This window comes from Streptomyces sp. JL2001 (genome assembly GCF_050917515.1).
In the GTDB taxonomy this organism is placed as follows: Bacteria; Actinomycetota; Actinomycetes; order Streptomycetales; family Streptomycetaceae; genus Streptomyces.
Genome location: NZ_CP169421.1, coordinates 3,624,900 through 3,739,391 on the forward strand (window position 1 = coordinate 3,624,900; position 114,492 = coordinate 3,739,391).

Genomic DNA, 114,492 nt, shown 5'->3' on the forward strand with positions numbered 1-114,492 from the left:
CGGGCGACGTGCTGGCCTTCGGCGACCTGCGGATGGACCTGGCGACCCGCGAGGTGACCCGGGCCGGACGTCCCGTCGAGCTGACGCGGACGGAGTTCACCCTCCTGGAGATGTTCCTGGCCCACCCCCGGCAGGTCCTGACGCGGGAGCAGATCCTGAAGGCGGTCTGGGGCTTCGACTTCGAACCCAGCTCGAACTCGCTGGACGTCTACGTGATGTACCTGCGCCGCAAGACCGAGGCGGGCGGCGAGCCGCGCCTGGTGCACACGGTGCGGGGCGTGGGGTACGTGCTGCGCGGCGGAGGCCCGGAATGAGGAGTCCGCTCGCCTGGTTCCGGTCGAGACCCCTGCGGTCGAGGCTGGCGCTGCTGACGGCGACGGCGGTGGCCGTGGCCGTGGCGGCGGTCTCCCTGGCGTGCTGGCTCGTGACGCGGGCGCAGCTGGAGGGCGAGCTGGACGCGGCGCTGCGCCGCACGCAGTTCACCGACCAGCAGGCCCGTGAACTGCTCAACTCCTGCGGCCCGAAGGCGGGGAAGCCGCCGGGGTACCCGCCGTACGGCTCGGACACGCGGCAGATCGTGTCCGCGGACGGCGTGGTGTGCTCGCTCGGCACCTCCAGGATCCCGGCGACCCCCGAGGACATCGCGGTGGTGGAGCGGCAGGAGCCCTACGCGCTGCACACGACGACGGCCGAGGACGGCTCGCAGATGCGGGTGTACACCTACCCCGTGAGCGACCGGACGGTGGCCGTCTCGGTCGCCCGTCCGCTCTCCGAGATCGACAACTCGATGTCCACGCTCGGCTGGGTCCTGCTGCTGGTCTCCGGCATCGGCGTCGTCGGAGCGGGCGCGGCCGGCCTGTGGGTCGCGCGGGCCGGGCTGAAGCCGGTGGACCGGCTGACCGGGGCCGTCGAGCACGTGGCGGCCACCGAGGACCTGACCGTGCGCATCCCGGTCGAGGGCGAGGACGAGATCGCCCGGCTGTCCCGCTCCTTCAACGCGATGACGGCGGCGCTGGCGTCCTCGCGGGACCGCCAGGCGCAGCTGATCGCGGACGCGGGCCACGAGCTGCGCACCCCGCTGACCTCGCTGCGCACCAACATCGAGCTCCTGGCGCGCAGCGAGCAGACGGGCCGCGCGCTGCCGCCCGACGACCGCCGTGCCCTGATGGCCTCGGTGAAGGCGCAGATGACGGAGCTGGCCGCGCTCATCGGCGACCTCCAGGAGCTGGCCCGCCCGGACGCGGCGGCGCCCGGGCCGCTGGAGGTGGTGCCGCTGCACGGCATCCTGCGCTCGGCCCTGACCCGGGCGCGGCTGCGGGGGCCGGAGCTGACGTTCGTCGTCGACCTCGCGCCCTGGTACGTCCGGGCCGAGCCGGCCGCGCTGGAGCGGGCCCTGGTGAACGTCCTGGACAACGCGGTGAAGTTCTCGCCGCCGCGGGGCACGGTCGAGGTGACCCTGATGCGCGGCGAACTGACGGTCCGCGACCACGGGCCGGGAGTCCCGCCGGAGGAGCTGCCGCACGTCTTCGACCGCTTCTGGCGCTCCCCCTCGGCCCGCAGCCTGCCGGGTTCGGGGCTGGGCCTGTCGATCGTGGCCCGCACGGTCCAGCAGGCGGGCGGTTCGGCGGAACTCAGGGCGGCCGAGGGCGGCGGCACGGTCGCGGTGCTCCGGCTGCCCGGCGCACCGACGCCGCCGCCGGAGGGCCGGTCCTTCACGGAGGACTGAGCCGGTACGGCCGGTACGGCCCTGCGGCCGTACCGGCCGAGACGTGCCGGGGCGGTGGTGCGGGGTCAGTTGTGCCTGATGAGGGACTCCACCAGCCCCGGGCGGGTGTTCGGGAAGTCCATCGGGACGATGCCGAGCCCCTTCCAGCCGGCGCCCTCCGCGCTGTCGACGAAGCCGTGGACCTGCGGGTTGAGACGGTCGGAGTTCCAGCGGGGCGGGAGCAGGGCGGCCGTGGAGACGTAGTTGACGTACAGCTTGCCGGGCTGTGTGGCCGCCTTGCGGAAGTGGGCCTGGATCTTGGGGTACTTGGCGAACGGCTCGGCCATGTAGTCGTCCTGGATGTCGAAGAGCGCGCCGTCGCCGTACCGGACGCCGGGCAGCCCGCCGTTGTCGGCGAGCAGGACGACCCGGCCGCGGGACTCGCCCAGGGTGGGCAGGCCGGCCCCGATCCGGAACAGGGAGCGCCAGCCGCGGTTGTCCAGGTAGTCGTCGAAGACGGCGCGGAAGGTGGCGTCGGAGTCCTCGGAGTACTCCTGCTTGACCCGCATGAGGACGGTCTCGGAGGGGTGGGCGGCGAGGAAGTCGCGGCAGGCGACCAGGACGTCGCCGAACATCAGGTTCTGGTAGTACGCGGCGTGGTGGATGGCGAACGAGCCGCCGGTGACCCGGCAGCGGACGTCCAGGAAGCGGATGCCGCTGTTCAACTGATCGGCGATGGAGGTGTTCTGGCAGGCGACCCACGGCCCGCCGTATCGGGCACCGGAGTCGTGGGTGCCGGGGATGGTGAGCTTCTGGAGCGGGGTGGGGTCGCCGTGGCCGGCCATCCAGTCCTGCGTCGTGAGCACCCGGGTCCGCGCGTGCGCGGGCGGGGCCCCGATGAGAACGGTGGCGGTGGTCGCCGCGGCTCCCGCGAGAAAGCTTCGTCGGTCCATGGCACGGGATTATGTCGGGGACGCGTCAAGAATCCCAGAGTGTGGGACGCCCGGGGTGGGCCGGCCGCCGCCGGGCCCGGACACGCGGAAGGGGGCGGTGCCCGCCGCAGCGGACACCGCCCCCTCCCGGAGGGCCCGAAGGCTTACTGCACGACCGTGATCCGGTCCGACGCCGGCACCGCAAGCGGGGACGTCGGCGAGGAGTGGGCCGCCAGGTAGGCGTTGAACAGGTCCAGGTCGGACGCGCCGACCAGCTTGTTCGTGCCCGCCGCGAGGGCCGGGAAGCCGTCGCCGCCGCCCGCCAGGAACTCGTTCATCGCGACGCGGTAGGTCTTCGCCGGGTCGATCGCCTCACCGTTCAGCTTGACCGAGCCGTCGACGACGCGGTCCGCGCCCGTCTTGGTCAGGTCCAGCGTGTAGGTGAGCCCCTTCGAGACCTGGAGGATCTTGATCGAGGCCGCGTTGGAACCGCTGACCTGCTGCTTCAGCGCGGCCAGCAGGTTCGCGCCGGACAGGTCGACGACGTTCATCATGTTGGTGAACGGCTGCACGGTGAACGACTCGCCGTAGGTCACGACGCCGTCGCCCTCGGCGCCGGACGCCTTGTAGACCAGGTCCGAGCGGATGCCGCCCGGGTTCATCAGGGCCAGCTGCGCGCCGCCCTTGTCCGCCGGGGCCAGGCCCTCCAGCTGCGCGTCGGCGATCACGTCGCCGAGCGGCTTCTCGTAGGCCGCCGAGCCGCGGCCGTTGATGTCGGCGGCGATGTAGCCCTGCGGCCGGTTCGCGATCGGGGCGGCCAGCGTGCGCCAGTCCTCGATCAGCTTCGTCATGTCGGCGGCCTTCGGGACGTCACGCGTCACGACGTGGTTGGCCGAGTCGACCGACGCGCGGACGATGTCCCGGGTGCGGCGGTCGTAGGTGAGCGTGGTGTCCGTGTACAGCTTGCCGTACGAGGACGCCGAGGTGACCAGGCGCGGCTTGCCGGCCGGGTCCGGGATGGTGCACACGTACGCCTGGTGCGTGTGGCCCGTGACCAGCGCGTCGACCTGCGGGTTCACGTTCTTGGCGATCTCGGTGATCGGGCCGGAGATGCCGTCGCCCGGGCCGGGGCTGTCGCAGTCGTAGTTGTACGAGGAGGACGCCGGGGCCCCGCCCTCGTGGACCAGGGCGACGATGGACTTGACGCCCCGCCGCTCCAGGACCTTCGTGTACTTGTTGATCGTCTCGACCTCGTCGCCGAACTTCAGGCCCTTGACGCCCTCGGCGGTGACGATGTTCGGGGTGCCCTCCAGGGTCACGCCGATGAAGCCGATCCGGACGCCGTCCTTCTCCCAGATGAAGTACGGGTCGAGCAGCGGCTTGCCCGTCTTCTCCTTCGTCACGTTCGCGGCGAGGTACGGGAAGTCGGCGCCCTCGAACTTCTCGCCCGGCACGAAACAGCCGGCCGTCGGGTGACAGCCGCCGTTCTGCATGCGGGCGAGCTCCTGGGCGCCCTCGTCGAACTCGTGGTTGCCGACCGAGGTGACGTCGAGGTCCAGCTTGTTCAGCGCGTTGATCGTCGGCTCGTCGTGGAAGAGCCCGGAGAGCAGCGGGGAGGCGCCGATCAGGTCACCGGCCGCGGCCGTGACGGAGTAACGGTTCCCCTCGCGCGCCTGGCGCAGGTGGGTGGCCAGGTACTCGACGCCGCCAGCGTCGATCTTCTCGGTGGTGCCGTCCTCCTTGACCCGCGTGACCTGGCCGGAGGAACCGGCCGGCGCCTCCAGGTTGCCGTGCAGGTCGTTGAAGGAGAGGAGCTGGACGTCGACCGTCCGGCCCCAGCCGTGCCCGCCGTGGCCCTGCGCCGACTGCGCCGCACCGGCCGGCATCGCGGCGACGAGCGCGCCGACGGTGGCAAGTCCCGCACCGGCGACGAGGATCCGCCGCCCCGCCCTGTTCTTCCTCGGTGTCGCTGACATCTTTCCCCTTGTCCCCATACGACTACCTGCTCTGCCCGCGCAGCCTAGAGTCAACGCGCGTAGCGCAACAGGGGGTAACGGGTTACAAGAGGGTTGCCGTCGCCTTTCCCGCGGCTTGGCGCACCGCCGCCGTAGGCTCGTACCCATGACTTCTGACGCGGCCCCGGCCCTCGAACCCGGACGCCAGATCCACACCCTCGACGAGCTCTCCCCCGAGCAGGTCCAGGACGTCCTCGACCTGCTGGCGTCCGCCGACCGCGCCGACGGCATGCACGCCGTGTCCGAGCAGGGCCGGCTGTACCTGCGCCACGGACGGCGCGAGGGCATCCGCCACTTCCTCCTCACCGTCGGCCACCAGCTCTACGGCTACGCCCAACTGGAGGACACCGACCCGGTGGAGGCGCCGGCCGCCGAGCTGGTCGTGCACCCCTCGCACCGCGGCCGCGGGCACGGGCGGGCGCTCGGCTCGGCCCTGCTCGCCGCCTCGGGCAAGCGGCTGCGGGTGTGGGCGCACGGCGGGAAGTCGGCGGCCCGGCATCTCGCGCAGGTCCTCGGCCTCACCCTGTTCCGGGAACTGCGTCAGCTGCGGCGGCCCTTGGCCCCGCTCGACATCCCGGAGCCGGTGCTGCCCGAGGGCGTCACCGTCCGCACCTTCGTCCCCGGGCAGGACGACGCCGCCTGGCTCGCCGTCAACGCGGCGGCCTTCGCCCACCACCCCGAGCAGGGCTCGCTGACCCAGCGCGATCTGGACGACCGCATGGCCGAGCCCTGGTTCGACCCGAAGGGCTTCTTCCTCGCGGAGAAGGAGGGGCGCCTGATCGGCTTCCACTGGACGAAGGTGCACGCCGAGGAGCAGCTCGGCGAGGTCTACGTGGTCGGCATCCTGCCGGACGCCCAGGGCGGCGGCCTCGGCAAGGCGCTCACCGCGATCGGGCTGCGGCACCTGGCGGCGCAGACGCTGCCGACGGCGATGCTGTACGTGGACGCGGACAACACCGCCGCCGTGACGGTGTACGAGCGGCTGGGGTTCACCACGCACGAGGTGGACCTGATGTACCGCACGGAGTCCTGACAGCCGGGCCGCAGACCGGCGCGCGAAGTCCTTCCGAGCAGGGGGCGGTTGACACCGCCCCCTCTCTTCCACCACCCTTTCACTACTTGATTAGTGAAAGGGTGGTGGAAGGAACGTGCTCGAGTACCGGATCGACCGGCGCAGCGGAGTCGCCACCTACCTCCAGATCGTCCAGCAGACGAAACAGGCCCTGCGCATGGGCCTGCTGGAACCCGGCGACCGGCTGCCCACCGCACGCGAGGTCGTCGAGGCGACGGCCATCAACCCGAACACGGTCCTCAAGGCCTACCGCGAACTCGAACGCGAAGGCCTCGTCGAAGCCCGCCGCGGACTGGGCACCTTCGTCCGCACCACGCTCGGGGCCACCCCGGCGGACTCGCCCCTGCGCGCCGAGCTCGCCGACTGGGCGCGCCGGGCCCGCGCCGAAGGCGTCGACCGGGACGACGTGGCCGCGCTGTTCACATCCGTACTGAACGAATTCTTCGAGGGGGACGCATGACAGAGGACACCGCGCTGAGGGCGGAGGGCCTCGGCATACGGTACGGAGGGCGGGCCCGCCGCTGGGCCCTGCGGAAGTGCGACTTCGCCCTCCCCACGGGCCGGATCTGCGCCCTGGTCGGCCCCAACGGCGCCGGCAAGTCCACCCTCCTCACCCTCGCCGCCGGCCTCCTCCGCCCCACCGAGGGCAAGCTCCACGGACCGGCCCGCGAACGGCTGGCGTACGTCGCCCAGGACAAGCCGCTCCACCCCCGCCTCACCGTCGCCGACACCCTGCGGATGGGCCGCGAGCTCAACCCCGGCCGCTGGAACGACGCCGCGGCCCGGCGGGTCGTCGCGGACGAACTCGATCCCCGCACCGTCGTGAACGACCTCTCGGGCGGTCAGCGCACCCGCGTCGCCCTCGCGCTCGCCCTCGGCAAGCGCCCCGAACTGCTCCTGCTCGACGAGCCGATGGCCGACCTCGACCCGCTCGCCCGGCACCAGCTGATGGGCCTCCTCATGGCCGACGCGGCCGAGCACGGCACCACCGTCGTCATGTCCTCGCACATCCTCACCGAGCTCGAGGGCTCCTGCGACCACCTCCTGCTGCTCGCCGACGGCCGGATCCGCCTCGACGGCGACGTCGACGACCTGCTCGCGGCGCACACCCTGCTCACCGGCCCCGTCGGCGACCTCGCACCGCACACGGTGATCGACACCCGCACGACGGGCCGCCAGCTCACCGCCCTGATCCGCCACGAGGGCCCCGTCGAAGGCCCCTGGGAGGTCACACGGCCCTCCCTGGAGGACCTGCTCCTCGCCCATCTCCGCGCCACCGGGCCCCAGGCCCCGCAGCAGGAAGGCATCCTCGCGTGAGCACGCTCGCCCTCAAGGGCACCTACTGGGTGACGGTCCGCCAGTACCGGCGCACCCTGTGGACCGCCGGCGCCCTCGCCGCCCTCTCCCTCGCCGTGATCGGCGGGCTGCGGATCTGGTCCGGGCAGATCCCCGACCGGCGGCTCCAGGACGGCACCTGGGCCCCGGCCGACGAGAGCCGCGGCTACGAGATGCTGCGCCTGGCCATGGAGTACGCGGGCACCGGCCTGATCCTCCTGCCGCTCCTCGCTGGCGCCTTCGTGGCCGGCCCCCTCGTCGCCCGCGAGTTCGAGTCCGGCACGTACCGCCTCGGCCTCACCCAGTCGGTCACCCCGACGGCCTGGCTGCGCGCCAAGCTCCTCACCGCCGGCGGCGCCGCCCTCGCGATCACCGTCGTCCTCCTGGGCGTCTACCGGATCGGCTGGACCCGGGTCGCCGGCAGCTACCAGCTCTCCTGGGGCGACCGCGGACCGTACGAGGCCACCGGCATCGTGCTCGTCGCCTACGTCCTCGCCGCCGTCGCCGTCGGCACCCTCGTCGGCCAGCTGATCCGCCGCACCGTCCTCGCGATGGCCGCCACCGGCCTCGTCATGGGCCTGGTCATGTTCGTCCTCGGCAGCCTCCGCTGGAGCTTCGTCGCCGTCGAGACGGTGACGGGGCCGGTCAGGCGGGGCGGGGCCCCGATCGACGTCCCCGACAACGGGATCATGACGGACCTGGGCATGCTCAACCGCGACGGGGAACGCGTCGAGGGATGGAGCTGCGTCGACGGGGCGTCCCCGGAGACGTGCGGAGCACCGACGGACGTCGTCGGCCAGTACGTGGACTACCACCCCGAGTCCCACTTCTGGCCCACCCAGCTGATCGAGACCGGCATCCTCCTCGCCCTGGCCGCCCTCGCCCTCCTCGCCGCCTTCCGCCTCCTGCGCGCCCGGCTTCCGTAGGGGGCGTCAGGGGGCGTCCTGGAGGACGACCCCCGGGCCGCGCCACCGGAACGAGGGGCCCCGACACGGGGGTGCGGGGCCCCTGCGACCGGGGGGCGGGGCCCTCAGCGGCCCCGCCCCCGATCGGCCCCCGATTCCCGCACGACACGTCCTCGTTACCGGGCATTCAGACGCGCTTGCGACGCTCACGCAATGAAGCCCGCCGTGCCCGCGCCCCGCAAGGCCCTCCCCAAAGGGAGGCTTCCCTCCACCACGGCCCGCTCCGACGCGCCCGACCGCCCTTTCGCGCGGAAGAATAGGGCCATGAGCCAGCAGCCCGCCGAGGTACCGGTCCAGTCCTCCGCCACGTCGCCCGCCTCGCCCTCCGCGCAGAACGGCCGAACGTCCCCGCAGCCGTCCATCGGTTCCATAGCCGCGCACCGCCCCCACACGGTCAACGCGGGCCCCGTGTCGGACCTCGAACCCGACCTGGACTCCGACCTCGACGCGTACGAGGACGACGACTCCGCCGGCGAGCTTCCCCAGGGACGGTTCCTCGACCGCGAACGCAGTTGGCTCGCGTTCAACGAACGCGTTCTCGAACTCGCCGAGGACCCCACCACGCCGCTGCTCGAACGAGCGAACTTCCTGGCGATCTTCGCGTCGAACCTCGACGAGTTCTTCATGGTCCGCGTCGCCGGCCTCAAGCGCCGCATCGCCACCGGCGTCGCCACCCGCTCCGCCTCCGGCCTGCAGCCCCGCGAGGTGCTCGACCTGATCTGGACCCGCTCGCGCGAGCTCATGGCCCGGCACGCCGCCTGCTACCAGCAGGACGTCGCCCCGGCCCTCGCCGACGAGGGCATCCACCTCATCCGCTGGCCCGAGCTCACCGAGAAGGAACAGGCGCGCCTCTTCACCCTGTTCCGCCAGCAGATCTTCCCGGTCCTCACCCCGCTGGCCGTCGACCCCGCGCACCCGTTCCCGTACATCTCCGGGCTCTCGCTCAACCTCGCCGTCGTCGTCCGCAACCCGGTCAGCGGCCACCGCCACTTCGCCCGCGTCAAGGTGCCGCCGCTCCTCACCCGCTTCCTGGAGGCCTCCCCGGAGCGCTACGTCCCGCTGGAGGACGTCATCGCCGCCCACCTGGAGGAGCTCTTCCCCGGCATGGAGGTGCTGGCCCACCACATGTTCCGGGTCACCCGGAACGAGGACCTGGAGGTCGAGGAGGACGACGCCGAGAACCTGCTCCAAGCCCTGGAGAAGGAACTCCTGCGCCGCCGCTTCGGCCCGCCGGTCCGCCTGGAGGTCGAGGAGTCCATCGACCCGTACGTGCTCGACCTCCTCGTCCGCGAGCTGAAGATCTCCGACGCCGAGGTCTATCCGCTGCCCGGCCCGCTCGACCTCACCGGACTCTTCGGGATCGCGGGCCTGGACCGGCCCGAGCTGAAGTACCCGAAGTTCATCGCCGGCACCCACCGGGACCTCGCCGAGGTCGAGTCGGCGTCCGCGCCCGACATCTTCATGGCGCTGCGCGAGCGGGACGTGCTGCTGCACCACCCTTACGACTCCTTCTCCACCTCCGTCCAGGCGTTCCTGGAGCAGGCCGCCGCCGACCCGGACGTCCTCGCCATCAAGCAGACGCTCTACCGGACCTCCGGCAAGTCCCCGATCGTCGACGCGCTCATCGACGCCGCCGAGGCGGGCAAGCAGGTCCTCGTCCTGGTCGAGATCAAGGCCCGCTTCGACGAGCAGGCCAACATCAAGTGGGCCCGCAAGCTGGAGGAGGCCGGCTGCCACGTCGTCTACGGCCTCGTCGGACTCAAGACGCACTGCAAGCTCTCCCTCGTCGTCCGCCAGGAGGGCGAGCTGCTGCGCCGCTACTCCCACGTCGGCACCGGCAACTACCACCCCAAGACCGCCCGGCTCTACGAGGACCTCGGCCTGCTCACCGCCGACCCGCAGGTCGGCGCCGACCTCTCCGACCTGTTCAACCGGCTCTCCGGCTACTCCCGGCGCGAGACCTACCGCCGCCTCCTCACCGCCCCCAAGTCCCTGCGGGACGGCCTGGTCGCCCGGATCAACAAGGAGGTCGCCCACCACCGCGCCGGGCGCCCCGCCTACGTCCGGATCAAGGTCAACTCGATGGTCGACGAAGCCGTCATCGACGCCTGCTACCGCGCCGCGCAGGCCGGCGTCCCGGTCGACATCTGGGTCCGCGGCATCTGCGCGGTACGGCCCGGGGTCGCCGGCCTCTCCGAGAACATCCGGGTCCGCTCCGTCCTCGGCCGCTTCCTGGAGCACTCCCGGGTCTTCGCCTTCGGCAACGGCGGCGAGCCCGAGGTCTGGCTCGGCAGCGCCGACATGATGCACCGCAACCTGGACCGGCGGATCGAGGCCCTCGTCCGGGTCTCCGACCCGGCCCACCGGGCGGCCCTGACCCGGCTCCTGGAGACCGGGATGTCCGACACCACCTCCTCCTGGCACCTGGGCCCGGACGGGAACTGGACGCGTCACGCGACCGACCCGGAGGGCCAGCCGCTGCGGCACGTCCAGGAGATGCTCATCGACGCGCGGAGGCGCCGGCGTGCACAACCCTGACCACGACGTCCCCGCCGGAACGACGGCGGGCGACGTCCTCACCCCCTACCTGCGGGCCCGGGCCGGCGACTTCCTCCGCGGCCTGCGCCTGCACGCGGAGAGCGGCGCCGACACGGCCGGCTCCGAGGAGGCGGCCCGGGCCCTGAGAGGCGCCGCGCGCCGCATCGGCGGGACCCTGCACACCTTCCGGCCGCTGCTCGACACCGCCTGGGCGGACCAGCTCCGCACCGAGCTGACCTGGCTCTCCGGGACGCTCGCCCTGGAGCACGCCTGCACCTCCCGGCTGGTCCGGCTGGTGGACGCACTGTCCCGCCTGTCGAACGGCGGCGGGCCGGTGCCCGCCGCCCGGGGCACCGACCGGGCCGGCCTCACCGTGGGCGCGGCCCGGGCGGGCGCCCTCCTGGAGCGCCAGCTGACCCTGGCCCGCACCCGCGCCCACTCGGCCGCGCTCCAGTCCCTCGGCTCCTCCCGCTTCCACGCCCTCGCGGACACGGTCGCCCTGCTCGCTTCCGAGGTGCCGCTGGGCCCCGCCGGTTCCGCCCCCGCCGTCGAGGTCCTCGACCCGCCCGCCGAGACCGTCGAGCGCCGGCTCCTGGACTCCGTGGCCGGCCTACCGCTGGCCCGGGCGGCCCACCCGTACAACGCCGACGCGCTCGCCCTGGCGGCCGGCGAGGCCCAGGACGCCCCCTGGCACCAGACCCGGGTGCTGCTCCGGCTCCACCGCTACGCCTCCGAGGTCCTCCACCGCGGCACCGCGCCCGACCCCTCGCTCTACGAGGCCGGACGCGCCCTGGACCGGCACCGCGACGCCTCCGAGGCGGCGTCCGCGGCGGCCACCGCGGCCCGCACCCCGCGGATCGCCCCGGCGACCGCGTACGCCCTGGGTGTCCTGCACGCCGACCAGCGCCACGAGGTCGAGGCGGCCCGCTTCGCCTTCCAGCGCGCCTGGCAGAGGGCGACGGCGGCGGTCCCGTGATCCTCGCGGCCGGCTGCGTCCTGTGGCGCCGGGCCCCGGAGGACCGGGGCCCGGGCATCGAGATCGCCCTGGTCCACCGGCCGAAGTACGACGACTGGTCGCTGCCCAAGGGCAAGCTGAAGCACGACGAGACCCTGCGCGCGTGCGCGGTGCGCGAGGTCCGGGAGGAGACGGGCCAGGAGTGCGTCCTGGGTGCCCGCCTCCCGACGAGCCGCTACCTCGCGAACGGCCGGCCGAAGGAGGTCTCCTACTGGTCGGCCGAGGCCGTCGGCGGCACCTTCGTCCCCAGCGACGAGGTCGACCGGCTGCTGTGGCTCGCCCCCGCACAGGCCCGCGGCCGCCTCACCCAGCCGCGGGACCGCGAACTGCTCGACGCCCTCCTGGACACCACGGCCCTGCCCTGACGGCCCCGGCGCGGGGCACCCGCGCCCTCCCCCACCTCCCGCCGGGACACCCCACGCCCACCGCGCGCCCTCCCGCCGGGGCCCCCTGCCTCCCGCGCCCCTCCCGTCGGCAGCACGCGCGCCCGGCCCGCGCGTCCCCCGCGCCCCGGGCATGCGCGGCCTCCGCACCGCCCCTGACCGCGCCCCCGCCGCACGCCCCGCCGTGTCGCACCCGGCCTTCCGGCACGGTTCACTTTCCGTTCACTCTCCCCCGTCGGCCGCTTCACCTGATCTGCCTAATTTCGGCCGTACAAGGTGCACAGGCACGGCAACGCACCACAACCCCGACACGCGCCGCCGTACAACGTTCAGGACATCAAGGTCCGCGGCAGGCGGCTTCTGGAAGGAACACCCGAAAGTGAAGCTTTCGCGCAAGAACGGGCTTCGCGCCACCGCGATCGGTGCCCTCGCCGTCTCCGGCGCCCTGGTCCTCACGGCGTGTGGTTCGGACAACAACAGCGGCACCACCCCGAACGGCGACAAGACCTCCGCCGCCGCCTCGAACATCAAGTGCGAAGGTGCCAAGGGTCAGCTGCTCGCCGCCGGTTCCAGCGCGCAGAAGAACGCCATGGACCTGTGGGTCAAGAACTTCCAGGCGGCCTGCTCCGGCGTCGAGGTCAACTACCAGGCCATCGGCTCCGGCGGCGGCATCACCAAGTTCAACCAGGGCCAGGTCGCCCTCGCCGGCTCCGACTCCGCCCTTAAGGACGAAGAGGTCGCCGAGTCGCAGAAGATCTGCAAGGGCGGCAAGGGCGTCAACCTGCCCATGGTCGGCGGCCCCATCGCCATCGGCTACAAGCTGAACGGCGTGGACAACCTCGTCCTCGACGCCTCCACGATCGCCAAGATCTTCGACACGAAGATCACGAAGTGGAACGACGAGGCGATCGCCAAGCTCAACCCGGGCGTCAAGCTGCCCGACACCACCATCCAGGCCTTCCACCGCTCCGACGAGTCGGGCACCACCCAGAACCTGGGCAAGTACCTCTCGACCGCCGCCGCCGCCGACTGGAAGTACGACCCGAAGTCGAAGTCGTGGCCGGCCCCCGGTGGCCAGGCCGCCAACGGCTCCTCAGGTGTCGCCACCGCGGTCAAGGACGCCGAGGGCTCCATCGGCTACTTCGAGCTCTCCTACGCCGCCGCCAACAAGATCTCCACGGTCAAGGTCAACACCGGTGCCGCCGCCCCGGTCGAGGCCACCACGGAGAACGCCTCCAAGGCCATCGCCGCCGCCAAGGTCAAGGGCACCGGCAGCGACCTGGCCCTGTCCCTGGACTACGCCACCAAGGCCGACGGCGCCTACCCGCTGATCCTCGTCACCTACGAGATCGCCTGCGACAAGGGCAACAAGGCCGAGACCCTGGCGACCCTGAAGGCCTTCCTCAACTACACCGCCAGCGAGGAGGGCCAGAAGGTCCTCTCCGACGCCGGCTACGCCCCGCTCCCGGCCGAGATCGCGGCCAAGGTCCGCACGATCGTCCCCACCCTGTCCTGATCCCCGGCCGGGTCCGGCCCGTCACGCGCCACCGACGGGCCGGCCCCGGCATCCGGTGCACCGCCGCCAGGTGCCGGTACGTCCGTACCGGCCCCGCAGACCGGAGAGACCGATGGTTACGACGACCACACCACCCATACGAAAGAGCCGGCGCGCCAGGAGCGCGACCCGCCCCGGAGACCGGATCTTCCTCGGTCTCTCCCGCGGATCCGGCATCACCCTGCTGGTGATCATGGCCGCGATCGCGGTCTTCCTCACCTACCGCGCCGTCCTCGCGATCTCCGAGGACTCCACGAACTTCCTCACCACCTCCGAGTGGAACCCGGCCGGCCGGCCGCCCGTCTTCGGCATCGCCGTCCTCGCCTTCGGCACGGTCGTCTCGTCGGTCATCGCGATGCTCATCGCCGTACCGGTCGCGATCGGCATCGCGCTGTTCATCTCGCACTACGCGCCGCGCAGGCTGGCCAAGCCGCTCGCGTACGTGGTCGACCTGCTCGCCGCCGTGCCCAGCATCATCTACGGCCTGTGGGGCGCGATCTTCCTCGTCCCCTACCTCGGCGGCCTGAACCAGTGGCTCGACGACTACCTGGGCTGGACGTACATCTTCGACAAGTCCAGCGACGGCGTCGCCCGCAACCTCTTCACCGTGGGCATCCTGCTGGCGATCATGATCCTGCCGATCATCACCAACGTGACCCGTGAGGTCTTCCTCCAGGTCCCGAAGATGCACGAAGAGGCCGCCCTCGCCCTCGGCGCCACCCGCTGGGAGGTCATCCGCATGTCGGTCCTCCCCTTCGGCCGCTCGGGCATCATCTCCGCCTCGATGCTGGGCCTGGGCCGCGCGCTCGGCGAGACCATGGCCGTCGCCGTCGTGCTCTCCCCCAGCTTCGTCATCTCCGGCCACCTGCTCGACCCGGGTGGCGGCACCTTCGCCCAGAACATCGCGGCGAAGTTCAACGAGGCCGACGAGTTCGGCCGGGACGCCCTGATCGCCTCCGGCCTGGTCCTCTTCGCCATCACCCTGCTGGTCAACGGCGCCGCCCGGTGGATCATCGCGCGCCGCAAGGAGTACTCGGGGGCAGCCGCATGAGCCAGCACGCCATACAGGACCGTCCGCCGGTGACCACCACCCCCGTGCGGCACGACCCGCTCAAGCACGCCCGCGTCCCGCGCTGGACGCCCGCCGCGACCGCCGTCGGCTCGATCGCCGCCGCCGTCGGCATCGGACTCGCCGCCGGCTGGCACAGCCGCGTCCAGTGGGGCCTCGTCGCCGCCCTGCTCTTCGTCCTCGCCACCTACGCGATCACCGCACGGGTCGAGGGCAGCCGCCAGGCCAAGGACCGCGTCGCGACCAGCCTCGTCTGGGTCTGCTTCGTCCTCGCCGTCATCCCGCTGCTCTCCCTGGCCTGGGTCACCATCAGCAAGGGCCTGGAAGTCCTCGACGGCTACTTCCTCTCCCACTCGATGAACGGCGTCCTCGACGCCGAGGCCGGCGGAGGCGTCTACCACGCGCTCCTCGGCACCATCGAGCAGGTCGGCATCGCCACCCTGATCGCCGCGCCGATCGGCCTGCTCACCGCGGTCTACCTCGTCGAGTACGGCGGCGGGAAGCTCGCCCAGGCCGTCACCTTCTTCGTCGACGTGATGACCGGCATCCCCTCGATCGTCGCGGGCCTGTTCATCCTCGCCACCTGGAATCTGATGCTGGGCTTCGGGCCCTCCGGATTCGCCGGCGCGATGGCCCTCGCCATCCTGATGATGCCGGTCGTGGTCCGCTCCACCGAGGAGATGCTCAAGCTCGTCCCCAACGAGCTCCGCGAGGCCTCCCTCGCCCTCGGCATCCCGAAGTGGCGCACGATCCTGAAGGTGGTCCTGCCCACCGCGATCGGCGGCATCACCACGGGCGTCATGCTCGCGGTCGCCCGCATCACCGGTGAGACGGCCCCCGTGCTGCTCCTCGTGTTCGGTACGAAGCTCATCAACCCGAACCCCTTCGAAGGCGCCCAGTCCTCCCTGCCGCTCTACGTGTACGAGCAGTACGCGGTCGGCACCGACGCCGCCGTGGCCCGCGCCTGGGCCGCCGCGCTCGTCCTGATCGCCTTCGTCATGATCCTCAACCTGGTGGCCCGCGGCATCGCCCGCTGGAAGGCCCCGAAGACCGGCCGCTGACCGCGGTCACCTCTGGAAGTGAATTGATATGGCCAAGCGAATCGACGTCAGCGGCCTCTCCGCCTACTACGGCGCCCACAAGGCGATCGACGACATCTCCATGACCGTCGAGCCCCGCTCGGTGACGGCCTTCATCGGCCCCTCCGGCTGCGGCAAGTCCACCTTCCTGCGCACCCTGAACCGCATGCACGAGGTCACCCCCGGCGGCCGCGTCGAGGGCAAGGTGATGCTGGACGACGAGAACCTGTACGGCTCCCACGTCGACCCCGTCGCCGTGCGCCGCACCGTCGGCATGGTCTTCCAGCGCCCCAACCCCTTCCCCACCATGTCGATCTTCGACAACGTGGCGGCGGGCCTGCGGCTCAACGGCAAGTACCGGAAGTCCCAGCTCAGCGACATCGTCGAGCGCTCCCTCAAGGGCGCCAACCTCTGGAACGAGGTCAAGGACCGGCTGAACAAGCCCGGCTCGGGCCTCTCCGGCGGCCAGCAGCAGCGTCTGTGCATCGCCCGCGCCATCGCGGTCGAGCCCGACGTCCTGCTGATGGACGAGCCCTGCTCCGCCCTCGACCCGATCTCCACCCTCGCCATCGAGGACCTGATCGGCGAGCTCAAGGAGCGCTTCACGATCGTCATCGTGACGCACAACATGCAGCAGGCGGCACGCGTCTCCGACCGTACGGCCTTCTTCAACCTGGCGGCCGTGGGCCAGCCGGGCAAGCTCATCGAGCTGGACGACACCGAGCGCATCTTCTCCAACCCGAGCGTCCAGGCCACCGAGGACTACATCTCGGGCCGCTTCGGATAGGCCGCTCCCCCAGGACCGTCCTGCGGTGCTGCATGGCGGTGCCACCGCACGACGAAGGGCCCGGCTCCCCCACAGGGGAGCCGGGCCCGTTTGCGTCGTACCGCGACCGCGGTGCCCTGCCGAAGAGCGGCGTCCAGGTCCTGTCCGGGCAGGACCCAGGTCCTGTCCGGGCGGGACCTAGCCGAAGATCAGCGCCACCACGTAGTAGCTCGCCGCCGCCACCAGCGCGGCGGCCGGCATCGTGATGAACCAGCCGAGGACGATGTTCTTCGCGACACCCCAGCGCACCGCGTTCACGCGCTTCGTCGCACCGACACCCATGATCGCCGAGGTGATGACGTGCGTCGTCGAGATCGGCGCGTGGAAGAGGAACGCCGAGCCGAACATGATCGACGCGCCCGTCGTCTCCGCCGCGAAACCCTGCGGCGGGTCCAGCTCGATGATCTTCCGGCCGAGCGTCCGCATGATCCGCCAGCCACCCGCGTACGTTCCCAGCGAGAGCATCACGGCACACGCGATCTTGACCCACACCGGGATGTCGTCGCCCGACTGCTGCACGTCGGCGATGACCAGGGCCATCACCACGATGCCCATCGTCTTCTGCGCGTCCTGCAGACCGTGACCGAGCGCCATGCCGGCCGCCGACACCGTCTGGGCGATACGGAAGCCGCGCTTCGCCTTGTGCGGGTTCGCCTTGCGGAACATCCACATGATCGCGCACATGACCAGGTAGCCGACCACGAGGCCGACCACCGGCGAGACGAACATCGGGATGACGACCTTGTCGAGCACACCCGACCAGATCACCTCCGTGCCACCCGCCAGCGCCGCGCCCACCATGCCGCCGAACAGGGCGTGGGAGGACGAGGACGGCAGACCGAAGTACCAGGTGACCAGGTTCCAGATGATCGCGCCCACGAGAGCGGCGAAGAGGATGCCCATCCCCTTGTCGCCGGTGGGCGTCTCGATCAGACCCTCACTGACGGTCTTGGCGACCCCGCTGCCCATGAAGGCACCGGCGAGGTTCATCACCGCCGCCATCGCCAGCGCCGCCCGCGGGGTCAGCGCCCGCGTGGAGACCGAGGTCGCGATGGCGTTGGCCGAGTCGTGGAAGCCGTTCGTATACGTGAAGCCGAGCGCGACACCGATGGTCACGATCAGCGCAAAGGTGTCCACGAAGCCTCAGGACTCCTTGACCGCGATGGTCTCCACGGTGTTCGCCACGTGCTCGAAGGCGTCGGCCGCCTCCTCCAGCACATCCACGATCTGCTTGAGCTTCAGCACCTCGATGGCGTCGTACTTGCCGTTGAAGAGGTGGGCGAGCAGCTTGCGGTGGATCTGGTCGGCCTGGTTCTCGAGCCGGTTGACCTCGATCCAGTACTCCGTGAGGTTGGCCATCGTCCGCAGGTTCGGCATGGCCTCGGCGGTCAGCTCCGCGGCGCGGGCCAGCACCTCGATCTGCTGCTCGACGCCCTTCGGAAGCTCCTCCACGTTGTAGAGGACGACCAGGTCGACGGCCTCCTCCATGAAGTCCATGATGTCGTCGAGGGACGACGCGAGGTTGTAGATGTCCTCGCGGTCGAACGGCGTGATGAAGGAGGAGTTCAGCTGGTGGAAGATGGCGTGGGTCGCGTCGTCACCGGCGTGTTCCGCTGCCCGCATCCGCTCCGCGATCTCGGCCCGGGCGGAGGTGTCCGCTCCGAGCAGTTCCATCAGGAGCTTCGAGCCCGTGACGATGTTGTCCGCGGACGCGGCGAACATGTCGTAGAAGCTCGTCTCCCTGGGGGTCAGACGAAATCGCACGTGGGGTCCTCGGGGTGCTGGGTTTCGGTCAGGCTGATGCTAGGCGCATCATCCGGCCACGGCTAACCGGCGTCCCTTCAGTGTCGCCCATCAGGCACAGTGATCTGCACGGGCCCCCGCCCGGACCGGCGGGGATCGGTACCATATACCCACGAGGGGTATAACTACCCTTTCTGGACAACGGGAGGACGCGATGACGACCACCGAGGCGGCCGAGGTCACCCCCGAGACCGCCGAGCCGACGGACCACGACCACGGCGTGCACGGCTACCACAAGCAGAAGGACGAGCACCTCAAGCGGCTGCGCCGGATCGAGGGCCAGATCCGCGGCCTGCAGCGGATGGTCGACGAGGACGTCTACTGCATCGACATACTCACCCAGGTCTCCGCGTCCACCAAGGCCCTGCAGTCCTTCGCCCTCCAGCTCCTGGAGGAACACCTGCGCCACTGCGTGGCCGACGCGGCCCTCAAGGGCGGCGACGAGATCGAGGCGAAGGTCGAGGAGGCCACCAAGGCCATCGCCCGGATGCTCCGCACCTGACCCGCGGACCCCGGCGGGAGACCCGAAGGACCGGGACCGGAGGATCGCGCGCCTGGCCGGAACCAGACGCCGGACCGACCCGGCCCGGTCCGGTCAGCACTCCCCGTCGACCCCGCCGGCCGGGCCGCCCGCGACCCTCAGCACCTCGTCGATCCGGTCCGGACTCAGGCGCTCGCCCTCGGCGGCCGACGCCGCGATGATCAGCTCGCCGCACAGCTCGATCTCGGCGAGGGCGACGCACTCCTGGTCAAGGGGCACGATCGCGGTACTGGGCGGGGCCACGCGCTTCACCTCTTCCTGCCGGCGTCGGTCTCCCAGCGTAGGGAGCGCGCCACGTACCGCGCATGACACGTCCGGACCATTTGCCCGTGGCCCGGGGCCCCCTCCCGGCCGCCCGACACCGCGCCGGACCCCGCCGCCGGGGCCCCGCCCGGGCCCGGCCCCGGCAGAACGGCGGCCCCTTACCGACCGGACCTACGCCTGGATCTTCCCTGCGTAGATGTCCTTCCGCTCCGGGAGCTTCACGACGACCGGCGTACCGAAGCCGTACAGCAGCGTCGTCGAGGCGACGGCGACCGTACGCTCCTGGTTGGTGAAGCTGAACTGGTGCCGCACCTTCCGGAGCCGGCCCTCGGAGTCCAGGTACGCGTCGAAGGGCACGGTGTCCGTGGCGAACCCTTTCGCCGCCGCGGTCAGCGCACCCTTCATCTGCGGCGAGGCGACCCGGGCGGCCGCCGCGATGTCCGCGACCCCGCGGTAGTGGCCGACCTTCACCCCCGCCAGCTCCACCTCGCCGACGTACGTCACCCGCTGCGCGCCGCGCAGCAGCTCGGCGGCGGCGGCCGGATCGGTGGCCCCGCCCGTGACGAGGTTGCCGTCGTCGAGCGCGGTGGTGTCCACCCGGACCCACTTGTCCGCGGGGACCCCCGCACCGCGGTTCTTCATGTAGAGCGCGCCCGGGGCCAGCAGTTCGGTGATCGGCCGGTGCTCGCTGGTGCCCGCGGCGTCCTTCGGCAGGACGACCTGGAGCCGGCCGGTCCGCTGCCGGAAGTCGTAGCCGCCCTCGCCCCGGATCGTCACCCGGGTCCCACCGGTCGCCATCTCCATCGACGTGCTCGCCCGGGAGGTCCCCTCCCGCGCCAGCACCTCTGCCGCCGCCCGCACCGTCGCCATCGGGTCCCCGGCCGGCTTCGCGTCCTCGGAAGCGGAACAGCCTCCGGTGGCCGCGCCCGCGACCAGAGTCGCCGCGACGGCCCACGCGCCGCCTCCGCGTCCGTACAGCCGCCCGTACCGCTCCGCCATCGCCTGCCAACCCCCAACGCCGTGACGCCGATTGCCCGGGACGCGCCCTCCTCTGGCCCCGAAGGCCTGGTGAGAACCCATCCGGATAACGACGGCCCCGGCCCCCCGTCACGCGCAGTACGGTGGACACGTGCATGAGCAGGCCCCCCACGAGACGACCACCACGGAACGCGGCTCGTTCGCGACAGCCCGGTGCAGCTGCGGATGGAGGGGCCCGGCACGCCGCTCGCGCGAGCGGGCCCGCACGGACGCGGCGGCCCACGCCACCGCGCCGGACGGCGTACCGGCGGACGGCACCCCCTGACGACGGAGCCCCACACCCGCCGGGCGGGGAGGGGCTCCAAGGGATGTCTCGTCGATCACACCGGACCGGGCGGGCGGGACCTACGCCGCCAGGTCGTTCTCGCCGGAGCCGAGCCGGGGCTCGGGGATGTCCAGCGCCTCGGGCACCGGACCGCGCGCGGCGACGCGGCGCGACCTGACCAGCCGGGCGCCGGCCCCGGAGCGGGCGATCGCGGACACGACCGGCGTCAGCAGGGCGTGCGCGAGCGGGGCGAGGAGCAGCGTCACCGCCGTACCGAGAGCGAGACCGCCGATCACGTCGGTCGGGTAGTGCACGCCCATGTAGACCCGGCAGAAGGCCTCGGTGAAGGCCAGCGCGATGGCGACCAGACCGAGCCTGCGGTGGGCGACGAAGAGTCCCACGCCGATGGCCATCGCCATCGTGGCGTGGTCGCTCACGAAGGAGAAGTCGGTCTTCCCGTGGACGAGGACCTCGAGACCCTGGTGGTCGTTGAAGGGCCGGGGCCGTTCGACGAACCCGCGGATCGGGATGTTGACCAGCAGGGCCACACCGGCCGCGAGCGGCGCCCAGACCAGCGCGGCGACACCGGCGACGGCGTCGGTCAGGGCCGCACGCCGGCGGATGCTCCACCAGCACCAGAGCGCGACGAGGACGAGCCCGAGCATGATCCCGTACTCGCCGACGAACTCCATGACGCGGTCGAACCACGGCGGCGCGTCCTTAGCCAGCCCGTTGATGTCGTAGAGCAGGCCGACATCGGGGTTCGAACCGTCCGATGCGAGTCCAGCCATCTGCAGCGGCCCCTTGCCTTGTCACGTGAGTCGACCGTTCGACCATGGGCGGTCGGATCGGGAACGAACCGCCTGAGGCATGCGTTCCGCTCTTCCCTGACGATCACTCCGACGTTACCGAAGAGTGACACGTCGCCGCAGCTCAGGGCCTGTGTCTTCCGAAGAGTTCCAGCCAGGTGGGCCGACTTCGCGTCACACCTGGGGGAGGTGTGTCGGCAGTGCGGCCGCACCGTCCTTGGTGACCCGGGTCGCCCCGAAGTAGTCCGGCGTGTCGATCTTGTCGAACCGGATCACGGCCCCCGTACGCGGAGCGTCGATCATATAGCCGCCACCGACGTAGATGCCGACGTGCCTGATGGCACGGGAGTTGGTGAGATCGTCGGAGAAGAACACGAGATCGCCCGGCAGCAGCTCGTCGCGGGACGGATGCGGCCCGGCGTTGTACTGGTCGTTGGCCACCCGCGGCAGCTGGATCCCGACCGAGAGGTACGCGGCCTGGGTCAGCCCGGAGCAGTCGAATCGGCCATTCTGCGCGGCCGTTCCCGTACCACCCCAGAGATAGGGCGTGCCCAGCTTCTGCTGGGCGTAGTAGATGGCACTCGCGGCCTGACGCGAGGGCTCGACCCGGCCGACCGGCCGCGCGAAGCTCTTCTCCAGGGACCGGATGATCCGGACGTAGTTCTGCGTCTCGCTGATCCGCGGAACACCACCGGACTTTATGACGCGGTACGCGCCCGCGTTGTAGGCGGCCAGCATGTTGTTCGTCGCGTCACCGGGCACCTTCCGCACGTACCCCGCGAGCTCGCAGTCGTACGAGGCCGCCGACGGGATCGCGTCCTTCGGGTCCCAGACGTCCCGGTCCCCGTCCCCGTCCCCGTCGATGCCGTGCCCGGCCCACGTGCCGGGGATGAACTGCGCGATGCCCATGGCGTTGGCGGGCGAGACGATCCGCGGGTTCCAGCCGCTCTCCTGGTAGAGCTGCGCGGCGAGCAGCGCCGGATTGATGGCCGGGCAGAGGTTCCCCCACTTCTGCACCAGCCCCTGGTACGCGGCCGGCACCGCCCCCTTGGCGAGCGCGACGGTCCCGTTGACCCCGCTGCCCGCCCCGCCGAGGAGACCGGCGGCGGCGGAGTACGTCCCGACGACGAGCAGGGCGACGAAACTGAGGCACACCCCGACGGCCCCACCGGCCACCAGCCACGCCCTGCGCGCCTTACGCACCGTCAACCACCCCTAGGATTTCGGCAGTCCACCACGGACAAGTCTAGGCGGCGGGCCGCCGCCGGGGAGCAGGACGAAGAGGACGGAACGCAAGTGTCCCGGATCCGCGGAACGCCCCTCCGGAGATCCACCCGCCACCGCCTCGCCTCCACGGCGCGCGGCCTCCCGTACCCGAAGGACTTCGCGAAGGCCCCCGAGGTCACCTCGGCACCCGGCGACTGGACGGTGGTCGCCTACCTCGCCGAGAACGAGGACCGGTCGAGCTGGAAGGTCTTCGGCTGCACGGGTTTCCACGCGCCGCGCCGCCAGGGGTGACGCGGACCTGCTCCTTAGTCACCGAAGACCAGCAGGGCCGCGAGGCTCACGACGACGACCGCCTGCGGGAGGAGCGCCAGGAGGGCGAGCCGCACGCGGGTACGGCGCCAGCGCCGACGCCAGGGCAGGACGAGCGAGGCGACGAGGGCGAGCGGCGTGACGACGTAGATGGCGTAGTAGGCGACGTACATGACGGTCAGCGGGCCCACGACACCGGCCGCGCAGTCGTCGGGTCCGCAACCGTCCGTGGCCATGACGGAGAAGCCGACCACCAGGACCCAGAAGACGTGCGTCACGAAGGCGACGGCGGCGGCGGCCGCGGCCGGCACACAGGCGTTCCCGTCCCGATCCCCGGGCTGCGGCGCCGGCACCCGCCACGCCCGGGGCGGAGCGGGGGTGGGGGTGGGCGTGGGGGTCCGGGTGGCGGTCGCGGTCGCGGGCTGAGGGGTGGTCATGTCCCCATGAGACAGCGGCGGCGGGGGCGGGGGCCTCGGGACGGCTACTCACCTGGGGAGGGTGGGGTACTCAGGTGGGGGGGCGCTTGGGGGGTGGGGGTCCTTCGGGGTCTTGGGGCCCGGGTGCCTCGGTGGCTTCTGGTGGTTGGCCGCCCTCTCTCCGAGTGTGGCGGGTTACGGCGCCGCTTCAAGGGCGCTCCTCGTTCCTCGTCGCGTCGCTGCGCGATGGGCTGCGCCCACCCTTGACCCGTCGCCTCCACCCGCCTTTTCACACTCGGAGGGCGGCCCGGGGGGATGGGCCCAGGCGGGGGGGCCGGGGTGCCCCGGGCGCCGTCGGCGGCCGTCGGCTTTTGGGGTGGCTTCCCGCAGTCATTGAATGGGGCGGTCGGGCACGGCTTAGCGAATGCCACTCGATTCCCGGCTGGGATTCATGCCCCGCTGGTCATTCTCCGGTGGTGGGTGAAGCCGGATCCGAGGAGGACTTGGAAGGGGTGACGTCTCGAGCCGGCCGCCATCCAGTCCGGGCCCGTCTTCGGCGGCGGGGGGTTCCATCCCCCTCCCCGGATGACGCTAGCGCGTACATTACTTGCGGTAACCCGGACGGAATAAGGGACTTCACGCTCATATCGGACTCTCGGCGGGCTTAATGTACGCCGTAGCGTCATTGAGCAGCCGATCCCGGATTGCCGATGGGACTGCTGGGGCAGATGGGATCCGCGCGACCCGCCGCCCCGCGCGACCCCCGGCCCATGGCCCGAACTGGCGATGACGGCTCCGGATTCGGCTTCACCCCCACCGGAGAATGACCAGCGGGGCATGAATCTCCGCCAAGACACGACGGATTGCCGCTAAGCGCCGCCGCGTCACCCCATTCAATGGGTGCGGGAAGCCACCCCAAAAGCTGTCGGACGCCGACGGCGCCCGAGAGGGACCGGTCCCCGGAGCGGATGCCCCTCCCCGGGCCGCCCTCCGAGTGTGAAAAGGCAGCCGGGGCCGGGCGGTCAAGGGTGGGCGCAGCCCATCGCGCAGCGACGCGACGAAGGAGCGCCCTTGAGGGCACGGACCCGGCTGCCACACTCGGAGAGAGGGCGGCCAACCACCAGAAGCCACCCAAGACCGGCCAGCCCCAGGCGCCAGGACCCGCACCCCCCAAGACCCCCTCCACCAGCGCCTACGCGCGTCGCAACCACCCCAAGAGTGCAACAACGACAATCATTGCCCGGAGTCACCCTCCGTGATACACAGAGTGACCATACGCTTCTTCGCATACAACCGGTCGCGCCGTCGCAGGTCAACGCGGTCGGTTCGGTCAAATGTGCGGGGATCGGGTAAAGAGAGCCGCCAAGCCGTCACACGCGGGCGGTTTCATCAGCGAAGATAGGGCGATGCCCCATGCGATCAGGCAGGGGCAACGAACTACCCAACAGGGGCGGTGAGTTACATGTACCTGGCGGCCGAGAAGGGCGACATCACCACCATCATCGGTGGAATCGCCCCTAACTGGGGGCCTTTCGGGAGCCTGGGCAATGAGGCCAAGGTGATGATCGAGGTCGTGATGGCCGTGGCCATCCTGCTCTGCCTCGGCATCGCCATCTGGGGTGCGGCCAAGCAGCGCATCGGCGCGACCGCCCTCCGGGACACGTTCAGTGCCGAGCAGGGCAAGGGCCTCATCGTGGCCGGCCTCACCGGGGTCTTCATCATCGGGTCACTGGGGACGCTCTTCACCATCGTGTACGGGATGGCCGTCTAACCACCGAGGACGCACTCCCTGATGTCCAGTCACCACACCGCGCCTGCGCGGAGACCAGCACGGCTTGTGTCGTACCCGCGAACGGTTGAGGGGGCGTACCCGTCATGAGTCTCGGCGACGAGAACGACGGCTTCGGCGGCGGTTCGGGCCAGACCCGTACCCGCCTGCCCGAGGGCGGCAGCGGCGACGTGTACGAGGGCGCCCGGCGCCCGGCGGCGCGCAGCTCGCGGTCGCTCATCACCGTGGTGGGTGTGGTGGTCCTGCTGGTCGCGGCGATCGCCTTCGCCAACCGCGGCAGCAACGAGGGCGCGGATTCCCCTGACACGTCCACCGGTAAGGGCCCGGGCTCCGGCGCGCCGACGTCGGCGACGGGCGTACGACCGGTGACGGGCAAGAACGGCCAGATCCCCGCGGGCTTCGCCCACGACCAGCAGGGGGCGCAGAGCGCGGCGGTGAACTACTCCGTTCCGCTCGGTTCAGCCGACATGTTCGACACATCGCGTCGCCACGCGATCGTGGATGCCGTGTACGCCCCGGACATCGCCGCGGCGAGGCGGAGCGATCTCGACAAGGTCCACTCCGACAAGGGCTTCCTGACTCGCATCGGGCTCGAAGCGGACGGCAGGGCCCCAAGCGGACTGACGTTCATTTCACGCGTCATTCCCGTCGGCTCGAAGGTCGAGGACTACAACGGCGACCAGGCGTCCGTCTCCGTCTGGTTCTCGTCGTTGTTCGGTTTGGCGGGCGAGGGGTCGCAGAACCCCGTGTCCGAGTCCTGGTACACGACGACGTATCAGCTCAGATGGGTCAACGGCGACTGGAAGGTGGCCGACTTCCAGCAGAAGGACGGCCCCGTACCGGTGGCCCGCGACCAGGCCGCATCCAGTGCGACTGAAATGGCAGACGCCGTTGACCAGTTCGGAGGGTTCACCTATGCCCGCTAACCGATCTCGACGAGTCCTTGCGCTTTCAGCACTGACCGTTGGAGCGCAGGCGTTTGCCATCCTCGTGTCTGCCCGGGCGTTCGCCGCGCCGACACCCACGCCGAGTCCCAGCGCGAGCAACAACCCCTGTGACCTGATTCGCGGCCCCGCCCGCGACTACTGCCAGAACGGTGAATCCGGCTCCCGTTCCCCCAACGCCCGCCTCGACGACCCCACCACCGCCCTCGACCCCCTCGCCTCGCTCGCGCGGGGGTGTGCCGATGCCGCCGTGTCCATCGTCGACACGCTCTCCAAGGCGGTGAAGGAGACCGCCGACGTCGACTTCACCAACACCGAGTTCCTCGCCCGCTACGCCATCGTCTTCGCCGCCGCCACCGTCCTCACGCTGCTCCTCTGGCTCCTCGCCGTGGCCAAGCGCGCCATCCGCGGGGTGCCGCTCACCACGGCGATCTCCGAGGCCATCGGGTTCCTGTGGCTGACCGTCCTGGCGTCCGCGTTCACGCCGCTCATCCTGTACACGGTCGTCAACGCCACCGACGCCGTCACCGAGGTGATCGCGTCCGGTACCGGGCAGCAGACCGACGTCTTCTTCGGGAGCTTCAAGCAGGCCCTGCAGAAGGGCGACAGCATCGGCGGCGGGCCGATCATGCTGATCATCGTGTCCCTGGTGACGGTGCTGGCCGCCGGCGTGCTGTACCTGGAGCTGTTCCTGCGGGCCGTCCTGCTCTACGTCGGCGCCCTCCTCGGCGTCGTCGTGTACGCGGGGCTCGTCGACAAGAACATGTGGGGGCACGTCCGCCGCTGGGCCGGGATCATGATCGCGGTCATCCTGGTGAAGCCGGTCATCGTGATCGTCCTCGGGCTCGCCGGCGCGCTGTCCTCCGGGACCGGACCCGACTCGTTCTCGGCGGTCGTGTCCGGGCTCGCGATCATCCTGCTGGCGATCTTCGCCTCGGCGATGATCTACCGCTTCGTGCCCGGCTTCGGTGACGAGATCGTCGCCTCGCGCAACAACCGGCTCCACCGCGCCGGTGAGAACGCGGCCGCCGCCGTCATCTCCTCCCCCGCCTCGCTCGTGTCGCAGGGCATCAAGACCCACAGCACACGCAGCGACGGCGGTCAGGGCGGCGGTGGCGGGAACGCGGGTGCCGCCCGTCCCGCCAACCCCCTGGCAGGCGGCGTCGCCGCCCACAGCAGCCGCGGGGGCGGCGGCGGATCTGTCCCCTCCGCCGCACCCCCGCCGCGTAGCAGCACCAGTCCCACCGCAGGCACACCGCACAGCAACCGCAAGAACTCTGGAGGTGGAGGGCGTTGACGACCCAGTCCCAGCCGGTCACGCCCCGCCGCACGTATCTCATCGGCCGTGCCCGGCCGAACGCGATCGTCGGCAAGAACCGCGAGACCGGCGAGATCGCCCTGATCATCGCCGGGGCGTTCCTCGGCATGATGAGCGGACTCCTCGTCCCCGCCCTCACCCTGCGGATCGTGCTGCTCACCGGCTTCCCGATGCTGGCCCTCGCCGCCGTGTACGTGCCGTACAAGCACCGGACCTTCTACAAGTGGTTCGAGATCAACCGCAGTTACAAGCGGTCGCTCAAGCGCGGTACGGCCTACCGGTCCGCCGCCGTCGAGGCCGGCACCCGGCTCGACGGGCGGGAGGTCGAGGTCGGGCCGCCGCCCGGCATCGGCCGGATCAACTGGCTGGCCGCGCCCTTCGGGCCCGACGAGATCGCCGTTCTCCTCCACGCCGACCGCCGGACCGTCACCGCCGCCATCGAGATCGAGGGCCCCGGCGTCGGACTGCGCGACAGCGAGGACCAGGAAGCACTGGTGGACCGTTTCGGCACGCTGCTGAAGCACGTCGCCAACGGGGACGGCTTCGTCACCCGTCTCCAGATGCTCGCCCGCACCCTGCCCGCCGACCCCGACGCGCACGCCAAGGACGTCGGCCAGCGCGGTGACGCGCACGCGCCCGAGTGGCTCCGGGAGTCGTACGACCAGCTGCAGTCGATGGTCTCCACCTCCAGCGAGCAGCACCGCGCCTATCTCGTCGCGTGCATGCACTTCACCCGGGACCTGGCCGCCGAGGCCAACGCCATGGCGCGGGCCGCCCGGCACGCGTCCGGCGCCCGCAAGCTGGACCGCGACGCCGGTCTCGCCGTCGTCATGGCCCGCGAGCTCACCGACATCTGCGCGCGGCTCGCCGAGGCGGACATCCGCGTACGCCAGCCCCTCGGGCAGTCCCGGCTGGCCTCGCTCGTGCACTCCATGTACGACCCGGACCACCCCATCGACCACATCCAGGCGATGACCAAGCGCAACGCCTGGCCGGCCGAGCTGGACGCGATGGAGCCGACGTACCTCCAGGCGAAGACCCGTGAGTCCTCCACCCGCGCGCCCTGGTGCCATGCCACGGCCTGGGTGAAGGAGTGGCCGATGACCCCGGTCGGCGTCAACTTCCTCGCCCCGCTGCTGGTCCACACGCCCGACGTGATCCGCACGGTCGCGGTGACGATGGACCTGGAGCCCACCGAGGTCGCCATCGAGCGCATGCTCACGGAGAAGACCAACGACGAGGCGGAGGCCTCGCGCCAGGCCAAGATGAACCGCACCGTCGACCCGCGCGACATCGCCGCGCACGGCCGGCTCGACCAGCGGGGTGAAGATCTCGCCAGTGGCGCGGCGGGCGTCAACCTCGTCGGGTACATCACTGTGTCGGCGCGTTCGCCCGAGGCCCTGGCCAGGGACAAGCGCACGATCAGGGCCTCCGCCGGCAAGTCGTATCTGAAGCTGGAGTGGTGCGACCGCGAGCACCACCGGGCCTTTGTGAACACGTTGCCGTTCGCGACCGGCATCCGCCGCTAGCCGCTAAGGGGCCCGTGCACATGCGAGATCCGTTGACCGCCCTGACCGAAGCGTTCACCTCCTTCCTCTTCGGGAAGGTGGAGACCACGCGGCTGCCCGTGCGCACCTCGACCGGACAGGCCCAGGCCGTCTACCTGCCCACCGCCGCCCCCGGCCTCGGCGACTCCGGCGTCATCATCGGCCGTGAGGTGTACAGCGGCAAGGGGTACATCTACGACCCCTTCCAGCTGTACGGGCAGCAGCTCCCGGCCCCCCACTGGCTGGTGCTCGGCGAGTCCGGCAACGGCAAGTCGGCGCTGGAGAAGACGTACGTCCTGCGCCAGCTGCGCTTCCGTGACCGTCAGGTGGTCGTCCTCGACGCCCAGGGCGAGGACGGTGTCGGCGAGTGGAACCTCATCGCGCAGGAGCTGGGGATAACCCCCATCCGCCTCGACCCGATGGTCGCCAACGACGCCGGCATCCGGCTCAACCCGCTCGACCCGTCGATCACCACGACGGGGCAGCTCGCCCTGCTCCGTACGATCATCGAGGTCGCGATGGGGCACGGCCTGGACGAGCGTTCCGGGTTCGCGCTCAAGGTCGCGCACGCCTTCGTCAACGAGCACATCACCGACCGCCAGCCGATCCTCACCGACATCGTCGAGCAACTGCGGCATCCGAAGGCGGAGTCGGCGGAGGCGATGAACGTCGACATAGACGACGTGCGGGCCTGGGGCCTGGACGTGGCGCTCGTCCTCGACCGGCTGGTCGACGGCGACCTGCGCGGCATGTTCGACGGTCCCACGACCGTCGGCATCGACCTCGACGCGCCGCTGATCGTCTTCGACCTGTCCCACATCGACCGCAACTCGATCGCCATGCCGATCCTCATGGCGATCGTCGGCGTCTGGCTGGAGCACACCTGGATCCGCCCCGACCGGAAGAAGCGCATCTTCCTGGTCGAGGAAGCCTGGCACATCATCAACAGCCCGTTCGTGGCGCAGCTGTTCCAGCGGCTGCTGAAGTTCGGGCGACGCCTCGGCCTGTCCTTCGTGGCGGTGGTGCACCATCTCTCGGACGTCGTCGACGGAGCGGCGGCCCGGGAGGCGGCGGCGATCCTGAAGATGGCCTCGACCAGGACGATCTACGCCCAGAAGGCCGACGAGGCCAGATCGACGGGCCGGGTCCTCGGTCTGCCGCGCTGGGCGGTCGAGATCATCCCGACCCTGACGCCCGGCATCGCCGTGTGGGACGTCAACGGCAACGTGCAGGTGGTCAAGCACCTCATCACGGAGAAGGAACGGCCGCTCGTCTACACCGACCGCGCCATGACGGAGTCGGCGCCGCTCCACGACCTGCCGGAGGACATCCAGGCCGCCGAATGGGAGGCGGAGCAACGGGCCGCCCTGATGGAACGGCAGCTGAACAGCCCCTCCGAGTCCACGGTGGCGTGAGATGACCGGGGAGCGACGGGAAGGCGGCGTGCCCGACGGGCTGTTGGTGGGGCTTCTGGGGTTCCTGCTCAGTCTGATCCTGCTGGTGTGGACGGCGACCGGTCTGTCCGCCCTGTTCTCGCAGGGCGCCTGGCCGGCCGGGGTCACCTTCACCAGGACCCCGCTGGCCGTCCGCTCGCTGGTCGGCCGGCCGCAGGACCTGGCGGCCGCGTGGCCGGAGACCCCGCCGGGCGCGCTGTCGGGGTACGGCCTGTTCTGGGGCGTCCTCATCAGTGAGCTGATGGTGCTCGCGGTTCTCACGGTGTTCGTCGTGGGGACGCTGGCGCGCTGGCGGGCGGTACGGGAGGACAGGCGGAGCCCGTACGGCGCCAGGCACCCCGCCTCGGCCACGGCACGCCGCCGGGTCTCGCCCGAGGCCGCGCCCGGTGTGGAGGCCGACGCCGAGCCGACGCAGGGCGGCGCGGTGACGCGGGCCGGCGATGAGGCGCCGCTCGCCTTCGAGCGGCCGGACACCGTCGGGGAATCCCCCGCCGGGCCCCCGCCGCCGCTCGTCACCGGGCCGGTCGAGGCCGCCGTTCCGGGTGGCGGGGCCCTCGGGACCGTCACCCCCGCTCCGGCCCGGGTGCCCGGAGCCCCGGTGACCGGGCACGACCCGCTCGGGGCGGCGGCGCAGGCCGGGCCCGTCCTGCCCGGGCTTCCCTCGCCCCGCGCCCCGCGCCTGCTCTACGGACCCCCCGCGACCCGCCGCCCCACGGTCCTCCAGGCCGTCCAGGACGCCGAGGGGCCCGCGCTCGTCGTCACCTCCGACCCCACCGTGTGGGCCGACACCAAGGACGCCCGCGGCAAGCTCGGCCCCGTTCTCGTCTACGACCCCGGCCACCTGTGCGACACCCCGGCCCGGCTCCACTGGTCTCCCACCGACCGCTGCGAGGACCCGGAGATGGCCCGGGAACGCGCGGTCGCGCTGCTCGCCCCCGTCCGCCCGCCGTCCCGGCTCGACGCCGCGGTCGCCGACACCGCGGAAACGCTCCTGCGCTGCTGGCTGCACGCCGCCGCGATCGACGGCCGCCCGTTCAAGCAGGTCCACCGCTGGGCCCAGGGCGCGGGCGCGCATGAACCCGTACGGATCCTCAGGACGCACGCCAAGGCCGGCTCCGGTCACGCCGGACTCCTGGAGTCCGCGCTCACCGCCCACCCCGAACGCCGCGAGATGGCACAGCAGCTGACGGCCCGTGCGCTGTCCTCGCTGTCGTCGATCCACATCCGGGACGCCTGCACCCCCCATCGAACGGATTCCCTGACCTTGGAATCTTTCGTCGACGAAGGGGGCACCCTCTATGTGGTGGGCGAACCGATCGAGGACCCGCGCACCCGACCCGGCGCGATGCCCCTGCTGACCGCTTTCACCGCGAGCGTGGTCGAGCACGGCCGCCGCATGGCCGCACGGTCATCCGACGGTCGGCTCGACCCACCAATGACGCTCGTCCTCGACGACGTCGCCGCGGTGGCCCCCCTTCCCCGGCTTCCGGAACTGCTGGCGCACGGCCAGGCCCAGGGCCTGCCCGCCCTGGTCCTGCTCCGCTCCCAGGAGCAGGCGCGGGCGCGCTGGCCGGAGGAGACCCTCAGCTCCTGAACTCCCGGTCGGGCGTGTAGACGGTCCCGGCCTGCCTGCCGAGTGCGGTGTGCAGCGGACGGAGCGCCGACCGCGCGGCCGCCGCGTCGGCGAAGCCGAGCGGGACGCGTACCGCGCCGCTGCCCGACCGCCCCCGGAAGGCCTGGGGCAGCGAGGTCGCCGCCCTGCCCCGCACGACACCCAGCAGGAGCCATTCGTCGCGGGCGGTTCCACGTGGCACCACGGACACGGCGTCCACGACGGACCAGCCCGCACGCCACCGGAAAGAGCCCCGGGTGACCGAGAGTCCGCTCGCGTCCACGCGCACGACGGTCTCGTCCGTCCCGAGCCGGGACCCGAAGCCGGCCATCGCGAGGGCCACGAGGAAGGCCGTGACCACCAGCACGAACGAGCCCTGGAAGAGCCCGAGCAGCAGTCCGGCGACGAAGACCGCGGGCGCCCCGTACAGCAGCGCCCGGTTGCCCGGGCTCCGGACGGGCTTCCCGCAGTGCACGGCCACCCCGGCGGCGGGCCCGGCCGCGGGCGGACGGTCGGCGGCGCGCCCGACCGCAGGAGCGGCGGGGCGTCGGCGGCCCGCCGCGCGCCCGGCGGAGGCCGGGGTCACGGGCCTGCCCTCCGCCACGGCCCGGGCGGGCGGCGCCGACCGGGGCTCCGTGGCGGGCTTCGCGGCGGGCTCGGCGGCCGGCGGCGCGGAAGCCCGCCCGGCAACGGGCGCGGAGGCGGGTTCCGGCACGTTCTTCGCGGCGGGCAGGTGCACCGCCCTCGGGTCGGGCGTTCCCGACGAGGGCCGTACGGGCGGGGCCGCGTCCTCGGGCACCTTGTCCGCGGGCTCCGGCCCCCCGCCCACGGCCTCCGGCCCGGTCCGCGCCGCCACCCGCCGCGTGCCACCCGCCGGGCGAGCCATGGCCCCGCCCGCGCTGAGCAGTTCGAGCAGCTCCGCCGCCGTGGGCCGGCGTTCCGGCTCCTTCGCCAGGCAGAGCGTGACCAGCCCCCGGAGCGTCTCCGGCACCCCGTCGAGCTGCGGCGCGTCGTGGACCACCCGGTACAGCAGCGCAGGCACGCTCCCCGCGCCGAACGGGCCCGCGCCCGTCGCCGCGAACGCCAGTACCGCGCCCAGCGAGAAGAGGTCGCTCGCGGCCCCGACCTTCGCCCCCGTCGCCTGCTCCGGCGACATGAACCCGGGCGTGCCGACCACCAGCCCCGTCCCGGTCAGCGCCGTGGCGCCCTCCAGTGCCTTGGAGATGCCGAAGTCGATGACCCGTGGCCCGTCCCCGGTGACCAGCACGTTCGACGGCTTGAGGTCGCGGTGGACGAGACCGGCGCGATGGACCGCCTCCAGCGCCTCGGCCAGGCCTGCGGCCAGGCGCCGTAACTCCCCCTCGGGCAGCGGTCCCTCGTCCACGACCAGCTGTCCGAGGTCCGGCGCCTCGATGTAGGCGCTCGCGACCCAGGGCATCGCCGCCTCCGGGTCCGCGTCCACGACCGGCGCCGTCCAGAAGCCGCCGACCGTGCGGGCGGCCTCGATCTCCCGCCGGAATCGGTGCCGGAAGCCGGGGTCGGTGGCCAGGTGGGGCCGCACCACCTTCACCGCGACCCGCCGGCCGCTGACCGACTCCCCCAGGAACACCTGCCCCATCCCGCCCTCACCGAGCCGGGCGGTCAGCCGGTACGGTCCGATCGCGGCCGGATCCTCCGGCGTCAAATCCTGCACGCTTCCCCCGAGTTCGCACGGTGTCGCTCGCACCCAAGCCTGGCAGGTCGCGGCCTTTCCAGCCGGGTTTTCGCCACCACGACCGCAGGAGGGACCTGCCCGGGCCGGGGCGCCGGACACGCGTCAGGGCCGGCGCAGCTCGTACTCCAGCTCCTGCGCGGACTCGTCCCCCGGGACGGCCACCCGCGCGCCGGTCGCGACGAAGCCGAACCGCCGGTAGAAGGCCGCTGCCCGGGCGTTGTCCTCGTGGACGTACAGCCGGACCCGCTCGATCCTCGGTTCCGGCAGCGACCAGGACCACTCGACGCCCGCCCGGAAGAGTTCCTCGGTCAGTCCCGTCCCGCGCGCCTCCGGCCGTACGTAGACCCCCACGATGTGCGTCTGGTCGACGGTGGCCGCCTCACCGAAGCGGACCTCGTCCGAGGGCCGCTCGACCAGGACCGAGATCGTGCCCGCCCAGGTGCCGTCCGGCGCCTCGGCCACGAACTGGCGCACGCTCGTCCCGCTCTCGGAAGCCCCCTCGGCCCGCTCCTGCCAGAAGGAGTCGGGGCGCTCGGACGCGGCCTCGTGGGTGTCGAGGAAGGCGATGTGCGCCACCGGGTCCCGCAGGGCGGCCAGCCGGATCTCGCGGGTCTTCTCCCACTCGTCGGCGCGGATCGTGCGTATCGAATAGTCCATGCGCCCATCCTCGCGACGGCCGCATCGCGCTGACAAGCGCATATACGCCCCGTCGGGCCCTCCCTCGTACCGCGGTACTACGCGGCCGGGCGGCTGCCCGACCGCGGGCGGACGTTCCGGCGGGGCGCGGTGCCTAGCGTCGTGGACATGATCCGAGCTGAAGAACTCACCAAGCGGTACGGCGACCGGACCGTCGTCCGTGACCTCGGCTTCACCGTCCACCCGGGCACCGTCACCGGCTTCCTCGGCCCCAACGGCGCCGGCAAGTCCACGACCCTGCGGATGCTCCTCGGCCTCGACGCCCCGACCCGCGGACGGGTCACCGTCGGCGGCCGGGCCTACGCCGACCATCCCGCGCCGCTCACCGAGGTCGGGGCCCTGCTGGAAGCCCGCTCCCTCCATCCGGGGCGCTCCGCCTTCCACCATCTGACGGCGCTCGCCCTCACCCACGGGATCCCCCGCTCCCGCGTGGAGCACGTCCTCGGCCTCACCGGACTGAACGAGGTCGCCGGCACCCGCGTCAAGGGCTTCTCGCTCGGCATGGGCCAGCGGCTCGGCATCGCCGCGGCCCTGCTCGGGGACCCCGGCACGATCATCCTGGACGAGCCGGTCAACGGCCTGGACCCGGAGGGCGTGCGGTGGATCCGTACGCTCCTCAGGTCGCTGGCCGCCGAGGGCCGTACGGTGCTCGTCTCCTCCCACCTGATGAGCGAGATGGCGCTGACCGCCGACCACCTGATCGTCATCGGCAAGGGCCGCCTCCTCGCCGACACGAGCGTCGCCGCGCTCGTGCGGGAATCGGGCGGCGCCTCGGTCCGGGTCGTCACCCCGGAGGCGGAGCGGCTGCGCGGGCTCCTGCCCGGCGCGCGGATCGTCACGGAGGCGCCCGACACCCTCCGCGTCAGCGACGTCGACGCCTCCCGCATCGGCCGCACCGCCGCCGCCCACGGGGTGCCGCTGTACGAGCTGACACCGCAGACCGCCTCCCTCGAGCAGGCGTTCATGGACCTCACCCACGACTCCGTCGAATACCAGGGAGCCACGGCATGACCGCCTCCGTGTACGGCATCACCCCGGCCCGCGTCCTGCGCGCGGAATGGCACAAGCTCCGGACCCTGCGCTCCACGTGGACCACGCTCGCCCTGGCCGTCGTGCTGCTGCTCGGCGTCGGCGTCCTCATGGGCGCCACCTACACCTCCGGCGGCGGCGACTCCGACGTGGACACCGTGGTCCTCTCGCTCTACGGCTCCCAGCTCAGCGGGATCTGCCTCGCGGTCCTCGGGATCCTGGTCACGGCCGGCGAGTACGCGACGGGCCTGATCCGCGCCTCGCTGACCGCCGTGCCCCGCCGGCTGCCGGTGCTGTGGGCGAAGGCCGCGGTGTTCACGGGGGTCGCCTTCACCGTGTCCCTGGTGACGGCCCTGGTCACGTTCGAGGTCGCCCAGGTCTTCCTGTCCGACACCGACCAGGCCGCCTCCCTGACGGACGACGGTGTCCTGGCCGCCGTCGCGGGCAACGCCGCGGGGGTCACGCTGCTCGCGCTGATCGCCCTCGGCCTCGGGGCCGCCCTGCGCTCGGTGCCCGGCGCCCTGGGTGCCTTCATCGGCGGGGTGATGGTGCTGCCCGAGATCCTCGGCATCCTGCCGTACGAGGCCGTGGAGACGGCGGTGAAGTACTTCCCCACCCAGGCCGCCGGAGCCCTCGGCTCGGCCACCCCGATGCCCGGCGCGGCGGCTCCCGGCGCCGCGCTGCCGGCCCTGTGCCTGTGGGCCGCGGCGGCGCTCGCCGTCCCCGCGGTGCTGCTGCGCCGCCGGGACGTCTGAGGGCACGGGCGACGTTCGAGGGTGTCGCCGAGGAGGCGGACGTATGAGGATGACCGAGTGACCATCGAGCCGGAAGGCATCCCAGGAGGCAGCTCGGGCATGCAGGACGGCACGGACCCGGGGGACGGCACGGACGCCCCGCCGCTCAGCCGCTACCTCCAGAACCAGGCGGCCCGGGTACGGGTCTTCGACGCGCGCCGCCCCCGGGTCTGGGACCTCGCCCTCACGGGCTTCTGGACGGTCGCCGCCCTCACGGACGCGGCGGGCGGCTGGCGGACCATCGCCCGCGACCCGTCCGTCCCGGTCCGGCTGGTGGTGGCGATGAGCCTGGGCTTCGCCGTACCGCTGCTGTGGCGGCGGAGCCGTCCGATGCCCGTATTGCTGCTGATGGCGTGTGTGGCGCTGGTCAACTCCTGGTCCGGCGCCGCCCTCCAGGCCGCGTACCTCCAGCTGATCGTGGTCTTCCACGTCGCGCTGCGGCTGCCGCTGCGCTCGCTGGCCCTGACCCCCGCCGTGGTCGTCCCCCCACTGGTGCTCCTCGCGATCCGCCACCCGCAGGGCAGCTGGGACCAGCACGTCCTCCCGACCCTGACGACGTACGCGATGGTCGCGCTGCTCGGCATCGCGGTCCGTTCGCGGAAGGACTACACGGAGGGGCTGGTCGAACGGGCCCGTCGGCTGGAGGTGGAACGCGACCAGCAGGCCCGGCTCGCCGCGGCGGCCGAACGCACCCGGATCGCGCGGGAGATGCACGACATCATCGGCCACAACCTGTCCGTCATCACCGGCCTCGCGGACGGCGGCCGGTACGCGGCGGCGAAGAGCCCCGAGCGAGCCGCCCAGGCCCTGGACGCGATCGGGACGACGAGCCGGGAGGCCCTCGCCGAACTCCGTCGCCTGCTGGGGGTACTGCGCGAGGACCCGGCGACCGGACCGGACGCCGTCCGCGATCCGCAGCCCTCGCTGGCCGACCTCGACACCCTGCTCGCCGGAGTGAGGGACGCGGGGCTTCCGGTACGGGTCGTCACCGCCGGCGCCCCCGGCCGGGGGACCCTGCCTCTGTCCGCGGGCGCCCAACTGACCGTCTACCGCTGTGTCCAGGAGGCGTTGACCAACACCCTCCGCCACGCGGGCGCGGGGGCGACGGCATCGGTGCTCCTGACGTACGGGGAAGGGGAACTGGCGGTGGAGGTGACGGATTCGGGGACGGGCGGACCCGCAGTCCCGGGCACCGGGCAGGGCCTGACGGGAATGCGCGAGCGGGCGGCCCTCTACGACGGCACACTCGAAGCCGGCCCGCTGCCGGCCGGCGGCTGGCGCATCCTGCTCCGACTCCCCCTGGAGGGCTCCCCCTCGTGACCACCGTGCTCATCGCGGACGACCAGGCGATGCAACGCTTCGGCTTCCGCATGCTGTTGGAGAGCCAGGACGACATGACGGTCGTGGGGGAGGCGGCGAACGGCACCGAGGCGGTCCGGCTGGTGGACCGCTTCCACCCGGACGTGGTGCTGATGGACATCCGGATGCCGGGCCTCGACGGCATCGAGGCGACCCGCCGCATCATCGCCTCGGGAGCCCGCACCCGGGTCCTGATCGTCACCACCTTCGACCTGGACGAGTACGCCTACGACGGCCTGCGCGCCGGCGCCAGCGGGTTCCTCGTCAAGGACGCCCAGCCGGAAGAGCTCCTGGCGGGCGTCCGGGCGGTCGCGAGCGGCGACGCGGTGGTGGCCCCGAGCCTCACCCGGCGGCTGCTGGACGCCTACGTCCAGCACCTGCCCGCCCCACCGGGCTCCCGGTCGACGCCTCCGCCGCCGGATCCGCGGCTGGCCTCCCTGACGGAACGGGAACGGGAGATCCTCACCGTCATCGGGCAGGGCTGGACGAACACGGAGATCGCCGGCCGTCTCCATCTCGCGGAGTCCACGGTGAAGACCCATGTGAGCCGCATCCTGGCGAAGACCGGTGCCCGCGACCGCGTGCAGGCGGTGATCCTCGCGTACGACACCCAGCTGGTGTCACCCGCGTAGGAATGCCGGGTCCTGCGGGTGCCCGGACCCGCCACGGTCCGTCGTGCCGGCCGAATCTGCTCCGGAACGCAGAAAAGCCCCGCACCATAAGGTGCGGGGCTTTCCCACAATGATTGTTCGGCGGCGTCCTACTCTCCCACAGGGTCCCCCCTGCAGTACCATCGGCGCTGAAAGGCTTAGCTTCCGGGTTCGGAATGTAACCGGGCGTTTCCCTAACGCTATGACCACCGAAACTCTATGAAATAAACAAACTCCAGCCGACAAGGGGCGAGTTCGTTACTTCAGAACTAACACAGTGGACGCGAGCAACTGAGGACAAGCCCTCGGCCTATTAGTACCGGTCAGCTCCACCCATTACTGGGCTTCCACATCCGGCCTATCAACCCAGTCGTCTACTGGGAGCCTTACCCTCTCAAGGAGGTGGGAATACTCATCTCGAAGCAGGCTTCCCGCTTAGATGCTTTCAGCGGTTATCCCTCCCGAACGTAGCCAACCAGCCATGCCCTTGGCAGGACAACTGGCACACCAGAGGTTCGTCCGTCCCGGTCCTCTCGTACTAGGGACAGCCCTTCTCAATATTCCTACGCGCACAGCGGATAGGGACCGAACTGTCTCACGACGTTCTAAACCCAGCTCGCGTACCGCTTTAATGGGCGAACAGCCCAACCCTTGGGACCGACTCCAGCCCCAGGATGCGACGAGCCGACATCGAGGTGCCAAACCATCCCGTCGATATGGACTCTTGGGGAAGATCAGCCTGTTATCCCCGGGGTACCTTTTATCCGTTGAGCGACGGCGCTTCCACAAGCCACCGCCGGATCACTAGTCCCGACTTTCGTCCCTGCTCGACCCGTCGGTCTCACAGTCAAGCTCCCTTGTGCACTTACACTCAACACCTGATTGCCAACCAGGCTGAGGGAACCTTTGGGCGCCTCCGTTACCCTTTGGGAGGCAACCGCCCCAGTTAAACTACCCATCAGACACTGTCCCTGATCCGGATCACGGACCGAGGTTAGACATCCAGCACGACCAGAGTGGTATTTCAACGGCGACTCCACCATGACTGGCGTCACGGCTTCAAAGTCTCCCACCTATCCTACACAAGCCGAACCGAACACCAATATCAAACTGTAGTAAAGGTCCCGGGGTCTTTCCGTCCTGCTGCGCGAAACGAGCATCTTTACTCGTAGTGCAATTTCACCGGGCCTATGGTTGAGACAGTCGAGAAGTCGTTACGCCATTCGTGCAGGTCGGAACTTACCCGACAAGGAATTTCGCTACCTTAGGATGGTTATAGTTACCACCGCCGTTTACTGGCGCTTAAGTTCTCAGCTTCGCAACCCCGAAAGGTCACTAACCGGTCCCCTTAACGTTCCAGCACCGGGCAGGCGTCAGTCCGTATACATCGCCTTACGGCTTCGCACGGACCTGTGTTTTTAGTAAACAGTCGCTTCTCGCTGGTCTCTGCGGCCACCCCCAGCTCACGGAGTAAATCCGATCACCAGTGATGGCCCCCCTTCTCCCGAAGTTACGGGGGCATTTTGCCGAGTTCCTTAACCATAGTTCACCCGAACGCCTCGGTATTCTCTACCTGACCACCTGAGTCGGTTTAGGGTACGGGCCGCCATGAAACTCGCTAGAGGCTTTTCTCGACAGCATAGGATCATCCACTTCACCACAATCGGCTCGGCATCAGGTCTCAGCCTTAATGTGTGACGGATTTGCCTATCACACGGCCTACACCCTTACCCCGGGACAACCACCGCCCGGGCTGGACTACCTTCCTGCGTCACCCCATCGCTTACCTACTACCACCTTGGGTCAGCGGCTCCACCACTCCCCTTTGCCCGAAGGCTCCAGGGCGGCTTCACGGCCTTAGCATTAATGGGCTCGATATTGGGCGTTTCAAAGCGGGTACCGGAATATCAACCGGTTGTCCATCGACTACGCCTGTCGGCCTCGCCTTAGGTCCCGACTTACCCTGGGCAGATCAGCTTGACCCAGGAACCCTTAGTCAATCGGCGCACACGTTTCTCACGTGTGTATCGCTACTCATGCCTGCATTCTCACTCGTGAACCGTCCACAACTCGCTTCCGCGGCTGCTTCACCCGGCACACGACGCTCCCCTACCCATCACAGCACCCGTTGGGGCTTAATTGCTGCAATGACACGACTTCGGCGGTACGCTTGAGCCCCGCTACATTGTCGGCGCGGAATCACTTGACCAGTGAGCTATTACGCACTCTTTCAAGGGTGGCTGCTTCTAAGCCAACCTCCTGGTTGTCTCTGCGACTCCACATCCTTTCCCACTTAGCGTACGCTTAGGGGCCTTAGTCGATGCTCTGGGCTGTTTCCCTCTCGACCATGGAGCTTATCCCCCACAGTCTCACTGCCGTGCTCTCACTTACCGGCATTCGGAGTTTGGCTAAGGTCAGTAACCCGGTAGGGCCCATCGCCTATCCAGTGCTCTACCTCCGGCAAGAAACACACGACGCTGCACCTAAATGCATTTCGGGGAGAACCAGCTATCACGGAGTTTGATTGGCCTTTCACCCCTAACCACAGGTCATCCCCCAGGTTTTCAACCCTGGTGGGTTCGGTCCTCCACGAAGTCTTACCTCCGCTTCAACCTGCCCATGGCTAGATCACTCCGCTTCGGGTCTAGAGCGTGCAACTCAATCGCCCTATTCGGACTCGCTTTCGCTACGGCTTCCCCACACGGGTTAACCTCGCTACACACCGCTAACTCGCAGGCTCATTCTTCAAAAGGCACGCAGTCACGACCCATTGGGTAAACCCAATGAGCGACGCTCCCACGGCTTGTAGGCACACGGTTTCAGGTACTATTTCACTCCGCTCCCGCGGTACTTTTCACCATTCCCTCACGGTACTATCCGCTATCGGTCACCAGGGAATATTTAGGCTTAGCGGGTGGTCCCGCCAGATTCACACGGGATTTCTCGGGCCCCGTGCTACTTGGGTGTCTCTCAAGCAAGCCGTATGAATTTCAGCTACGGGGGTCTTACCCTCTACGCCGGACCTTTCGCATGTCCTTCGCCTATTCATACGGTTTCTGACTCGCCTCACAGCCGGCAGACTGTGAAAGAGAGATCCCACAACCCCGTATGCGCAACCCCTGCCGGGTATCACACGCATACGGTTTGGCCTCATCCGGTTTCGCTCGCCACTACTCCCGGAATCACGGTTGTTTTCTCTTCCTGAGGGTACTGAGATGTTTCACTTCCCCTCGTTCCCTCCACATGCCCTATGTGTTCAGGCATGGGTGACAGCCCATGACGACTGCCGGGTTTCCCCATTCGGAAACCCCCGGATCAAAGCCTGGTTGACGGCTCCCCGGGGACTATCGTGGCCTCCCACGTCCTTCATCGGTTCCTGGTGCCAAGGCATCCACCGTGCGCCCTTAAAAACTTGGCCACAGATGCTCGCGTCCACTGTGTAGTTCTCAAGCAACGACCAGCCACCCATCACCCTGATTCAAACGAATCAAGTTCACTGGGGCCGGCATCGCGAAGATACAAACCTTACGGCCGTACCCTCAGACACCCAACAACGTGCCAAGCGTGAGCCACCGTCCGTCCCTTCCGTTCCACGCCGAAGCAGTACTAGGAAGACCTTCAGGTCACTCACGCCAACTAATCAACGTTCCACCCATGAGCTGACCGTGCAGAACGTTTGTCTGCAATCGGTACTGTGCTCCTTAGAAAGGAGGTGATCCAGCCGCACCTTCCGGTACGGCTACCTTGTTACGACTTCGTCCCAATCGCCAGTCCCACCTTCGACAGCTCCCTCCCACAAGGGGTTGGGCCACCGGCTTCGGGTGTTACCGACTTTCGTGACGTGACGGGCGGTGTGTACAAGGCCCGGGAACGTATTCACCGCAGCAATGCTGATCTGCGATTACTAGCAACTCCGACTTCATGGGGTCGAGTTGCAGACCCCAATCCGAACTGAGACCGGCTTTTTGAGATTCGCTCCGCCTCACGGCATCGCAGCTCTTTGTACCGGCCATTGTAGCACGTGTGCAGCCCAAGACATAAGGGGCATGATGACTTGACGTCGTCCCCACCTTCCTCCGAGTTGACCCCGGCGGTCTCCTGTGAGTCCCCATCACCCCGAAGGGCATGCTGGCAACACAGGACAAGGGTTGCGCTCGTTGCGGGACTTAACCCAACATCTCACGACACGAGCTGACGACAGCCATGCACCACCTGTATACCGACCACAAGGGGGGCACTATCTCTAATGCTTTCCGGTATATGTCAAGCCTTGGTAAGGTTCTTCGCGTTGCGTCGAATTAAGCCACATGCTCCGCTGCTTGTGCGGGCCCCCGTCAATTCCTTTGAGTTTTAGCCTTGCGGCCGTACTCCCCAGGCGGGGAACTTAATGCGTTAGCTGCGGCACCGACGACGTGGAATGTCGCCAACACCTAGTTCCCAACGTTTACGGCGTGGACTACCAGGGTATCTAATCCTGTTCGCTCCCCACGCTTTCGCTCCTCAGCGTCAGTAATGGCCCAGAGATCCGCCTTCGCCACCGGTGTTCCTCCTGATATCTGCGCATTTCACCGCTACACCAGGAATTCCGATCTCCCCTACCACACTCTAGCCTGCCCGTATCGGATGCAGACCCGGGGTTAAGCCCCGGGCTTTCACACCCGACGTGACAAGCCGCCTACGAGCTCTTTACGCCCAATAATTCCGGACAACGCTTGCGCCCTACGTATTACCGCGGCTGCTGGCACGTAGTTAGCCGGCGCTTCTTCTGCAGGTACCGTCACTTTCGCTTCTTCCCTGCTGAAAGAGGTTTACAACCCGAAGGCCGTCATCCCTCACGCGGCGTCGCTGCATCAGGCTTTCGCCCATTGTGCAATATTCCCCACTGCTGCCTCCCGTAGGAGTCTGGGCCGTGTCTCAGTCCCAGTGTGGCCGGTCGCCCTCTCAGGCCGGCTACCCGTCGTCGCCTTGGTGGGCCATTACCCCACCAACAAGCTGATAGGCCGCGGGCTCATCCTTCACCGCCGGAGCTTTCAACCAGCTTCCATGCGGAAGCCGGTGTTATCCGGTATTAGACCCCGTTTCCAGGGCTTGTCCCAGAGTGAAGGGCAGATTGCCCACGTGTTACTCACCCGTTCGCCACTAATCCACCCCGAAGGGCTTCATCGTTCGACTTGCATGTGTTAAGCACGCCGCCAGCGTTCGTCCTGAGCCAGGATCAAACTCTCCGTGAATGTTTACCCGTAATCGGGTGCACACATCACGAGAGCGGAACGACCAGTCGGAATAGGACCGGTCGTTCACAGCGTCCTCGCTGTGTTTTTTGCCTACCTGCCACAAGGGCCAGTAGGACTTCAAAGGAACCTCGACCATCCGAAGATGGACGGGGTATCAACTAATCTGGCGTTGATTTTTGGCACGCTGTTGAGTTCTCAAGGAACGGACGCTTCCTTCGTACTCACCCTCTCGGGCTTTCCTCCGGGCTTTTCCCTTCGGTCTTGCGTTTCCGACTCTATCAGATTTTTTCGATCCGATTTCCTCGGTGCTTTCCGGTCCCATTCGCTTTCGCTCCGGGCCCTTCCGGCGGTTCCGACTCTATCAGATCCTTTCGGGCCTGATTCCCAGTCAGCGGGTTTTGTCTTTGCGGCTGTTGGGCCGTTCCGACGCTCAAACTCTAGCGGGTTTCCCCGGCGACTCATAATCGAGTCTTTCGAAATGAATTTCGGCATGCCGAAATTCGTCCCGGTAGGGAGGTCGTGCTGAGTTGAGTTGCCGCTATCGCGGCGGGAGTGGCTGCCGCAGAACCGTTCCGGTCCCGTGACAACTCGGAGAACAGTACGGATGCGGAGGGGGCGTGTCAACCCCCCTCCGATGGTCGACCAGAGGGGGTCCGGGGCCTGCGGCCCGCTCCGCTCAGTCGAGGTCCTGCAGGCGGCCGCCGGCGTCCGGCTGGGTGTGCTCCACCCTCCTGAGCAGGCGGATCAGCATCTCGCCGAGGACACCGCGCTCGTCGCTCGTCAGGTCCTGGAGGAGGTCCTCCTCGAAGCCCGTCGCCATGCGCATCGCCTCGAGCCACTTCGAGCGCCCCTCGTCGGTCAGCTCGACGATCACCCGGACGCGGTTGGTCTCGTCGCGGTCGCGGGTGACCAGGCCCTCGCCCGCCATCCGGTCGATGCGGTGGGTCATCGCGGCCGGGGTGAGGCCCAGGCGCTTCGCCAGTTCGCCCGGACCCAGGCGGTAGGGGTCGCCGGCGAGGACGAGGGTCTTGAGGACCTCCCACTCCGCGTTGCTGATGCCGAGGTCGGCGAGCTGGCGACCGTACGCCACGTTCATCCGGCGGTTCAGCCGGCCGAGGGCGGAGACCACCTTCTCGACCTGGGGGTCGAGCTCCCGGTACTCGCGCTGGTAGGCCGCGATCTGCTCGTCGAGGGTCGGCTCCTGCAGGGCCTGCGGGCCGGACTGCTCGGGGGTGTCGGACATGCGGGGAGTATCCCACGGCTTCCGTTGGCCTTGAAGTCCTTCAATGTGTATTGTTCACCTTCGAACTTTAGAGTTGAAGTCTTCAGGGTTCAGTCCTACAGGGCTGAAGCCCTCCGATCGAAGTGGGTGAGTGTGACCAAGGCGATGGGCGCAGCGATGCGCCGGATCCAGGCAGGCAGCGCGCTGAGCGCGTTCGGACTCGGCTTCACCGTGCCGTACCTCTATGTGTACGTCGCTCAGGTGCGGGATCTGGGCGCGAGTGCCGCGGGCATCGTCCTTGCCGTCTTCGCCATGGCCGCGCTCGTCGTCCTCCCCTTCAGCGGGCGCGCCATCGACCGGCGCGGGCCGCTGCCCGTGCTGACGGTCGCCGCGGTGCTGGCGTCCCTGGGCGCGCTGGGGATGGGGCTCGCCGGGAGCGTGGCCGCGGTGGTCGGCTCGGCGGCGCTGCTGGGTGCCGGTACGGCCGTGATGCAGCCGGCCCTCGCGACGATGATCGTGTGGTGCTCGGAGCCGGCGGGCCGGACCCGTTCGTTCGCCATGCAGTTCTTCCTGCAGAACCTGGGTCTCGGTGTCGGTGGCCTGATCGGCGGCCAGCTCGTCGACGCGAGCCGGCCGGGCAGCTTCCTGCTGCTCTTCTCGATCGAGGCCGTGATGTTCCTGGTGCTGGCGGGCATCGTGCTGACCGTGCGGATGCCGGGCTCCCCCGCTCTGCAGGGCGCCCGGCCGGCCGCGTCGAAGGGCGGCGGGGTCCGCGCGCTGCTCGGGCACCGGGCCATGGTGCAGCTGTGTGTCCTGGGGTTCGTGTTGTTCTTCGCCTGCTACGGGCAGTTCGAGTCGGGTCTCGCGGCGTACGGCACCGAGGCCGCCGGCATCGAGCCGTCCACGCTCGGTGTCGCGCTGGCCGCCAACACGGCCGTCATCGTCGTCGCGCAGTTCGTGGTGCTGCGGTTCGTCGAGCGTCGGCGGCGCACGCGGGTGATCGCGGCCGTCGGTCTGATCTGGGCCGTGGCGTGGGTCATCGCGGGGTACGCGGGTCTCGGGCACGGCAGCCAAACGATGGCGACCGCCGCGTTCATCTCCACGTACGCGCTGTTCGGGCTCGGCGAGGCGATGCTGTCGCCGACCGTGGCGCCGCTGGTCGCGGACCTGGCTCCGGAGGCGATGGTCGGGCAGTACAACTCGGCGTTCGCGCTGGTCAAGCAGCTGGCGCTGGCGGTCGGTCCGGCCGTGGGCGGGCCGATGGGTGCGGCGCTGCACGGGCCGTACATCGTGACCTTCGTGCTGTTCTCGCTCGGGATCACGTTCCTGGCGCTCCGGCTGGGCAGGCAGCTCGCCCCGGCGCAGGACCAGCCGTCGCTCGTCGCGGTGTCGCGGGTGGTGGCCCGGCACCAGCCGGAGAAGGAGACGGCCGCCGCCTGAGGGCTGTCCGGGCGCGCTCGCGGGAAGGACCGGCCCGGGGCCCGGGCCGGTCAGTCCGGAAGGGCGAACTCGCACCAGACGGCCTTGCCGCCGCCGGGGGTGCGCCGGCTTCCCCAGGACGAGGCGATCGTGGCGATGATCGAGATGCCGCGGCCCGCCTCGTCCTCCATCTCCGCCCGGCGGCGCCGGGGCAGGTGGTCGTCGCCGTCCGTGACCTCGATGATCAGCCGTCGGTCGGTGCGCCGCAGGCGCAGCCGCATGGGCGGGGTGCCGTGCTGGAGGGAGTTGGCCACCAGTTCGCTGGTGGCGAGGACGCCCAGGTCGCGCAGTTCGACCGGGAAGCGCCAGCTGGACAGGACTCCCGAGGCGAAGGCCCGGGCGCGCGGTGCGGCTTCCACGCCGCCGAGGAGTTCCAGGGCCGCGTTGTGGAAGAGCTCGGCGTCCGCTCCCTTGCGGGCGGGGTGCTGGACCACCAGGACCGCGACGTCGTCGTCGTGCTCGGCGGTGACGCCCAGCGAGCGGAGCAGCCGGTCGCAGACGACCTGGGGGGTGCCGAGGGCACCGGAGAGTGCGCGTTCGAGGGCGGCCACGCCTTCGTCGATGTCCTCGCGGCGGCGTTCGACGAGTCCGTCGGTGTAGAGGACGGCGGTGGAGCCCGGGGGCAGGGCGATCGTGCCCGAGGTGTGGAGCCAGCCGCCGGTGCCGAGCGGGGGTCCGGTGGGGTCCTCCGCGCGCCGGACCGTGCCGTCCTCGTCCCGGACGAGGATGGGGAGGTGGCCGGCGGAGGCGTAGACGAGCCGGCCCTCGTTGGGGTCGTGGACCGCGTAGACGCAGGTGGCGATCTGGCTGGCGTCGATCTCGGCGGCGAGGCCGTCGAGCAGCTGGAGGACCTCGTGCGGGGGCAGGTCGAGCCTGGCGTAGGCGCGGACGGCGGTGCGGAGCTGGCCCATGACGGCGGCGGCGCGGACGCCGCGGCCCATCACGTCGCCGATGACGAGCGCGGTGCGGCCGGCTCCGAGGGTGATGACGTCGTACCAGTCGCCGCCGACGGCCGCGTCGGTGACGCCGGGCTGGTAGGTGGCGGCGATGCGCAGGTCGTCGGGCTGCTCCAGTTCCTGCGGGAGGAGGGAGCGCTGGAGGGTGACGGCGGTCTCGCGGTGGCGTCGTTCGCTGGCGCGCAGCCGTTCGGCGGCCTCTGCGTGGTCGGTGACGTCGGCGGCGTGGACGAGGACCCCGCCGTCGGGAAGGCGCGGGGACTCCACGGGCAGGCAGGTGACGGTGTACGAGCCGCCGTCGCGGGTCTTGCGGGACTTGACGGTGCGGGGCTTGCCGCTGCGCAGGACCTGGTCCATGAGGGGCAGCAGGCCGAGTTCGTGGGCCTCGGGGCAGGCGTCGGCGACGGTGGACCCGGCGAGGCGGGGTCCGAAGGCGGCGGCGTAGGCGTCGTTGACGTAGGCGATGCGGTGCTCGGGGCCGTACGCGAGTGCGACGAGGCCGGGGAGCCTGCCGATGATCTCCCGTGCGGAGAAGTCCTCGAGTACGGGGACGTCGTCGGCGAGGGGCTCCGGCTGCGGCCCGTACTCACCGCGGGCCGCGGGCACGGAGCCCTCGGTCCCCCGCGCCGCCGTGCGGCGCTGCGTGCCGGGGAGCCGGGCGCTCCAACGGGTGAAGTTCACGGATCTGTATGCCTCGTGGTGTCGTTGGCCGTGCTGAGTCACTCTGTGCAGGTGTGGGCCCACCTATGGTCACACGTCCAGTGTGACCGACCGTACTGACATCGGTGTCAGAGCGGCCGGGGGCCGTTCTTGGGGGGCGGGGGCGCGGCGGCGAGTTCGAACTCGGCTCGTGGGTGCTCCAGGGAGCCGAGCGAGACGATCTCACGTTTGAACAGGCCGGACAGGGTCCATTCGGCCAGGACCCGGGCCTTGCGGTTGAAGGTCGGGACGCGGCTCAGATGGTAGGCCCGGTGCATGAACCATGCCGGGTATCCCTTGAGTTTGCGGCCGTAGATGTGCGCCACGCCCTGGTGCAGTCCGAGGGAGGCGACCGAGCCCACGTACTTGTGGGCGTACTCCTTGAGCGGCTGCCCGCGCAGGGAGGCGGCGATGTTCTCGGCGAGCACCTTGGTCTGGCGGACGGCGTGCTGGGCGTTGGGGGCGCAGGTGCGGCCCGGTTCGTCCACCGTGACGTCGGGGACGGCGGCCGCGTCTCCGGCGGCCCAGGCGTGTTCGACGCCTTCGACGGTCAGCTCCGCGGTGCACCTGAGCCTGCCGCGCTCGTCGAGGGGCAGGTCGGTGGAGGCCAGGACGGGCGCGGGTTTGACGCCGGCCGTCCAGACGACGGTGCGGGTGGGGAAGCGGGTGCCGTCGCTGAGGACGGCCACGCGGTCCTCGCAGGACTCGAGCCGGGTGCCGAGGCGCACGTCGATGTTGCGGCCGCGCAGCTCCCGGATGGCGTAGCGGCCCATCTCCTCGCCGACCTCGGGCAGGATCCGGTCGGACGCCTCGACGAGGATCCAACGCAGGTCCTCGGGTTTGACGTTGTGGTAGTACCGCGCGGTGTAGCGCGCCATGTCCTCCAGCTCGGCGAGCGCCTCGACGCCGGCGTAGCCGCCGCCGACGAAGACGAAGGTGAGGGCGGCGTCGCGCAGGGCCGGGTCGCGGGTGGAGGAGGCGATGTCCATCTGCTCGATGACGTGGTTGCGCAGTCCGATGGCCTCCTCGACGGTCTTGAAGCCGATGGCGTAGTCGGCGAGTCCGGGGACGGGGAGGGTGCGGGAGACGGAGCCGGCGGCGATGACCAGTTCGTCGTAGGTGAGCCGGGTGGTGCCCGTGCCCTCCTCCTCGGTGGCGAGGGTGGAGAGGGTGACCGTGCGCTCCGCGTGGTCGACGGAGTGGACCTCGCCGATGACGATGCGGCAGCCGTCGAGGAGACGGCGCAGCGGGACGACGACGTGGCGCGGGGAGATGGATCCGGCCGCGGCCTCCGGCAGGAACGGCTGGTACGTCATGTACGGGTCGGGTGTGACCACCACGATCTCGGCGGCGCCGCTGCGCAGCTCGGCCTTGAGCTGTCGCTGCAGACGCAGCGCGGTGTACATCCCGACGTAGCCACCGCCGACAACGAGAATGCGCGCAGGTTCGGTCACTGTCCCATGACGCAACGCCGTCCGGGGTTTGTCCACAGGCCCGGCAAATTGTGTGACCGGAGGAGTGCGGAGGCGTGGGGTGGCGCACGGGGTCGGTACACGGAAGAATGCGCAGGTCAGGTTGAGGATGTGGGGGCAGCGGAGCGGGCAGAATCGGGAGGCTTCCGGTCCTTGCTCCGATCGGGGGGCGCACCGTACGGAACTGCCCCTTCTGAATTGACCTCGACTCAACTATGTTCGTACCTCGTCGGGGTATCGGAGCGCTGTGCATGGACCAGAGCACAGACAGCCGGTCCGGGATCCCGTGTCAGGGCGGGGAGTCTCCGGGGGGAGACATCATGAGCGGGGGAACGCTTATGCACATTCAGGATTCGCATTGGCAGGCTGTCGTCGCACCGGTCGACGGCGCGGTCGAGGGACGTACCGGGGCGACGGCGACCGTCGGCCGCTCCGCTCCGCTGCGCGTGGACGCGCAGCGGAATCTGGAGCACGTGCTGCGCGCGGCGCGCGAGGTCTTCGGTGAACTCGGTTACGGGGCACCGATGGAGGACGTGGCGCGGCGCGCCCGGGTCGGGGTCGGTACGGTCTACCGCCGCTTCCCGAGCAAGGACGTGCTGGTCCGCCGGATAGCCGAGGAGGAGACCGCGCGGCTCACCGAGCAGGCCCGGACCGCCCTCGGCCAGGAGGACGAGCCGTGGTCGGCGCTGTCCCGTTTCCTGCGGACGTCGGTCGCTTCGGGCGCGGGACGGCTGTTGCCGCCGCAGGTGCTGCGGGTTCAGGTGGACGAGAGCGTCGCCGACGCGGTGCTGCCGGTTCCGGTCGCGGCGGACGGGGCGCGGGTGCCGCACCAGCGGGGCTTCGCCGAGTCGGCCGGGTCCCGGGTGGGTGCTCCCCGGCAGGCGCCGGCGGCCGAGCAGGACGACGCCGGCGCGGCGGAACTCCTGGAGGTCGTGGGGCAGCTGGTCGACCGGGCGCGTGCGGCGGGTGAGCTGCGTACGGACGTGACCGTCGCGGACGTGCTGCTCGTGATCGCGACGGCGGCTCCGGCGCTGCCGGACGCGGCGCAGCAGGCGGCGGCTTCGGCCCGGCTGCTGGACATCCTGCTGGAGGGTCTCCGCTCGCGGTAGGCGGCGGGGGCGCAGACGTCACGCGGCCCGTTCGTCCGTGCTCCCGGCGGGTCCGTTCGGACCGTTGATCGTCGCACGAACGGGTGAACGGTTACGCCCGGACGCGGGAACTCACCCCGGACGAGTGGTAGGTGGCCGCGCGGCCTCGGCATGCCCGTGCTCTGTGGGACGCTTGCGCGGTGTCCGGGTCTGAGCGTGCGTACGGGGGCTTCCGCGATGAGCGGTGACGGTCGGGACGAGCCGCGGTTCGACGGCGGTGCCACGGAGACCGGCGAGCTGACTTCCCGGCAGGTGCCGAGCCAGGGCCGGCCCGCCGGCCCCGCGCGAACGCCCGCCGGTGCGGCGCCCGTCGGCGTGCCGGGGCACCCGTCCGGGGGCCCCGCCGGGTCCACGGGAGCGGCGGAGGCCAGCGTGCCGCCGCAGCGGGAGCGCGGGCCGGGTACGGCCTCCGTACCGGCGGCCGACGCCGGTACCGGGGGCGCCGCGGCGAGTCCCGAGTCCGAGGGCGTCCTGCCTCCGGCGGTCGAACTGCCGCCCTCCGACGCCGACCTGGTGCAGTGGATGCGGGAAGGCGACGACAGCGCGTACGAGGAGCTGTTCCGCCGCCACTCCGAGGCCGTGCGCCGGTACGCCCGGACCTGCTGCCGGGACGCGCACACCGCCGACGACCTGACGGCGGAGGTCTTCGCGCGCACCCTCCAGGCGGTACGGGGCGGTGCGGGGCCCGCCCACGCCGTCCGCGCCTATCTGCTGACCACCGTCCGGCGGGTGGCGGCGCACTGGACGCGGACGCAGAAGCGGGAGCACCTGGTCGAGGACTTCGCGGTGTTCGCGGCGCAGGCCGCCCGGACGTCCGAGGTCTCCGACCAGGACACCCTCGACCTGGGCGCCGAGGTACGGGCCATGCACGAGGCCGAACAGTCGCTGGCCATGCAGGCGTTCCGCTCGCTGCCCGAGCGCTGGCAGGCCGTGCTGTGGCACACCACCGTCGAGGAGGAGTCGCCCAGCGAGGTCGCGCCGCTTTTCGGCCTGACCCCCAACGCCACCGCCGTCCTGGCCAGCCGGGCCCGCGAGGGCCTCAAGCAGGCCTACCTCCAGGCCCACGTCAGCCAGACGCTCACCGCGGGCGGCGACTGCGCCCGCTACGCCGACCGGCTCGGCGCCTACGCGCGCGGCGGGCTGCGGATGCGGGCCGAGCGGGGCCTGCGCAAGCACCTGGAGGAGTGCGCCAGGTGCCGGCTCGCCGCCGGGGAGCTGGCGCACGTCAACGCGGGCATCCCGGCGCTGCTGCCGGTCGCCGTCATCGGCTGGTTCGCCGCCGGCTTCTCCCTCAAGGCGGCCGGCGTGGTCGCCGGCGGAGTGGCGGGCGCCGCCGGAGCCGGTGCGGCCGCCGCGGCGTCCGGCGCCGGCTCGTCCGGCGCCGCGGGGACCTCCGCCGCCGCGGCCGAGGGGCTCGGGGCGCCCGTGAAGGCCGGCATCGCCGCCGCCGTGGCGGTGGCCGCGACGGCCGGACTGGTGTGGGCGTTGTCCGGCGACCCGCAGCCGGTCGCGCAGCCCGGACCGACGCCGCCGGCGGTCGCCCCCGTCGTACCGCCGAAGCCGCTGCCCTCGCCGCCGCCCCGGTCCACCCCGCCGCCCCCGGCGGTACCGCGGACGGCACCGTCACCGACTCCCCGGCCGACCCCGCCGGCTGCCGAGCCGCCTGCGGCGAAGCCGGCCCCCCGCCCCACTCCGACGCCCGCGCCCCCGAGCCCGCGCCCGAAGCCCAGTCCCTCGAAGACGGCGCCCGCGCCCCCGCCTCCGGCCCCGCCGACCGTGTACCCGGTCAGCCGGCTGGACTACGGCGTCTTCGGCGACGGCACCAAGCCCGAAGTGCGGCTCGGCGACAGCAGCTGGATGTGGCAGCGCGACGGGCTGTCCATGGGCGGCACGCGGTACGCGCACGGCGTGAGCGTGCACGCGCCGTCCTCCCTCACGATCGACCTCAACCGGCGGTGCGTCGACTACGAGGCCCTCGTCGGCGTCGACGACCTCAGCGCCCCGCTCGGGGTCGGCGGCGTCCGCTTCTCCGTCTACGGCGACGGTGAACGGCTCTGGCGCTCCGAGGTGGTGGACGCCGGCGACCCGCCGGTCCCGGTCCACGTGAACCTCGCCGGCCGCAGCACGGTCCGCCTGGTGGTGGAACCGCACACGCCGTTCGGCCGGGTCGCGATCGCGGACTGGGCCCGGTCGCAGATCACCTGCGCGTAAGGGCTGTCCCGTAATCCGCGGCGGGCGCACGGCGCCGGCTACGGCACCTCGCGGCGTTGTCGGATCGCCCGAATACGCCCAGTATGAGGACGACCCTCCGCCTTGCGATGCACCGCATCCGACGCCGTGCACCGACCCACCGCGGATTACGGGACAGCCCTTAGCAGGGGCCAGGACGCCCCGGCTCCGCTCCCGGCGGGGCCTACGCCCCCACCAGCGCGGCGACCCCGTCGAGATCGAGAGGGGCCCCGGAGGCGTACGCGGCGGCGTACCCGTCCTCGCCGAGCGCCGCGCGCCCCCGGGAGGCGAGCTCGTCCGCCTTCCGCAGTTCCGGCACCGCCCGGGGCGTGTCACCGCGCCAGGTGTCGGCGGCGGCCAGGATCGCGACCGCCGGGGCGTGCCGTCCGGCCAGGGCGAGCGCGAGCGCCACGCCCTCCGCGAGGTGGGTGGTGACGAAGTCGGCGCAGCGGGCCTCCCGCGCATCCCGCAGCGCGGCGACGGCCTCCGCGACCGCCGCGTCACCCCCGCCCTCGTACGCCCGGATCCGGGCACCGAGTCCGGCCAGCAGCGTCTGGAAGTGCCGGGGCGGCGTGCTGGCGGCGAGGTGCTCCATGGCGACGTCGAGGTGCGCGCGGGCGGCCGTCACGTCGCCTCGGTACAGGGCGATCGCCGAACGCATGAACCGGAGGTAGGTCTCCGTGTCGTTGACGCGGTGGCGTTCGGCCTCCGCGGCGGCCTCGTCGAGCCCCTTCTCCGCGCCGTCCATGTCGCCGACGAGGTAGCGGAGTTCGGCGAGCCGGGCGATGAGGAAGGGGGCCTCGGCGTGCGCCCCGACCTCGCGGGCGAGGGCGAGCGCGTCCGCGTAGTCCTCGCCCGCCTCCGCGTGGCGGCCCCGCATCATGTTCGCCTCGGCCGCCGCGCTCGCCACCTGTGCCCGCATCCAGCGGTCGCCCACCCGGCGGGACAGCACCCGCAGCTCGGCCAGGTCCTCGTCCAGGTCCGGCGTCCCGCCGGGCATGTCGATCGCCATGTGCGTGCGGAACATCAGGCTGACGCCGACCTCCCACTCGCCGCCGAACCGGCGGCAGTTGTCGACCGACGCGTCCAGCATGGCGAGCACGTCGGCCGACGACTCGGTGAAGTACGCCGTGAACGGCCACAGCATCCCGGGGAAGCGGGCCGCCTGCGGACCGGGCCGCTCGCCGAACGCCTCGCGCACCCGCCGCACCAGTGCGAGGAGTTCGGGGTCCGCGAAGAAGTCGCCGACGACGTGGTTCTCCGCCGCGAGGAAGAACTGCAGCATCCGCAGTTCCTTGCGAGGCCAGTAGCGGGAGTCGGCCGGATCGTCGGGGTCCTCGCCCAGCCGGACCGTGCGGGCGACCCAGACCACCGCCTCGGAGCGGTAGTTGCGCAGCCACCAGAACCAGCCCATCGCGAAGACCAGCCGGAGGGCGGCCGCCTCGTCGGAGGCGAGGATCGCGCGGTGGAGCGCGGCCCGGATGTTGTCGAGGTCGGCTTCGACGCGCCCGATCCAGGGGAGCTGCTCGCCGGAGCGGAGCCGGGGCTCGGCCTCCTCGGCGAGGGCGGTGAAATGCGCGGTGTGGGCGGCCTCGGCGGCGGCCAGCACGTCGGGGGTCTCGGCGGCCCGCTCGACGGCGTACTCGTGGATGGTCTCCAGGAGGCGGTAGCGCATCGCGCCGGCCTCGGTGGGGGCGGCGACGACCAGGGACTTGTCGACGAGGGCGCCCAGGGAGTCGGCGGCGCCGGGCGCCAGCGCCTCGGCGGCGGTGAGGTCCCAGCCGCCGGCGAAGACGGAGACCTGGCGCAGCAGGGTGCGCTCCTCGGGTTCGAGGAGGTCCCAGGACCAGTCGACCACCGCGCGGAGGGTCTGCTGCCGGGGCAGGACGGTCCGGCTGCCGGAGGTGAGGAGAAGGAAGCGGTCGTCGAGCCGGTCGGCGATCTGGCGCGGGCTGAGCAGGCGCAGCCGGGCGGCGGCGAGTTCGATGGCGAGGGGGAGCCCGTCGAGCCGGCGGCAGATCTCGTCGACGGCGTCGGGGTCCTCGGTGGGGTCGAAGCCGGGCCGGACGGCGCGGGCGCGCTCGGCGAAGAGGCGGTGGGCCGGGTGGGGTGGCAGCGGCTCGACGGGGCGGACGGTCTCGCCGGGAACGCCGAGCGGCTCGCGGCTGGTGGCGAGGACGCGCAGCCGGGGGCAGTGGGTCAGGAGGGTCTCGGCGAGGGCGGCCGCCGCCTCGATGACGTGTTCGCAGTTGTCGAGGACCAGGAGCAGGGAGCGGTCGGCGAGGTGGTCGACGAGGACGGCGGTGGGATCGTCCTGGAGGGGCTGGCCCTCGCGGGTGATCAGGTTGGTCTCGCGCAGGCGGAGGGCGGAGAGGACGGCGCCGGGGGCGGCGTCGGGGTCGTCGAGCGGGGCGAGTTCGACGAGCCAGGCGGGTCCGGGGACGGCCCCGGCGGCCTCCTCGGCGAGACGGGTCTTCCCGGAGCCGCCGGGTCCGGTGAGGGTGACGAGTCGGGAGCCGACGAGGTCGGAGCGCAGCGCGGCGAGTTCCGGTTCGCGGCCCACGAAGGAGGTGAGCCGGGGCCGGATGTTCCCGGCCTGCTCAGGTGGGGCCGGAGGGGGCGGTGGCGGGGCGAGCAGTTCGCGGTGCAGGGCGGCGAGCTCGGCCCCCGGGTCGGCGCCGAGGCCGTCGGCGAGGGCGCGTCGGGCGTCCTCCCAGGCGGCGAGGGCGTCGGCCTGGCGGCCCTCGGCACGCAGGGCGCGGACGAGCTGGGCGCGGAAGCCCTCGTCGTACGGGTACGCGGAGGTGAGCTCGGACAGCTCCGGTACGAGTCCGTCGACGGCGCCGCGGCTCAGGTCGGCCTCGACGCGCCGGCGTACGGCCGCGAGCCGCTGGGCCTCCGGGCGGACGCGGGCGTGCTCGGGGAGGTCGGCGAGCGCCGGGCCGCGGAAGAGGGCGAGCGCGGTGCGCAGCAGGCCGGCGGCCGCCTCGGGGTCGCCGGCGTCGAGCAGGCCGGCGGCCCGGGCGGCGTGGCGCTCGAAGACGTACAGGTCGACGTCCTCGGGCCGGGCGAGGAGGCGGTAGCCGGGGCCGGGGGTGGACTCGACGGCGTCCTTGCCGAGGACGCGGCGGAGCCGTCCGACGAGGGCCTGGAGGGCGGCGGGGGCGTCGTGCGGAGGCTCGTCGCCGTACACCTCGTCGACGAGCTCGTCGACGGTGACCGCCCGGCCGGGCCGCACGGCGAGTGCGGCGAGCAGCGCGCGCAGGCGGGCGCCGCCGAGCGGGAAGGGGGTGCCATGGGAGTCGAGGGCCTGGGTGGTGCCGAGGATGAGATACCGCACGCCGGCCATTGTCCCCGGGGGAGGTGCGCGGCGCCTCGGGGTTTACCCGGAGCGTCGCCGGCCGGAACACGAGGTGGGCGGGGGCGCTTCCGGACGGCCCGGGAGGCTGGGGTGCGGGCCGGAGCGCCCCGGGGCCTGCCCGTCCGGAAGACGGCCGGGGCATCCCCTCCGGCGGCCCCGGGCGCGCGGGCCGCACCCGGGCCCAGCGCTCAGGCGCCGCCCGGCCTTCCCGGCCCCCGCACCGCGCCCCGCTCAGGCCAGGAGCGAGCGTCGTGCCGAGGGGATCAGCGGGCCGGGCACGGCGCGCTGCTTGGGTGCCGCCGTGCCCGTCCAGCAGGTGCCGCGGCGGGCCAGCAGACGGTGGAGCCACAGTTCGGTGGAGACCAGGTCGGCGAGACCGTCCAGCGGGACCGGCTCGCCCTCGGAGGCCGCCCGCAGCGCCTTGCGGACCACCCGGGCCTCGATCAGGCCGGCGTCGGCCAGCAGCGGGGCCTCGAAGAGGGCGAGCAGGTCCGGGAGGGCCGCGCGCAGGCCCGCGCGGGCGGCGGCGCCGGCCGCCGGGTTGGGGGTGCCCCAGCCCGGGGGAAGGTCGTGGATGCCCGCGCCGGCCAGGACCGTGCGCAGGACGGTCGCCCGGGCGCCGGGCTGGACCCGCAGCGATTCGGGCAGGGCGCGGCAGGCCCGTACGACCTGGTTGTCGAGGAACGGCGCGTGCAGGCGCTGGCTGCGGATCTCCGCCGCCTGTTCCAGGATCCGGTGGTCGTGCGCCGCCCGGGCGAGCGCGGCCCGGGCGCGGGCCTCGCCCGGGCGCTGCACCGAAGTCGGCAGCGTCGCGGCCCGGTTGAGGCGAACCGATACTTCAGCCAGGGCCTCCCCCGTCAGCCAGCGCGCCGCCGGACCGGGCCGTGTCCAGGCCAGGGCGGAGAGGGAGGCCTCCAGGGGGCCGAACGCGCCGGGCGTCGTGCGGTTCGCCTCCAGGACCCGGGTCGCCGCCGCCTCCAGACCGGTCCGGTAGGGGGTACGGGCGAGGCGGCGGGCCGCCCGGTAGACCGTGAGCGGCACGAGCAGCGCGCCCGCGGACGTACCGGTGGCCTTGGCCAGCGCCGTCACCGGCCGCACCAGTGATCTGCGCCGGCGGTCCATCAGCAGGTCGGCGAGCCGGGCCGGATGCGCGTCCAGGACCTGGCGGGCGCCCAGGCCGGTGAAGTGGTCCGCGCTGCCGCCCGCGAGCCGCCTGCGGTGCCGGTCGGCGACCACGAGCGACGGGCCGGGCTCGTCGGTCAGCGGCCCGTCCAGCTCGGCGTACGGCAGGGCCTCCTCGCCCGCCGCGACGACGACGTGGTGCAGTCGCGGGTTGGACGCGATCGCCCGGGCCCGTTCCAGCTCCTCCTCGCGGGCCGCGCCGCCGCCCGTCAGGTCGTTGAAGGTGACGGCGAGCAGCCGCTCCCCCGCGCCCGTGCCGTGTCCCAGGATGGTGCCGGGCACGCCCGGCAGCCCGGCGGCGAGCAGGGCGAGCGTGCCGGACGCGCTGCCTCCGGACAGGTCGGCGCCGATCCCCGGGGCGGGTCCGCCGCCGCGTGCCGCCCGCCGCTCGGCGGGCCCCATGCCGGGGACGGGTCCCGGGTCCGGCAGCGGGGTCTCCGGCGCGTGCCGGGGCGCGGTGAGCCGGGCCCGTACGGCGTCGACGAGCGCGTCCCGCACGCCCTCCACGGCCTGCCGTGGATCGACCTGGGGCGCGGCGACCGCGAGCGAGGCGACCGGGTCGTACCCGGTGATCTCGCGGGAGCCCTCGCGCAGGATCAGCGCGTGGCCCGGCGGGACCCGCTTCACCCCCTCGTAGGGCGTGGAGTCGCGGAGCGCCTCGGGGGTCTCGGGGCAGGCGAGCAGGGCGGCGAGATGGCCGATGTCGAGCTGGGCCTCGATGAGGTCGGCGAGCGGCAGGGCGGCGGTGGCGTACGCGGTGCCGTTGGCCCACGGGGTGTGGAACACGGGCCGCGCACCGGCGAGATCGCCCGTGACGGTGATCCGTCGGCCGACCTGGACGACGGCGGTGTAGCTGCCGGCCCAGGCGGTGAGATGGCGCAGCGCGCCGCCGCGCGCGGCGAACAGGCCGACGCGCAGTTCCTCGTCGCTCGCCGCGCAACACCCCAGGACGGCAAGGCGGGTGTGGGCGTCGACGGTGACCACGCGCACCTCGTCGGGGCGCCAGTCGCCGACCGCCCACAGCGGGTCGGGGTCACCCCACAGCAGCTGTGCGCCCACCGGGTGCACCGTGCGCCCCTCGGCCGCCGCCCCGCCCACGGCGCCGGCCGTGCCTGGCGTGGCGAAGCTCGCGGCGACACTGCTCCAGCCCACCAGCCATCGCATCGGCGCCTCCACTTCGGTCGGTGGAGGAACATGCTGCCACGACAAGAGGGCAGGGGAGGGGCTCCGGGGTCGCGTGTGCGAAAGGCGAATGCGCCCCTGGCATTGGCCAGTTGCTCACCGTCGGCATTCGGCCATTCTCGGCGGGGCCGCGGACCGCCGGCTGTCCGGGAGGCGCTCATCGCCTCCCGGAGCCGTCCGCCGCCCGCGGGGAATGGGGCGGCGGTGTCCCCCAGCCCCCTGGTCCACTGCCAGGCGGGCCGACCCACGCAGCACTCATGGAAGCGCTCCCCCTCCGCCCCGGCGAGAGCGCACGGCCAGGCGCACGGCCACACGCCCGGAGCACGCGCCCGGAGCCGCCCCTGGCGTCCTTTCGCCGCCGACGCCTCTACGCCATCCGCCCGTCATGCGTCTGTTCCCACAACAATCTCGCCATACGGAACTCCGCCCCTTAACGGTAGGGATGCGGCGAACTACGCTGTGTTTACGAATGCCGCACGCCTATGCCCGGCGTCGCGGCGGCCGTCTGGGTGGTCGAGGGGTGGCGTCATGTCCAGGGAGCAACGCGGGCCGAACGAAAAGCTCGGCACGGTTCTCGCCCTCGCGGGAATCAGCAACGCCGGCCTCGCCCGGCGCGTCAACGACCTCGGAGCGCAACGGGGCCTGACGCTCCGTTACGACAAGACGTCGGTGGCGCGGTGGGTGTCGAAGGGCATGGTGCCGCAGGGCGCCGCCCCGCACCTGATCGCGGCCGCCATCGGCCAGAAGCTGGGCCGGCCGGTCCCGCTGCACGAGATCGGGCTGGCGGACGCCGACCCGGCGCCCGAGGTCGGCCTCGCCTTCCCGCGTGACGTGGGCGAGGCGGTCCGTTCGGCCACCGAGCTGTACCGGCTGGATCTCGCCGGCCGGCGGGCCGGTGGTGGCGGGATCTGGCAGTCGCTGGCGGGTTCCTTCGCGGTCAGCGCGTACGCCACCCCCGCCTCCCGCTGGCTGATCACGCCCGCCGACTCCTCGGTGGAGCGCCTGGTGACCGGGCCGGGCGAGGAGCCCCTCGACGGGCCGGAGGCCGCGCTGCACGCGCGCGTCGGCCACAGCGACGTCGCCAAGCTCCGCGAGGCCGCCGAGGACGCGCGCCGCTGGGACTCCAAGTACGGCGGCGGCGACTGGCGTTCCTCCATGGTCCCGGAGTGCTTACGCGTCGACGCCGCGCCGCTGCTGCTCGGCTCGTACTCGGACGAGGTCGGCAGGGCGCTGTTCGGGGCGACCTCGGAGCTGACCCGGCTGGCCGGCTGGATGGCCTTCGACACCGGTCAGCAGGAGGCCGCACAGCGCTATTACATCCAGGCGCTGCGGCTGGCCCGCGCCGCCGCCGACGTGCCGCTGGGCGGGTACGTGCTCGCGTCGATGTCGCTGCAGGCCACCTACCGGGGCTTCGCCGACGAGGGCGTGGACCTGGCGCAGGCGGCCCTGGAACGCAACCGCGGTCTCGCCACCGCGCGCACCATGTCCTTCTTCCGGCTCGTCGAGGCGCGGGCGCACGCGAAGGCGGGCGACGCGGCCGCCTCGGGGGCCGCCCTGAAGGCGGCCGAGGGCTGGCTGGAGCGCGCGCGGGACGGCGACGCCGACCCGTCCTGGCTGGGCTTCTACTCGTACGACCGGTTCTGCGCCGACGCCGCCGAGTGCTACCGGGACCTGAAGCTGCCGCGCCAGGTGCGGCGCTTCACGGAGCAGGCGCTGTCCCGGCCGACGGAGGAGTACGTCCGCTCGCACGGGCTGCGGCTGGTGGTGTCGGCGGTCGCCGAGCTGGAGTCGGGCAATTTGGACGCGGCCTGCGCGGCGGGCACGCGCGCGGTGGAGGTGGCGGGCCGGATCTCGTCGGCGCGGACCACCGAGTACGTCCGGGACCTGCTGCACCGGCTGGAGCCGTACGGGGACGAGCCGCGGGTCATGGAGCTGCGGGAGCGGGCGCGCCCGCTGCTGATGGCACCGGCGTGAGCCGAAAGCATGACGTGACGCGTGTCCCAACGGGTTTAACCGGATTGTCAGTGGGTCAGTGCACTATCGGGGTGGGAGGTGGTGCAGGTGTCCGTTCGTGATGTCGACTGCGATGTGCTCGTGATCGGCGGTGGGATCGTCGGGCTGTCGACGGCGTACGCCCTGACCCGCGCCGCCCCCGGCACGCGCGTCACGGTCCTGGAGAAGGAGCACGGCCCCGCACGCCATCAGACCGGCCGGAACAGCGGAGTGATCCACAGCGGGATCTACTACCGTCCCGGCTCGCTGAAGGCGCGGTTCGCGGTGGCGGGCGCCGCCGAGATGGTCAAGTTCTGCGCGGAGTACGGCCTGCCCCACGAGGTGACGGGCAAGCTCATCGTGGCCACCGGGCGGGACGAGCTGCCCCGGCTGCACGCGCTCGTGCAGCGCGGCCGGGAGAACGGCATTCCGGTGCGGGAGCTGGGGCCCTCGCAGATCAGCGAGTACGAGCCGCGGGTGCGCGGCCTGGCCGCGATCCATGTCGGCTCCACCGGGATCTGCGACTACGGCGCGGTGGCGGCGCAGCTCGCCGAGTCCTCCGGGGCGCGGATCCTGTACGGCTCCGAGGTGACGGCGGTCGACCGGCGGCCGTGGGGGGTCGCGGTCCGCACGGCGGCGGGCCGGGTGGTGCGCGGACGGGTCATGGTGAACTGCGCCGGTCTGCACTGCGACCGGGTGGCACGGCTGGCGGGCGACGACCCGGAGATGCGGATCGTCCCGTTCCGCGGGGAGTACTTCGAGCTGACGGACGCCTCGCTGGTCCGCGGGCTGGTGTACCCCGTCCCGGACCCGGCGTTCCCCTTCCTCGGGGTGCATCTGACGCGGGGCATCGACGGCGGCGTGCACGTGGGCCCGAACGCGGTGCCGGCGCTCGCGCGGGAGGGATACGACTGGTCGGTCGTCCGGCCCGGCGAGCTGGCGGAGACGCTGGCCTGGCCCGGGTCCTGGCAGATCGCCCGGGAGCACTGGCGGTACGGGGCGGGCGAGCTGCGCCGGTCGCTGTCGAAGCGGGCCTTCACGGAGGCGGTGCGGCGGCTGCTGCCGGTCGTGGAGGAGTCCGGGCTGCGCCGCACGGCGGCGGGCGTGCGCGCCCAGGCGGTGCTGCGGGACGGCACCCTGGTCGACGACTTCCTGATCCGCGAGGCGCCCCGCACGGTGCACGTCCTGAACGCGCCGTCTCCGGCCGCGACGGCGAGCCTGCCGATCGGACGCGAGGTGGCCCGCCGGGCGCTGGCCCAGCTGGACTGACCGGGATCCGGTGCGGCCGGAGCCCCGGGGCCGCCGCACGAGCCCGGGACCCCCGGTCACGGCCACCGCACGAGCCTGCAGCCCCACGGCCACCCCACGGCGCCCCGTCCCGCGTGGGGCACGCTCCCCGGACGAGCCCCGGGCCACCTGCCGGACACGCCGTAGAATCGAGGCATTGTGTCTGAGTCTCGTGAAGCCACCGCGCACCCCACCGTCGAAGCCGCCTCGCCCGTCGAGCCCGTCGTCGCCCGGCGGGGCAGCCGGATGTTCGCCGCCGGGGAAGGCCCCCTGCCCGACCCCGCCGGATCGCACCACGAGCGGCGCATCCGCAGCTTCCAGCCACGCCGCAGCCGCGTCACCGCGGGCCAGGCGGAGGCGATGCTCAAGCGCTGGCCCGACTGGGGCCTCGACATCGACGGCCGGCGGATCCTCGACCTGCGCGAGATGTTCGGCGGGCTGCCCGTGGTCCTGGAGATCGGTTTCGGCATGGGCGAGGCCACCGCGCGGATGGCCGCCGCCGACCCCGGCACCGGCATCCTCGCCGTGGACGTCCACACCCCCGGGCAGGGCAACCTCCTCGGCCTCGCCGACCGGGGCGGGCTGGAGAACGTCCGGGTCGCCAACGGCGACGCGATCATCCTGCTCCGCGAGATGCTGACCGCCGACGCCCTCGACGGCTGCCGCGTCTACTTCCCGGACCCCTGGCCCAAGAAGCGCCACCACAAGCGCCGGCTGATCCAGCCGGAGTTCCTCACGCTGCTCGCGACCCGGATGAAGCCCGGCGCCGTACTGCACTGCGCCACGGACTGGGAGCCGTACGCCGAGCAGATGCTGGAGGTCCTCTCGGTGCACCCGGACTTCGCGAACACCGCCGGCGACGGCGGCTACTCCCCCCGCCCCGCGTTCCGCCCGCTCACCCGCTTCGAGGGCCAGGGCCTCGACAAGGGACACGTCGTGCACGACCTCCTCTTCCAGAGGGTCTAGGGAACGTCCCGTCGATCGTGCCGGGCTCCCGGCGTCTCTGATCCCGGCCTCATGATCCCGGCCTCGTCGACAAGACCCCCTGGAACTCCCTCGCGGGCTGTCACTCCCGCTGGTTAGGGTCGTACGGTGTCGAACCCCGTAGCCGTACCCGTGCCCGCCCGGGACACCGAGGAGCCCGCGTTCCCCGCCGTCCCGGACCGCGCCCACTGGCGTTACCGGCCCCGCCGGGCCTTCTGGCGCAGCAAGGTGGTCAGGGCCGTCACGGTGATCACCCTGCTCGCGCTCTGCGCCCTGGTGATCCTCGCGATGGTGCGGGAGGAGACGGGAACCGAGGGGTTCCTGGTGGGGCTGGGCCTGGCCGTCCTGCCCGTCCCGCTGCTGCTGGCCGCGTTCCGCTGGCTCGACCGCGCCGAACCCGGCCCGTGGAAGAACCTGATCTTCGCCTTCGCCTGGGGCGCGTTCGCCGCGGCGCTCATCGCACTCACGGCCAACACGTTCGCGGTCCGCTGGATCGCGACCTCCACCGCCGACCGGGCCTCCGCGGACGCCCTCGGTGCCACCGTCGTCGCCCCGGTCGTCGAGGAGAGCGCCAAGGCCGCCGCGATCCTGCTGATCTTCCTGCTGCGCCGCCGGGACTTCACCGGCCTGGTCGACGGGGTGGTCGTCGCCGGGTTCACCGCCACCGGCTTCGCCTTCACCGAGAACATCCTCTACCTCGGCCGCGCCTTCGGCGAGGACCAGGAGATCGGCACGTCCGGCCTCGGCTCGATGACCGCCGGGACCTTCTTCGTGCGGGTCGTGATGTCGCCGTTCGCGCATCCGCTGTTCACGGTGCTCACCGGCCTGGGCTTCGGGTTCGCCGCGCTCGTCGCACGGCGCAAGCGCGTCCGGCGGATCCTGCTGCCGGTGGCCGGCCTCGTCCTCGCCATGGGGATGCACGCGCTGTGGAACGGCTCGGCCGTCTACGCGGCCTGGGGGTTCCTCGTGGTCTACGGCATGTTCATGGTGCCCGCCTTCGGGCTGCTGACCTGGCTGGCGATATGGAGCCGGCAGCGGGAGCTGCGCACGATATCCGGCCAGCTCCCGGCGTACGCGGCGGCCGGCTGGCTCTCCCCGTCCGAGCCGCTCGCCCTCTCCTCGATGCGGGCCCGCTCGATGGCCCGCTCCTTCGCCGCCCGGACGTACGGCCGGCCGGCCGCGCAGGCGGTCGGGGAGTACGAGGCCTTCGCGACCACGCTCGCGTTCCTGCGCCACCGCGCCCAGCGCGGTGACGCGGACCCCGACTTCACGGCGCGCGAGCAGGAACTGCTCCACCACCTCTGGCAGCGCAGGGCCGTCGCCTCGCCCGCGCTGACCTACGCGGCGCGGGCGACCGGCCGGGTCTGGTCGCCGCCCCAGTACCTGGACTACGGCGGCTACAACCCGTACCGCAGCTGAGGAAACCGTCCCGTCGGATCCATCCCGGTCTCCCGGGCAGGACCTGAGGCGCCGGCCCCCGACCCGGCCGACGCCCCCGATGCCCCGACCCGCGGGGCGAACGCTCAGGCGGAGGCCGCGTCCAGCGCCGCCAGCTCCGCCTCGTCGAGCACCAGGTCCGCGACCGCTACCAGGGCCGGCAGCTGCTCGACCGTACGCGCCGAGGCGATCGGCGCCGCGACGGTCGGCCGGGCCGCGAGCCAGGCCAGCGCCACCGTGGCGGGCTCGGCCCCGTGCGCGCGGGCCACGGCGTCGAGCGTGTCGAGCACCGTGCGGCCCCGCTCGGTCTCCAGATGCCGGCCCGCCCCCGCGGCCCGGGCGCTGTCGACCGCGGTCCCGTGCCGGTACTTGCCGGTCAGGAAGCCCGACGCCAGCGCGAAGTACGGCACGGCCGCGAGTCCGGCCCGCTCGACGGTGTCCAGGAGCTCGCCCTCGTAGGTGTCGCGGGAGACCAGGTTGTAGTGCGGCTGGAGCGCGACGTAGCGGGTGAGTCCCTCCGCCTCGGCGAAGTCGAGGGAGGCCCGCAGCCGCGCCGGGGAGATGTTCGACGCGGCGACGGCACGGACCTTGCCGTCCTTCACCAGCTGGTCGAGCGCGGTGACGATCTCCTCGACGGGCACGGACTCGTCGTCGAAGTGCGTGTAGTACAGGTCGATGTGGTCGGTGCCGAGCCGGCGCAGGGACTCCTCGGCCGCCGCCTTGATCGTGACGGGCGCGAGTCCCTTGTACGAGGGGTGGGCGCCGACCTTGGTGGCGACGACTATCTCGTCGCGGTTGCCGCGCGACGCCAGCCACCTGCCGACGATCGTCTCGGACTCGCCGCCCTGGTTGCCCTCGGCCCAGGCGGAGTAGGAGTCGGCGGTGTCGACGAAGTTGCCGCCGGCGGCGGCGTAGGTGTCCAGGACGGCGAAGGACTGCGCCTCGTCGGCGGTCCATCCGAAGACGTTGCCGCCGAGCGCGAGCGGGAAGACGTGCAGGTCGGAGGAGCCCAGCGGGCGAAGAGAGGTCATGGGTCGGTGAACGACCTGCGGCGGGGCCGCTATTCCGGCGGTCCTGGCGCGGGGTTCGTCGCCAGGGCCGCCGCGGCCGGGGAGGTTCCCGGGAGGATCAGACCGACAGGCCCTTGCTCGCCAGCCAGGCCGCCGGGTCGACGCCGTCGCCGCCCGGGGTGTGGACCTCCAGGTGCAGGTGCGGGCCGGTGACGTTGCCGGTGGCGCCCACGCGGCCGATGGTGTCGCCGGTGCCGACCGACTGGCCCACGCTGACGGTCATCGAGGACAGGTGGCAGTACCAGACCTCGGTGCCGTCCGACAGCTCCAGGACGATGCGGTAGCCGTACGAGCCCGACCAACCGGCCGACTTGACCGTGGCGCCGTGCACCGCCTTGACCGGGGTGCCCGTGGGGGCCGCGAAGTCCAGGCCGGTGTGGTAGCCGGAGGACCACATCGAGCCGGACTCGCCGTAGGTCGAGGTGAGCGTGTACGAGGACGTGGGCAGCGCGTAGCTGGCGGCGAGCTTGGCCAGGCGCTCGGCCTCGGCCTTCGCCGCGGCCTCCGCCTCGGCCTTCTTCTTCGCCTCGGCCGCCGCCTTCTCGGCCGCGTCCGCCTGGGCCGCGGCCTCCGCGGCGGCCTTCTCGGTCGCCGCCTTCTCCGTCGCGGCCTTCTCGGCGGCGTCGGCGGAGGCCTGCTGCTGCTCGGCCTGCTGGAGGATGCGGGCGCGCAGCGCCTCGCCGGCGTCGCCGCCCTCCGTCTTGCGGTCGGCGCCGTCGACGGGCGCGCCGACGGAGGCCGTGAGCGCGTGCAGGTCGTTGCCGGAGCCCGCGGTCGTGTTCCGGTCCTCGTCGCCGGAGATCAGCGCGCCGACGCCGGGCAGGTCCTCGGCGTCCGGCAGGTCGAGGTCGGGCAGGGCTATGGAGACCGGCGGCTTCTCCTGCGCGGTGGCCAGGCCACCCGCGCCGACGGCCGCGATGACACCGACGCCGAGGACGGTGGAGGAACGGGCGAAGCCCGAGCGCTGCTTGACGACCCGGTGGCGGCCACCGGCCCGGCTCTGCTGGCGGAGGGTCTCCTCGGTGGGGTTCCACTCGCCCGCCGCGCCGTCGGGGTCGGTCCCGGCGGCACCCGAGGCACCGAACGCATGGAAGGGGGCTTCGGGGGCAGGGGTGTTGGACGCCACGGAGGCGTACTCCTTTCCTTCCTTGCCGCCTACCGGGTTAGCTGACGGGTTCGGAGCAGGAAGGTCTCCTACGGGCGCCCTCGCACAGGTGCGAGAGTGTCCGATTCACCCCAAGTGGTGGTTCCCCGGTTCCCTTTCGGGATTCGGCGCGTGCGCACGGTGCCGTCTCTTGCGACGACTGGGACGACCGCGCTGCGTTATCGAACGTTAATAGACACGGGGGTCCGATTCCAAGCTGTTCCCCTTGATCGTTCAAGAGATTGATGCACTACAGGGCGATTTGACCGCCGCTCAGGAGTCATCCGTTCGAGACTCCTTATCTGACGTTGCATCAATTGTTATCGCAGCGGTACCTCGCGACTACGCATGGTCACCCCGCCGGCTCTCAGGACCGGGATGGACGCCTCAGGGCACCACCCGCATCGTCCGGCGGCGCTCCGGCTGGCCCTGCACCGGGCGGCCCACGGCCAGCAGCGCCATGTCGTCCGTCGATCCGCCGCCCGTGTACCGGCGGACGTCGTCGACCAGCGCGTCCAGCAGTTCCTCCGGACCGGGGAAGATCCGCCCGGCCAGACGGCCGCCCGGCTCGTAGAAGGCGCCCGCCGCGTCGCGCGCCTCGGACAGGCCGTCGGTGTAGAAGAGCAGCGTCGAGCCCGGAGGGTAGGGGGTCTCGTCGGCCCGGTCCGGCCAGGCGGCCAGCTCGCCCATGCCGAGCGGCAGCGCGGCCTGGCTCGGCTCCAGATGCTCCACCGCCCCGTCCTGGAGCAGCAGCAGCGGCTCGGGGTGGCCACGGTTCACGACTCGAACGAGACCGTCACCGCGGGGGATCTCGGCCAGCACGGCGGTGGTGAAGCCCTCGAAGGCGTCCAGGTCGTCCCGGCGGGTCCCCTCCCGGGTCAGCGCCCGCTCGAGTCTCTGCGCCACGCCCTCCAGGGTCGCCTCCTGCTCGGCCGCCTCGCGGAACGCGCCGATCACGACGGCGACGGCCTCGACCGCCTCCAGCCCCTTGCCCCGCACGTCGCCGACGACGAGCCGCACCCCGTAGGGGGTGTCCTGGACCGCGAAGAGGTCGCCGCCGATGAACGCGTCCGCCTGCGCGGCCTCGTAGCGGGCGGCGATCTGCAGCCCGCCGATCCGCTCGACCGGCGTGGGCAGCACCGCCTTCTGGGCGGTCTCGGCGATCACCCGGGCGGAGGCCAGCTGCCGGCCGCTGCGCTGGACCACGCGGTTGATCACCATGGCCAGCGCGGAGACGGTGATGACCGTGAGGGTCTCGGTGGCCGAGGGCGGCTCCGTGGTGGTGCCGTTGTAGATGTGCAGCCCGACGCACGCCAGCACGGCCGCGATGCCGGTCAGCAGGGTCGTCAGCTTCGAGAAGAAGGGTGCCGCGATGAGCGGCGCGGCCGAGAACATCGGCGCCGCGGTGTACGCCGACGGGGTCGCCAGGTCGAAGACGATGCCGCCGAGGATGACGAGCGGGGGAAGGGCCCGGACGAAGCGGCGGGTCCGCTCACCGCGCGGGCGTGGGGGCCTCCTCGTGCCGTCACCCGCCGATCGCTGCCCCACCTGTGCTCTCCTGCCCGGTCCCTGCACGGCGACGGACCGTACCGCGCCCTCCCCAGCCTGGAGGCCGCCGCACGGTGCGGCGACCCCCGATGCTCCGATCGGAGGAGCGCCGGCCTGAGAGCGACCCTCCGCCTTGCGGTGCACCGCATCCGACGCCGTGCGCCGGCCCACCGCGGATCACGGGACAGCCCTTAGAGGTTCCGCTCCGCGTAGATCTCCATCGCGTCCCGGACCAGGAGCGCCGTGCCCTCACCGTGCTTGTCGTAGTTGGCGGTGAAGCGCGGGTCGTCGACGTACATCCGGCCGAGGCCGATCACGTAGTCCTTCGACGGCGTCGTGGTGGCCGACAGCCACCGGACCTGCCGGTGGGCGATCGCCTGCACCTCGTCGCTGCCGGCCGCGAGTCCGTCCCGCGCCGCCTGCCCGAAGTCGCGCGCGATGCCGGCCTGCTCGTCCGTGAACGCCTGCTTCTGCTCGGCGCTGAGCGAGCGCCACCAGCGGTCGCCCTTCTCGTACGCCTCGCGTCCCCAGCGCTCGGTGACCTCCGCCTCGTACCGCGTGTGGTCGAATCCGTCGAACACTTCTTCAGCCATGAGCTCTTCTCCGTTCTCGGTCTTGTGGAGAGTGGTCCGGACGGCTTCGATCTGCCGTCCGATGCGCTCCCGCTCCTGTTCGAGCAGGACGAGATGGGTGCGCAGGGCGGCGGACGAATCCCGCTGCCCCCGCAGGACCTCGGCGATGGCGGGCAGGGACAGCCCCAGCTCGCGCAGCAGCAGGATGCGCTGCAACCGCACGAGCGCCGCCTGGTCGTAGTACCGGTAACCGTTGGCGCCGATCCGGCTGGGCTCCAGCAGTCCGCGTTCTCCGTAGTGCCGGAGGGTGCGGCTGGTGGTCCCGGCCTTCCTGGCGATCTCTTGGATCGACCACTCCATGCCCGAAACGCTAAATCTTGACGTTGCGTAAAGGTCAAGCGCGCGGAAGGGGGATCCGGGCGGGACCGGAAGACGGGGGCGTGGGAGGGCAGCACGACGAAGGCCCGGATCCGTGAGGATCCGGGCCTTCGTTTGCTACTGAGTAGCGGGGACAGGATTTGAACCTGCGACCTCTGGGTTATGAGCCCAGCGAGCTACCGAGCTGCTCCACCCCGCGTCGGTGAATATGACCTTACGGCATGGGCGTCGGATACGGAAATCCGTTTCCTCAGCAGCCGCAGTCCTCGGCGTCGACCGGTGCGGTCAGCGGGTCCGCGTCCTTCGTCGCGGGGCCTTCCCACGTCTCGTACGCAAAGCCCTCGCGCACCCAGTACTCGAATCCGCCGAGCATCTCCTTCACCTGGTAGCCGAGTTCGGCGAGGGCCAGCGCGGCGCGGGTGGCGCCGTTGCAGCCCGGGCCCCAGCAGTAGGTGACGACCGGCACCGCCTTGTCGAGGAGCTGCTCGGCCTGCTCGGCGATGAGCGCGGTCGGCAGGTGGATCGCACCGGGGACGTGCCCCTGGTCCCAGGAGGCGGTGGAGCGCGAGTCGAGCACCACGAAGCCGGGGTCGCCGCCGGCCGCGAGGACGGAGGCGACGTCCGAGACGTCGGCGTGGAAGGCGAGGCTGGCGGAGAAGTAGGCGGCCGCCGCGGCGGGAGCGGCCGGCGGGGTGCGAAGTACGGCGTTGACCTGCGCTGTTGTCGTCATGCGGGAAAATCTACGACCCGAGATCACCCCGCTGAAGTGGCGAATCCCGGAGCCGTTGGCGATCGGCCGGGGATTCCCGGGCGTTCGGCGCACGAGGGCGGGGATCTCACGGAGCGGACGGACGGGGGACCGGTCGGCTGTCACACACGGCGGGCCTCATCCGAGGAGATCGCTCGCGGACGGCCGGCCGGGGCCGCTCATGGCCCGCACGGTCGACGGCGACCGGATCGTGGAGATCCACATCCTGGCGGATCCGGCCCGGCCGGCGGCGTTCTCCCTCGGGTGTCCGACCCCCGGCACCGCGGCGGGAGCGCCCTCCGCCTGATTCCGCCCCAACCGGCCGCGCGGCCGTGCCCCCTGACGGCGGGACGGCTCACCGGGGTGGCGGCCGGGACGACGAAGCGCCCCGCCCGGTCGGAACCGGGCGGGGCGCTTCGTGGTGGAGACGAGGCCGTGACCTCGCTCCCCTTCAGGTAGGCCGTGTGGGACTCGAACCCACAACCAACGGATTAAAAGTCCGCTGCTCTGCCAATTGAGCTAACGGCCCTCGGCGCAAGGGCACCCCCGCAGCATAGCCGGATCATGCCCCGCAGCCGATCGGGTATCCGTCATGGCGGATCCCGGGCGGGTCTCGCCCGCCCCGCCGGGGGCGTGGGGCCCGGTCGGGGCCCCGTCGGGCGGCCGGGAGGGGCGGTCGGCGAAAGGACCCGGCGCGGCGAGAGAACGTCACCTCGCCGCCGGCGCCCCGGCGGACCGGGGACACGCAGCGCCCCGCACGCCCCCTGGGGGTGTCGCGGTCGGCGCCCCTCCGGCTCAGGAACGCCCGAAGGCCCGTCCCCCACCGGTCGGGTGGGGGACGGGCCTTCGGGGCCGTTCAGAGGCTCGCGGCCGAACGGCCGCGGCTCAGTCAGCCGTTGCGCTTCCAGCGGGGCTTCTCGTCGCGGCGGCCGAAGGAGCCGCCGGTGTTCGAGCCGGTGCCGCGGTGGTCGCCGCCACGGTGGTCGTCACGACGGCCGTACGGGCGGTCGCCGCCCGAGCGGAAGCCGCCGGAGGGGCGGTCGTCACGACGGTCGCGGTTGAACGGACGGTCGCTGCCGCGGTGGCCGCCGGCCGGACGGTCGTCGCGGCGGAAGCCGCCGCGGTCGCCGCGGTCGTCACGGTTGAAGCCGCCCGAGGGACGGTCGTCACGGTTGAAACCGCCGGAGGGACGGTCGTTGTCCCGGCGGAAGCCACCGGACGGACGGTCGTTGTCCCGGCGGAAGCCGCCCGAGGGACGGTCGTCACGACGCTCGAAGGAACGGCCACCGCGGTCGTCACGACGGTCGTCGCGGCGGAAGCCGCCGCGGTCACCGCGGTCGTCACGGTTGAAACCGCCCGAGGGACGGTCGTCCCGACGGAAGCCACCGGACGGACGGTCGTTGTCCCGGCGGAAGCCACCGGAGGGACGGTCGTCACGACGGAAACCGCCGGACGGACGGTCGTTGTCCCGACGGAAGCCGCCCGAGGGACGGTCGTCACGACGCTCGAAGGGACGGCCACCGCGGTCGTCACGACGGTCGTTGCGGCGCTCGAAGTTGCCGCGCTCGTCGCGGAACGACGGACGCTCCTCACGGCGCTGCTGCTCCTCGCGGCGCTCCGCCTGGGCGGCGGCCTGCGCGGCCTCGGCGATCTCGGCCTCGGCGGCCTCGGTCACCTCGGCGACGGCGGCCTCCGGGTCCTCGCCCCGCTCGCGCGCGGAACGGGCGACCAGACGGTCGGCCTCCTCGCGGAGCTCGACGGCGCGGCGCTGCAGACGCTCCAGCTGCTTGGTGAGGTCGGCGACCTCACGCTCGGCCTGCTTGGCGGCGTTGTTCGCGGAGTCGGCCTGGACCTCGGTCAGCGAACGCGCACCGGTGATCTCGGCGACCTCCGGCTCGAACGCGCCGGCGCCCTGGACGATGTGGCGCGAGGCGTCGACGCCCGCGTCCTCCATCAGGCGGAAGATCTGGCGGCGCTGGTGCGGCAGCGCGAGGGAGACCACGACACCGGACTTGCCGGCGCGGGCGGTACGGCCCGAGCGGTGCAGGTAGTCCTTGTGGTCACCGGCCGGGTCCACGTTGAGGACCAGGTCGATGCCGTCGACGTGGATGCCGCGGGCGGCGACGTCGGTGGCGACCAGCGCGTTGACGTAGCCGTCCTTGAAGTCGGCCAGCACGCGGGTACGGGCGCCCTGCGTCATGCCGCCGTGCAGCGCGTCCGCCTTCACGCCGGACTCGACGAGCTGCTCGGCGATGCGGTCGGCACCCAGCTGGGTGCGGACGAAGATGATGGTGCGGCCCTTGCGGGCGGCGATGGCGGCGGTGACCGGCGCCTTGTCCTTCGGCTTCACGACGAGGACGTGGTGGCTCATGGTCGAGACGTTGCCCTGGGCGCTGTCGACCTCGTGGCTGACCGGGTCGACCAGGTAGCGCTTGACCAGCGTGGAGATCTCGTTCTCCATCGTGGCCGAGAACAGCATCCGCTGGCCTCCGGCCGGGACCTGGTCGAGCAGCTCGGTGACCTCGGGCAGGAAGCCCAGGTCGGACATCTGGTCGGCCTCGTCGAGGACGGCGGCCTCGATGTTCTCCAGGGAGCAGGCGCCGCGGTTGATGATGTCGCGGAGGCGGCCCGGGGTGGCGACGAGGATGTCGACGCCGCGCTCCAGGGCGTAGATCTGGTTGCCCATGGACGTACCGCCGCAGACGACCTTGATCTTCAGGCCGAGCACGTCGCCGTACGGCTGGAGGGCGTCCGCGACCTGCATCGCGAGCTCGCGGGTCGGGGTGAGGATGACCGCGCGGGGCTTCTTCTTCTCGGTGTGGCCGCCGGCCAGGCGGGCCAGCGTCGGCAGACCGAAGGAGAGGGTCTTGCCGGAGCCGGTGCGGCCGCGGCCGAGGATGTCCTTGCCGGCCAGGGCGTCCGGGATGGTCGCCGCCTGGATCGGGAAGGGGGTGGTGACGCCGTTCTGCGCGAGCTTGCGCACGACGCCCTCGGGCAGGCCGAGGTCGGCGAAGGTGATCGTGGGCTCCGAGGTCTCGTCGGCCTCGGCGGCCTGGTCGGCAAGCTCGGTGTCGACGGTCACGGAAGCCTCGACGGCCTCGACGATCTCGTCGTTCTCGGGCATGACGGCGTGGTCAGAACTGAAAATGGACATGCGAAATGCGAAACCTTCCGGAGTCTCGGCACGCGCCCGTCAACTCCGTGAATTACGCAAATCGACCGCCTCAATGCGGTCCAGCCACGGCTAGGGAGAGTACGCGCCACACGGCGCTCTTCTGTTTCGGCGCCGGGCAATGGGATCAAACGATCTATAACCATACGCACCCTCCCCACCACAATGCAAATCCGACTGGGTCACACGGGTCCGACCTGCGGTGATGCCTCCGGCTCCACCGCTACACCGGGCCCGTCGGCGGCCTTCATGGCACCCATGTGCGTGTCGGCGCCGGGGGTCACGGAGGGCGGAACGGTCGGCTCGACGGTGGGCTCCGGACTCGGCGTCGGCTCGACCGTCGGTTCGGGCGTCGGCTCCGGCGATCCCGTGGGCGTCGCCGGCCCCCCGCCCGGCGCACTCGGCCCACCGGCACCACCAGCCGCACCCGCCCCACCCGGCACACCGGGTTCGGGCAGGGGCTTGACCCCGCCACCGGCGCCGGCCGTCGCCGCGGCCGGCGGCTTGCCCGAGGCCGAGGGAGACGCGCTCGCCACCGGCGAGCGGCCGCCCTCGCCGTCCGCGTCCGGCCCGCCGCGCCCGGACGTGTCGCGTCCGTTCCCGCCGCTCCGGCCCGACACCCCGATGCCGCCGTCCGACTCGGCCGCCACCTCCTGCTTGCCCGCGGACGTGCCGGGCGCCGGCTTGGCACCCTCGTCCCCGACACTCATACAACCGCTCAGGCCGGCGCAGGCGGCGACCGCCAGCGCGGCGGCGGCCCATCTCACAGCAGGGGTGGGCAAAGGGCGCACGGGGGCACCTCCAGGACACAAAGGGCAGGACGCAAGGCGTGTTTCGCTGCCCAACTCCCTCAGTACCGCGAGGGACACGCCCACCGCTCGGCCGGTACGCCGCCGTTACCGCGCCGGCACCGCTCCGGGACGTCCCTGACGGCGGCTCCGGCACGTACCGGGATCCGCCGGCCGCGCCCCGGATCCGTCAGCCGTAACCCAGCGCGTGCAGGCGCGCGTCGTCGATGCCGAAGTGGTGGGCGATCTCGTGGACCACCGTGATCTCGGTCTCCGCGACCGCGTCGTCCCGCGACTCGCACATGCGCAGCGTCGGCCCCCGGTAGATCGTGATCCGGTCCGGCAGCACCCCCGCGTACCACTCGCCGCGGTCCGTCAGCGGAGTCCCCTCGTACAGCCCGAGCAACTCGGGGTCGTCCGCGGAGGGCTCGTCCTCCACGAACACCGCGACGTTGTCCATCAACCGCGTCAGCTCCGGCGGAATCCGGTCCAGCGCCTCGGCCACAAGCTCCTCGAACTCCTCGCGCGTCATCTCCAGCACCCGCCCATTGTCCCCCCGGAGCAAACCGTTTTGGCGATAGCGGGCGGGATCCCATATGCTTCTCACGTCCCCGAGGCGCTGCGAAGCGCCCAGGTGGGCCCTTAGCCCTCATCGTCTAGTGGCCCAGGACGCCGCCCTTTCAAGGCGGTAGCACGGGTTCGAATCCCGTTGGGGGCACGCAACAACGTGTGCGAGACTAGTGCTCGCACATTGCATGGTCCTGTGGAGCAGTTGGTTAGCTCGCCACCCTGTCAAGGTGGAGGTCGCGGGTTCAAGTCCCGTCAGGATCGCTGAGCCTCTTCGGAGTCTCGTGGCTGGGTAGCTCAGTTGGTACGAGCGATCGCCTGAAAAGCGATAGGTCGCCGGTTCGACCCCGGCCCCAGCCACAGTGCAGAAGGCCCCCGTCCGATGGACGGGGGCCTTCTTCGTGTCCGCGTGCGCCCGGGCGCACGGCGGTGGGGGCGCCTCACCCGAACGCCCCACCGCCGTCCCGTCAGACCTCCTCGCGGCGCTCCCGGCTCCCGGTGGCGCGCCAGCCCCGCACCGCGAGGACGACCGCCACCAGCGCCACCGCCCCGATGAGCAGCGCCCAGTCCGGGACCAGGCCGCTCACCGACGCCACCCGGGTCTCCACGGCGAACGACTCGTCCACCGTCAGCAGGCCCGGCAGTGCCGTCGTGCCGTCGAAGACCAGGAAGACCGTCCCCAGGACGACGAAGAAGAGTCCCGAGAGCAGCGAGGTGCTGTGCAGCTCGAAGCGGCCCACCCGGAGGGGGCGGCCCCGCAGCCAGCGCCGCCGGCCCAGCTCGTAGCGCTCCCAGAACAGCGCCAGCAGGAAGAGCGGGACGGCCATCCCGAGCGCGTAGACCGCCAGGAGCAGCCCTCCGTACGCGGGGCTGCCGCTCAGCGCGGCCACCGTCAGGACGCTCCCGAGGATCGGACCCGCGCAGAATCCGGCGAGGCCGTAGACCAGCCCGAGCGCGTAGACGGAGACCGCGGTCGTGGGACGGATCCGGCCGCCGGCCTCGGCGATCCGGCGGGAGGCGAAGCCCAGACCGAGGACCTGGAGCACCCCGAGCAGGATGATCAGCCAGCCGCCGAGGGCCACGAGCAGATCCCGGTGGCCGTAGAACAGCCGCCCGGCGAACGAACCGGCCGCGCCGAGGGGCACGAGGGTGGTGGCCAGGCCCGCGTAGAAGATGCCGGTGCGGGCCAGGAGCCGGCTCGTCGAGTCGATCGAGTACGCGAAGAAGGCCGGGAGCAGCAGCGCGCTGCACGGGCTGAGCAGGGCGAGGAGGCCGCCGAGGAGAGCGGCCAGATAGCCGATGTCGGAGTTCATCGGCCGGGCGTCGCCGTCGCCGAGGGCTTCGCCGCGGCTGCCTTCGCGGCCGCGTCGATGGCCTCCGTGAAGGCCTCCGCGGGCTGCGCGCCCGCGATGGGCCGGCCGTTGACCAGGAACGACGGCGTCGAGGTCGCCCCCAGCGAGTAGCCCTGCTCCTGGTCCTTGCTCACCGCCTCGCGGGCCGCGGCACCGTCCGAGTCCCGGGCGAAGCGCGCCGGGTCGGCGATCCCGGCCTCTCGCGCCAGGGCGGCCAGCCGGTCCTTGCCGAAGCCCTTCTCCTTGGCGCCCTCGGCGTAGGCCGCCCGGTGGAACTCCCAGAACCGGCCCTGCTGCCCGGCCGCCCACGCGGCCCGGGCGGCCGCCTCGGACTCCTCGCCGAAGATCGGGAAGTTGCGCCACTCGATGCGCAGGGTGCCCTTCTCCACGTACTTCCGCACCAGGGCGGGCTCGGTCTCCCGGGCGAACTGCGCGCAGTAGCCGCACTTGAAGTCGGCGTACTCGATCAGGACGACGGGCGCGTCCGGCCGGCCGAGTGCGAGCCCGTCGGCGGCGTCGCGGCGGGCGTAGGCCTCCAGCTCGGGATAGACACCGTTCGCCGGGTCGGCCGAGACCTCGGCGGCGGACGCCGCGGAGTCGGCGGACCGGCCCCCGGAGGGCTTGGTCGCGGTGTAGGAGACGACTCCGAGCAGGGCGGCGGCGACCGCCACCCCCGCGACGATCGCGATCGGCCTGGACTTCGAGGCGGGCGTGGCCGTGGAGGAAGGGGACGGGGACATGCGGAAACACTCCTGGACGTGGAGGAAGGGGAGGGCGACGGTGGGCGGCCCGCCTCTACACGCGCAGGATCGACAGCTCCACGGGGGACGGCGGGACGAGTTCCGGCGGCTCCGGGCCGGGCGGCAGGTCGCGCACGACCTGGTCCGCGCCCCAGCCGCCGGCCGCGCGCGCCCCGGCGAGCAGGGACAGCAGCTCTCCGAGGCCGGCCGGACGCGGGGGTGCGGCCGGCCGGGCGGCGCCGTCGACGGCGTGCCGCTCGCCGCAGCCGGGGGACGCGCCGCCCCCGGCCGTCGCGACCGGAGCGTCCGTGACCGCGGCGGAAGGCGCCCCGGGCGTCGACGCGGCCGGCCCCGCGGCCTCCGCGGGCGCGGCGGCCGCCGGGGCGGTGACCGCCGCCGCCGGCCCGGCGCCGCACGCCAGGGCCCCCAGCACCAGGCCCACGAGCGCGGCGAGCGCCGCGAGCGCGCGGGCGGTGCGGGACATGGGGAGAACCTCTCGGGTGGACGTGCCCGAGATATTACGGGCCGCCCGCAGCGCGCCCCGGGTAAATCGGTTCGCCGGTTCTCGGCACGGGGTGCGATCCTGGGTTCCGTATGTCTACTTCCTTCGCCGCCCTCCAGTCCGTCCTGGCCGAGGTCTCGCTGCGGGACGCACACCGGCTCGGCCGCCGCCTCGAGGGCGCCCGCCGCATCCGCAAGCCCGAGGCCCGCGCGGCCGTTCTGGACGAGATCGCCACCGAGGCCGGCCTGGCCAAGGAGCGCGCCGACGGGCGTGCCGCCCGCGTACCCGCGGTCACGTACCCCGAGCAGCTGCCCGTCTCCCAGAAGAAGGACACGATCCTGGAGGCGATACGCGACCACCAGGTCGTGATCGTCGCCGGTGAGACCGGCTCCGGCAAGACGACGCAGATCCCCAAGATCTGTCTGGAACTGGGCCGCGGCGTGCGGGGCATGATCGGCCACACCCAGCCGCGCCGGATCGCCGCCCGCACCGTCGCGGAGCGCGTCGCGGAGGAACTGAGGACGCCGCTGGGCGAGGCGGTCGGCTGGAAGGTCCGCTTCACCGACCAGGTGAACCCCGACGCGACCTTCGTGAAGCTGATGACGGACGGCATCCTGCTCGCCGAGATCCAGACGGACCGCGAGCTGCGCGCCTACGACACGATCATCATCGACGAGGCCCACGAGCGGTCCCTCAACATCGACTTCCTGCTCGGCTACCTCGCCCAGCTGCTGCCCAAGCGCCCCGACCTCAAGGTCGTCATCACCTCCGCGACCATCGACCCCGAGCGCTTCTCCCGCCACTTCGGCGACGCGCCGATCGTGGAGGTCTCCGGCCGTACCTACCCGGTCGAGGTGCGCTACCGCCCCCTCCTGGAGGAGGAGGGCGACGAGGCGGACCGCGACCAGATCACCGCGATCTGCGACGCCGTGGACGAGCTCCAGTCCGAGGGCCCCGGCGACGTCCTGGTCTTCCTCTCCGGCGAGCGCGAGATCCGCGACACCGCGGACGCCCTGCTGAAGAAGCAGCTCCGCAACACCGAGGTGCTCCCTCTCTACGCCCGGCTGAGCCACGCCGAGCAGCACCGGGTCTTCCAGGCCCACACCGGCCGCCGGATCGTCCTCGCCACCAACGTGGCCGAGACCTCGCTGACCGTGCCCGGCATCAAGTACGTGATCGATCCCGGCATGGCCCGCATCTCCCGGTACTCCCACCGCACCAAGGTGCAGCGGCTGCCGATCGAGCCGATCTCCCAGGCGAGCGCCAACCAGCGCAAGGGCCGCTGCGGCCGGACGTCGGACGGCATCTGCATCCGGCTCTACTCCGAGGACGACTTCCTCACCCGTCCGGAGTTCACGGACGCCGAGATCCTCCGGACGAACCTCGCCTCCGTCATCCTCCAGATGACCGCGGCCGGCCTCGGCGAGATCGAGAAGTTCCCGTTCATCGATCCGCCGGACCACCGCAACATCCGGGACGGCGTACAGCTCCTGCAGGAGCTCGGCGCGCTCGACCCGACCGAGAAGGACCCGCGGAAGCGGCTGACCCAGCAGGGCCGCAAGCTGTCCCAGCTGCCCGTCGACCCGCGGCTCGCCCGGATGGTCCTGGAGGCCGACCGCAACGGCTGCGTCCGCGAGGTCATGGTGATCGCGGCCGCCCTGTCCATCCAGGACCCGCGCGAGCGGCCCTCCGACAAGCAGGCGCAGGCCGACCAGCAGCACGCCCGCTTCAAGGACGAGACGAGCGACTTCCTCGCGCTCCTCAACCTCTGGCGCTACGTCCGCGAACAGCAGAAGGAGCGCGGCTCCTCGTCGTTCCGCCGGATGTGCAAGCAGGAGTACCTCAACTTCCTGCGGATCCGCGAGTGGCAGGACATCTACGCGCAGCTGCGGACGGTCGCCAAGCAGATGGGCCTCCACCTGGAGGACGCCTCGGCGGACTTCTCCGCCCCGGAGCAGTCCGTGCACGTCTCGCTGCTCGCCGGCCTGCTCTCGCACATCGGCATGAAGGACGTGAAGACGTCCGGGAGCGACGGCGGCAAGCCCTCCGGGGGCGAAGGCGGCCGGTATCCGGCGAAGAGCGAGTACCTCGGCGCCCGCAACGCCAAGTTCGCGGTCTTCCCGGGATCGGCGCTGTTCCGCAAGCCGCCGCGGTTCATCATGTCGGCCGAGCTGGTGGAGACCTCGCGGCTGTGGGCCCGGGTCAACGCCAGGATCGAGCCGGAGTGGATCGAGCCGCTGGCCCAGCACCTGGTCAAGAAGACGTACAGCGAGCCGCACTGGGAGAAGGACCAGGCGGCCGTCATGGCGATCGAGAAGGTCACGCTGTACGGCGTGCCGATCGTGACCGACCGCAAGGTCAACTACGGCCGGATCGATCCCGAGGTCTCCCGCGACCTGTTCATCCGCAACGCCCTGGTCGAGGGCGACTGGCGCACGCACCACAAGTTCTTCGCGGACAACCGCAAGCTCCTCACCGAGGTCGAGGAGCTGGAGCACCGTGCCCGGCGCCGGGACATCCTGGTCGACGACGAGACGCTCTTCGACTTCTACGACAAGCGGGTCCCCGAACACGTCGTGTCGGGAGCCCACTTCGACTCCTGGTGGAAGCACAAGCGCCGTGAGGAACCGGAGTTCCTCGACTTCGAGCGCGAGATGCTCATCAACGAGAAGGCCGGCGCGGTCACCAAGGACGACTATCCGGACTCGTGGCGGCAGGGGCCGCTGAAGTTCCGGGTGACGTACCAGTTCGAGCCGGGCACGGACGCGGACGGCGTGACCGTCCACATCCCGGTCCACGTGCTCAACCAGGTCACCGACGAGGGCTTCGACTGGCAGATCCCCGGTCTGCGGGAGGACGTGGTCACCGAGCTGATCCGCTCCCTGCCGAAGCCGATCCGCCGGCACTACGTCCCGGCGCCGAACTACGCGTCCCGTTTCCTGGACTCCACCGTGCCGCGACAGGAGCCGCTGCCCTTCACGCTGGCGCGTGAGCTCCAGCGGATGGTGGGCGTCCCGGTGACGGCGGAGGACTTCGACCTCGCGCGGGTCCCCGACCACCTCAAGATCACCTTCCGGATCGTCGACGAGCGGCGCCGCAGGCTCGCCGAGGGCAAGGACCTGGAGGCGCTCAAGCTCCAGCTGCGTCCCAAGGCCCGGCAGGCCCTCTCGCAGGCCGCCGCGGCCGCCACGGCGGGTCCCGGCGGCTCCGGGCAGTCCCTGGAGCGCACGGGACTCACGGACTGGACGATCGGCACGCTCACCAAGGTCTTCGAGACCCGGCGGGCCGGCCAGCCGGTCAAGGCCTACCCGGCGCTGGTGGACGCCGGCGACACCGTCTCCGTACGCCTCTTCGACACGGAGGCCGAGCAGGCGGCGGCGATGTGGCGGGGCACCCGGAAGCTGATCCTGCTGAACATCCCGGTGAACCCGGCGAAGTTCGCCTCGGACAAGCTCACCAACCAGCAGAAGCTGGCGCTCTCCCGCAACCCGCACGGTTCGATCCAGGCGCTCTTCGACGACTGCGCGACCGCCGCGGCCGACAAGCTGATCGCGGACCACGGCGGGCCGGTCTGGGACGAGGAGTCCTTCCGCAAGCTGTACGACAAGGTCCGCGCGGACCTCGTCGACACGACGGTCCGGACGGTGGGGCAGGTCCAGCAGATCCTGGCCGCCTGGCAGGCCTGCGAGCGGCGCCTGAAGGGCACGAACAGCCTGGCGCTCGTCGCGAACCTCGGCGACGTGCGCGAGCAGCTGGCCCGGCTGATGCCGGCCGGCTTCGTCACCCTGACGGGCCTGCGGCGGCTGGCCGACCTGATGCGCTATCTGGTGGCGGTGGACCGGCGGCTGCAGCAGATGCCGACCGGGGTCCAGCGGGACACCACGCGCATGGAGAAGGTCCACGAGATGCAGGACGAGTACGCCTGGCTGCTCGAACAGCTCCCGCCGGGCCGTCCGGTGCCGAAGGAGGTCACCGACATCCGCTGGATGATCGAGGAGCTCCGGGTCAGCTACTTCGCCCACGCGCTGGGCACGGCGTACCCGGTCTCGGACAAGCGGATCGTCAAGGCCATCGACGCGGCGGCGCCCTAGAGGATGTCCGGGCGGAGGCCCCCGGACAGCCGTGTCGAGGACCTCGCCGACGGTGAGTTCGACCCGGCGTCTGACCTGCTGTACAGTCTTCCTCGCAGCCGCTTCCCAGCGAAGCAGCAGCACCAAGGTCCTGTGGAGCAGTTGGTTAGCTCGCCACCCTGTCAAGGTGGAGGTCGCGGGTTCAAGTCCCGTCAGGATCGCCGTCACGAAAGGCCCGCACCGCTCGGTGCGGGCCTTTCGTTGTGCTCCCGTGTATTGACGGCGTCGTGCGCGGACGGGTACCCCAGAACTCAGGGAATCGGGGGCCCACACCGGAGGTGGTCGCGCATGGCCGCGGCGTCCGAAGCACGGCAGTCCAGGCACGAGACGCACGCGCTGCTGCGCGCCCATCTGGCGGCCGCGTCCCGCTACGGCCACATCACACAGCAGTGCTCGGTCTGTCATCGCCTCCTGCGGCTCGCCATGGAGCTTCCCGACCCCGACGACGCCGACACGGCCGAGGACGAAAGTCCCACCACCCCATGACCAACGGCGGGTTGGACGCCCTCCCGGAAGTGGCAGGCTGTTCCTTGGCAAGACCTCACTCATGTGACGGGTGTCACTGAAAGAGATTCAGAAACCGCTTCACTTACACCCTCCCTACACCCACCCGATTTAATATGTGCAATTGCACCACCATTCCCATGAGCCCGGCGGACGCGGACGACGGCACGAGCGGGCACAAAAAAGATCGCGCTGGACCCGGCGGAGTCCAACGCGATCGATGACCAGGGGCCTGTTGGGGCAGGCGTAGGCCGGTAGAACAAGGGGTGGGCGGTCCAGGTTGGGGGACCCGGAAATGCCCGGCAAAACGGGGTGTTGCGGGTACTTCGACTACGTCAGGCCTCGCTGCGCTGCTGCGGGATGCCCGCCAGCAGGGCGCGGACCTCAGCCTCGCGGTACCGGCGGTGTCCACCCAGCGTGCGGATGGACGTGAGCTTGCCGGCCTTCGCCCAGCGAGTCACCGTCTTCGGGTCCACGCGGAACATCGTGGCGACCTCGGCGGGGGTCAGTAGCGGCTCGGCATCAGGGGTGCGAGCGGTCATGAGCGGCCTCCTCGGGAGAACCGAACCTTCTCGGTTCTTTCCTCTAAATTCTGCACCTTGACCCGCGTTGCCCGAAATGGCAGAAGCGGGCCGAGTCGGTTATAGGACGAACGGCTTGTCCTCGGCACTACAACTACACCATCCGTCCAGCCACGTCGGCCAAACCGATGGAATTGCCCTCGCAGGTGTTCATCAGCGGCGGAAGTCGATGGACCATGCCATAACGGACAGTCACGCCACTGTGACGATCAGTCACAGAGCGATCAGGAGTCCTCAGACCCCCCATAGAGTGCAATGCTGAGCGTTCCGCCCATACTTGGACGGAAGGAACCCTCCCCGGACTCCTTGTCCTATTTTGGCACGAGGGTGGGCGATGGGCGCAAGGGCGCCGTAAGTGCGATCCGTCACGCTTGAGCCAAAGGCCCGGATCGGGACCTACGTCCTACCGCCCCCACGTCCACGTCCCCGCGAGGGCACACGGTGCCCTCGCGACGCTTAAAGATCATTTACATCAGGCGGACGCGTCTTGTCGATGATCAATTCGCGAACTGCAGGTTCCGGATCGCCCGCCAGCGCTCCGCGAGCCGGCCGTACGCCTCGCTCGCCCCCTCGCCGTCGCCGTCCCGCAGCGCCGCGATCCCCTCGGCCACGTCCGCCACCGACCGGTCCTCCGCGAGACACCCCGCCGGCACGGCGTGCACCAGGCCGCCGTAGTCCAGCTCCACCAGCGCGCGCGGATGGAACTCCTCCAGCCAGCGCCCCACCTCGACCAGACCCTCGGTCAGCGGCCCCTCGTCGAGCGACTCGCGCAGCGTCCGCAGCGCCCGCGCCAGCCGGCGCCGCGCCTGCACCATCGGCGTCCGGTAGCGCATCACCGGAGCACGGCCGCCCGGCCCGTCGGTCCCCGGGACGTACTCCCGCTCCTCGTCCGCGAAGAGGGTGAACCACCGCACCGGAACCTGCCACAGGGCCGTCCTGATCCAGGGCTGCGCGTCGGGGTTGCGCACCCGCCAGCGCTCGTGGTCGGCGCACACCTGCTCCCGCACCACCGGCGGGAGCATCGCGTCGAGCACCGAGGGGGGCAGGGACCCGTCCAGCTCGGCCAGGGCCAGCCAGCCGCGCAGGCGGGTGCGCCAGGGGCAGATCACGACCACCCCGTCGAGCGACGCGACGAACGCGTCCCCGCTCTCGTGGACCGGCACCGGGACCGGCGGGGTCGGCAGCAGATCCGCGAGGGAGCGCCGCAGCTCGTCCTGCGCGGTCGGGGTGTCCGCCCGGCGCGCGTACTGCGTCCAGTGGCCCCGCTCGGGCTCGGGAAAAGCCGCCAGCGGCTCGTACACGCGCAGATAGGAGGTGTACGGGACGAGGAGGGTCGACGCCGGCGACATGTCACGAATCCTTCCATGGGGGTACTCCGGGAGAGGTGATCCTGAGCACTGCGCCGGATCTACGCCCGCGTAGGACTTACTCTCTTGCCGAAGCGGCCCCGAAACGGGCCGCAGGGCCCCTTCCCCACCCGCAGGGAGGGGCGTACAACCGCCGCTTCGTACTTGGGAGTCACCACCGTGACCGATGTGACCGACGGCGTCCTGCACACCCTGTTCCACTCGGAGCAGGGAGGCCACGAGCAAGTCGTGCTGTGCCAGGACCGCGCCTCCGGCCTCAAGGCCGTCATCGCCCTCCACTCCACCGCCCTGGGCCCCGCCCTCGGCGGCACCCGGTTCTACCCGTACGCGTCCGAGGCGGAGGCCGTCGCCGACGCGCTGAACCTCTCGCGCGGGATGTCGTACAAGAACGCCATGGCCGGTCTCGACCACGGCGGCGGCAAGGCCGTGATCATCGGCGACCCGGACACGATCAAGACCGAGGAGCTCCTCCTCGCCTACGGCCGCTGTGTCGCCTCCCTGGGCGGCCGCTACGTGACGGCCTGCGACGTCGGCACCTACGTCGCCGACATGGACGTCGTGGCCCGCACCAACCAGTGGACCACCGGCCGCTCCCCCGAGAACGGCGGCGCCGGCGACTCCTCGGTGCTCACCGCCTTCGGCGTCTTCCAGGGCATGCGCGCCTCAGCGCAGACCCTGTGGGGCGACCCGACCCTGCGCGGCCGCAAGGTCGGCGTCGCGGGTGTCGGCAAGGTCGGTCACTACCTGGTCGAGCACCTCCTGGAGGACGGTGCCGAGGTCGTCGTGACCGACGTGCGCGAGGAGTCGGTGCGCCGGATCACCGACAGGTTCCCGCAGGTCTCCGTGGTCGCCGACACCGACGCGCTGATCCGCGTGGAGGGGCTGGACGTCTACGCGCCGTGCGCGCTCGGCGGCGCCCTGAACGACGACACCGTGCCCGCGCTCACCGCGAAGATCGTCTGCGGAGCGGCCAACAACCAGCTCGCCCACCCCGGTATCGAGAAGGACCTCTCGGACCGCGGGATCCTCTACGCGCCGGACTACGTGGTCAACGCCGGCGGCGTGATCCAGGTCGCCGACGAGCTGCACGGCTTCGACTTCGACCGGTGCAAGAAGAAGGCCACGAAGATCTTCGACACCACGCTGGCCATATTCGCACGTGCGAAGGCGGACGGTATCCCGCCGGCCGCCGCCGCCGACCGGATCGCCGAGCAGCGCATGGCCGAGGCACGCCGCGGCTGATCTTGACAGGGCCGGCCCGGCGAGCACCCGTTTGGATGTTCACCCAGACCGAGACAAGACTCACCCCGGTCGGCGGGTCGGCCCGCCAGAAGAGGTTAAAATCGCGATTGACCAGCGAGGACGGGGCGCCTCGATGGTTCTGTACCGAGGCATGTGATGCGGACGGCGTACCGTATGGCCACGGAAGCAGGTACCGTTGAACCCCTACGGACCGGTCTCTCTGTCGAGAGCCCGTTCCGAATCATGAACGCGTGTCAAGACTCTGGGGCCGTCGAGCCCCGTCACCGAGGGGGTCGAGCCATGGGGCGCGGCCGGGCAAAGGCCAAGCAGACGAAGGTCGCCCGCCAGCTGAAGTACAGCAGCGGCGGGACTGACCTGTCGCGTCTGGCCAATGAGCTGGGCGCTTCGACTTCGAGCCAGCCGCCGAATGGCGAGCCGTTCGAGGACGACGACGAGGAAGACGACCCGTACGCGCAGTACGCGGATCTCTACAACACGGACGACGAGGACGAGGACGACGAGTCCGGTCCCGGCGCGTCGTCCCACCGTCACGCTTGACCTCTTAAAAAGCGCTGCTTCACACGGAAACCCGGTCCGGGGGCTACCCGGACCGGGTTTCTGTGCTGCCCGTCTCCGGGAATGCGTCTGCGGGCGCCCCGGAGAGGACTCCGGAACGCCCGCAGCGTGTCCTACCGGGCGTAGTCGCCCACCAGCTCCGCGCCCGTGGCGTGGTCGCCGCGCTCGGTGATCTCGCCGGCGACCCACGAGTCGACGCCGCGGTCGGCCAGCGTGGTCAGGGCCGCGTCCACCGATCCGGCGGGGACGACGGCCATCATGCCGACGCCCATGTTCAGGGTCTTCTCCAGCTCCAGCCGCTCCACCTGGCCGGCCTTGCCGACGAGGTCGAAGATCGCGCCCGGCGCCCAGGTCGAACGGTCCACCGTGGCGTGCAGGCCGTCCGGGATCACCCGGGCCAGGTTGGCGGCCAGACCGCCGCCCGTGATGTGGCTGAAGGCGTGCACCTCGGTGGTCCGGGTGAGCGCCAGGCAGTCCAGCGAGTAGATCTTCGTCGGCTCCAGCAGCTCCTCGCCCAGGGTCCGGCCGAGCTCCTCGACCTGCTGGTCGAGGGCCATGCCGGCGCGGTCGAAGACCACGTGACGGACGAGCGAGTACCCGTTGGAGTGAAGGCCGGAGGACGCCATGGCGATCACGGCGTCACCCGTACGGATGCGATCCGCGCCGAGCAGCCGGTCGTACTCGACCACGCCCGTGCCGGCGCCGGCGACGTCGAAGTCGTCGGGGCCGAGCAGGCCGGGGTGCTCGGCGGTCTCGCCGCCGACCAGGGCGCAGCCGGCCAGGACGCAGCCCTCGGCGATGCCCTTGACGATGGCGGCGACCCGCTCGGGGTGGACCTTGCCGACGCAGATGTAGTCGGTCATGAAGAGCGGCTCGGCGCCGCACACGACGATGTCGTCCATGACCATCGCGACCAGGTCGTGGCCGATCGTGTCGTACACGCCCATCTGGCGCGCGATGTCGACCTTCGTGCCGACGCCGTCGGTGGCGGAGGCGAGCAGGGGACGCTCGTAGCGCTTCAGGGCGGAGGCGTCGAAGAGGCCGGCGAACCCGCCGAGGCCGCCGAGGACCTCGGGGCGCTGCGTCTTCTTCACCCATTCCTTCATGAGCTCGACGGCGCGGTCACCCGCTTCGATGTCGACGCCCGCGGACGCGTAGGAGGCACCGGTGGTCTCAGACATAGGTGAGAGCTTTCGTGTCGTTACTGCGGTACTGCGGGGGTCTTACGGGCGACGGAGCGCGTCGGCGGCCGCGGTGGCGGCGGGGCCGGCGGCCAGCTCGGTCTCCAGCAGCTGCTTGCCGAGCAGCTCGGGGTCCGGGAGCTCCATCGGGTACTCGCCGTCGAAGCAGGCACGGCAGAGGTTGGGCTTCTGGATCGTGGTCGCCTCGATCATCCCGTCGAGGGAGATGTACGAGAGCGAGTCCGCGCCGAGCGACTTGCCGATCTCGTCGATCGACATGCCGTTGGCGATCAGCTCCGCGCGGGTGGCGAAGTCGATGCCGAAGAAGCACGGCCACTTCACCGGCGGCGAGGAGATCCGGATGTGGATCTCGGCCGCGCCGGCCTCACGGAGCATCTTGACCAGGGCGCGCTGGGTGTTGCCGCGGACGATCGAGTCGTCCACGACCACCAGGCGCTTGCCCTTGATGACGTCCCGGAGGGGGTTCAGCTTCAGCCGGATGCCGAGCTGGCGGATGGTCTGGGAGGGCTGGATGAAGGTGCGGCCCACATAGGCGTTCTTCACCAGTCCGGCGCCGAAGGGGATGCCGCTGGCCTCGGCGTAGCCGATCGCGGCGGGGGTGCCGGACTCGGGCGTCGCTATCACCAGGTCGGCCTCGACCGGGGCTTCCTTGGCCAGGCGCCGGCCCATCTCCACGCGGGAGAGGTAGACGTTCCGGCCGGCGATGTCGGTGTCCGGGCGGGCCAGGTAGACGTACTCGAAGACACAGCCCTTGGGCTTCGCTTCTGCGAATCGAGAGGTCCTGATGCCGTTCTCGTCGATCGCGATCATCTCGCCCGGCTCGACCTCGCGGACGAAGCTGGCGCCGCAGATGTCGAGGGCGGCGGACTCGGAGGCGACGACCCATCCACGCTCGAGCCGGCCGAGGACCAGCGGGCGGATGCCCTGCGGGTCGCGGGCGGCGTAGAGCGTGTGCTCGTCCATGAAGACGAGGGAGAAGGCGCCCCGGACGTCGGGGAGGACCTTCGCGGCGGCCTGCTCGATGGTGAGCGGCTTGCCGTCCTCGTCGACCTGACCCGCGAGGAGCGCGGTGACGAGATCGGTGTCGTTGGTGGCGGCGACGCGAGTGGTGCGGCCTTCCTTCTTGGGAAGGTCGGCGACCATCTCGGCCAGCTGCGCCGTGTTCACCAGGTTGCCGTTGTGGCCGAGCGCGATGGAGCCGTGGGCGGTCGCCCGGAACGTCGGCTGCGCGTTCTCCCACACGGAGGCCCCGGTGGTCGAGTAGCGGGCGTGACCGACCGCGATATGACCCTGGAGGGAACCGAGAGAGGTCTCGTCGAAGACCTGGGACACGAGGCCCATGTCCTTGAAGACGAGGATCTGGGAGCCATTGCTTACCGCGATTCCCGCGGATTCCTGACCCCGATGCTGGAGGGCGTAGAGCCCGAAGTACGTGAGCTTTGCGACCTCTTCACCCGGAGCCCAGACCCCGAAGACGCCGCAAGCGTCCTGAGGGCCCTTCTCGCCGGGAAGCAGATCGTGATTGAGTCGACCGTCACCACGTGGCACGCCTCCGAGTGTAGGCGAGGTCGACCACTGGTCCGAATTGGGGATATCGGCGGGGTGGCTTTCTGGTGTGATCGCACGAACTGATCCACCGGCCTGTGCCGAAAGGGCCTCGAAGGGGTCGGGAACCAAGGGGCAGAAGGGCTCGGAGCCCTTGGCGTACGGGCCTCGAAGAGGCTCTACTGGCGAGTAACCAAAAGTACGGGACCCGCTGGATGTGACGGAGTTCGCAATGCGCCGGCGCCGCGGGCGTCCCGGGGAGCGGGACGCCGTTGACAGGTGCACGCGCTCTGCGCGAGGCTCCTGCGCCATGCAGCCCGTACGTGACCGCTCGGTCACTCTCGTCGCGCGCCGACACGTGGACCTGGTCCGTGTCGCCAGCGCGATCTGTCGCTGCGCCTGAGACACGGCGGGGAAGCACCCCCGGGCCTCGTCCCGCCCGGTCCCCCCGACCCACCGCACGACTCCGTCCGGCGGTCCGCGCACACCTGAACGCGGGCCGGCCGGGACACGGCCGTGCCCCCTCCCCGTGTCCGCATCCCCGCCGGCTTCCCCGTCTGCCCTGACGCGGCCGCCTCCGCCGCTTCGGACACCTGGTCCGACCGGTCCCCCGGTCCGGACCGGGTCCGCCGCTTTCCGGCGGCATCGGCACCGGCGCATCCCTGCCGATGCCGCGACGCCCTGCCCGCGCACCGTCTCCGCGCGGTCCGTCCCCTTCACTCCGCCCAGCCCGAGGAGAGCCCCGTGCCCACGCCCAAGACCCCCCTGTCCCGACGCGCCCTCGGCGGTGCCGCCGTCGGAGCGGCCGCCGTGACCGCGCTCGGCGCGGGCGCTCCCGTCGCGGCCGCGCGGGAGGAAGGGGAGCGCCCCTTCCGGGCCGCGACCGGACGCCGGCACTCGCGGCGGCCCAACATCCTCTTCATCCTCGGCGACGACCTCGGCTGGGCCGACCTCTCCTCGTACGGATCGCCCCACATCCGGACCCCGCACCTCGACCGGCTCGCCCGCCAGGGCGTCCGGTTCACCGACGCCTACTCCGGCTCCGCCACCTGCTCCCCGACCCGGTTCAGCCTCTACACCGGCCGCTTCCCCGGCCGCACCAAGGGCGGGCTCGCCGAGCCCATCGCCGACAGGTCGGTCGGCCTGGAGCCCACCCACCCCACGCTCGCCTCACGGCTCCGCGACGCCGGCTACGCCACCGCCCTCATCGGCAAGTGGCACTGCGGCTACCTCCCCGACTACTCCCCCACCCGGTCCGGCTGGGACGAGTTCTTCGGGAACTTCGGCGGCGCGCTCGAGTACTACTCCAAGCTCGGTCTCGCCGGCGAGTACGACCTCTACGAGGGCGACGCGCCGTACAAGGACCTGCGCTACTACACCCGCGTCCTCACCGAGCGGGCGAGCGAGTACGTGTCCCGCGAGCACGACCGGCCCTGGCTGCTCAACCTCAACTTCACGACCCCCCACTGGCCCTGGATCGCCGACGGCGACGAGGAGGCGAGCGCCGAGATCGTCCGGCGCATCGAGGCGGGCGACCGCTCGGCCCTCTGGCACCAGGACGGCGGCTCGATCGAGAAGTACAAGGAGATGGTCGAGGACCTCGACCGGTCGGTCGGCGAGGTGCTGGGGGCGCTGAAGCGCTCCGGCCGGGAGCACGACACCCTCGTCTTCTTCGCCAGCGACAACGGCGGCGAGCGCTTCTCGTACAACTGGCCGCTGGCCGGCAACAAGGGATCGCTCCAGGAGGGCGGCATCCGGGTGCCGTCCCTCCTGCGCTGGCCCGCCCGGATCGACGGAGGCCAGGTCAGCGATCTGCCGGTGTACACACCGGACTGGACGGCGACCCTCCTCGAACTGGGCGGCGCCCGCCCCGATCCCGCCTACCCGCTCGACGGCACCAGCCTCGCCGGCTACCTGCTGCGCGGCGAGGAGCCGGCCGAGCGCGACCTCTTCTGGCGGGTGCGGGGCGAGCGCGCGCTGCGCCGCGGCGAGTGGAAGTACTACCGCGGCAAGACCGGCCGCGACCAGCTCTTCCACCTCACCGAGGACGCCCGCGAACAGGCCGACCGCGCCCCCTACGAGCAGGAGCGGCTCGCCGCGCTGCGGGCGTCCTGGGAGCGGACGGACGCCGGGCTCCTGCCCTACGGGGGCTGAGCCCGGCCCGGCCGGGCGTCCGTCAGGAGGCCGCCTTCGGCGCGGGCTTCGCGACCGCCGCGAAGCCCGAGCCGTCCGGGGCGGTGAGGGTCAGCCCGCGATGGCTGAGTTCGTACGTCGCCGAGTCGCCGAAGACGTCGTACAACTTCGTCTCCAGGGCCATCTCGGGACCCGTGCACCGCATGCGGGTGGTGGTGATCTCCCCGAACGTGACCGTCCGGCCCGAGATCTTCGCTGTGGTGGAGAAGCGGTTGCAGCCGAGGCTGCCCCGGACCTTGCCGTCCTTGTCGATCACGAAATGGGCCTTGCCCTCGGAGCCCTTGGGGACCGAGGAGGCGGTCTGGCCGGCGAGGAGGGACTCGACGGTCCATTCGGTGCCGTTCAGCGGGGCCGGCGGCTCGGACGTCAGCGCGACGACGTTCTCGCCGTCGGACGAGGTCAGGGTGAGCCGGTCGCCGTCGACCCGGGCCTTCAGCGCACCGGTGAACGCCTTCCGGAGCACCGTCTCGAAGGCCCCCCGCTCACCGGGACAGGCCATCTCGGTGCCCTGCTGCTGCTTCACGGTGACCGTGTCGCCCTCGACCGACACCTCGGCACCGAAACCGTTGCACCCGCTGTTGCCCGAGGCCCGGCCGTCCTTCCCGATCTCGACGTGGGCGCCGTCGGGCGCCCGGGTCTCCTTGCCGGCGACCGTCACGGTGTCGAATGCCCAGTGGGCTCCGGCGACGGGGACGTCCGGGGCGACGGAGCCGGCGCCCGGGTCGGAACCGGACCGCTCGGTGCCGCACGCCGAGAGCACGACGAGCGAGGCCAGGACTGCGGTGGCTGCGGTGGTACGTGTCTTCAGCATGGGGATGGGACGGGCGAGCGGTACGGACGGTTCCGCCCGCCTCCGCCGGGGCCTCCGACCGGGCCGGGGCCGGCGCCCCGGATCAGCCCATCAGCGGCAGCAGCGCGGCGAGGTCGGCGCGTTCACCGCTCGCCGCGACCTTGGCCGCGTCCAGCGCCTCGGCCCAGTCGGTACGGCCGGTGGCGAGCCGGATCCAGGTGAGCGGGTCCGTCTCGACGACGTTGGGCGGGGTGCCGCGGGTGTGCCGGGGCCCCTCCACGCACTGCACCACCGCGAACGGCGGGACCCGGAACTCCACCGCGCCGCCCGGAGCCTTCACCGCCAGCGCGTCGGCGAGCACCCGGGTGCAGGCGGCCAGGGCCTGCCGGTCGACCGGGATCCCGAGGCCGGTCGCCGCGTTCAGGTCGTCGGTGTGGACGACCAGTTCGACGGTCCGGGTGACCAGGAAGTCCGCCAGTCGCATCGCGCCGAACCGGGTGGGCACGAGCCGCTCGTCGGACGTGCCGGCGATCCGCTCCTCGTACCGTGCCGTCGTCCGCTCGTACAGTCCCGGCAGATCGCCGGCGTCGACGGCCCGGACGTCCTCGTCGATCCGCTCCGCGGCCGACGCCGTCGCCGACGGCCAGTCGAGCAGACCCAGTTCCTGCGCCGCCGGCTCGGGCTCGTCGAGGAAGCGGGGGACGGCACCGACCACCAGGGCCAGGTGCGCGACCAGCTCCCGTACGGTCCACTCGCCCAGCCGCGTCGGGCCGTCGAGCTGCTCCGCAGTGAGCGAGGACACCGCGTCGCTCACGTTCCGGAACTGGGCGAGCACGGCCGCCCGGGTCTTGGCGGAGTCGTAGCTGCGGGAGCGCTTCTTGGCCGGTGGCATGGGGGCGAGGGTAGTCGGAGACTGGAGGGGGAGGGGCTCGCAGCACACCTACCCGTAGGAGAGGGGTCGATCGGTCATGGCCGAGCACCCTGACGTGGCCCTGGTCCGCCGCGGTTTCGAGGCGTGGACCCGAGGAGACATGGAGACCGTCGGCTCCCTGATGACGGCGGACTGTACCCACCACGTGCCGGGCGAGAGCCAGCTGTCCGGCCACTTCAAAGGCCGGGACAACATCCTCGCCATGTACGCCAAGATGTTCGAACTCACCGGCGGGAAGATGCGGGTCGAACTGGACAGCGTCTCCGTCGACGGCCGCGGCCACGCCGTGGCGGCGAACAAGTTCTTCGCCGAGCGCGGCGACCGCGGCATCGAGATGAAGGGCGCGCTGATCTTCACCATCATGGGCGGGAAGATCACCGACATCGACGAGTGCGTCGAGGACATCGAGCAGTCCGACGCCTTCTGGGGGCAGCCGGCATAGGCGCGTCCGGGCAGGGGCACACGAGAGCCCCCGTCCGGACCCACAGGTCCGGACGGGGGCTTCGCGCAGCGCGTCGGGTCAGGCCAGCAGACCCGGGATCGTCGCCTCGTGGACGGTGCGCAGCTCCTCCAGGGAGATGCTGAACTCGCCCTGCACGTCGACCTCGTCGCCGTCCACCACACCGATGCGCGCCGCCGGCAGACCCCGGGCGCCGCACATGTCGGTGAAGCGGAGCTCCTCGCTGCGCGGGACGGACACGACCGCACGGCCGGCCGACTCGCTGAAGAGGAAGGTGAAGGCGTCCAGACCGTCCGGGACGACCAGGCGCGCACCGGTGCCGCCGCGGAGGCAGGACTCGACGACCGCCTGGACCAGACCGCCGTCGGACAGGTCGTGCGCCGCGTCGATCATGCCGTCGCGGGAGGCGGAGATCAGGATCTCGCCGAGCAGCTTCTCCCGGTCGAGGTCCACGGCCGGCGGCAGACCGCCGAGGTGCTGGTGGATCACCTCGGACCAGGCCGAGCCGCCGAACTCCTCACGCGTGTCGCCCAGCAGGTAGAGGAGCTGGCCCTCTTCCGCGAAGGCGATCGGCGTGCGGCGGTTGACGTCGTCGATCACACCGAGCACGGCCACGACCGGCGTCGGGTGGATGGCGACCTCGCCGGTCTGGTTGTACAGCGAGACGTTGCCGCCGGTGACCGGGGTGCCCAGCTGCAGGCAGCCGTCCGCGAGACCGCGGGTGGCCTCGGCGAACTGCCACATCACGTCCGGGTCCTCGGGCGAACCGAAGTTCAGGCAGTCCGAGATGGCGAGCGGCTTGGCGCCGGAGGCGGCGACGTTGCGGTACGCCTCCGCCAGCGCGAGCTGCGCGCCCGTGTACGGGTCGAGCTTGGCGTACCGGCCGTTGCCGTCGGTCGCCATGGCCACGCCGAGGTTGGTCTCCTCGTCGATCCGGACCATGCCCGCGTCCTCGGGCTGCGCCAGGACGGTGTTGCCCTGGACGAACCGGTCGTACTGGTCGGTGATCCAGGACTTCGACGCCTGGTTCGGGGAGGAGACCAGCTTCAGGACCTGGTCCTTCAGCTCCTCGCCGTTCTGCGGCCGGGGCAGCTTGCCCGCGTCGTCGGCCTGGAGCGCGTCCTGCCACTGCGGGCGGGCGAACGGCCGGTGGTAGGTCGGGCCCTCGTGGGCGACCGAACGCGGCGGCACGTCGACGATCTGCTCGCCGTGCCAGAAGATCTCCAGGCGCTCGCCCTCGGTCACCTCACCGATGACGGTGGCGATGACGTCCCACTTCTCGCAGATCTCCAGGAAGCGGTCGACGTGCTGCGGCTCGACGATCGCGCACATGCGCTCCTGCGACTCGCTCATGAGGATCTCCTCGGGCGAGAGCGTGGCGTCGCGCAGGTGGACGCGGTCGAGCTCGACGCGCATGCCGCCGGAGCCGGCCGAGGCCAGCTCGGAGGTGGCGCAGGAGAGGCCGGCGCCGCCGAGGTCCTGGATGCCCGCGACCAGCTTCTCCTGGAAGATCTCCAGGGTGCACTCGATGAGGAGCTTCTCCTGGAACGGGTCGCCGACCTGCACCGCGGGGCGCTTGGTGGGCTTGGTGTCGTCGAAGGTCTCCGACGCGAGGACGGAGACACCGCCGATGCCGTCGCCACCGGTGCGGGCACCGTAGAGGATCACCTTGTTGCCGGGGCCGGAGGCCTTGGCGAGGTGGATGTCCTCGTGCTTCATGACGCCGATGCAGCCGGCGTTGACGAGCGGGTTGCCCTGGTAGCAGGAGTCGAAGACGACCTCACCGCCGATGTTGGGCAGGCCCAGGCAGTTGCCGTAGCCGCCGATGCCGGCGACGACACCCGGCAGCACGCGCTTGGTGTCGGGGTGGTCGGCCGCGCCGAAGCGCAGCGGGTCGACGACCGCGACCGGGCGGGCGCCCATGGCGAGGATGTCGCGGACGATGCCGCCGACGCCGGTGGCCGCGCCCTGGTAGGGCTCGATGTACGAGGGGTGGTTGTGCGACTCGACCTTGAAGGTGACCGCGTACCCCTGGCCGACGTCGACGACGCCCGCGTTCTCACCGATGCCGACGAGCATGGCGTCGTTCTCGGGGGTCTTCTCGCCGAACTGCTTCAGGTGGACCTTGCTGCTCTTGTAGGAGCAGTGCTCGGACCACATGACGGAGTACATGGCGAGCTCGGCGCCGGTGGGACGGCGGCCGAGGATCTCCCGGATGCGGGCGTACTCGTCCTCCTTGAGGCCGAGCTCCTTCCACGGCTGCTCGCTGTCGGGCGTCTCGCCCGCGTGCTTGACGGTGTCGAGAGTCATGCGTTGACCAGCTTCTTCAGGATCGAGGTGAAGAATCCGAGGCCGTCGGTACGGCCCGTACCGATCAGCGGCTCGACGGCGTGCTCGGGGTGCGGCATGAGGCCGACCACATTGCCCGCGGCGTTCGTGATGCCCGCGATGTCGCGGAGGGAGCCGTTCGGGTTGAAGTCCAGGTAGCGGAAGGCCACCCGCCCCTCGGCCTCCAGCTCGTCGAGCGTGTGCTCGTCGGCGACGTAGCGGCCGTCCATGTTCTTGAGCGGGACCGCGATCTCCTGGCCCTGCTCGTAGTCCACGGTCCAGGCGGTCTCCGCGTTCTCCACGCGCAGCCTCTGGTCGCGGCAGATGAAGTGGAGGTGGTTGTTGCGCAGCATCGCGCCCGGCAGCAGGTGGGCCTCGGTGAGGATCTGGAAGCCGTTGCAGATCCCGAGGACGGGCATGCCCGCCTTCGCCTGCTCGATGATCGTCTCCATCACCGGCGAGAAGCGGGAGATGGCTCCGGCCCGCAGGTAGTCGCCGTAGGAGAAGCCGCCGGCCAGGACCACGGCGTCGACCTGCTTCAGGTCCTTGTCGCGGTGCCAGAGGGAAACGGGCTCGGCACCCGCCAGGCGGGCGGCACGCAGCGCGTCCTGGTCGTCGAGCGTTCCGGGGAACGTGACGACGCCGATGCGTGCGGTCACGACTCCACCTTCACGACGAAGTCTTCGATCACGGTGTTGGCAAGGAAGGTTTCGGCCATCTCGTGGATGCGGGCGAGGGCGGCCTCGTCGACCGGCCCCTCCACCTCCAGTTCGAAGCGCTTCCCCTGGCGGACGTCGGCGATTCCGGCGAACCCGAGGCGGGGCAGTGCACGCTGCACCGCCTGTCCCTGCGGGTCGAGGATCTCCGGCTTGAGCATGACGTCGACTACGACGCGTGCCACTGGCACTCCCGGTGGTGTGTTGCGTGGGCGGTTCCCTCAGCGTACCTGCCTCCAAATTCTACGCGGGTAGAAGTCTGGAGGACCCTACAAAAGACACGAAAGACCCACACGAAAAATTCAAGTGAAATATTGCGCGGCCCATTGCGGCGGGACACGCTGATGCAATTGGCTGGGCTTCACAATGCGAGGCCTTCCGCTGTACAAAGGAATACAGGGGAAAGCAGCATTGCCCCCGGGCAGCCGTAAAGCCGGTTCCGCCGCACGTCAGAGGCGTTCGATCCGCCGCCACGACACGGCGGACCGCAGGAAAGGACCGATATCCGTGGCTCAGCGTGTGGTGGTCACTCTCTTCGACGACATCGACGGTGGAGAAGCGGCGGAAACGGTTGCGTTCGGCCTCGACGGGAAGACGTACGAGATCGACCTGAATCCCGCCAATGCAGAGAAACTGCGCACCGCGTTGGCCCCCTACCTCGCGGCCGGCCGGAAGCAGACGGGCCGGGCGGCGGCCGGGCGGTCCGGCGGTGCGGGCACTCCCGTCGACGCGTACAAGCACACCGCGCTCGCCCCGGACCCGGCGGCGGTCCGCGCCTGGGCCCAGTCCCACAAGATGGAGGTACCGGCCCGCGGCCGGATCCCGAAGCGGGTCTACGAGGCGTTCCGCCAGGCCGGCTGAGCGGGGCCGGGCGGCCCGGCGGGCGGGCCCGGAGGGCGGGTGGCGACCCCGCCCCCGCGCGCGGCGCCGACCTGGCGCCGGGAACGGATTTGCATTGCACCCCCGCCGATCGGCTAGAGTCTGGATCACGCCGAGGGGCGAGGCCGCAGGGCCGAACCTCACGCAGCGTGCGGGTGTAGTTCAGTAGTAGAACATCCCCCTTCCAGGGGGAAGGCGCAGTGTGCAATTCCTGTCACCCGCTCTGCATCGCATTACCGACCACTCCGGTGGATCAGGTAGAGTGGTGCTCGCACCGCCCGGTGAAGCCGGTCGGAGGCATGCGGACGTGGCTCAGTTGGTAGAGCATCACCTTGCCAAGGTGAGGGTCGCGAGTTCGAATCTCGTCGTCCGCTCAGGAGCGAAGGCCCCGGTTCTCAGGAACCGGGGCCTTCGTCATGTCCGCCCGCGCCGTCCGGCCTCCTGACATTTGTCATGCCCGGTGATGACAGCGCGCACTGCCGAGCCGCCCCCTCCGCCGGAAGGCTGAGGACATGACCAACGTGATCGAGGCCGACGCACTGCGCCGCACCTACGCCGGCGGCTTCTCCGCCGTCGACGGGATCTCCTTCGCCGTCCCCCGCGGCGAGATCTTCGCTCTGCTGGGGACGAACGGGGCGGGCAAGACTTCCACGGTCGAGCTCCTGGAGGGGCTCGCCGCCCCCAGCGGCGGCGCCGTCCGCGTCCTCGGCCACGACCCGTACCGCGAACGGGCCGCCGTCCGCCCCCGCATCGGGATCATGCTCCAGGAGGGCGGCTTCCCCTCCGACCTGACCGTGACCGAGACCGTCCGCATGTGGGCGGGCTGCACCACCGCCCCCCGACCCACCGCGGAGGCCCTGGAGGCGGTCGGCCTCGGCGCCCGCGGCAAGGTACGGATCAAGCAGCTCTCCGGCGGCGAGCGGCGGCGCCTCGACCTGGCGCTCGCGCTGCTCGGCCGGCCCGAGGTCCTCTTCCTCGACGAGCCCACCACCGGCCTCGACGCCGAGGGCCGGCGCGACACCTGGGACCTGGTGCGGTCCCTGCGGGACGGCGGCACGACCGTCCTGCTGACCACGCACTACCTGGAGGAGGCCGAGTCCCTGGCCGACCGGCTCGCGATCATGCACAGCGGCCGGATCGTCCTCTCCGGCACACCGTCCGAGGTCACCGCGGCCCGCCCCGCCCGGATCCGCTTCGTCCTGCCCGGCGGGATCGAGCCCGGGCATCTGCCCCTCGGCCTGAAGGCCGCGGCCGACGGCCGTCGCGTGGAGATCCGGACCCACGCCCTCCAGGACGACCTCGCCGCGCTCCTGGCCTGGGCGGGCGACGCCGGCGTACGGCTCGACCGGCTCGACGCCCGCTCGGCCTCCCTCGAGGAGGCCTTCCTGGAGATCGCCTCCACCGTGGACACCCCCGCCCCCACCGACCTCGAAGGTGCCCGATGAACGCCACCCTCACCCGGCTCACCGCCCTCGGGCGCGCCGAACTCACCCTGCTCGGGCGGAACAGGAACAACCTCTTCATCGCCCTGCTGATGCCCTTGCTGATGATCCTGGTACTGCGGTCATCGGTCACGCAGACGGCCGAAGGCGTGTCCGGAGGCGTCGCCGGTGCCACCCTCGTCGGCGGCACGGGCATGGTGCTCCTTCTCGTCGTCTACATGGGCCTGGTCTCGGCGTACGTGGCCCGCCGCGAGGAGCTGGTGCTCAAGCGGCTGCGTACGGGCGAGGCGAGCGACCTGGAGATCCTCGGCGGCGCCGCGCTGCCGTCCGCCGCCATCGCCCTCGCCCAGTGCGTCGTGCTGGCCGTCGGCGGCGTGCTCGCCCTGGACGTCCACGCCCCGCGACGGCCCGACCTGCTGCTGCTCGGCCTGGTGGCCGCGGTGGCCCTGCTCGGCGGCCTGGCCGCGCTGACCACCGTCATCACCCGCAATGTCGAGAGCGCGGGACTGACCACCCTGCCGCTCTTCCTGGTCTCCTCCATGGGCTCGGGGATGTTCGTGCCCCGCGAGGCCCTGCCGGACGTCCTCGAGACGGTCTGCGCGCTGCTGCCGATGAGCGGGGTCATGGAGTTCGTCCGGGCCGGCTGGTTCGGGGCCGACGACACCGGCGCGCTGGTCACCGCCGCGCTCACCACACTGGCCTGGGGCGGGATCACCGTGTTTGCTGTCCGACGGTGGTTCCGCTGGGAACCGCGTCGCTAAGGGCTGTCCCGTGATCCGCGGTGGGTTGGCGCACGGCGTCGGATGCGGGGCATCGCAAGGCGGAGGGTCGCTCTCATGCTGGGTGTATTCGGGCGATCCGACAACGCAGCGTGGGGGCACCCCCGGCCGAAGGCTGGGGGAGGGCCGTAGCCGGCGTCGTGCGCCCGCCGGGGATGATGGGACAGCTCTTGGGGGGCGTCCTGTCGATCAGGCCTCCCATGATTCGGGGCGCCGGGGCGGGACTTCGACGACCGAGGGGATCCAGGGGAGGGCCGGACGGGTGTCCAGGTTGACCGGATGGTGGGTGGGCCGCAGCAGCGCGGCCAAGGTGGAGCTGTACACCCGGTGGACGTTCCACCTCTTCGCTCCCCTCGAGATCGTCGCCCTCGCCGGGATCCCGCTCTCCGCCGCCTCCTCGGCCGCGCTGCGCCCCGGCATCGCCGTCGCGATGCTCCTGATCTGCTGCGCACACGCCGTGCTGTGCGCGGTGTTCGCGTCCCGCGCCCTGGACTGGACCGTCGGGAAGCGTGACCGTCCGGTCCGGCTCGCCGTCGCCCTGGCCGCGGGCACGGCGGTCGCGGACCTGACCGTCCTCACCCTGCACACGGCCGGTGCCACCACCGATCCGTCGGTCGGCATGGGCCTGGTGACCGCCCTGTCCGCCTTCGGCGCCGGCACGCTGCTGCTGGGCCTGCGCCGGGTGCGGCACATGCTGTACGCCGTCCTGATCGCCGCCTGCGCCACCGGCGTCGCCGTCGCCGCCTTCGGCCACGGAGCGCCCACGGCCGTCGGCTGCGGTGTCGGCGTACTGATCGGCGGGGGCGGGTTCGGTACGGCGAGCGGCTTCTCCTCCTGGCTGCTCGGGATCGTCGGCGAACTGGAGCGCTCCCGGGACCTGCAGGCGCGGCTCGCCGTCGCCGAGGAGCGCCTGCGCTTCGGCCGCGACCTGCACGACGTCATGGGCCGCAACCTCTCGGTCATCGCTCTCAAGAGCGAACTCGCCGTGCAGCTCGCCCGGCGCGGACGCCCCGAGGCGGTGGACCAGATGACCGAGGTGCAGCGGATCGCCCGGCAGTCGCAGCGCGAGGTCCGGGACGTGGTGCGCGGCTACCGGGAGGCCGACCTGCGGGTGGAACTGGAGGGCGCGCGGGGCGTGTTGGGCGCGGCCGGGATCGCGTGCGCGATCGGCCCGGTGACCGACGGGCTGCCCGAACGCGTCCAGGCGGCGCTGGGCTGGGTGGTTCGGGAGACCACGACGAACGTACTGCGGCACGGGGACGCCTCGCGCTGCACGATCTCGCTTGCGGGAAAGGACGGTTCGGTGCTGCTGACCGTGGAGAACGACGGCGTGGGAGAGGGCTTCGTGATGGGGCACGGTTCGGGTCTCGCGGGGCTGCGGGAGCGGCTGGCGGCGGTGGACGGGACCCTCCGGGCGGGCCCGGAGGACGGCGGCACGTTCCGGGTGACGGCCACCGTGCCCGTACCGCGGAAGGGGGCGGCGGCATGACCGTGCGCGTGCTGCTCGCCGACGACGAGCACCTGATCCGGGGCGCGCTCGCCGCGTTGCTCGGGCTCGAGGACGATCTCGTGGTCGTCGCCGAGGCCGCCACCGGCCCCGAGGCGCTCGCCATGGCGCGGGCCCACCGGCCCGATGTCGCGGTGCTGGACCTGCAGATGCCGGGGGCGGACGGTGTGAGGGTCGCCACATCCCTGCGCGAGGAACTCCCCGACTGCCGAACCATGATCGTGACCGGTCACGGCCGTCCGGGCCATCTGAAGCGGGCCCTCGCGGCCGGGGTGCGGGGCTTCGTGCCCAAGACCGTCAGCGCCCAGCGGCTGGCCGAGATCATCCGCACCGTGCACGCCGGAAACCGCTACGTGGACCCGGAGTTGGCGGCCGACGCGATCTCCGCCGGGGACTCCCCGCTCACCGCGCGGGAGGCCGAGGTGCTGGAGTTCGCGGCCGACGGGGCACCCGTCGCGGAGATCGCCGCGCGGGCCGCCCTGTCCCCCGGGACGGTCCGCAACTACCTCTCGTCGGCGGCCGCGAAGCTCGGCGCCGAGAACCGTCACACGGCGGTGCGTCTCGCACGGGAGAAAGGTTGGGTATAGTTGGCCCCGCGCTACGGCGCATGCGGACGTGGCTCAGTTGGTAGAGCATCACCTTGCCAAGGTGAGGGTCGCGAGTTCGAATCTCGTCGTCCGCTCCATGGAAGAAGCCCCCCGGTCCTCGGACCGGGGGGCTTCTTCGTGCCCGGGGCGCGGCGCGCCTCGCCGATCGCGCCGGGCACGGCAGGATCGACGAGACGCACTTCCGGGCTAGGACCAGGTGGTGCCGGTCAGGAGTTCGTACGCCTCGATGTACTTGGCGCGGGTCGCGTCGACGATCTCCTGCGGGAGCTCCGGCGGGGGCTGCTCGCTCGCCCGGTCCCAGCCGGAGGCAGGCGACGTCAGCCAGTCGCGGACGAACTGCTTGTCGTACGACGGCTGGGCGTGTCCCGGCTCCCAGCTCGCGGCGGGCCAGAAGCGGGAGGAGTCCGGGGTGAGGACCTCGTCGGCGAGGACGAGCGTCCGGCCCTCCGGGGTGGCCTCGAAGCCGAACTCGAACTTGGTGTCGGCGAGGATGATCCCGCGCTCGCGGGCCACGTCCCGGGCCCGGCCGTACACGGCGAGGGTCGTCTGACGCAGCAGTGCGGCGGTCTCCGCACCGGCCTGGTGGGCGACCTCCTCGTACGGCACGTTCTCGTCGTGGTCGCCGACGGCGGCCTTCGTGGCCGGCGTGAAGATCGGCGCGGGCAGTTCGGAACCGTCGGTCAGGCCCTCGGGCAGGGCGAGGCCGCAGACCGTGCGGGACGCGCGGTACTCGACGAGGCCGGAGCCGGCCAGGTAGCCACGGGCGACACACTCGACCGGGACCATCTCCAGCGACTTGCAGACCAGGGTGCGGCCCGCCCAGTCGGCCGGGGCGCCGGCCGGCAGTTCGGTGGACAGGACGTGGTTCGGGACCAGGTCCTTCAGCAGGTCGAACCACCACAGCGAGAGCCGGGTCAGGACGCGGCCCTTGTCGGGGATCTCGGTCGGCAGCACCCAGTCGTATGCGGACATGCGGTCGCTTGCCACCATGACGAGGTCGCCGGCCTCGTTCCGGTAGAGGTCACGCACCTTGCCCGTGTGGAGGTGGGTCAGGCCCGGGACCTGAACAGGCTCGGGCTTTTCTACGAATCCGGACACGGTTCCTCCGCGTAGGTTGATCCAGGAGCGCTTCGATTCTCTCGCACCCGGACGCGGGGTCGGTGCCCGGGCCCGCTCAGTCCCTCTTGCAGATGCGGTCGAGCAGGTTCGCCGTGGCGCGCTGGATCCGCGCGTCGACGTGGCCCGGGCGGTCCAGGGCGGGCGACCAGGCGAAGGTGCCGGAGGCGAAGACCCAGGCACCCGACGGGGACCGGTAGAGGGAGGTCTCCTGGTGCCGCAGCGCTCCCTCGCCGTCCGTGTACGGCGAGTGGGCGAGCAGGATCCGGCCCTCGTGCTCGGGGAGCGCCGTCCGCGGGAAGTAGCGGTCGGCCTCGCCGGCGACCAGGCCCGGGATCTCGTCGCCGTCCCCGGCGCCGGTGGCCTCCCAGAGCCAGTGCTCGGCGTTCCGCACCACGAGCGGGTGCGGTTCGGGCACCCTGCCCGCGTACTGGATGCCGAGCAGCTGCTGCTCGGGGCGGTCGATCTCGCGCCACAGCGCCGGGCGGCCGGGGCCGCGGCGCTTGCGGCAGGTCAGCAGCCGGTCCGGGACCCCGGACGGCGAGGGGCCGAGCTCCACCTGCCAGTACATGGTGTTGGCGGAGAGGAACACGAGGGACGTGCCCTGCTCGCGGGCCAGCTCGACCGTCCGGCGCATGGGGACGGACCAGTACTCGTCGTGGCCGGGGAAGACCAGGCCGCGGTAGCGGGTGGGGTCGACCCGGCCGGCGTGCAGGTCACGGGTCTCGGCGTAGGCGAGGTCGTATCCGTAGCGCTCGGCCCAGCGGATGAAGTCGTAGGCGTGGCCGACGTGCAGGGGCAGTCCCGCGCCCGCGTAGGGGCGGTCGAAGGAGACCGTCGTGGCCGCGTCCTCCTCGCCGAGGAGCCGGCCCTGCTCGTCCCACGCGTGGTAGAGGCTGGCACCGGTGCGGCCGTCCTCCGGGTACAGGTTGTACGCCTGCCAGGTCACGTCCGGCAGCACCAGGAGCAGATCGGCCGGGTGGTCGTCGCGGACCGTGAACGGGATGTGGGAGCGGTAGCCGTCGGCGGTGGTGAGGACGGCGACGTAGGCGCCGATCGACCAGTAGGACGGGATCTGGAGGCGCCAGGACTGCCACCAGTGGTGGCAGGAGACGGTCCGGTCCGCGGCGAGGGGGGCCGGCTGGACGATCCCGGACAGCCGCGGACTGGTGGTGATCTTGGCGGCGCCGTCGCCCGCGTAGTGGCCGATCCGGTAGACGTCGACCGAGAACTGCTGCGGCGGGTCCACCGTGATGTGGAAGTCGATCGCCTCGCCGGGGGCCGCCGCTCCGACGGAGGCGAAGCCCTTGATCTGGCTGCGGACGTCGTCGGCGGTACGGGGCCCGCCCCCGGCCCCGCGGGCCAGGGCGGCGTCGGCGTACCAGGGGACGACCTGGCCCGTGTCGTCGAAGTAGTTCTCCGACCCGCGCAGCCAGGGCAGCGGGCCCTGGCCGAAGGGGTCCGAGACGGCGTGGGCGAGCGCGCCCGATTCCCACCGCCTGATGTGCTCCGCCCCCATGCCGCGCCCTCCCTCGACTCCCCCGGTCGGTCGGCGACCGTTTTCGGCCGTCGTGTGTATGGCTCTTTCGGCCCCTTGTCAGTGCCGGTCCCCAGCACATCACATAACGCACGCACTCCGTCACCGTTCGTCGCGAATTGACGTGAACGGAAGACGGTCTTCCGCCGGGGCGGGTGGTTCAGACGAGGCGGACGGGCTTCTCGGGGCGGACGCCGGTCTCGGTGAGCCAGGCGCGCAGCGGCTCCGGGTCGCCGTCCTCCACGAGTGCGAGGACCCGGGCGGTCAGGTCCGTGTTCCGCCGGCCGCCGACGAGGAGCGCCGGGCCGTCGAGCCAGTCCAGCCCGGGAGCGGCGCCCGCGGTGTCGACGGCGGCGCAGCAGACCATGGCCGTCACGTGGTCGGCGAGCAGGTCGCGCCCGGTACGGGGCGGCTGCAGCGGGAAGAGCGGGAGCGGGTCGGTCCCGTCGTCACCCCAGGCGGCGCCGTGCGCGCCCGGCGCCTCCGCCGGGGGCTTGGCGGCGTCCTCGCGGGCGACCTGGGCGGTCAGCGCGGCCGCGAGGGCGTCGGAGGCGGGGTGCGCGGCCGCGGGCTCGTCCGGCTCGTCGAGTCCGGCGGGGTCCTGGAGGCCGTCGGGCTCGTCCGGCTCGGCGGCGGACGTGAGCTCGGTGGCGGATCGAAGCTCGGTGGCGGCGGCCTGCGGGGCGGCCGCTCCCGAGGGGAGGGCCAGGTGGGCCATCACGCGCGTCAGGGTCGGCCCGTCGGAGGAAGCGGGGTGGCCGGGACCCGCGGCACGCACGCCCAGCTGGTCGAGGACCCGGTGGAGGCGGGCGGCGTCGGCGCGCCAGGTGCGGTCGACGACCTCTTCCGGGTACTGGTCCCAGTCCACCGGCGACCAGTCCGGGCCGCTCTCCGCCGGACCGCCGTGGAAGAGCCGGGCGGCCAGCAGCGAGGTGGCCTCGTCCACGGCCCCGGGCTCCTCCAGGAGGTCGCAGGCCGGCCGTTCGCCGAGGCGGGTGGTGAAGTTGTCGGCGAGGCGGTCGCGTCGCGAGAGTTCGGTGAGGGCGCTGACCACCCCGACGTCGAGGCGGGACGGCCAGCGGCCCATCCGCCAGGCGGGCAGCGCGACCCGGGTGAGCAGCCGGTCCCAGCCCGCGTAGGCGAGGCCGACCTGCTCCTGCGCGACGATCCGGATGCCGTAGTCCACAGCCTGTGCGCGCTCGGAACCGGCCGCGGCGACCCCGCGCTCCATCTCCAGGGCGTGGCCGCGGCAGCTGCGCAGCAGCACCCGGGCGACCCGGCCGATGCCGTGCGCGCCGAGCCGGCTCACCGGGTCGAGCCCGGCCCGGCGGGGTGCGGCGACGGCGGCGTCCAGGCCCTGCACGAAGCGGCGGGCCGCGGCTATGTCGGGCTGTGCGGCGGGGCCCGTCCCGGCGACGACGGGGGCAAGGACCGCCCGCAGCTCGCCGACCCGCATCCACCACAGGAAGGGCGAGCCGATGACCAGGACGGGAGCCTCGGCGGACCGGTGTGCGTCCTGCGGGCCGCCCCGGTGCGCCGGATGCGTCCGGTCCTCCAGCCAGCTGTCGCAGTCCGGGGTCAGGGCTATCGCGGAGGGGGCGGGGACCCCGAGCCGGTCGGCCAGGTCCCGGACCATCCGGTAGAGGTCGGGGGCCGAGGTCTCGGCGAGTTCCACCGTCGGCGTGACGGCGGGCCGGGCACGGGCGACCACCAGCGCGACGGCCGCCGCGGCGAGCAGGACGACCAGTGCGAGCACCGTCGTCACCCAGCGGGCGGCGTCCCAGCCGGCCCCCGTGAACCGGCCGGTGACACCCCCCGCGTACAGGATCACGGCCGCGGCGGCGGGGAGCAGCGCGGCGCCCAGCGCCCTGCCGCGGACGCGGAGCACGGCGACGGCCCGGGTGCGCGCGGCGCGCGCACCCATCTCGTCGCCGGGAACCGAACCGGTACCGGACACGCCGTACATCACCCCCTCCTGCCCTGGTCGGGACTGCCTGTGGCGGTGTTGCTCACTCCCCCACTGTGGCACCCGCCACGGACATCGCAATGCCGGTGGGCCAAGTGCCGGAACGCCTGCGCCGCACCCTAGTTGGGGCTTCGGCGGGCGTCATCCGGATGGCTCAGCCGTCACTCGATGGAATGGCTTTGGGCAAAGGTGATGCGGTCAGGCCGGGAAGGGGTTCACTCTCCCGCGGCCTTGCGCGCGATGTCCGTCCGGTGCTGCGAGCCGTCCAGACGGATCCGGCCGACCGCCGCGTACGCCCGCTCGCGGGCCTGCGTCAGGTCCTCGCCGGTCGCCGTGACCGACAGGACGCGTCCGCCGGCGCTGACGACCGCGTCGCCGTCCAGCCGGGTGCCGGCGTGCAGGACGTACGCGTGCGGGGCGTCCTGCGCCGCGACCTCGTCGAGGCCCTCGATCGGGTCGCCGGTCCGCGGGGTGCCGGGGTAGTTGTGCGAGGCCACGACCACGGTCACGGCCGCCTCGTCCCGCCAGTTGAGCGGCGCCTCGTTGTCGAGGGTGCCGTTCGCCGCGTTCAGCAGGACGCCGGCCAGCGGGGTCTTCAGACGGGCCAGCACAACCTGCGTCTCGGGGTCGCCGAACCGGGCGTTGAACTCGATGACCCGCACGCCACGGCCGGTGATCGCCAGCCCCGCGTACAGCAGGCCCTGGAACGGCGTGCCGCGGCGGCGCAGCTCGTCGACCGTCGGCTGCAGGACGCTGCCCATCACCTCGTCGACCAGCTTGGGGTCGGCCCAGGGCAGCGGCGAGTAGGCGCCCATGCCACCGGTGTTCGGTCCCTCGTCGCCGTCCAGCGCGCGCTTGAAGTCCTGCGCGGGGCTCAGCGGGAGGACGGTGACGCCGTCGGTGATCGCGAAGAGGGAGACCTCCGGGCCGTCCAGGTACTCCTCGATGACCACGCGGTCGCAGGCCAGCGCGTGGGCGCGGGCCTCGGCCAGGTCGGAGGTCACCACGACGCCCTTGCCGGCGGCGAGGCCGTCGTCCTTGACGACGTACGGGGCGCCGAAGGCGTCGAGCGCCTCGTCGATCTCGGCGGCGGTGGTGCACACGTAGGAACGGGCGGTGGGCACGTTGGCGCCCGCCATGACGTCCTTGGCGAACGCCTTGGAGCCCTCCAGCTGCGCGGCTTCCGCGGACGGGCCGAAGCAGGGGACGCCGGCCGCGCGGACGGCGTCGGCGACACCCGCGACGAGCGGTGCCTCCGGGCCGACGACGACCAGGTCCGCCTGCAGGTCGGTGGCGAGGCGCGCGACCGCGCCGCCGTCCAGTGGGTCGACGGGGTGCAGCTCGGCGACCTCCGCGATTCCGGCGTTGCCGGGCGCGCAGTGCAGAGCGGTGACGTCGGGATCGAGGGAGAGAGAGCGGCACAGGGCGTGTTCGCGGGCGCCGCCGCCGATGACGAGGACCTTCACGCCAGCCAGGGTAGCCCGCGGGCCGGGATGCCCCTTGTGCGGGCCACCGAGCGAGACGCCCCTACTCGTTCGTGTATTCCTCCACAACCGTGGCGCCGAGCTCGCGCACGATCAGCTCGTGACCGGACAGCGCGGAGTCGACGAGGTCGGGATCGTCCTCCTCCGGCACGTCGTCCTCGGGCGCGACGGGCGTCGGCGCCTGCCGTGCGGGCGGGCCCGACGGAGCCGACGCGGACTGCTGGGACTGCTGATGGGCCGGGGGCCCGGCGGGCGGGGCGGGAGCCTGGTGCGCGGGCGGTGCGGCCGGGGGCGGAGCCTGCTGGAAGGACGGCGCGGGGGCCGGCGGGGCCGGCGGCCGGCCGCCGAAGTTGGCCGCGGCGGGCGGCGGCGCGGAGCCACCCGAGGGATCGATGATCGCCTCGATCTTCCACTGGACGTTGAACTGCTCCGCCAGGGCCTGCCGCAGCACGTCCTCGCTGCCGCTGCTCGCGAAGTTGTCGCGGGCGCCGGCGTTCAGGAAGCCGAGCTGGAGGGTGGTGCCGTCGAAACCGGCGACCTGGGCGTTCTGGCTGAGCAGGATCCAGGTGAACCGGCGGCGGTTCTTCACCGCCTCGAGGATCGACGGCCACATGTTCCGGACCTGGGCGGCGCCCTGCCCGGCCGAGCCCGCGGGGGCGGCCGGGGCGGCCGGCTGCGCGGCGGCGGGTGCCGGTGCGGGCGCGGCGGGCGGCGCGGGCGTGGCGGCGCCGGGCCAGGCACCGGGGGCGGCCGCGCCCGGCCAGGCACCGGGTCGCGGGGCGTCGGTGGGCGGCTGCGTCCGGCGCGCGGGCGCGGGTGCCTCCGGTGCGGGCGGCGGCACGGGGGCGGCCTGCGGGACCGGCGGCGGGGCCATCGGGGTGTGCGCCTCGGGACCGGGGACGTACCCCAGGGCGGGCGCGGGCGCGCCGGACTCGAAGACGGGGGCGGGCGCGGCGGCGGCGCCGCGCTCCAGGCGGTCGATCCGGGCCAGCAGCGAGCGCTCGTCGTCGAAGGCGGCGGGCAGCAGCACGCGCGCGCAGATCAGCTCCAGCTGGAGCCGCGGCGAGGTGGCGCCGCGCATCTCGGTCAGTCCTCTGTTGACCAGGTCGGCCGCCCTGCTGAGCTCGGCGGCCCCGAAGACGGAGGCCTGGGCCTGCATGCGTTCGATGACGTCCACGGGGGCGTCGATGAGCCCCTTCTGCGCGGCGTCGGGAACGGCGGCGAGGATGACCAGGTCGCGCAGCCGCTCCAGCAGGTCGGCGACGAAGCGCCGGGGGTCGTTGCCGCCCTCGATCACCCGGTCCACGACCTCGAAGGCCGCCGCGCCGTCGCCGGAGGCGAACGCGTCCACGACGGAGTCGAGCAGCGACCCGTCCGTATAGCCGAGGAGGGACGTCGCCATGGCGTATGTCACACCGTCCTCGGCGGCGCCGGCCAGCAGCTGGTCCATGACGGACATCGAGTCACGCACGGAACCGGCGCCGGCGCGCACGACGAGGGGGAGCACCCCGTCCGCGACCGGGATGCCCTCGTGGCCGCAGACCTCGCCCAGGTAGTCCCGCAGGGTGCCGGGCGGCACGAGCCGGAAGGGGTAGTGGTGCGTCCGCGACCGGATCGTGCCGATGACCTTCTCGGGCTCCGTGGTCGCGAAGATGAACTTGAGGTGCTCCGGCGGCTCCTCGACCACCTTCAGCAGGGCGTTGAAGCCCGCCGAGGTGACCATGTGCGCCTCGTCGATGATGTAGATCTTGTAGCGGCTGGACGCCGGCCCGAAGAACGCCTTCTCCCGCAGGTCACGGGCATCGTCCACACCACCGTGGGAGGCGGCGTCGATCTCGATGACGTCGATCGACCCCGGCCCGTTGCGCGCGAGGTCCCGGCAGGACTGGCACTCCCCGCAGGGCGTGGGCGTGGGCCCCTGCTCACAGTTCAGACAGCGGGCGAGGATGCGCGCGCTGGTCGTCTTTCCGCATCCGCGCGGCCCGCTGAACAGGTACGCGTGATTGACCCGGTTGTTCCGCAGGGCCTGCTGCAGCGGGTCGGTGACATGCTCCTGCCCGATGACCTCGGCGAACGACTCGGGGCGATAGCGGCGGTACAGCGCGAGAGACGACACGCCTACGAGGTTATAGGCGCCCACCGACAACCCGGGAACGCAAGCGCCCCCCACGCACCCGCCAGAGCCGACCTACCCTTGCTGCCTTCCGGCCCTGGGGGAGTTCAGTCAGATAGCGCCACGTGAGGGGCTGCGCCCAGGGTACCCGATCCCGAGGGCGGTTCGATCCCCCGATCCCCACCTCGGGAAGCCGGTCGGGATCACGTTCGCGAGCACCCCTCAGCGTCTTGTATTGTTTGCCGCGGAGGATTCGCCTAGTGGCCTAGGGCGCACGCTTGGAAAGCGTGTTGGGGGCAACCCCTCACGAGTTCGAATCTCGTATCCTCCGCCAGTGCCTCACCGGGCACGATGTCGAAGGGCCCCGCAGCTTGCTGCGGGGCCCTTCTTCGTTTCCCGGCCCGGCACGGACGACGCGGCGGCGTGGCGGCCGGAGATGGGCGGGCGGGCCGATAGCCTCGGGCCAGTCATGGGGGGAACGCCTGTCGAGTCGCCCATCCCGGGAGGGCCCCATCTCCGCCACGAAACCGCCGGCGAACCCGTCCGCACCGGCGGGTCAGCCGCGCGAGGCCGACGAGCTGCAGGCCATGCTGCGGCGGCCCGAGTACCGCAAGGCCCTGGTGTTCTGCGGGCTGATCGGCATCCCGGTCTCCCTGATCGCGTTCTGGTTCCTCGTCGCGATCACCGAGCTGGAGCAGCTGATCTGGACGGACTGGCCGCGGGACCTGGGCTGGGACCAGGCGCCCTGGTGGTGGGGGTTCCCCCTGCTGCTGGTCTCGGGCCTGGTCGTCGGGCTGATCGTCTCCCGCCTGCCGGGACGCGGCGGGCACCTCCCGGCGCGCGGTCTGCAAGCGGGCGGCATCACCGCGAGCTCGCTTCCCGGGGTGGTCCTCGCCGCCTTCTTCAGCCTGCCGCTCGGCGCCGTCCTGGGGCCCGAGGCTCCGCTGCTCGCCCTGGGCACCGGACTCGCCCTGCTCCTCGGGCGCCTCGTGAAGGCGCCCGAGACGAAGGCCGGCACGATGCTGCTCGGCGCCGCCGGCTCCGCCTCCGCCGTCTCGGCGCTCTTCGGCAACCCCCTCGTGGGCGCGGTGCTCCTGATGGAGGTGGCCGGCGTCGGCGGCCCGCAGCTCTTCGCGCTGATGCTGCCCGCGCTGCTGGCCAGCGGGATCGGGGCGCTGGTGTTCACCGGCTTCGGCCACTGGACCGGCCTCAAGCCCGCGAGCCTCGACATCGGGCTGCCCCCGGCGCCGCTGCTCGACACCGGCGACGTCCTGTGGACGCTGCTGATGGCGCCGGCCGTCGCCCTGCTCATCCACGCGGCCTTCGTCGGCGGCCGCTACGCGGCCGGCTTCGTGACGAGGCGGGTCGTGCGGAACACCACGCTGTGCGCGCTCGGGGCGGCCGGCTGCATCGCCCTGTACGCGGTCGCCACCGGCCGTTCGCCGGCGGACGCCGCCCTGTCGGGGCAGGCCGCCCTGGGCGAACTGGCGGCGGACCCGCACGCCTGGTCGGTGGGCGCGCTCGTCGCCGTCATCGGCTTCAAGTCGCTCGCCTACCTGCTCTGCCTGGGCAGCCTGCGCGGCGGCCCCGTCTTCCCCTCCCTGTTCCTGGGCGGGGCGGCCGGCGTGCTGCTGGCGCCGCTGCCCGGTTTCGGGCTCGTCCCGGCCATGGCGGTCGGCATGGCGGCGGCCGTCACGGCCGGCCTGCGGGTGCCCGTCTGCAGCGTCGTGCTGGTCGTGCTGCTGCTGGGCAACGTGGAAACGGTCCCGGTCGTGGTGCTGGCCGCGGTCATCTCCTTCGTCGTGGTGGAGCTGCTGCCGCAGGGGCCGGAGATCCCGCCGTTCCCCGATCAGCCCGCGTGGACCCGCCGGCCCCGGAAGGGCTGAGTCAGGCCGACTCGGCGCGCACCCGGCCGGCCCGGACGGCGTCGAGCAGCGCCTGGTGGTCCTTCTCGTTCTGGTCCGCGTACAACTCGGCGAACGTCGCCAGCGCGCGGTCGAAGACGTCCCCTCCGCCCAGGTAGGAGGCGATCGCGATCCGGTCCCCCGACCGGGCGTGGGCGCGGGCGAGGGTGGCGCCGCACAGGGTGCCGAACAGCTTCATCCGCTTCGGTGACAGGTTCTCGGCGACGACGATGCCCTTCCAGTCCCGCAGCTGGCGCACGTAGAAGTCGCGGCGCCGGCCGTCGATGCCCTGGGCGCGTTCCCAGCCCAGGAAGATGTCGCTGGTGGCCTGCATCAGCCGCTGCCCGGCGACGACCCGTTCGCCCTGGGTACGGAACGGCCCGGGCCCGGCGTAGGGCGCGAGCACGGACTCGTCGGCCTCCTTGGCCTGGAGGAAGAGCGGGTCCCGGTCGTCCTTGCCGAGGAGCAGCACGATCCAGCAGCGGGTGCCGACGCTGCCGACCCCGACGACCTTCCGGGCCACGTCCGCCACCCGGTAGGACTCCAGCAGGAACCGCCGGTCGGAGGAGAGGCTCCGGCCGTAGGACTCGATCAGGCGGCCGATCCGCTTCTCCAGGGCGTGCTGCTCGGCGTCGGGCAGCAGTTCCGCCAGGCGCACGAGCAGCGGCGGCTCGGACGCGATCACCCGCCGGCCGCCGACGACCCGGGTGAGCTTGTCGAACGCCTGCAGGGTGTCGTGCGCGCGGGCCCGTTCCCGGGCGCGCGCCCAGCGGTCCCGGTCCGCGGAGCCGAGCACCGGCGCGAACTGCCGCTGCAGGTCGTCGGCCTCGAACCGGGTGTACCAGACGTCGAGATTGCCCAGCCCGGCGAAGGCGCGCATCCGCTCCCGATAGGACCGCACCGCGGCCCGCACCACGGAGGCCCGCTGCCTGGCGCTGAAGCCGTTGGCCCGCCCGGCGATGACCAGGCTGGCGGCGAGCCGTTTGACGTCCCACTCCCAGGGGCCGGGCAGCGTCTCGTCGAAGTCGTTGATGTCGAACATCAGGCGGCGTTCGGGAGAGGCGAGCAGCCGGAAGTTGAGCATGTGCGCGTCGCCGCACAGCTGCGCCGTGAACCCGCTGCGCGGGGTGCCGGCGAGGTCGGCGGCCATGATGGCGGCCGCCCCGCGGTAGAAGCGGAAGGGGGACTCGCTCATCCTTCCGTAGCGGATCGGGACGAGTTCCCGGACCCGCCTCGCCGACTGGGCCTCGATGAGGTCGACCGGGTCCGTCCGCTGCGCCGACGGGGTGAACGCGGCGTGCGAGGAGCGGGGCGCGGCGGACCGGGCGGCCTTGCCGCGCGCCGCCCGTTCCTTCTCGGTGCCGTACCGTCCGGCCCGTTGCCGGCCCTGCTTCTCGGCGCTCCTGCCCTTGGAGCTCTTGGCGTTCATGGGGGCCGGGGCCTCAGGGAGTGTCGGCCGCGTCCGCCGCCTCCGCCGCTTCGAGCGAGGCGAGCAGGGCCTGGACGGGGATCCGGCCGGAGGCGACCAGCTGGGCGCCGCCGCGCCGCAGGGCGGCGGCGAAGGGGGCCGCCCAGACGTTCTCGTAGATGAGCAGGCCGGCGGAGTTGCCCGGCTCCACCGCGGCCGCGGCCTCCTCCAGGTCGTCCTGGCCGAGCAGTCCGGACTGCGCGCCCTCGAAGACGGTGAGGTCGAGCTCGCCGTCACCGTCGAGGTCGGTGAGCTCCAGGGCGGCCACCGTGCCGTCCGTGTCCTTGGTGATGAACATCAGGTCGAGGATGCGGATGAGGCCGCGGTCCACGAGGTCGATCAGGTGCCCCAGTCCCTCACCGGTCATCCGGTTGCCGGGGAACTCTACGACCACGTAGTCGATGGGCCCCATCTCGTCGATGCGCTCGGTCACGGCGTCACCTCTCGTGCGTTCGGTCCCCCTGCTGGCGATCCCCCGCACCGGACTCCCGGTGACCCCGGATCAGACTGCGGCGTCCCTGGACGTGCCGACGCACAGGGCCCAGATGACGAACCCGTCGATCACGATCAGGACGATGGCCCAGAAGGGGTAGTACGGCAGCCAGGTGAAGTTGGCGAGCATCGCGATCGCCGCCACGGCGATGCCGATGATGCGGGCCCACAGCTTGCCGCTGAACAGGGCCAGGCCCGCGAGGGCCACGACGATGCCGATGATCAGATGCACCCAGCCCCAGCCCGTGAGGTCCCAGCTGAAGGTGTAGTTCCGGGTGGTGACGAAGACGTCGTCCTCGGCGATGGCCGCGATCCCCTGGAAGATCGACATGATGCCGCCGAAGATCATCATGACCGCGGCGAACACCGTCCAGCCCGACACCGCCGTTCCGCCGCCGGAGCCGGCACGCTGCGTTCCTGTATGCGTCGCCATGGCGTACTCCTCTGGACGAGACCGACCGCCGGCGAATCGGCCGACGGCTGCCCCCACGGATCCAGCGTGCCACGGGTGGCCCGGGGCGGCAGTTCGGCGCATCCGCGGCGGTGCGCGGGCGGCCGATCGCCGCGCTGCGGCGCCGAAGGAGCGGTGGAAGAATGAGGCCGTCCCGGAGTGCCGGGCCGTCCGGCGCCGGTTCGCGGAACGCCTCGGCTGCCTCCCGCAGCCGCGCCGCGCGAGAAAGGACGTCACCATGCCAGGTCTTCTTCGCGGAGTGGCCCGCACCGCCGTCGTCGCGGGAACGGCCACCGCCGTGTCCAATCGCGTGTCGCGCCGCCAGCAGGGACGCTGGGCCGCCCAGTCGGGCTACCAGGAGGCCCCGCAGCAGCCGGCCGCGCCGCCGCCGGCCGCCCCGGCCGCCGACGACATGGGCGACAAGCTCGACCAGCTCAAGCAGCTCGGTGAACTCAAGGCCCAGGGCGTCCTCACCGAGGCCGAGTTCGAGGAGCAGAAGCGCAGGCTGTTGGCCGGCTGAACAGCCCCGTGCGACAGGCCGGCCACCGGCCCGCGCAGCATCCGGTCAGTGGCCGGACACATCGTCCGACCATGATGATGTCGCACAAGAGGATGTGAAAAACACGGTATTCGCCGTCATGTCACGGACGTAACGTCCGTCCGGTTTCTGGCACCTTGATACGCGAAGTGCGGGATCCGAACGGAATGGGGACGCCGGGATGATGCAGGAACGTCGAATCGCCGGATGGGATCGTCTCCCTCGTCGCCGTAGAGGCGTCACCCTCGTCGCCGGGTTGACCGCCGGCGCGATCACCCTCCTGACGGGCTGCGACGTGCTCAAGCCCTACACCCCTCCCCGGCCGGCCACGAAGGACTCCCTCACCTTCTACGTGAGCCCGGACGGCGACGACGAGAACGACGGACTGACCGAGAAGACCGCCTTGCGCACCCTCGACCGGGCCGACGAGGTGCCGTTCAAGCCCGGCGACCGGCTGCGCCTCAAGGGCGGCGCCCGGTTCACCGGCGAGCTGACCCTCGGCCCCGAGGAGGCCGGCAGCGTCCGGAAACCCGTCGTGATCGAGTCGTACGGCACCGGGAAGGCCACCATCGCGGCCCGCGGCACGGCGGGCATCACGGTGCACAACACCGGCGGCGTGGAGATCCGGAACCTGGCGATCAGGGGCGACTCCGCGTCGCGCCGGGCCGAGGACGGCATCAAGTTCTTCAACGACCTGCCGGACGAGAAGCGCCTGGCGCACGTCCGGATCTCCGGCGTCGACGTGTCGCGCTTCCGCAACGGGATCAGCATCGGAGCCGCTTCGAAGTCCCTCGGATTCCGCGACATCACGATCGCCGACTCCGCGACCCACCACAACCAGAACGCCGGACTGGTCACCGTCGGACCGCGCTTCCAGGCCGACGAACCCTCCTACGCGCACGAGAAGCTCACGGTCACGAGCGTCCGGGCGTACGCGAACTCCGGCGACCCCAAGGCGCACGACCGCAACACCGGCAGCGGGATCGTCCTCGGCAGCCTCAGGAACGCGACGATCCAGCGCTCCGCCGCCTACGACAACGGCGCGAACTCATCCGCCCGCGCGGAGGAGGGCCCCGAGGGGATCTGGACGTACGACTCGACCCGCGTGGTCATCCAGAACAACAAGTCGTA

The 114,492-nt window shown here is 71.7% G+C and carries 93 protein-coding genes, 10 tRNA genes, 3 rRNA genes, 1 other RNA gene and 1 riboswitch (2 of these 108 running past the window's edge); of the genes, 57 read left to right on the top strand and 50 right to left on the bottom strand.

What is annotated here, in order from left to right; all coding sequences use genetic code 11:
* Positions 1–314, top strand: the end of a protein-coding gene (locus tag ACE1OA_RS16060) for a response regulator transcription factor (RefSeq protein WP_432752949.1). The gene continues 400 nt to the left of window position 1, outside the view; 314 of the gene's 714 nt are visible here — the last part of the coding sequence; the start codon falls outside the window, past its left edge; its stop codon occupies positions 312–314.
* Positions 311–1,726 carry a sensor histidine kinase gene (locus ACE1OA_RS16065; RefSeq protein WP_384870240.1) on the top strand — a complete coding sequence of 472 codons (1,416 nt, stop codon included), beginning with the start codon at positions 311–313 and terminating at the stop codon, positions 1,724–1,726. Before ACE1OA_RS16060 ends, ACE1OA_RS16065 begins: the two co-directional genes overlap by 4 nt.
* Before the next feature lie 65 nt (positions 1,727–1,791).
* On the opposite strand, the gene ACE1OA_RS16070 is transcribed toward ACE1OA_RS16065, so the two are convergent.
* Positions 1,792–2,658, bottom strand: a complete 867-nt coding sequence (locus ACE1OA_RS16070) for a phosphatidylinositol-specific phospholipase C (protein ID WP_356607235.1) — start codon at positions 2,656–2,658, stop codon at positions 1,792–1,794.
* A 143-nt stretch (positions 2,659–2,801) separates the two neighbouring features.
* Positions 2,802–4,613, bottom strand: coding sequence for a bifunctional metallophosphatase/5'-nucleotidase (locus ACE1OA_RS16075; protein ID WP_384870238.1), 1,812 nt, complete (start codon positions 4,611–4,613; stop codon positions 2,802–2,804).
* A 145-nt stretch (positions 4,614–4,758) separates the two neighbouring features.
* On the opposite strand from ACE1OA_RS16075, the gene mshD reads away from it, so the two are divergent.
* From mshD to pstB, 11 genes are all read left to right on the top strand, one after another.
* A complete protein-coding gene (gene mshD / locus ACE1OA_RS16080; protein ID WP_356607239.1) occupies positions 4,759–5,685 on the top strand; it encodes a mycothiol synthase in 927 nt (308 codons plus the stop codon).
* A 115-nt stretch (positions 5,686–5,800) separates the two neighbouring features.
* Positions 5,801–6,184 carry a GntR family transcriptional regulator gene (locus ACE1OA_RS16085; protein ID WP_356607241.1) on the top strand — a complete coding sequence of 128 codons (384 nt, stop codon included), beginning with the start codon at positions 5,801–5,803 and terminating at the stop codon, positions 6,182–6,184.
* Positions 6,181–7,041, top strand: a complete 861-nt coding sequence (locus tag ACE1OA_RS16090; RefSeq protein ID WP_356607243.1) for an ABC transporter ATP-binding protein — start codon at positions 6,181–6,183, stop codon at positions 7,039–7,041. The genes ACE1OA_RS16085 and ACE1OA_RS16090 overlap by 4 nt, the downstream gene beginning before the upstream one ends.
* A complete protein-coding gene (locus ACE1OA_RS16095) occupies positions 7,038–7,985 on the top strand; it encodes an ABC transporter permease (protein WP_386542809.1) in 948 nt (315 codons plus the stop codon). The genes ACE1OA_RS16090 and ACE1OA_RS16095 overlap by 4 nt, the downstream gene beginning before the upstream one ends.
* Positions 7,986–8,288: 303 nt before the next feature.
* Positions 8,289–10,562, top strand: a complete 2,274-nt coding sequence (locus tag ACE1OA_RS16100) for an RNA degradosome polyphosphate kinase (RefSeq protein ID WP_356607247.1) — start codon at positions 8,289–8,291, stop codon at positions 10,560–10,562.
* Positions 10,549–11,538 (top strand): CHAD domain-containing protein, encoded by a 990-nt coding sequence (locus ACE1OA_RS16105; RefSeq protein WP_356607249.1) that lies wholly within the window; start codon positions 10,549–10,551, stop codon positions 11,536–11,538. Before ACE1OA_RS16100 ends, ACE1OA_RS16105 begins: the two co-directional genes overlap by 14 nt.
* Positions 11,535–11,942, top strand: coding sequence for an NUDIX hydrolase (locus ACE1OA_RS16110; RefSeq protein ID WP_356607251.1), 408 nt, complete (start codon positions 11,535–11,537; stop codon positions 11,940–11,942). Before ACE1OA_RS16105 ends, ACE1OA_RS16110 begins: the two co-directional genes overlap by 4 nt.
* Positions 11,943–12,339: 397 nt before the next feature.
* A complete protein-coding gene (gene pstS, locus ACE1OA_RS16115) occupies positions 12,340–13,476 on the top strand; it encodes a phosphate ABC transporter substrate-binding protein PstS (RefSeq protein WP_356607253.1) in 1,137 nt (378 codons plus the stop codon).
* 112 nt (positions 13,477–13,588) lie between these two features.
* Positions 13,589–14,566: a phosphate ABC transporter permease subunit PstC gene (gene pstC / locus ACE1OA_RS16120; protein ID WP_356607255.1), complete on the top strand. Its 978-nt coding sequence runs from the start codon at positions 13,589–13,591 to the stop codon at positions 14,564–14,566.
* Positions 14,563–15,645: a phosphate ABC transporter permease PstA gene (gene pstA / locus ACE1OA_RS16125; protein ID WP_356607257.1), complete on the top strand. Its 1,083-nt coding sequence runs from the start codon at positions 14,563–14,565 to the stop codon at positions 15,643–15,645. The genes pstC and pstA overlap by 4 nt, the downstream gene beginning before the upstream one ends.
* 28 nt (positions 15,646–15,673) lie before the next feature.
* A complete protein-coding gene (pstB, locus tag ACE1OA_RS16130; protein WP_147978624.1) occupies positions 15,674–16,450 on the top strand; it encodes a phosphate ABC transporter ATP-binding protein PstB in 777 nt (258 codons plus the stop codon).
* A gap of 177 nt (positions 16,451–16,627) precedes the next feature.
* Here pstB and ACE1OA_RS16135 read toward each other — a convergent pair whose 3' ends face one another.
* Together ACE1OA_RS16135 and ACE1OA_RS16140 are read right to left on the bottom strand one after the other, a co-directional pair.
* Complete coding sequence (locus ACE1OA_RS16135; protein ID WP_356607261.1) at positions 16,628–17,626, bottom strand: inorganic phosphate transporter; 999 nt, start codon at positions 17,624–17,626, stop codon at positions 16,628–16,630.
* A gap of 6 nt (positions 17,627–17,632) precedes the next feature.
* The gene (locus tag ACE1OA_RS16140; protein ID WP_147978626.1) at positions 17,633–18,253 is read right to left on the bottom strand and encodes a DUF47 domain-containing protein; all 621 of its coding nucleotides are present in this window, start codon (positions 18,251–18,253) and stop codon (positions 17,633–17,635) included.
* A gap of 193 nt (positions 18,254–18,446) precedes the next feature.
* Here ACE1OA_RS16140 and ACE1OA_RS16145 point away from each other — a divergent pair, with 193 nt between their 5' ends.
* Positions 18,447–18,794 (top strand): metal-sensitive transcriptional regulator, encoded by a 348-nt coding sequence (locus ACE1OA_RS16145; protein ID WP_356607263.1) that lies wholly within the window; start codon positions 18,447–18,449, stop codon positions 18,792–18,794.
* Positions 18,795–18,887: 93 nt separating this feature from the next.
* On the opposite strand, the gene ACE1OA_RS16150 is transcribed toward ACE1OA_RS16145, so the two are convergent.
* Positions 18,888–19,076, bottom strand: a complete 189-nt coding sequence (locus ACE1OA_RS16150) for a hypothetical protein (RefSeq protein ID WP_384870229.1) — start codon at positions 19,074–19,076, stop codon at positions 18,888–18,890.
* 192 nt (positions 19,077–19,268) lie between these two features.
* The gene (locus ACE1OA_RS16155) at positions 19,269–20,096 is read right to left on the bottom strand and encodes a hypothetical protein (RefSeq protein ID WP_356607267.1); all 828 of its coding nucleotides are present in this window, start codon (positions 20,094–20,096) and stop codon (positions 19,269–19,271) included.
* Between the two features lie 130 nt (positions 20,097–20,226).
* On the opposite strand from ACE1OA_RS16155, the gene ACE1OA_RS16160 reads away from it, so the two are divergent.
* A complete protein-coding gene (locus ACE1OA_RS16160; protein ID WP_356607269.1) occupies positions 20,227–20,400 on the top strand; it encodes a hypothetical protein in 174 nt (57 codons plus the stop codon).
* A gap of 80 nt (positions 20,401–20,480) precedes the next feature.
* On the opposite strand, the gene ACE1OA_RS16165 is transcribed toward ACE1OA_RS16160, so the two are convergent.
* The gene (locus ACE1OA_RS16165; RefSeq protein WP_432752950.1) at positions 20,481–21,191 is read right to left on the bottom strand and encodes a phosphatase PAP2 family protein; all 711 of its coding nucleotides are present in this window, start codon (positions 21,189–21,191) and stop codon (positions 20,481–20,483) included.
* 192 nt (positions 21,192–21,383) lie between these two features.
* Positions 21,384–22,412, bottom strand: a complete 1,029-nt coding sequence (locus ACE1OA_RS16170; RefSeq protein ID WP_384870325.1) for an NlpC/P60 family protein — start codon at positions 22,410–22,412, stop codon at positions 21,384–21,386.
* Positions 22,413–22,505: 93 nt separating this feature from the next.
* On the opposite strand from ACE1OA_RS16170, the gene ACE1OA_RS16175 reads away from it, so the two are divergent.
* On the top strand, positions 22,506–22,727 hold the full coding sequence (locus ACE1OA_RS16175; protein ID WP_432752951.1) for a hypothetical protein: 222 nt from the start codon (positions 22,506–22,508) through the stop codon (positions 22,725–22,727).
* A 14-nt stretch (positions 22,728–22,741) separates the two neighbouring features.
* Here the strand turns inward: ACE1OA_RS16175 and ACE1OA_RS16180 are convergent, their stop codons facing one another.
* Entirely contained in the window at positions 22,742–23,182 is a 441-nt protein-coding gene (locus ACE1OA_RS16180) for a hypothetical protein (RefSeq protein ID WP_432752952.1), read from the bottom strand.
* Between the two features lie 1,441 nt (positions 23,183–24,623).
* Between ACE1OA_RS16180 and ACE1OA_RS16185 the strand changes: the two genes are divergently transcribed.
* From ACE1OA_RS16185 to ACE1OA_RS16210, 6 genes are all read left to right on the top strand, one after another.
* Entirely contained in the window at positions 24,624–24,932 is a 309-nt protein-coding gene (locus ACE1OA_RS16185; RefSeq protein WP_024757447.1) for a hypothetical protein, read from the top strand.
* Positions 24,933–25,036: 104 nt separating this feature from the next.
* Entirely contained in the window at positions 25,037–25,876 is an 840-nt protein-coding gene (locus ACE1OA_RS16190; RefSeq protein WP_356609841.1) for a hypothetical protein, read from the top strand.
* On the top strand, positions 25,866–27,191 hold the full coding sequence (locus tag ACE1OA_RS16195) for a hypothetical protein (protein ID WP_432752953.1): 1,326 nt from the start codon (positions 25,866–25,868) through the stop codon (positions 27,189–27,191). The genes ACE1OA_RS16190 and ACE1OA_RS16195 overlap by 11 nt, the downstream gene beginning before the upstream one ends.
* Complete coding sequence (locus ACE1OA_RS16200) at positions 27,188–28,741, top strand: SCO6880 family protein (protein ID WP_356609837.1); 1,554 nt, start codon at positions 27,188–27,190, stop codon at positions 28,739–28,741. The genes ACE1OA_RS16195 and ACE1OA_RS16200 overlap by 4 nt, the downstream gene beginning before the upstream one ends.
* Positions 28,742–28,761: 20 nt before the next feature.
* Positions 28,762–30,174, top strand: coding sequence for an ATP-binding protein (locus tag ACE1OA_RS16205; RefSeq protein WP_432752954.1), 1,413 nt, complete (start codon positions 28,762–28,764; stop codon positions 30,172–30,174).
* 1 nt (position 30,175) lies between these two features.
* Positions 30,176–31,807 (top strand): type VI secretion protein, encoded by a 1,632-nt coding sequence (locus ACE1OA_RS16210; protein WP_432752955.1) that lies wholly within the window; start codon positions 30,176–30,178, stop codon positions 31,805–31,807.
* On the opposite strand, the gene ACE1OA_RS16215 is transcribed toward ACE1OA_RS16210, so the two are convergent.
* Together ACE1OA_RS16215 and ACE1OA_RS16220 are read right to left on the bottom strand one after the other, a co-directional pair.
* Positions 31,797–33,518, bottom strand: a complete 1,722-nt coding sequence (locus ACE1OA_RS16215; protein ID WP_432752956.1) for a protein kinase domain-containing protein — start codon at positions 33,516–33,518, stop codon at positions 31,797–31,799. The genes ACE1OA_RS16210 and ACE1OA_RS16215 overlap by 11 nt on opposite strands.
* Positions 33,519–33,641: 123 nt before the next feature.
* Positions 33,642–34,196 (bottom strand): GNAT family N-acetyltransferase, encoded by a 555-nt coding sequence (locus ACE1OA_RS16220; RefSeq protein ID WP_384875671.1) that lies wholly within the window; start codon positions 34,194–34,196, stop codon positions 33,642–33,644.
* 147 nt (positions 34,197–34,343) lie between these two features.
* Here ACE1OA_RS16220 and ACE1OA_RS16225 point away from each other — a divergent pair, with 147 nt between their 5' ends.
* From ACE1OA_RS16225 to ACE1OA_RS16240, 4 genes are all read left to right on the top strand, one after another.
* On the top strand, positions 34,344–35,246 hold the full coding sequence (locus tag ACE1OA_RS16225; protein WP_432752957.1) for an ATP-binding cassette domain-containing protein: 903 nt from the start codon (positions 34,344–34,346) through the stop codon (positions 35,244–35,246).
* Positions 35,243–36,019, top strand: coding sequence for an ABC transporter permease (locus ACE1OA_RS16230; RefSeq protein WP_386541357.1), 777 nt, complete (start codon positions 35,243–35,245; stop codon positions 36,017–36,019). The genes ACE1OA_RS16225 and ACE1OA_RS16230 overlap by 4 nt, the downstream gene beginning before the upstream one ends.
* A 99-nt stretch (positions 36,020–36,118) precedes the next feature.
* The gene (locus ACE1OA_RS16235; RefSeq protein WP_386541362.1) at positions 36,119–37,378 is read left to right on the top strand and encodes a sensor histidine kinase; all 1,260 of its coding nucleotides are present in this window, start codon (positions 36,119–36,121) and stop codon (positions 37,376–37,378) included.
* On the top strand, positions 37,375–38,049 hold the full coding sequence (locus tag ACE1OA_RS16240; RefSeq protein WP_384875676.1) for a response regulator: 675 nt from the start codon (positions 37,375–37,377) through the stop codon (positions 38,047–38,049). The genes ACE1OA_RS16235 and ACE1OA_RS16240 overlap by 4 nt, the downstream gene beginning before the upstream one ends.
* A gap of 115 nt (positions 38,050–38,164) precedes the next feature.
* Here ACE1OA_RS16240 and rrf read toward each other — a convergent pair.
* The 4 genes from rrf to ACE1OA_RS16260 all read right to left on the bottom strand — a co-directional run bounded on the left by rrf (position 38,165) and on the right by ACE1OA_RS16260 (position 44,544).
* Positions 38,165–38,281: ribosomal RNA gene (rrf, locus tag ACE1OA_RS16245) — 5S ribosomal RNA — on the bottom strand.
* 79 nt (positions 38,282–38,360) lie between these two features.
* Positions 38,361–41,485 (bottom strand): 23S ribosomal RNA (locus ACE1OA_RS16250).
* A 287-nt stretch (positions 41,486–41,772) separates the two neighbouring features.
* Positions 41,773–43,298: ribosomal RNA gene (locus ACE1OA_RS16255) — 16S ribosomal RNA — on the bottom strand.
* Together the 16S, 23S and 5S rRNA genes form the textbook arrangement of a ribosomal RNA operon.
* Positions 43,299–43,977: 679 nt before the next feature.
* Positions 43,978–44,544: a MarR family winged helix-turn-helix transcriptional regulator gene (locus ACE1OA_RS16260; protein WP_356601136.1), complete on the bottom strand. Its 567-nt coding sequence runs from the start codon at positions 44,542–44,544 to the stop codon at positions 43,978–43,980.
* A gap of 144 nt (positions 44,545–44,688) precedes the next feature.
* Here ACE1OA_RS16260 and ACE1OA_RS16265 point away from each other — a divergent pair, with 144 nt between their 5' ends.
* Complete coding sequence (locus tag ACE1OA_RS16265) at positions 44,689–45,963, top strand: MFS transporter (protein ID WP_432754069.1); 1,275 nt, start codon at positions 44,689–44,691, stop codon at positions 45,961–45,963.
* 50 nt (positions 45,964–46,013) lie between these two features.
* Here ACE1OA_RS16265 and ACE1OA_RS16270 read toward each other — a convergent pair whose 3' ends face one another.
* Together ACE1OA_RS16270 and ACE1OA_RS16275 are read right to left on the bottom strand one after the other, a co-directional pair.
* A complete protein-coding gene (locus ACE1OA_RS16270; RefSeq protein ID WP_432752958.1) occupies positions 46,014–47,639 on the bottom strand; it encodes an ATP-binding SpoIIE family protein phosphatase in 1,626 nt (541 codons plus the stop codon).
* A 107-nt stretch (positions 47,640–47,746) separates the two neighbouring features.
* A complete protein-coding gene (locus tag ACE1OA_RS16275) occupies positions 47,747–49,063 on the bottom strand; it encodes an NAD(P)/FAD-dependent oxidoreductase (RefSeq protein ID WP_432754070.1) in 1,317 nt (438 codons plus the stop codon).
* Between the two features lie 404 nt (positions 49,064–49,467).
* Here ACE1OA_RS16275 and ACE1OA_RS16280 point away from each other — a divergent pair, with 404 nt between their 5' ends.
* Positions 49,468–50,238 carry a TetR/AcrR family transcriptional regulator gene (locus ACE1OA_RS16280; RefSeq protein ID WP_356601139.1) on the top strand — a complete coding sequence of 257 codons (771 nt, stop codon included), beginning with the start codon at positions 49,468–49,470 and terminating at the stop codon, positions 50,236–50,238.
* 216 nt (positions 50,239–50,454) lie between these two features.
* A complete protein-coding gene (locus tag ACE1OA_RS16285; RefSeq protein WP_432752959.1) occupies positions 50,455–52,488 on the top strand; it encodes a sigma-70 family RNA polymerase sigma factor in 2,034 nt (677 codons plus the stop codon).
* 202 nt (positions 52,489–52,690) lie between these two features.
* Here the strand turns inward: ACE1OA_RS16285 and ACE1OA_RS16290 are convergent, their stop codons facing one another.
* Positions 52,691–55,846 (bottom strand): BTAD domain-containing putative transcriptional regulator, encoded by a 3,156-nt coding sequence (locus ACE1OA_RS16290; protein WP_432752960.1) that lies wholly within the window; start codon positions 55,844–55,846, stop codon positions 52,691–52,693.
* A gap of 252 nt (positions 55,847–56,098) precedes the next feature.
* Positions 56,099–58,213: an asparagine synthase-related protein gene (locus ACE1OA_RS16295; RefSeq protein WP_356601142.1), complete on the bottom strand. Its 2,115-nt coding sequence runs from the start codon at positions 58,211–58,213 to the stop codon at positions 56,099–56,101.
* Between the two features lie 546 nt (positions 58,214–58,759).
* Between ACE1OA_RS16295 and ACE1OA_RS16300 the strand changes: the two genes are divergently transcribed.
* The 4 genes from ACE1OA_RS16300 to ACE1OA_RS16315 all read left to right on the top strand — a co-directional run bounded on the left by ACE1OA_RS16300 (position 58,760) and on the right by ACE1OA_RS16315 (position 63,913).
* Positions 58,760–60,205: an MFS transporter gene (locus ACE1OA_RS16300; protein ID WP_356601143.1), complete on the top strand. Its 1,446-nt coding sequence runs from the start codon at positions 58,760–58,762 to the stop codon at positions 60,203–60,205.
* An 87-nt stretch (positions 60,206–60,292) separates the two neighbouring features.
* Entirely contained in the window at positions 60,293–61,492 is a 1,200-nt protein-coding gene (gene lhgO / locus ACE1OA_RS16305; RefSeq protein WP_356601144.1) for an L-2-hydroxyglutarate oxidase, read from the top strand.
* 177 nt (positions 61,493–61,669) lie between these two features.
* The gene (trmB, locus tag ACE1OA_RS16310; protein WP_432752961.1) at positions 61,670–62,476 is read left to right on the top strand and encodes a tRNA (guanosine(46)-N7)-methyltransferase TrmB; all 807 of its coding nucleotides are present in this window, start codon (positions 61,670–61,672) and stop codon (positions 62,474–62,476) included.
* A gap of 126 nt (positions 62,477–62,602) precedes the next feature.
* On the top strand, positions 62,603–63,913 hold the full coding sequence (locus ACE1OA_RS16315; RefSeq protein ID WP_432752962.1) for a PrsW family intramembrane metalloprotease: 1,311 nt from the start codon (positions 62,603–62,605) through the stop codon (positions 63,911–63,913).
* A 104-nt stretch (positions 63,914–64,017) separates the two neighbouring features.
* Here the strand turns inward: ACE1OA_RS16315 and ACE1OA_RS16320 are convergent, their stop codons facing one another.
* From ACE1OA_RS16320 to ACE1OA_RS16345, 6 genes are all read right to left on the bottom strand, one after another.
* Positions 64,018–64,962, bottom strand: coding sequence for an aldo/keto reductase (locus ACE1OA_RS16320; protein WP_432752963.1), 945 nt, complete (start codon positions 64,960–64,962; stop codon positions 64,018–64,020).
* A 97-nt stretch (positions 64,963–65,059) separates the two neighbouring features.
* On the bottom strand, positions 65,060–66,127 hold the full coding sequence (locus ACE1OA_RS16325; protein ID WP_356601147.1) for a M23 family metallopeptidase: 1,068 nt from the start codon (positions 66,125–66,127) through the stop codon (positions 65,060–65,062).
* An 11-nt stretch (positions 66,128–66,138) separates the two neighbouring features.
* Positions 66,139–66,286, bottom strand: a riboswitch (cyclic di-AMP (ydaO/yuaA leader).
* A 246-nt stretch (positions 66,287–66,532) separates the two neighbouring features.
* Positions 66,533–67,693: a PP2C family protein-serine/threonine phosphatase gene (locus tag ACE1OA_RS16330; protein WP_356601148.1), complete on the bottom strand. Its 1,161-nt coding sequence runs from the start codon at positions 67,691–67,693 to the stop codon at positions 66,533–66,535.
* Positions 67,694–67,884: 191 nt separating this feature from the next.
* Positions 67,885–68,625, bottom strand: coding sequence for a MerR family transcriptional regulator (locus tag ACE1OA_RS16335; protein WP_386544412.1), 741 nt, complete (start codon positions 68,623–68,625; stop codon positions 67,885–67,887).
* Positions 68,626–68,768: 143 nt separating this feature from the next.
* Positions 68,769–68,842: transfer RNA gene (locus ACE1OA_RS16340), tRNA-Met, on the bottom strand.
* Between the two features lie 51 nt (positions 68,843–68,893).
* Complete coding sequence (locus ACE1OA_RS16345; RefSeq protein ID WP_384875076.1) at positions 68,894–69,373, bottom strand: rhodanese-like domain-containing protein; 480 nt, start codon at positions 69,371–69,373, stop codon at positions 68,894–68,896.
* Between the two features lie 199 nt (positions 69,374–69,572).
* On the opposite strand from ACE1OA_RS16345, the gene ACE1OA_RS16350 reads away from it, so the two are divergent.
* Positions 69,573–69,698, top strand: a complete 126-nt coding sequence (locus ACE1OA_RS16350; protein WP_356601151.1) for a hypothetical protein — start codon at positions 69,573–69,575, stop codon at positions 69,696–69,698.
* Between the two features lie 149 nt (positions 69,699–69,847).
* On the opposite strand, the gene ACE1OA_RS16355 is transcribed toward ACE1OA_RS16350, so the two are convergent.
* The 4 genes from ACE1OA_RS16355 to ACE1OA_RS16370 all read right to left on the bottom strand — a co-directional run bounded on the left by ACE1OA_RS16355 (position 69,848) and on the right by ACE1OA_RS16370 (position 73,892).
* Positions 69,848–69,920 (bottom strand) — tRNA-Lys (locus tag ACE1OA_RS16355).
* A 360-nt stretch (positions 69,921–70,280) separates the two neighbouring features.
* Positions 70,281–72,545, bottom strand: coding sequence for a DEAD/DEAH box helicase (locus ACE1OA_RS16360; RefSeq protein WP_356601152.1), 2,265 nt, complete (start codon positions 72,543–72,545; stop codon positions 70,281–70,283).
* A 200-nt stretch (positions 72,546–72,745) separates the two neighbouring features.
* Positions 72,746–73,354 carry a hypothetical protein gene (locus ACE1OA_RS16365; protein WP_432752964.1) on the bottom strand — a complete coding sequence of 203 codons (609 nt, stop codon included), beginning with the start codon at positions 73,352–73,354 and terminating at the stop codon, positions 72,746–72,748.
* Positions 73,355–73,541: 187 nt separating this feature from the next.
* Complete coding sequence (locus ACE1OA_RS16370; protein ID WP_356601154.1) at positions 73,542–73,892, bottom strand: metallopeptidase family protein; 351 nt, start codon at positions 73,890–73,892, stop codon at positions 73,542–73,544.
* 104 nt (positions 73,893–73,996) lie between these two features.
* Here ACE1OA_RS16370 and ACE1OA_RS16375 point away from each other — a divergent pair.
* The 3 genes from ACE1OA_RS16375 to ACE1OA_RS16385 all read left to right on the top strand — a co-directional run bounded on the left by ACE1OA_RS16375 (position 73,997) and on the right by ACE1OA_RS16385 (position 74,278).
* Positions 73,997–74,069 (top strand) — tRNA-Glu (locus ACE1OA_RS16375).
* A 39-nt stretch (positions 74,070–74,108) separates the two neighbouring features.
* Positions 74,109–74,182, top strand: a tRNA-Asp gene (locus ACE1OA_RS16380).
* A 22-nt stretch (positions 74,183–74,204) separates the two neighbouring features.
* Positions 74,205–74,278, top strand: a tRNA-Phe gene (locus ACE1OA_RS16385).
* A gap of 107 nt (positions 74,279–74,385) precedes the next feature.
* On the opposite strand, the gene ACE1OA_RS16390 is transcribed toward ACE1OA_RS16385, so the two are convergent.
* Genes ACE1OA_RS16390 through ACE1OA_RS16400 form a run of 3 tightly spaced genes read right to left on the bottom strand, consistent with a single transcriptional unit; the run spans position 74,386 to position 76,494 of the window.
* Positions 74,386–75,231, bottom strand: coding sequence for a cytochrome c biogenesis CcdA family protein (locus ACE1OA_RS16390; protein ID WP_432752965.1), 846 nt, complete (start codon positions 75,229–75,231; stop codon positions 74,386–74,388).
* Positions 75,228–76,010 (bottom strand): DsbA family protein, encoded by a 783-nt coding sequence (locus tag ACE1OA_RS16395; protein ID WP_356780616.1) that lies wholly within the window; start codon positions 76,008–76,010, stop codon positions 75,228–75,230. The genes ACE1OA_RS16390 and ACE1OA_RS16395 overlap by 4 nt, the downstream gene beginning before the upstream one ends.
* A gap of 55 nt (positions 76,011–76,065) precedes the next feature.
* The gene (locus ACE1OA_RS16400) at positions 76,066–76,494 is read right to left on the bottom strand and encodes a hypothetical protein (RefSeq protein ID WP_356601157.1); all 429 of its coding nucleotides are present in this window, start codon (positions 76,492–76,494) and stop codon (positions 76,066–76,068) included.
* A 110-nt stretch (positions 76,495–76,604) separates the two neighbouring features.
* Here ACE1OA_RS16400 and hrpA point away from each other — a divergent pair, with 110 nt between their 5' ends.
* From hrpA to ACE1OA_RS16415, 3 genes are all read left to right on the top strand, one after another.
* A complete protein-coding gene (hrpA, locus tag ACE1OA_RS16405; protein WP_356601158.1) occupies positions 76,605–80,603 on the top strand; it encodes an ATP-dependent RNA helicase HrpA in 3,999 nt (1,332 codons plus the stop codon).
* Between the two features lie 126 nt (positions 80,604–80,729).
* A tRNA-Asp gene (locus tag ACE1OA_RS16410) sits at positions 80,730–80,803 on the top strand.
* A 127-nt stretch (positions 80,804–80,930) separates the two neighbouring features.
* A complete protein-coding gene (locus ACE1OA_RS16415) occupies positions 80,931–81,128 on the top strand; it encodes a DUF6274 family protein (protein ID WP_356601159.1) in 198 nt (65 codons plus the stop codon).
* 353 nt (positions 81,129–81,481) lie between these two features.
* On the opposite strand, the gene bldC is transcribed toward ACE1OA_RS16415, so the two are convergent.
* Both bldC and ACE1OA_RS16425 read right to left on the bottom strand, forming a co-directional pair.
* Entirely contained in the window at positions 81,482–81,688 is a 207-nt protein-coding gene (bldC, locus tag ACE1OA_RS16420) for a developmental transcriptional regulator BldC (protein WP_003949541.1), read from the bottom strand.
* Positions 81,689–82,224: 536 nt separating this feature from the next.
* A complete protein-coding gene (locus ACE1OA_RS16425; protein WP_356601160.1) occupies positions 82,225–83,076 on the bottom strand; it encodes a hypothetical protein in 852 nt (283 codons plus the stop codon).
* Between the two features lie 177 nt (positions 83,077–83,253).
* On the opposite strand from ACE1OA_RS16425, the gene ACE1OA_RS16430 reads away from it, so the two are divergent.
* Positions 83,254–84,336 carry a Leu/Phe/Val dehydrogenase gene (locus ACE1OA_RS16430; protein WP_356601161.1) on the top strand — a complete coding sequence of 361 codons (1,083 nt, stop codon included), beginning with the start codon at positions 83,254–83,256 and terminating at the stop codon, positions 84,334–84,336.
* A gap of 300 nt (positions 84,337–84,636) precedes the next feature.
* Positions 84,637–84,894: a DUF3073 domain-containing protein gene (locus ACE1OA_RS16435; RefSeq protein WP_147978655.1), complete on the top strand. Its 258-nt coding sequence runs from the start codon at positions 84,637–84,639 to the stop codon at positions 84,892–84,894.
* A gap of 131 nt (positions 84,895–85,025) precedes the next feature.
* On the opposite strand, the gene purM is transcribed toward ACE1OA_RS16435, so the two are convergent.
* On the bottom strand, positions 85,026–86,093 hold the full coding sequence (purM, locus tag ACE1OA_RS16440) for a phosphoribosylformylglycinamidine cyclo-ligase (RefSeq protein ID WP_147978656.1): 1,068 nt from the start codon (positions 86,091–86,093) through the stop codon (positions 85,026–85,028).
* A 42-nt stretch (positions 86,094–86,135) separates the two neighbouring features.
* Positions 86,136–87,662, bottom strand: a complete 1,527-nt coding sequence (purF, locus tag ACE1OA_RS16445) for an amidophosphoribosyltransferase (protein ID WP_356601162.1) — start codon at positions 87,660–87,662, stop codon at positions 86,136–86,138.
* 307 nt (positions 87,663–87,969) lie between these two features.
* Between purF and ACE1OA_RS16450 the strand changes: the two genes are divergently transcribed.
* Together ACE1OA_RS16450 and ACE1OA_RS16455 are read left to right on the top strand one after the other, a co-directional pair.
* The gene (locus tag ACE1OA_RS16450; protein ID WP_361314034.1) at positions 87,970–88,062 is read left to right on the top strand and encodes a putative leader peptide; all 93 of its coding nucleotides are present in this window, start codon (positions 87,970–87,972) and stop codon (positions 88,060–88,062) included.
* Between the two features lie 341 nt (positions 88,063–88,403).
* Entirely contained in the window at positions 88,404–89,813 is a 1,410-nt protein-coding gene (locus tag ACE1OA_RS16455) for a sulfatase family protein (protein WP_384872754.1), read from the top strand.
* 22 nt (positions 89,814–89,835) lie between these two features.
* Here the strand turns inward: ACE1OA_RS16455 and ACE1OA_RS16460 are convergent, their stop codons facing one another.
* Both ACE1OA_RS16460 and ACE1OA_RS16465 read right to left on the bottom strand, forming a co-directional pair.
* Positions 89,836–90,663 (bottom strand): META domain-containing protein, encoded by an 828-nt coding sequence (locus ACE1OA_RS16460; RefSeq protein WP_356601165.1) that lies wholly within the window; start codon positions 90,661–90,663, stop codon positions 89,836–89,838.
* A gap of 82 nt (positions 90,664–90,745) precedes the next feature.
* Complete coding sequence (locus ACE1OA_RS16465) at positions 90,746–91,534, bottom strand: maleylpyruvate isomerase family mycothiol-dependent enzyme (protein WP_356601166.1); 789 nt, start codon at positions 91,532–91,534, stop codon at positions 90,746–90,748.
* A 76-nt stretch (positions 91,535–91,610) separates the two neighbouring features.
* Here ACE1OA_RS16465 and ACE1OA_RS16470 point away from each other — a divergent pair, with 76 nt between their 5' ends.
* Complete coding sequence (locus ACE1OA_RS16470; protein WP_356601167.1) at positions 91,611–92,015, top strand: nuclear transport factor 2 family protein; 405 nt, start codon at positions 91,611–91,613, stop codon at positions 92,013–92,015.
* Between the two features lie 78 nt (positions 92,016–92,093).
* On the opposite strand, the gene purL is transcribed toward ACE1OA_RS16470, so the two are convergent.
* The 3 genes from purL to purS are packed head-to-tail and all read right to left on the bottom strand — an operon-like array spanning position 92,094 to position 95,262.
* Positions 92,094–94,343: a phosphoribosylformylglycinamidine synthase subunit PurL gene (gene purL, locus ACE1OA_RS16475; RefSeq protein ID WP_356601168.1), complete on the bottom strand. Its 2,250-nt coding sequence runs from the start codon at positions 94,341–94,343 to the stop codon at positions 92,094–92,096.
* Entirely contained in the window at positions 94,340–95,020 is a 681-nt protein-coding gene (gene purQ / locus ACE1OA_RS16480) for a phosphoribosylformylglycinamidine synthase subunit PurQ (RefSeq protein ID WP_356779459.1), read from the bottom strand. Before purQ ends, purL begins: the two co-directional genes overlap by 4 nt.
* Positions 95,017–95,262, bottom strand: a complete 246-nt coding sequence (gene purS / locus ACE1OA_RS16485; protein WP_147978663.1) for a phosphoribosylformylglycinamidine synthase subunit PurS — start codon at positions 95,260–95,262, stop codon at positions 95,017–95,019. Before purS ends, purQ begins: the two co-directional genes overlap by 4 nt.
* A 322-nt stretch (positions 95,263–95,584) precedes the next feature.
* On the opposite strand from purS, the gene ACE1OA_RS16490 reads away from it, so the two are divergent.
* From ACE1OA_RS16490 to ACE1OA_RS16525, 8 genes are all read left to right on the top strand, one after another.
* A complete protein-coding gene (locus ACE1OA_RS16490; protein ID WP_356601170.1) occupies positions 95,585–95,938 on the top strand; it encodes a histone-like nucleoid-structuring protein Lsr2 in 354 nt (117 codons plus the stop codon).
* A gap of 169 nt (positions 95,939–96,107) precedes the next feature.
* Positions 96,108–96,179: transfer RNA gene (locus ACE1OA_RS16495), tRNA-Gly, on the top strand.
* A gap of 78 nt (positions 96,180–96,257) precedes the next feature.
* A tRNA-Gly gene (locus ACE1OA_RS16500) sits at positions 96,258–96,330 on the top strand.
* A gap of 138 nt (positions 96,331–96,468) precedes the next feature.
* Entirely contained in the window at positions 96,469–97,401 is a 933-nt protein-coding gene (locus ACE1OA_RS16505; protein ID WP_386543316.1) for an ABC transporter ATP-binding protein, read from the top strand.
* Complete coding sequence (locus tag ACE1OA_RS16510; RefSeq protein WP_384872741.1) at positions 97,398–98,159, top strand: ABC transporter permease; 762 nt, start codon at positions 97,398–97,400, stop codon at positions 98,157–98,159. The genes ACE1OA_RS16505 and ACE1OA_RS16510 overlap by 4 nt, the downstream gene beginning before the upstream one ends.
* A 280-nt stretch (positions 98,160–98,439) precedes the next feature.
* On the top strand, positions 98,440–99,666 hold the full coding sequence (locus ACE1OA_RS16515; protein ID WP_356601173.1) for a sensor histidine kinase: 1,227 nt from the start codon (positions 98,440–98,442) through the stop codon (positions 99,664–99,666).
* Positions 99,663–100,271 (top strand): response regulator transcription factor, encoded by a 609-nt coding sequence (locus ACE1OA_RS16520; RefSeq protein ID WP_147978668.1) that lies wholly within the window; start codon positions 99,663–99,665, stop codon positions 100,269–100,271. Before ACE1OA_RS16515 ends, ACE1OA_RS16520 begins: the two co-directional genes overlap by 4 nt.
* Before the next feature lie 22 nt (positions 100,272–100,293).
* Positions 100,294–100,369: transfer RNA gene (locus ACE1OA_RS16525), tRNA-Gly, on the top strand.
* Positions 100,370–100,478: 109 nt separating this feature from the next.
* On the opposite strand, the gene ACE1OA_RS16530 is transcribed toward ACE1OA_RS16525, so the two are convergent.
* The 6 genes from ACE1OA_RS16530 to ffs all read right to left on the bottom strand — a co-directional run bounded on the left by ACE1OA_RS16530 (position 100,479) and on the right by ffs (position 108,646).
* Positions 100,479–101,390, bottom strand: coding sequence for a phosphoribosylaminoimidazolesuccinocarboxamide synthase (locus tag ACE1OA_RS16530; RefSeq protein ID WP_356601174.1), 912 nt, complete (start codon positions 101,388–101,390; stop codon positions 100,479–100,481).
* 76 nt (positions 101,391–101,466) lie between these two features.
* Positions 101,467–102,927: a N,N-dimethylformamidase beta subunit family domain-containing protein gene (locus ACE1OA_RS16535; RefSeq protein WP_356601175.1), complete on the bottom strand. Its 1,461-nt coding sequence runs from the start codon at positions 102,925–102,927 to the stop codon at positions 101,467–101,469.
* 178 nt (positions 102,928–103,105) lie between these two features.
* Positions 103,106–104,911 carry a hypothetical protein gene (locus tag ACE1OA_RS16540; RefSeq protein ID WP_432752966.1) on the bottom strand — a complete coding sequence of 602 codons (1,806 nt, stop codon included), beginning with the start codon at positions 104,909–104,911 and terminating at the stop codon, positions 103,106–103,108.
* A gap of 215 nt (positions 104,912–105,126) precedes the next feature.
* Positions 105,127–106,377, bottom strand: a complete 1,251-nt coding sequence (gene purD, locus ACE1OA_RS16545) for a phosphoribosylamine--glycine ligase (RefSeq protein WP_356601177.1) — start codon at positions 106,375–106,377, stop codon at positions 105,127–105,129.
* Positions 106,378–106,438: 61 nt separating this feature from the next.
* Complete coding sequence (locus ACE1OA_RS16550; RefSeq protein ID WP_432752967.1) at positions 106,439–108,511, bottom strand: DNA polymerase III subunit gamma and tau; 2,073 nt, start codon at positions 108,509–108,511, stop codon at positions 106,439–106,441.
* Positions 108,512–108,547: 36 nt separating this feature from the next.
* An RNA gene (gene ffs, locus ACE1OA_RS16555) (signal recognition particle sRNA small type) lies at positions 108,548–108,646 on the bottom strand.
* Between the two features lie 108 nt (positions 108,647–108,754).
* Between ffs and ACE1OA_RS16560 the strand changes: the two genes are divergently transcribed.
* A tRNA-Ser gene (locus ACE1OA_RS16560) sits at positions 108,755–108,842 on the top strand.
* A 253-nt stretch (positions 108,843–109,095) separates the two neighbouring features.
* Entirely contained in the window at positions 109,096–110,394 is a 1,299-nt protein-coding gene (locus ACE1OA_RS16565; RefSeq protein ID WP_384872724.1) for a chloride channel protein, read from the top strand.
* Between the two features lies 1 nt (position 110,395).
* Here the strand turns inward: ACE1OA_RS16565 and ACE1OA_RS16570 are convergent, their stop codons facing one another.
* The 3 genes from ACE1OA_RS16570 to ACE1OA_RS16580 form a co-directional block, all read right to left on the bottom strand.
* On the bottom strand, positions 110,396–111,841 hold the full coding sequence (locus tag ACE1OA_RS16570; RefSeq protein WP_384872721.1) for a DUF2252 domain-containing protein: 1,446 nt from the start codon (positions 111,839–111,841) through the stop codon (positions 110,396–110,398).
* A gap of 13 nt (positions 111,842–111,854) precedes the next feature.
* Entirely contained in the window at positions 111,855–112,292 is a 438-nt protein-coding gene (locus ACE1OA_RS16575; protein ID WP_356601407.1) for a DUF6325 family protein, read from the bottom strand.
* Between the two features lie 90 nt (positions 112,293–112,382).
* A complete protein-coding gene (locus ACE1OA_RS16580) occupies positions 112,383–112,805 on the bottom strand; it encodes a DUF7144 family membrane protein (RefSeq protein WP_432752968.1) in 423 nt (140 codons plus the stop codon).
* Positions 112,806–113,061: 256 nt separating this feature from the next.
* Here ACE1OA_RS16580 and ACE1OA_RS16585 point away from each other — a divergent pair, with 256 nt between their 5' ends.
* Positions 113,062–113,343 carry an SHOCT domain-containing protein gene (locus ACE1OA_RS16585; RefSeq protein WP_356601199.1) on the top strand — a complete coding sequence of 94 codons (282 nt, stop codon included), beginning with the start codon at positions 113,062–113,064 and terminating at the stop codon, positions 113,341–113,343.
* A gap of 274 nt (positions 113,344–113,617) precedes the next feature.
* Positions 113,618–114,492, top strand: partial view of a right-handed parallel beta-helix repeat-containing protein gene (locus tag ACE1OA_RS16590; protein ID WP_356601200.1) — the 5' portion only. It continues 751 nt past the right edge of the window; 875 of the gene's 1,626 nt are visible here — the first part of the coding sequence; it begins with the start codon at positions 113,618–113,620; its stop codon lies off the right edge, out of view.

What these genes read in the sequence shown, in the direction of transcription:
- ACE1OA_RS16065 (WP_384870240.1), top strand. Translation starts at nt 311, where the DNA reads ATGAGGAGTCCGCTCGCCTGGTTCCGGTCGAGACCCCTGCGGTCGAGG.
- ACE1OA_RS16070 (WP_356607235.1), bottom strand. Translation starts at nt 2,658, where the DNA reads ATGGACCGACGAAGCTTTCTCGCGGGAGCCGCGGCGACCACCGCCACC.
- ACE1OA_RS16075 (WP_384870238.1), bottom strand. Translation starts at nt 4,613, where the DNA reads ATGTCAGCGACACCGAGGAAGAACAGGGCGGGGCGGCGGATCCTCGTC.
- mshD (WP_356607239.1), top strand. Translation starts at nt 4,759, where the DNA reads ATGACTTCTGACGCGGCCCCGGCCCTCGAACCCGGACGCCAGATCCAC.
- ACE1OA_RS16090 (WP_356607243.1), top strand. Translation starts at nt 6,181, where the DNA reads ATGACAGAGGACACCGCGCTGAGGGCGGAGGGCCTCGGCATACGGTAC.
- ACE1OA_RS16100 (WP_356607247.1), top strand. Translation starts at nt 8,289, where the DNA reads ATGAGCCAGCAGCCCGCCGAGGTACCGGTCCAGTCCTCCGCCACGTCG.
- pstC (WP_356607255.1), top strand. Translation starts at nt 13,589, where the DNA reads ATGGTTACGACGACCACACCACCCATACGAAAGAGCCGGCGCGCCAGG.
- pstA (WP_356607257.1), top strand. Translation starts at nt 14,563, where the DNA reads ATGAGCCAGCACGCCATACAGGACCGTCCGCCGGTGACCACCACCCCC.
- pstB (WP_147978624.1), top strand. Translation starts at nt 15,674, where the DNA reads ATGGCCAAGCGAATCGACGTCAGCGGCCTCTCCGCCTACTACGGCGCC.
- ACE1OA_RS16145 (WP_356607263.1), top strand. Translation starts at nt 18,447, where the DNA reads ATGACGACCACCGAGGCGGCCGAGGTCACCCCCGAGACCGCCGAGCCG.
- ACE1OA_RS16155 (WP_356607267.1), bottom strand. Translation starts at nt 20,096, where the DNA reads ATGGCGGAGCGGTACGGGCGGCTGTACGGACGCGGAGGCGGCGCGTGG.
- ACE1OA_RS16165 (WP_432752950.1), bottom strand. Translation starts at nt 21,191, where the DNA reads ATGGCTGGACTCGCATCGGACGGTTCGAACCCCGATGTCGGCCTGCTC.
- ACE1OA_RS16180 (WP_432752952.1), bottom strand. Translation starts at nt 23,182, where the DNA reads ATGACCACCCCTCAGCCCGCGACCGCGACCGCCACCCGGACCCCCACG.
- ACE1OA_RS16185 (WP_024757447.1), top strand. Translation starts at nt 24,624, where the DNA reads ATGTACCTGGCGGCCGAGAAGGGCGACATCACCACCATCATCGGTGGA.
- ACE1OA_RS16190 (WP_356609841.1), top strand. Translation starts at nt 25,037, where the DNA reads ATGAGTCTCGGCGACGAGAACGACGGCTTCGGCGGCGGTTCGGGCCAG.
- ACE1OA_RS16195 (WP_432752953.1), top strand. Translation starts at nt 25,866, where the DNA reads ATGCCCGCTAACCGATCTCGACGAGTCCTTGCGCTTTCAGCACTGACC.
- ACE1OA_RS16205 (WP_432752954.1), top strand. Translation starts at nt 28,762, where the DNA reads ATGCGAGATCCGTTGACCGCCCTGACCGAAGCGTTCACCTCCTTCCTC.
- ACE1OA_RS16210 (WP_432752955.1), top strand. Translation starts at nt 30,176, where the DNA reads ATGACCGGGGAGCGACGGGAAGGCGGCGTGCCCGACGGGCTGTTGGTG.
- ACE1OA_RS16220 (WP_384875671.1), bottom strand. Translation starts at nt 34,196, where the DNA reads ATGGACTATTCGATACGCACGATCCGCGCCGACGAGTGGGAGAAGACC.
- ACE1OA_RS16225 (WP_432752957.1), top strand. Translation starts at nt 34,344, where the DNA reads ATGATCCGAGCTGAAGAACTCACCAAGCGGTACGGCGACCGGACCGTC.
- ACE1OA_RS16230 (WP_386541357.1), top strand. Translation starts at nt 35,243, where the DNA reads ATGACCGCCTCCGTGTACGGCATCACCCCGGCCCGCGTCCTGCGCGCG.
- ACE1OA_RS16235 (WP_386541362.1), top strand. Translation starts at nt 36,119, where the DNA reads ATGCAGGACGGCACGGACCCGGGGGACGGCACGGACGCCCCGCCGCTC.
- ACE1OA_RS16260 (WP_356601136.1), bottom strand. Translation starts at nt 44,544, where the DNA reads ATGTCCGACACCCCCGAGCAGTCCGGCCCGCAGGCCCTGCAGGAGCCG.
- ACE1OA_RS16265 (WP_432754069.1), top strand. Translation starts at nt 44,689, where the DNA reads ATGGGCGCAGCGATGCGCCGGATCCAGGCAGGCAGCGCGCTGAGCGCG.
- ACE1OA_RS16275 (WP_432754070.1), bottom strand. Translation starts at nt 49,063, where the DNA reads ATGTACACCGCGCTGCGTCTGCAGCGACAGCTCAAGGCCGAGCTGCGC.
- ACE1OA_RS16280 (WP_356601139.1), top strand. Translation starts at nt 49,468, where the DNA reads ATGCACATTCAGGATTCGCATTGGCAGGCTGTCGTCGCACCGGTCGAC.
- ACE1OA_RS16285 (WP_432752959.1), top strand. Translation starts at nt 50,455, where the DNA reads ATGAGCGGTGACGGTCGGGACGAGCCGCGGTTCGACGGCGGTGCCACG.
- ACE1OA_RS16295 (WP_356601142.1), bottom strand. Translation starts at nt 58,213, where the DNA reads ATGCGATGGCTGGTGGGCTGGAGCAGTGTCGCCGCGAGCTTCGCCACG.
- ACE1OA_RS16300 (WP_356601143.1), top strand. Translation starts at nt 58,760, where the DNA reads ATGTCCAGGGAGCAACGCGGGCCGAACGAAAAGCTCGGCACGGTTCTC.
- ACE1OA_RS16320 (WP_432752963.1), bottom strand. Translation starts at nt 64,962, where the DNA reads ATGACCTCTCTTCGCCCGCTGGGCTCCTCCGACCTGCACGTCTTCCCG.
- ACE1OA_RS16335 (WP_386544412.1), bottom strand. Translation starts at nt 68,625, where the DNA reads ATGGAGTGGTCGATCCAAGAGATCGCCAGGAAGGCCGGGACCACCAGC.
- ACE1OA_RS16345 (WP_384875076.1), bottom strand. Translation starts at nt 69,373, where the DNA reads ATGACGACAACAGCGCAGGTCAACGCCGTACTTCGCACCCCGCCGGCC.
- ACE1OA_RS16350 (WP_356601151.1), top strand. Translation starts at nt 69,573, where the DNA reads ATGGCCCGCACGGTCGACGGCGACCGGATCGTGGAGATCCACATCCTG.
- ACE1OA_RS16360 (WP_356601152.1), bottom strand. Translation starts at nt 72,545, where the DNA reads ATGTCCATTTTCAGTTCTGACCACGCCGTCATGCCCGAGAACGACGAG.
- ACE1OA_RS16390 (WP_432752965.1), bottom strand. Translation starts at nt 75,231, where the DNA reads ATGAACTCCGACATCGGCTATCTGGCCGCTCTCCTCGGCGGCCTCCTC.
- ACE1OA_RS16395 (WP_356780616.1), bottom strand. Translation starts at nt 76,010, where the DNA reads ATGTCCCCGTCCCCTTCCTCCACGGCCACGCCCGCCTCGAAGTCCAGG.
- ACE1OA_RS16400 (WP_356601157.1), bottom strand. Translation starts at nt 76,494, where the DNA reads ATGTCCCGCACCGCCCGCGCGCTCGCGGCGCTCGCCGCGCTCGTGGGC.
- hrpA (WP_356601158.1), top strand. Translation starts at nt 76,605, where the DNA reads ATGTCTACTTCCTTCGCCGCCCTCCAGTCCGTCCTGGCCGAGGTCTCG.
- ACE1OA_RS16415 (WP_356601159.1), top strand. Translation starts at nt 80,931, where the DNA reads ATGGCCGCGGCGTCCGAAGCACGGCAGTCCAGGCACGAGACGCACGCG.
- bldC (WP_003949541.1), bottom strand. Translation starts at nt 81,688, where the DNA reads ATGACCGCTCGCACCCCTGATGCCGAGCCGCTACTGACCCCCGCCGAG.
- ACE1OA_RS16425 (WP_356601160.1), bottom strand. Translation starts at nt 83,076, where the DNA reads ATGTCGCCGGCGTCGACCCTCCTCGTCCCGTACACCTCCTATCTGCGC.
- ACE1OA_RS16435 (WP_147978655.1), top strand. Translation starts at nt 84,637, where the DNA reads ATGGGGCGCGGCCGGGCAAAGGCCAAGCAGACGAAGGTCGCCCGCCAG.
- purM (WP_147978656.1), bottom strand. Translation starts at nt 86,093, where the DNA reads ATGTCTGAGACCACCGGTGCCTCCTACGCGTCCGCGGGCGTCGACATC.
- ACE1OA_RS16450 (WP_361314034.1), top strand. Translation starts at nt 87,970, where the DNA reads ATGCAGCCCGTACGTGACCGCTCGGTCACTCTCGTCGCGCGCCGACAC.
- ACE1OA_RS16460 (WP_356601165.1), bottom strand. Translation starts at nt 90,663, where the DNA reads ATGCTGAAGACACGTACCACCGCAGCCACCGCAGTCCTGGCCTCGCTC.
- ACE1OA_RS16465 (WP_356601166.1), bottom strand. Translation starts at nt 91,534, where the DNA reads ATGCCACCGGCCAAGAAGCGCTCCCGCAGCTACGACTCCGCCAAGACC.
- ACE1OA_RS16470 (WP_356601167.1), top strand. Translation starts at nt 91,611, where the DNA reads ATGGCCGAGCACCCTGACGTGGCCCTGGTCCGCCGCGGTTTCGAGGCG.
- purL (WP_356601168.1), bottom strand. Translation starts at nt 94,343, where the DNA reads ATGACTCTCGACACCGTCAAGCACGCGGGCGAGACGCCCGACAGCGAG.
- ACE1OA_RS16505 (WP_386543316.1), top strand. Translation starts at nt 96,469, where the DNA reads ATGACCAACGTGATCGAGGCCGACGCACTGCGCCGCACCTACGCCGGC.
- ACE1OA_RS16510 (WP_384872741.1), top strand. Translation starts at nt 97,398, where the DNA reads ATGAACGCCACCCTCACCCGGCTCACCGCCCTCGGGCGCGCCGAACTC.
- ACE1OA_RS16520 (WP_147978668.1), top strand. Translation starts at nt 99,663, where the DNA reads ATGACCGTGCGCGTGCTGCTCGCCGACGACGAGCACCTGATCCGGGGC.
- ACE1OA_RS16535 (WP_356601175.1), bottom strand. Translation starts at nt 102,927, where the DNA reads ATGGGGGCGGAGCACATCAGGCGGTGGGAATCGGGCGCGCTCGCCCAC.
- ACE1OA_RS16540 (WP_432752966.1), bottom strand. Translation starts at nt 104,911, where the DNA reads ATGTACGGCGTGTCCGGTACCGGTTCGGTTCCCGGCGACGAGATGGGT.
- ACE1OA_RS16565 (WP_384872724.1), top strand. Translation starts at nt 109,096, where the DNA reads ATGCTGCGGCGGCCCGAGTACCGCAAGGCCCTGGTGTTCTGCGGGCTG.
- ACE1OA_RS16570 (WP_384872721.1), bottom strand. Translation starts at nt 111,841, where the DNA reads ATGAACGCCAAGAGCTCCAAGGGCAGGAGCGCCGAGAAGCAGGGCCGG.
- ACE1OA_RS16575 (WP_356601407.1), bottom strand. Translation starts at nt 112,292, where the DNA reads ATGGGGCCCATCGACTACGTGGTCGTAGAGTTCCCCGGCAACCGGATG.
- ACE1OA_RS16580 (WP_432752968.1), bottom strand. Translation starts at nt 112,805, where the DNA reads ATGGCGACGCATACAGGAACGCAGCGTGCCGGCTCCGGCGGCGGAACG.
- ACE1OA_RS16585 (WP_356601199.1), top strand. Translation starts at nt 113,062, where the DNA reads ATGCCAGGTCTTCTTCGCGGAGTGGCCCGCACCGCCGTCGTCGCGGGA.